This window comes from Monashia sp. HAY1-11D, assembly GCF_056868035.1.
In genome coordinates this window covers 287824-403166 of the sequence record NZ_CP200320.1, presented here as the reverse complement: position 1 = coordinate 403166, position 115343 = coordinate 287824, and the positions used below count along the sequence as shown (strand labels likewise).

The following is a 115343-nucleotide window of genomic DNA, read 5'->3' as shown; positions in this document are numbered from 1 at the left end:
AGAGCTCCTCGAAGCAGGCGTCGACGCACATGCACTCGACCTCGACGTGGGGACCCTCCCGTTCGCCGACCGCCGCGCGCCCCAGGGCGAGGCGCTCCAACCGCTCGCGGCGCAGGCCGGCCGCCGTCGGATGGTCCGGCTGGGTACCCCGACGATCCCGCAGCTCGAGGCGCTGCCCGCGCAGGGTGTACCAGCCCTTGGCCGGAGGCTTGCCCTTGCGGGGGTTGGCACCGCGGTGACCCGGCATGTCGTCGGGCCCCGCGACGTCGAGGTGGCTCGGGAAGTGGCGCTCTGCATGGTCACGCAACACGTCCCGCGGCACGGGTTGAACCGGCCGGTTCTGCGCGTCGACGACCAGGAGCCGCAGCCCGGCCACGTCAAGGATCCGCGACAGCGTCCCGACGTCGAGGCGCCTCTCGCCGGACTCGATACGACCGACCGCGGAGGAGGACAGGCCCGTGCGGGCGGCCAGCTCGCGCTGGCTGAGGTCGGCGAGGCGGCGCACGCGGCGCACGTACGCGGCGCCGTCGAAGGCGTCGTCCATCGTGGCCTCCTGCTGCGGTCCGTGGCGCCCACCGTCTCAGGTGGGCACCGGCGACGGGCATCGCCGTCCCCAGCGCGGGCTGCGAAGGGTCGAACGGGTCGCCACCGTCCACAGGGGGCTGTGCCCCCACCGCCTCACCACCTGCCCCGGCTTTCGGGGCAGGTGGTGAGGGTGCTGGTGGGTGGCGGGTGGCTCCTTGCTGCTGCTCCGGTTGTCGGGGCAGGTGGTGAGGGTGCTGGTGGGTGGCGGGTGGCTCCTTGCTGCTGCTCCGGTTGTCGGGGCAGGTGGTGAGGGTGCTGTGGGACGTCGGTTCGGGGCAGCGGACGACCCCGCTGCCCGGGGGGCGGCGGGGTCGGTCGATGGGTGGTCAGCTCCGGGCGAGCGCCTCGGTGCGCGCTGCCGTGGCGGGCGCCGCGACCTGCGTGACGCGCTTGGCGTGCCGCAGGCCCAGGATGCTGAGGACCAGGAGCAGGCCGGCGCCGACGTAGGCCACGACCGCTGCGATCCCGGCCACCGCGCCCATGGTGCCGAAGGCGTACGCGTTGAGCAGCAGGCCGCGCAGGGTGTTGCCCATGAAGAGCGTCTGGCGAAGCTGCCCCAGCTCGGCGACCTTGGCCTGGTCGGCGCTGGCGTCCTTGGACAGCTTCATGAACTCGCCGGAGACCTGCTCGTAGGTGCGGTTGTCCGAGGCCGCGTTCATGTGGACGAGGATGTAGTGGTCGGCGAAGGCCTTGGCCTGCTCGCCGGTCGTCATCTTCGTCCGGCCGTCGGCCCAGGGGGTGAGCGCGGCCTTGTCGGCGGGGGACATCTCGGCGATGGCTGCGGCCGCCGGCATCGTGATGTCCTGCTGGCTCAGCTGCTGCGTGACCTGGTCGCCGATGAAGCCGCTCGCGTAGGTCATCAGCCCTCCGGCGACGAGAAGGACGGCGGCCACGATGAGGCCGGTCCACGAGATGAGCCTGTCGAGCGTCTTGCGCATGATGCGCCTCCTGGTGTGAGGATCGGGGTGGTTTCCCCGGGTCGGTTCCTGACACTGCAAAACTACTACATCGCGTAGTACTACTCGTGTAGTTGAGTCTTCATCCGGATGTGGTTCCCGTCACCATCGCTCCCAGCCAACGCCCAGCCGGAGGGAACCGCGTCCGTCGGTCGAGCGTTGACCGGACATGCACAACCACTTCAACGGGCTCAAGACCGCCGCGCTCTTCGGTGGCATCTGGGCCCTGTTGCTCGGGATCGGCGCGCTCGTCGGCGGAGGTCGCTACCTCTGGCTCTTCGCCCTCATCGGCGTCGGGACGACGTTCTACGGCTACTGGAACTCCGACAAGCTCGCGATCCGGGCCATGCACGCCTACCCGGTCTCCGAGGCCCAGGCGCCGGCGATGTACCGCATCGTGCGCGAGCTGTCGACGCGCGCCGGCAAGCCGATGCCGCGCCTGTACATCTCGCCCACCCAGGCGCCGAACGCCTTCGCCACCGGCCGCAACCCGAGGAACGCGGCCGTGTGCTGCACCGAGGGCATCCTGCAGCTGCTCGACGAGCGGGAGCTGCGCGGCGTCCTGGGCCATGAGCTGATGCACGTCTACAACCGCGACATCCTCACCAGCTCGGTCGCGGCGGCGATCGCCGGCGTCATCACCTCCATCGGCCAGATGCTCATGTTCACCAGCATGTTCGGCGGTGGCAGCAACGAGGACGACCGGCCCAACCCGTTCGCGCTGCTCGTCATGAGCCTGCTCGCCCCGTTCGCGGCCGTCCTGATCCAGATGGCCATCAGCCGCACCCGGGAGTTCGACGCCGACGAGGACGGTGCCAGCCTCACCGGTGACCCGCTCGCCCTCGCGTCGGCGCTGCGCAAGCTCGAGTCCGGTGTCGCCCGTGCGCCCCTGCCCCCGCAGCAGGACATCGTCAACGCCAGTCACATGATGATCGCCAACCCGTTCCGGGCCCAGGACGTCACGCGCTTCCTGTCGACGCACCCGCCGATGGACCGCCGCATCGCCCGGCTCGAGCAGATGGCCGGCGGTCCGGTCCAGCACTGAGGTCGCAACGCCCGCGACGCCCGGGCCGCCGATCTGGCAGGCTCGCCCCCATGCGCAGTCTCACCCTGGCCGAAGCCCGCGAGCGATCCTCGCGCCTCACCGTCACCTCGTACTCGGTCGACCTCGACCTCGACCAGGGGCCGGAGGTGTTCGGCTCGCGCTCGACGGTGCGCTTCACGTGCGCGACGCCGGGGGAGGGCTCGTGGGTCGACGTCAAGGCGCGCTCCGTCGAATCGGTGACCCTCAACGGAGCCCCGCTCGACCCGGCCGGCGTCGTCGACGGGCGCCTCGCGCTGAGCGGCCTCGCCACCGAGAACGAGCTCGTCGTCGTGGCGACGATGGCCTACAGCCACGACGGCCAGGGCCTGCACCGGGCCACCGACCCCGCCGACGGGCAGGACTACGTCTACGGGCACCTCTTCCTCGACGCCGCCCCGAGCGTGTACGCCTGCTTCGACCAGCCCGACCTCAAGGCGCCCTACGACGTCACGGTCCGCGCCCCCCGCGACTGGGTCGTCATCGGCAACGGGGCCGCCGAGCAGGTCGAGCCCGGCCGGTGGGTCCTCGGCACGACGAGACCGCTCGCCACCTACTTCGTCACGGTCTGCGCCGGGCCGTACACGTCCGTGCGCGCCGAGCACGACGGCATCCCGCTCGGCCTGCACGCCCGGGCCTCGCTCAAGGAGCCCCTCGAGCGGCACGCCCCCGAGATCCTCGACGTGACGCGTCGGTCGTTCGACTACTTCCACGGGCTGTTCGGCATCCGGTACCCGTTCGGCGAGTACCACCAGGTGTTCGTGCCCGAGTTCAACGCCGGCGCCATGGAGAACCCCGGCTGCGTCACCTTCCGCGACCAGTACCTCTACCGCGGCGCCGCCACCCGCGACGAGCTGCTCACGCGGGCCAACACCGTGAGCCACGAGATGTCGCACATGTGGTTCGGCGACCTCGTGACGATGCAGTGGTGGGACGACCTCTGGCTCAACGAGTCCTTCGCCGAGTACATGTCCCACCGGTGCCTCGTCGACGCCACCGAGTACACCGACGCCTGGGTCGACTCCTCGATCGTGCGCAAGGTGTGGGGCTACGGCGCGGAGCGTTCGCCCTCCACCCACCCGGTGGCCGGCGTGGAGGCCCTCGACGCTCAGAGCGCCCTGCAGAACTTCGACGGGATCTCCTACGCCAAGGGCGCCGCCGCGCTGCGCCAGCTCATCGCCTACGTCGGTGACGACGCCTTCATCGCAGGCGTCCGCTCGTACCTGCGCGACACCGCGTACGGCAACGGGACGCTCACCGACTTCCTCGGCGCCATCGAGCGCGCGGGCGGCAAGGACCTCGCCGCCTGGTCGCGCGGCTGGCTGCTCACCGCCGACCGCGACACGCTCTCCGTCGACCTCGAGGAGCACGCCGGTCTCATCCGGAGCGCCGTCGTCGTCCGCGAGACGCCGGCCACCCACCCGGCCGACCGGCCGCACGCCTTCGACGTCGCCGGCTGGACCGACGGGCGCGAGGTCGGCCGGGTGACGACGACCGTCACGACCGACCGGACGCCGCTCGAGGCCCTCGTGGGTGCGCCCGTCCCGGCGGTCCTCGTGCCCAACGCGTCGGACCTGACGTGGGCGCGGGTGCGCCTACCGGACGCGACGGTCGCCGCGCTGCCGGCGCAGCTCGCCCAGGTGCCGGACGCCCAGGCCCGGGCGGTCGTCTGGTCGGCGCTCGTCGACGGCGTGCACGGCGCGGCGGTCTCGCCCGACGCGTTCCTCGACGTCTTCGACGCCGCCTGGCCGCACGAGACGAACTCCTCGATCCTGACCCGTACGGCGGGCTACGCCGAGCACCGCGTCGTGCCGTTCTTCGTGCCACGCTCTGGCCAGGAGGCCGCGCTCGGGCGCCTCGCAGCGGCCGCGTCGACGCTGCTGGACCGGGCCCCCACCGGGTCGACCGAGTCGCTCGCCGCGGCACGCCTGCTCGCCGGCACGAGCGACGACGAGGCGCTCCTGCGGGCGTGGGCCGACGGCAACCAGCTGCCGGAGGGACTGTCCGACGACGGCGACTTCCGGTGGATCGTCGTCCGCAACCTCGCCGCGCGCGGCCTGCTCGACGCGGCCGGCGTCGACGTCTTCCGGGCCAAGGACGACACGCTCCAGGGCGGGCTCAACGCGCTGATGTGCCGTGCCTCCCTGCCGGCGCCGGACGACAAGGCGTGGGCCTGGGAGCAGCTGACGGGGCGGCACGGGCGGTCCAACTACGAGATGGTGCACCTGGCCCGCGGGTTCTGGGTCGCACCCGAGGACGCGCTCGTCGCCGACTACGTGCCGCGGTACTTCGCCGACGTCCCGGCGATGGCCGGCTGGGTCGGCGAGGACGCCCTGTCGCGGGTCGTCCTCGTGGCCTTCCCGAAGGTCTTCACCGACGACACGGCCCGTCTGAGCGCCGAGGCCCTCGACCGGCACGACCTGACCCCCGCCGTCCGGCGCTCCCTCGTCGACGCCGACGCCGAGCTGCGGGAGGCCCTGGAGTCGCGGGCCACCTTCGGCGCCGTGGCGTGACGCCGGGGCCGCCGCCCGAGTGGGTCGTCGAGCTGGGCGACGTCGGTTCCGAGGACTCCCTTGCCCTCCTGCGTGCGTACTACGTCGAGGTCAGCGACCGGTGGTACCGGCTCAGGGAGGGCCGCGGCTCGACCCCGGAGGAGCTGGAGGCCGGCTTCTCCCGGATGCGCAGCGACGACCTCGCTCCGCCGACGGGCCGGTTCCTCTTCGCCCGACGTGCAGAGGACCCGAGCGTCGTCGGTGGTTGCGTCGGCGTCCGCCGGCTTCGCGACGCCTCCGGTGTCCGGGTCGCCGAGCTGCGTCGGCTCTACGTCCGGCCCGAGCACCGCGGAGCGGGCCTGGGCACCAGCCTGCTGCTGTGCGCCGAGGAGGTGGCCCGGGTCTGGGGGGTCCGGTCGATCCGCCTCGATACGCGCCTGGACCTCCTGGAGGCCCGCGCCCTCTACACCCGCCACGGCTATGCCGAGGTGCCCTGCTTCACCGTCGACGACCCCTACGCCGAGGTCTGGTACGCCAAGCGGCTGCACTGAGCGCCGGGCGGCTCACCAGGGGCTGGGCCGGTAGTCCTTGACGAAGCAGCCGTAGAGGTCCTCGCCGGCCTCGCCGCGCACGATCGGGTCGTAGACGCGGGCCGCGCCGTCGACGAGGTCGAGCGGGGCGTGCCAGCCCTCGGCCGCGATGCGCAGCTTCTCGTCGTGCGGCCGCTCGTCGGTGATCCAGCCGGTGTCGACGGCCGTCATGAGGATCCGGTCGGTCTCGAACATCTCCCCGGCGCTCGTGCGGGTCAGCATGTTGAGCGCGGCCTTGGCCATGTTGGTGTGCGGGTGCCCGGGGCCCTTGTAGCGCCGCGAGAACTGGCCCTCCATCGCCGACACGTTGACGACATAGGCCCGCCGCGCCCCGGCGGCGACCGCGGCCCGCATGGCCGGGCGCAGCCGCGAGATGAGGATGAACGGCGCCGTCGAGTTGCACAGCTGCACCTCGAGCAGCTCGAGCGGGTCGACCTCCTCGACCTTCTGGGTCCACGAGTTCGTGCGCTGCAGGTCCGGCAGCAGCCCACCGGCGTCGACCGCGGTCCCGGCCCGGTGCGCCTCGAGGCTGGCCTGGCCGGCGCTCAGCGCGAGCGCGGTCATCGAGGCGGCGGTCTGGGCGGCAAGAGCGTGCTCGACCGACTCGCCGTCGTGGTGGGCGACGGCGTGACCCCTGAGCGCTCCGGCGATGGAGGCCGGGTGCGCCTCGCTGACCCGGTCGAACGTCACCATCTCCGGCAGGGCGACGCCGTCGGGCAGCGGCGCCGCCTCCAGCTCCACGAGCTTGCTGTAGGCGCCGGGGGAGCGGCGCACGGTCTGCGCCGCGTTGTTGACGAGGATGTCGAGCGGGCCGGCCGCCGAGACCTCGTCGGCGAGGGCGACGACCTGCGTCGGGTCACGCAGGTCGATGCCGACGATCTTGAGCCGGTGGATCCACTCGGCCGAGTCCTCCATCGAGGAGAACCGGCGCATCGCGTCCTTGGGGAAGCGCGTCGTGATCGTCGTGTGCGCGCCGTCGCGCAGCAGCCGCAGCGCGATGTACATGCCGATCTTGGCCCGGCCGCCGGTGAGAAGGGCGCGCTTGCCGGTCAGGTCGGTGCGCTGGTCGCGCTTGGCGTGGCTGAAGGCGGCGCACTCGGGGCAGAGCCAGTGGTAGAACGCATCGACGAGCGTGTAGTCGCGCTTGCAGACGTAGCAGCCCCGCGGGTTGACGAGCTCACCGGCGTACGCGCCAGTGGCGGTGGACACCAACGGGATTCCCTTGGTCTCGTCGTCGATCCGCATCGGCGAGCCGGTGGCCGTCGACTCGATGACCTGACGGTCGGCCTTGCGCTCGGCCCAGGTCTTGGCGTTGCGGCGGTCCTTCTTCAGGCGCTTGTACATCAGCGACGCGGCGCGCTTGAGGGTCTCGAAGTCGGGGTCGTCGAGGTCGAGCGAGGGGGCGAGGGCGAGGACCCGCACCGCGGTGGCGACGTCCTCGGGGTCGAGGCGCACGACGGCGGCGGGGTCGAGCTCGGTCTCGGTCTGGCTCACCGCGCAAGGGTACGCGGTCCCGGCGGCGGCCCGGGGAGCGTCGGGCCGCCGCCGCGTCCGGGTCAGCTCGACGAGCTGGGCTTGACGGCGAGGGTCACCTGCACGTCCTGGCGCTGGCCGCCGCGGACGATCGTCAGCGTCGTCTTGTCGCCGGCCGTCATCTCGCGGATCTGGGCCACGAGGGCCGTGGCCGAGTCGATGCGCTGGCCGTCGGCGGCGATGACGACGTCGCCGCTCCTCAGGCCGGCGTTCGCGGCAGGCGTCCCGCCCTGGACCGAGGCCACCTGGGCCCCGGCGCGCCTGGCCGGGCCGTCGGTGACGACGGTGTCGCGCAGCGTCACCCCGAGGAAGGCGTGCTCGGCCTTGCCGCTCTTGATGAGCTGCTCGGCGATCGACCTGGCCTCCTTGACCGGGATCGCGAAGCCGATGCCGATGTTGCCGCTCTGGCCGCTCGATCCCTGGCTCAGCGACGCGATCGAGCTGTTGATGCCGACGAGCTGGCCCTTGGCGTTGACGAGGGCACCGCCGGAGTTGCCGGGGTTGATCGCCGCGGACGTCTGGATCGCGTTCGTGACGACCTCGTCGCCGGCGCTGCCCTGCTGGCCGAACGGCGACTGGTTCTGCTCGGACGTGCTCGTGCTGACGGGGCGGTTGAGCGCCGACACGATGCCCGTCGTCACGGTGCCCGACAGCCCGAGCGGGTTGCCGACGGCCATGACCGGGTCGCCGACCTTGAGCGCCTCGGAGTCGCCGACCGAGATCGGGACGATGTCGGTCGGGACCGAGGCGAGCTTGATGACGGCGAGGTCGGTCGACGGGTCGGTGCCGACGATCGTGGCGCTGTAGGTGCGCCCGTCGGACAGCGTCACCGTGATCTGTCCCTGGCCGCCCGTCGCGTCACCGACGACGTGGTTGTTCGTCAGGATGTGGCCGGTCTTGTCGAAGACGACGCCCGAGCCGGCGGCCTCACCCTGCGGCGTCGTGACGTCGATGCTGACGACGCTCGGCGACACCGCCTTGGCCACCGCGGACCAGTCGGGGCTCGAGGCGTTGCCCTGGATGACGGTCGGCGAGGAGCCCTGGCTCGAGCTCTGCGTCGTGCTCGAGGAGCTGCTCGCCGTCGAGCCGTCGTGCCCGGCGTACTGCGTCGCGGCGTACGTGCCGCCGCTCGCGAGGACCGCGGCGAGGAGGGCGGTCACGGCCGTCTGGCCGATCCGGCGGTCCCGGCGCGGCGGCGGGGGAGGCGTCTGCTGCTGGGTCGGCCCGAACGCCGGCGGGACGGGCGGGGCGGCCTGGCTGTAGTAGTCGGCGCCCTCGGGGATGCGCTGGGTGTTGTCCGGTGCCAGGGTCATGGCTCCTCCTCATGTGGCTGTACCTGCCTGGTACCCATGTCATCGAGGCAGCTTTTGACGGCGTTGTGGCGTCCCTAGGAATCGCCTGTGCGATGCTCGCGGGTCGCGTGGACGGGCAGCTCGACGACGAACGTGGCGCCCCCGCCGGGGGTCTCCTCGACCCGGACCGAGCCGCGGTGTGCCTCGACGATCGCCTCGACGATGGCCAGCCCGAGACCGTTGCCGCCGCCCTTGCCCCGGCTGCGCGAGGTGTCGGCACGGTAGAAGCGCTCGAAGACGCTGGCCCGTGCCTCGGGCGGGATGCCCGGCCCGTGGTCGCGGACGTGGAGGGCGACGTGGGCGGTGTCGACCCGGCCGACGAGGATCTCCACGGGTGTACCAGGCGGTGTGTGCAGCCGCGCGTTGGTCACGAGGTTCGTCACCACCTGGCGCAGCTGGCGCTCGTCGGCCTCGAGCTCGGTCGGGCCGATCGGGCCGTGGATGCCGGTGGCCGTCACGTGCCGGTCCGGCGCGATGGTGCGGGCGTCCTGCGCGGCGTCGGCGGCGAGGACCGCGAGGTCGACGGTCTGGATCTCCAGCGGCCGCTCGCCGTCGAGGCGCGCGAGCGTGAGCAGGTCCTCGACGAGCCCGCTCATGCGCTGGCTCTCGCTCTCGATGCGGCCCATCGCCCCCGTCACGGCCTCGGCGTTCGGCAGCGCGCCCTGGCGGTACAGCTCGGCGTAGCCGCCGACGGCCGCCAGTGGCGTCCGCAGCTCGTGCGACGCGTCGGCGATGAACCGTCGCATCTTGGCCTCGTTGGCCTCCCGGACCGCGAAGCTCTGCTCGATGCGGCCGAGCATCGCGTTGAGCGAGCGCGACAGCGAGGCCACCTCGTCCTCGGTGTCGGGCACGGCGACGCGCTGGGTCAGGTCGCCGCCGGCGATCTGGGCGGCGGTGTCCTCGATGCGGGTCAACGGTCGGAACGTGCGCCCGACGAGGTACCAGCCCAGCGCCGCGCACACGAGCAGGACGATGACGCCGATGGCGACGGCGTACCAGATGAACTGCTGGACGGTGCTCTGCAGCCCCCGCAGCGGCAGCGCGACGATGAAGGTGGCCTTGTCGTCGGCCGTCGAGCGCGCCATCGCCAGCCACGAGCTGCCCCCGCCCTCGGAGGGCACCTCGAACGACGAGCCGTCCTCGACGAGGGGGTCCTCGGGGTTGAGCCGGGGGAGCAGCGGCGAGTCGTCCTCCGTCGCGGCCTCGCCGAGGTTGATCGTCCGGGAGGACCCGACGGGCATGAGGCGCAGCGTGAAACCGCTCGGGAGGACGGGTTTGCCCTGGACGAGGTCCTGGGCCTGGTAGCGCGCGATGCTCGTCGCGTAGACGTCGAGCTCCTGGTCGGACTGGCCGACGAGGTACTGGCGCAGGAGCGCGCTGACGACGAGCGTGACGACCGACAGCGCGACGAGGATGAGGCCGAGCGCGACGCCGAGCAGACGCCACCGCAGCGGGAGGGCTCGGAGCCGACCGAAGGGACGGCGACGCCCACGGGTCGGACGCGCGCGGCGGTCGGGCGCTCCGCTCGCCGGCTCGGGGTTCATGTCGGCTCCGTCGGGTCGGGTCAGCTCGAGGTCTCCGGCGGCACGCGCAGGACGTAGCCCACGCCCCGCTTCGTGTGGATCAGCGAGGGGCCGTCGGCATCGATCTTGCGCCGCAGGTAGGAGATGTAGGACTCGACGATGCCCGACTCGCCGCGGAAGTCGTAGTCCCAGACGTGGTCGAGGATCTGCAGCTTGGACAGCACGCGGTTGGGGTTGAGCAGCAGGTAGCGCAGCAGCTTGAACTCGGTGGGGGACAGGTCGATGACGCGTCCGCCGCGGCGCACCTCGTGGGAGTCCTCGTTGAGCTCGAGGTCGTGGAAGCGCAGTGTCGCGGTCTCGTCGACGGCCCCCCTCGTGCGGCGAAGCACGGCGCGGATGCGGGCGATGACCTCCTCGAGGCTGAACGGCTTGGTGACGTAGTCGTCACCACCGACGGTCAGCCCCTGGATCTTGTCACCGGTGGCGTCGCGCGCCGTGACGAAGACGATCGGCTGCTGGCGGCCGCGGTCGCGCAGGCGACGCGTCACCTCGAAGCCGTCGACGTCGGGCAGCATGACGTCGAGGACGACGAGGTCAGGCTCGGTCTCCTCGGCCATGGCGAGGGCGCTCGTGCCGTCGGCGGCCGTCTCGACCTCGAAACCGGCGAAGCGCAGGGAGGTGGCGAGCAGCTCACGGATGTTCGGCTCGTCCTCGACGATGAGCAGTCTGGCCTCGGGGGCCGCGGCGGTCTGGGTGTCCACGTGAACAGTCTCAGCACGTTTGCTGGGAGTTGGCTGGGAAGAAGGCTGCACGTTCTCTGTGACCAGGCTGGGCGAGAGCACCCGGGGTGGCACATCCGGACATTTCGGGCAGACTGGAAGAGGCCGAGTCAGCGACGGGGCGGCACCGGGCCCGTCCCCCGAGACGGCTCAGCCACGGCACCGGCCCCTCGGGCCGGCGCTGAGGACGGAGCCGGTCCGCGGCCCGGCTCACGGGGCGGGCACCGGGTCGCGGACCTCACCGGCACCAGCGTGCCGGCTTCCCCACAGGGGCCTCGTCCGACACCGGGACGGGGCCCCGCCCCTGCGCCGGGCAGGCCGCCCGGCCGGGGCCATCGCCGGGTCCTCGCGGCGCGCGACGCTCAGAGGTCGTCGGCGTCGACGATGCGGTAGGCGTAGCCCTGCTCGGCGAGGAACCGCTGCCGGTGGGCGGCGAAGTCGGCGTCGACGGTGTCGCGCGAGACGACGGTGTAGAAGTGGGCCGTGCGGCCGTCACCCTTGGGACGCAGGACGCGCCCGAGGCGTTGGGCCTCCTCCTGGCGCGACCCGAAGGTGCCGCTGACCTGGATGGCGACGCTCGCCTCGGGAAGGTCGATGGAGAAGTTCGCGACCTTGCTGACGACGAGGGTGCTGATCTCGCCGGCGCGGAACGCGTCGTAGAGGCGCTGGCGCTCCCGGACGGTCGTCTCGCCGGTGATGACCTCGGCGCCGAGCCGCTCGGCGACCTCGTGCAGCTGGTCGAGGTACTGGCCGATGACGAGCGTCGGCTCACCGTCGTGCCGCTTCGCCAGCTGCTCGACGACCGACAGCTTGGCGTCGGTGCACGACGCCAGCCGGTACCGGTCCTCCGGCTCGCTCGTCGCGTAGGCCATTCGCTGACCGTCGGGCAGCGTGATGCGCACCTCGACGCAGTCGGCGGGGGCGATGTAGCCCTGCGCCTCGATGTCCTTCCACGGTGCGTCGAAGCGCTTGGGGCCGATGAGGCTGAAGACGTCGGCCTCACGACCGTCCTCGCGCACGAGCGTCGCGGTCAGGCCGAGCCGTCGGCGGGCCTGCAGGTCGGCGGTCATCCGGAAGATCGGCGCCGGCAGCAGGTGCACCTCGTCGTAGACGACGAGCCCCCAGTCGCGGGCGTCGAGCAGGTCGAGGTGGGTGTAGGCGCCCTTCCGGCGCGTCGTCAGAACCTGGTAGGTCGCGATCGTGACCGGGCGGATCTCCTTGCGGGCGCCGGAGTACTCGCCGATCTCGTCCTCGGTGAGGCTCGTGCGGCGCAGCAGCTCGTCCTTCCACTGCCGCGCGCTGACGGTGTTCGTCACGAGGATGAGCGTCGTCGCCTTGGCGGCGGCCATGGCACCGGCACCGACGAGCGTCTTGCCGGCGCCGCAGGGCAGCACGACGACGCCGGACCCGCCGTGCCAGAAGCCGTCGACGGCCTGCTGCTGGTAGGGCCGCAGCGCCCAGCCGTCCTCGCGCAGGTCGATCGGGTGCGCCTCCCCGTCGACGTAGCCGGCCAGGTCCTCGGCGGGCCAGCCGACCTTGAGCAGCTCCTGCTTGAGGGTGCCGCGCTCGCTCGGGTGGACGGTGACCGCGAGGTCGTCGATGCGCTCACCGGTCAGTGGCCTGATCTTCTTGTGCCGCAGCACTTCCTCGAGGACCGGGCGGTCGGTCGTGCGCAGGACCAGCCGCGTCCCCTCGGGGGAGTCGGCGACGCCCTCCTTCTCGAGGGTGAGGCGGCCGTAGCGGTCCATCGTGTCGGCGACGTCGACGAGCAGCGCGTGGGGCACCGCGTAGCGGCTGTGCGTCATGAGGGCGTCGACGACCTGCTCGGCGTCGTGCCCGGCGGCCCGGGCGTTCCACAGGCCGAGCGGCGTGATGCGGTAGGTGTGCACGTGCTCGGGCGCTCGCTCGAGCTCGGCGAAGGGGGCGATGGCCCGGCGCGCTGCCTCCGCGCGGGGGTGGTCGACCTCGAGGAGCAGCGTCTTGTCGCTCTGGACGATGAGGGGTCCGTCGTTCATCGTCAGTGCTCAACCCGCTTCCCGGTCCGATGTATTCCACGCTCACCCGTGACCGCCGAGTGCCTCGACCCGGGCGTGCGGGTGCCGCTGGTGCTGGTGACAGTATGGGCGAATGCGATCCCCACAGGTCGAGGCGGCGACGGGGCTGCCGGCGCAGGTGACGATCTACGAGGTCGGCCCCCGTGACGGCCTGCAGAACGAGAAGACGGTCGTGCCGGCCGCGACGAAGGTCGAGTTCATCCGGCGGCTCGAGGCGGCCGGTCTCGACACCATCGAGACGACCTCGTTCGTGCCTGCGCGGTGGGTGCCCCAGATGGGCGACGCCGAGGAGGTCCTCGGCGCGCTCGGGCCCGGCGGCGTCGGGCGGCGGCGTCCGGCCCTCGTGCCGAACGAGCGGGGCCTGGACCGGGCCGAGGAGCTGGGTCTGCAGGCCATCGCCATCTTCGGGTCGGCCACCGAGACCTTCGCGCAGAAGAACCTCAACCGGTCGGTCGCCGAGCAGTACGCGATGTTCGAGCCGGTCGTGAAGCGTGCCCTCGCCGACGGCATGTGGGTGCGCGCCTACGTCTCCATGTGCTTCGGCGACCCCTGGGAGGGGCCCGTGCCGGTCGGCCAGGTCGTCGAGACCGCCGAGCGGCTCATGGACCTCGGCTGCGACGAGCTGAGCCTCGGCGACACCATCGGCGTCGGCACGACGGGGCACGTGCACCGGCTCCTGGATGCTCTGTCCCGCAAGGGAATCGGTACCGACCGCGTCGCCGTTCACTTCCACGACACGTACGGCCAGGCGCTCGCCAACACCATGGCGGCCCTGCGCGACGGGGTGTCGGTCGTCGACGCGTCTGCGGGCGGTCTCGGCGGCTGCCCGTATGCGAGGTCGGCCACCGGCAACCTCGCGACCGAGGACCTCGTGTGGGCGCTGCAGGGCGCCGGGGTCGAGACCGGGGTCGACCTCGACGCGCTCGTCGAGACCTCGGTCTGGATGGCCGCCCAGCTGGGCCGGCCCTCCCCGAGCAACGTCGTCCGCGCGCTCGCGGGGGCCTGACGCGGACCCGGCGCTCAGGCGTCGAGGCTGGCGCCGGTGATGCGGTGGACCGACCACGACCGCTCGTGACCGGACTCGTCGGTGGCCCGGACGCGTCCGCCGTCGACCCGCTGCGGGTGGATGAGGTGACGCGTCGTCGCGCCGTGTCCGTCGGAGTAGCCGATCCAGACCCCGTGCCGGTCGGCGACCGCGTCGCGCAGCAGCGACAGCGTCACCACCGGGTCCATCGCCTCGAGGCGCGGGCCGGGGCGGGCCTCCTCCTCGGCGCGACGCTGCACGGCGGTGGCCTCGGCGACGCGCAGGCCGGCGACGAGCGAGCTCGTGAAGTCGCGGTCGACGGGCGAGACGACCGGGCCCGGCCCGCGCCGGCGTGAGCCCGCCCGACGCTTCGGGGTCTCGGCGTGCACGACGGTGCCGTCGGACCCCTCGTGGACCGGCGCGAAGCCGCTGTCGCGGAGCAGGTCGACGAGCGTGCGGGGGTGGGCAGTCGAGACGAGGACCGTGGGGGCCAGACGGCGCAGCTGCAGGGGAGCGAGGTCGCGCGAGGCGAGCATGGTGTCGAGCACCGACTCGTCGTCGGAGCGAACGTACGCGGCGGCGCTCCCGATCCGGGTCTGGCCGTGGCGTCGCGCCACGTCGGTGACGAGGTACTCGAGCGGCTGCGGCACCGGGGTGCGGCTGGACCGGCGCACCGTGTCGAGGAACTCCGCCGCGGTCCACCCGGCGTCGAGGGCCCGGCGCACCGACTCGGGCGTGAACCGGTAGACCGTCGCGCCGCCGCGCGACTCGACGTCGGCCGACAGCCGCATGAAGGACCCGAGACCACCGACGAGCGGTCCCGGCGCGACCGCCGTGAGGTCGGCCTGGACGAGCACGTGGTCGACGGGGGCCGGCAGGTGCGGCGACATGGCCGCCGCCACGGCTTCGAGGCGCTCACGCTCGGCGCCCGGCGCGTCGACGAGGAGTCGCCCCGCCGGCGAGAGGGCCCCGCGGCCGGTGACCCCGAGCCACTCGGCCTCGCGCAGCACCGCGTCGACGGCCTCGCCGAGCACGGCGGCGGGCCGGTTGGGCCGACGCCACGTGAGCCGGGCGCGCAGCGACTCTGCGTCGGGCGCCTGGCCCGGCCCGAGCGAGGCGAGCTCGCGGAGCACGTCACGGCGGACGGTGCGGACGGCGGGCCACTGGACGTCGGGCCCGAGCGCGTTGACGGCGCCGCTGCCCGACGCCCGCCGGCCCACGAGGTGGGGCGCGCGCGTCGAGGCGAACCAGGCGACGGCGAGGGTGGCCCAGCGGTGCCCGGACTCGGCGCTGGACCAGTCGTCGATCTCCGACGTCGGCGCCCACACCGGCACGACCTCGCCGTCGTCGGCGACGAGGCCGGCGGCGTGGGCTACCTCGACGACGAACGCCGCGCGGTCCGCGTCGAGGTCGAGCACGTCCTGGGTGGCCCGGAGGTCGCGCACCGACAGCCCGCCGGCGCGCATCACCCGCGGCGGCTCGGCGCCCCAGGCGGCCGCCAGCTCGTCGACGTGCGTGAGCAGCTCGCTCGCCGCGCCCCCGGCCACGGCGTCCACGAGCGACACCGTGCGCGCCTCGATCGGCGGGGGGGTCAGCTCGGGTCGGCGGTGCACGTGCCCGCCGCGCAGCGCGAGCGCGACCTCGCGGGGCAGCGCCACCCGGTCGGAGGCGACGGACACGAGAAGGTGCTGCTCGAGCAGCCACCGCGCGGTGGAGCGACCCGCCGGCCCCGAGGGCATGACGCCGAAGGGCGGGCCCCACGTCATCCGTTCCAGCATGGCGCGCGCGTCCTCGGGCGCCTCGGCGAGCGCACGCCCGACGGCCGCCGGGTCGGCGTCCTCGGGCACGAACGTCTGGCGCAGCTCACGCAGGGGTGGGCCCAGGCCGGCCACCGTCGAGCCGAGAACGTCGGGCACCGTGCGCACGACGTGCTCGCCGTCGGCGCCGCGCCACACGAGCGCCCGGCGCCAGAGGTCGTCGACGAGCGTGTCGACGAGCGACGCGTCGTCGGTGCCGAGCAGCTCGCGGACCCGCTCCCGCGGAGCCCCGTCGCCAGCGACGATCAGGACCTCGAGCACTTGGAGGTGGCCGCGGTCGAGGGCCTCGACGGCGCGCTGGACGCTGGCGCGGGTGCTGGCGCGGGCCGCGAGACCGGTGAGGTCGGCGGGCGCCGGGCGGGCGAGGTCGGGCCGGGCCAGCACGAGGTCGACCAGCTCGGCGTCGCTGCGGGCGCGGATGTCGTCGGCCAGGCTGCGGGCGGGGGTGGCCATCCTCCCAACCTACTGCCCGCACGGTGCCCGCCCGTCCTCCTGCGCCACGGCGGACCGCTAGCGTGGGCCTCATGAGCGCGCTCAGCCCCGCCTCGCCCGGTGCGTCCGGTCCGCCGTCACCGACCGGCCAGCAGTGGACCGTCGGGCACGGCCCCTTCGAGGCGACGGTCGTCGAGGTCGGCGGCGGACTGCGCACGCTGACCCGCGACGGCGTCGACCTCCTGGCCGGGTACGGCCCCGACGAGCCGTGCCGGTCCGGGCGGGGGCAGCAGCTCATGCCGTGGCCCAACCGCATCCGGGACGGACGCTTCACCTTCGCCGGTGCCGAGCACCAGCTCGCAATCACCGAGGTCCCGCTCGGCAACGCGAGCCACGGTCTCGTCCGCTGGGCCCTGTGGAAGCTGGTGGAGCTCGAGGACGACGCGGTGACCGTCGGCTACCGGCTGCATCCGCAACCCGGCTGGGACTGGCACCTCGACCTGCGCACGACCTACCTGCTCGACGACTCCGGCCTCGTCGTCACCGTCGCCGCCCGCAACGTGGGCACCGAGCCGGCCCCGTTCGGGTACGGCGCCCACCCGTACCTCGCGATCGGTGAGACGCTGCTGCCCGACGTCGAGCTGCGGGTGCCGGCCGCGACGCGCGTGGAGGTCGACGACCGGCTGCTGCCGACCGGACTGACCGCTGTCGACGGCGGCGAGCTCGACTTCCGCACCACGCGACCGGTGGGCGGCACCGACCTCGACACCGCCTACACCGACGTCGTGCGCGACCCCGACGGCGCCTGGCGTGCGAGCGTCGGCACGGCATCGGGCACGGTGACCCTCTGGGCCGACGAGTCCTTCCCGTGGCTGCAGGTCTTCACCGCCGTGGCCCGCGACCGCAAGGGCGTGCCGGGGATCGCCGTCGAGCCGATGAGCTGCCCGGCCGACGCCTTCAACTCCGGCGACGGGCTCGTCGTGCTCGAGCCGGGGGAGGAGTGGACCGGCACGTGGGGGATCAGCCCGAGCGGTGGCCCGGCCGCGGTCCCGAGCTGAGCGCAGCGTACACGTGGGAGCCCAGCGCGGCGGAGGCGAAATCCCGTTTGCACCGAGCGGTTAGGCTGGAGGGAAGCGCAACGAGCGCCATCGAGTCGTGCCCGCGAAGGGGCGACCGACCGAGATCAACGAGGTGGGCTGTGCCGACTGGCAAGGTCAGGTTCTACGACGCGGACAAGGGCTTCGGGTTCATCTCCGAGGACGACGGCCGTGACGTCTTCCTGCACGCGAACGCGCTCCCGCAGGGTGTGACCACCCTGAAGAAGGGCGCCCGCGTCGAGTTCGGCGTGGTCGAGGGGCGCAAGGGCGCCCAGGCCCTGCAGGTCAAGGTGCTCGAGCCGACGCAGTCGGTGGCCGCGAACATCAGCAAGCGCGAGCGCAAGACGGTCGAGGAGCTCACCGTCATCATCGAGGACGTCGTCCAGCTCCTCGACGGCGTGGGCAACACCTACCGCGCGGGCCGCCGGCCCGAGCGCAAGCTGGCCTCGAACGTCGCGCGAGCCCTGCGCGGCCTCGCCGACGAGCTGGAGAAGTGACGTCCATGATCGGCACCGCCACCAAGCAGGACGCCGTGCTCGCCGCGGCCGTCGACCTCGCCCGTGACGCCCTCGACGGCATCGCCGAGCCCGGCACGGTGGGAGACCACCTCGGCGTCGAGCCGCTCGGTGAGCGCCTCGCCATGCACTGGTTCGGCTGCACGTCGCCGGGCTACCGGGGCTGGCGCTGGGGCGTCAGCCTCGCCCGTGTGCCGCGCGGCAAGGTGGCGACCGTCTGCGAGACCAACCTGCTGCCGGGGCCGGACGCCGTCCTCGCCCCCGAGTGGGTCCCGTACGCCGACCGGCTGGCTCCGGGCGACCTCGGTGCCGGCGACGTGCTGCCCTACCGGCTCGACGACCCGAACCTCGAGGCGGGCTTCGAGGCGACGGGTGACGAGGACGTCGACCAGGTGGCGATCGTCGAGCTCGGCCTCGGACGCAGGCGGGTCCTGTCGGCCGAGGGTCGCGAGACCGCGGCGACGCGCTGGTACGAGGGCGACAACGGCCCCAGCTCCGAGATCGCCCAGAAGGCCACCGAGCGGTGCTCCTCGTGCGGCTACTTCGTGCCGATGGCGGGCGCGCTGCGCGCCGTCTTCGGTGTCTGCGCCAACGAGTGGAGCCCGTCCGACGGCCGGGTCGTGAGCCTGGACCACGGGTGCGGCGCGCACTCCGAGACCGACCTCGACCACCAGGCCCCGGTGCCGGTCGGCGAGCCGGTCGTCGACGAGCTCGCCGTCGACCTCGAGCCGGTCGAGCGGGCGGCGACGCCGACCTCCGAGACCACCGAGACGACCGAGGCACCGAAGACTTCCGAACCCCCTGAGCCCGCTGAGTCCGCTGAGCCCTCCGAGCCCTCCGAGCCCTCCGAGCCCTCCGAGCCGTCCGAGCCGTCCGAGCCGTCCGAGCCGTCCGAGCCCTCCGAGGGCCCGCAGGGTGAGGCGTCGGCGGACGCCGAGTGAGGCGGACGCGTCAGCCGGCGTCCCGGGCGTTGCCGCGTCCACGGCGCAGGTAGGTCCAGCCGATCCCGCCGAGCCCGATGCCGGCCACGCACGTCCACGGCCACCAGGAGCGGTCGCCGGAGTGCAGCCCCGGCACGACGAGCACGACGAGCAGGGCCACGACCCACGCCAGCACCCCGGCCTCGACGATCCGCCGCATCGGCACGGGCAGCGGGCGCAGCTGCGACGCGTGCGTCGGCCGGGCGTCGGGCTGGGAGTCGTGCGGGACGTTCTCGTCGGTCACGCGGACAGCCTAGGGTCTGGTCACGCGCACGAAACGCCCCGCCACTAGGGTGTGCGCCATGTCGACCGATACCCACGCCCGCTCGGGCGTCTCCGGGCTCGACGGCTTCTTCCGGATCACCGAGCGCGGGTCGACCCTCGCGCGCGAGATCCGCGGCGGCGTCGTCACCTTCTTCACGATGGCCTACATCGTCGTGCTCAACCCGATCATCCTCTCCGGCGTCGTCGACGGGTCCGGACAGATGATCGGCGGGACCACCGACCTCGGGCAGAGCAAGCTGCTCGTCGCCGTCGGCACCGCCGTGGTCGCGGGCGTCATGTCGATCCTCATGGGACTGGTCGCCAACTTCCCGATCGCGCTCGCGGCCGGTCTCGGCATCAACGGGCTCATCACCGGGATGGTGCTGACGCACTCGGCCGAGAAGATCACGTACGCCGACCTCATGGGCCTGGTCGTCATCGAGGGCGTCATCATCCTCGTGCTCGTGCTCACCGGGTTCCGCAAGGCGGTCTTCAGGGCCATCCCGGCCCCGCTCAAGGTCGCGATCTCGGTGGGCATCGGCCTGTTCATCGCGTACATCGGCGTCATCGACGCCGGCTTCGCGCGCCGGCCCACGACGCCCGGCTCCGTGCCGAGCGAGCTCGGCATCGGCGGCAGCCTCGACGGCTGGCCGACCCTCGTGTTCGTCGTCGGCGTCTTCCTCATCGCGATGCTGCTCATCCGCAAGGTCAAGGGCGCCATCCTCATCGGCATCATCGGGGCCACCGTCCTCGCGATGGTCCTCGAGGCGATCTTCCACATCGGCCCGCGCGTCTTCGACGCCAAGGGTGCGCTGACCAACCCGCAGGCGTGGTCGCTGACCGTGCCCGAGCTGCCCGACTCGGTGACCCAGACCCCCGACCTCGGCATCCTCGGCCAGTTCAGCCTCCTCGGCTCCTTCGAGAAGCTCGGCATCGTCACCGCCGTCATGTTCGTCTTCTCGCTGCTGCTCGCCGACTTCTTCGACACGATGGGTACCGTCGTGGCCATCGGCACCGAGGCACGGCTGCTCGACGCGGACGGCAACCCGCCGCACACCGACCGCATCCTCGTCGTGGACTCCGTCGCGGCGATCGCCGGTGGCGCCGGTGGGGTCAGCAGCAACACGTCTTACATCGAGTCGGCGTCCGGCGTCGAGGAGGGCGCTCGCACGGGCCTCGCGTCGGTCGTGACCGGCGTCCTGTTCCTCCTCGCGACGTTCCTGGCCCCGCTGTTCGCGGTCGTGCCCTCCGAGGCGGCGGCCCCCGCGCTCGTCATCGTCGGCTTCCTCATGATGAGCCAGGTCACGAACATCGACTGGACCGAGATGGAGGTCGCCCTCCCGGCCTTCCTCACCATCGTCCTCATGCCGTTCACGTACAACATCACGGTCGGCATCGGCGCGGGCTTCATCGCCTGGGTCCTCCTCAAGATCGCGAAGGGCCACGCGCGCCAGGTGCACCCGCTGCTGTGGGTCGTCGCCGCCTTCTTCGTCGTCTACTTCGTCAAGACGCCCCTGCAGGGTCTCTTCGGCTGACCCGCGCCCCGCCTGCCTCGCAAGGGCCCCCGCCCACCCGGGCGGGGGCTCTTCGCGTTTCCATGCTCGGCGTGTTCCGGAATAGTTAGCCGAGGTAATGAGTTAGGCTAAGCATCCCACCGAGCATCACGTCCGAAAGCACTCGTTTGCGTACCAAGACCCTTTCCCGCAGCGAGCTCGTCTCGCTGAGCAACGACATCCGCCTCGCGTGCATGCGGATCTCGCGCCGCGTCCGGTTCGAGTCCGACCGCGAGCTGCCGCCGCACCACTTCTCCGTGCTCTGCCGGCTCGAGGACGCCCCGCGCACGAACAGCGAGCTCGCCGAGATCGAGCGCGTCTCCGCCCCGAGCATGAAGCGCACGACCGGTGCCCTCGTCGAGGGCGGCTACGTCGCCCGGGCCGACGACCCCGAGGACGGCCGGCAGGTGATCCTGTCGCTGACCCCGGAGGGCCGCAAGGCCGTGCGCCGCATCCGCCGCCACCGCGACGAGTGGATGCTCGAGCGCTTCGAGGCCCTCACCGACGACGAGAGGGACCTGCTGCAGCGCGCCGCCGTCGTGCTGGCGAAGGTGGCCTCCAAGTGAGCCCCACCTTCCACTCCCTCGGCATCCGCAACTACCGCATCTACGCCTCGGGCGCGATCGTGTCGAACGTCGGCACGTGGATGGGTCGGGTCGCCCAGGACTGGCTGGTCCTCACCGTCCTCACCGACCACTCGGCGACGGCCCTCGGCCTCGTCACGGGCCTGCAGTTCCTGCCGTTCCTGCTCCTCGCGCCCTTCGCGGGGATGCTCGTCGACCGGCTGCCCAAGCGGCGGCTGCTCTTCGGCACCCAGACCGCGCTGCTCGTCACGGCGCTGCTGCTGGCCGTCCTCACCGCGACCGACGTCGTCCAGCTCTGGCACGTCTACGTCCTCGCCCTGCTGCAGGGCGTGGCCACCGCGGTCGACAACCCGGCGCGCCAGACGTTCGTCTCCGAGATGGTCGACGTCGACCACCTGCCCAACGCGGTCGCCCTCAACAGCGCCTCGTTCAACCTCGGGCGGCTCATCGGTCCCGCGGTCGCCGGCGTCGGCATCGCGGCGTTCGGGATCGCCCCGGCACTGTTCGTCAACGCGGCGACGTTCGTCTTCGTCCTCGCCGCCCTCGTGCGGATGAACGCCGCCGAGCTGAGGCCCTCGCCCCTCGCCCGTGGCAAGGGGCAGATCCGCCAGGGCCTGCGCTACGTGCGCGGACGCCCCGACCTCGTGCTCGTCATGGTCCTCGTCTTCGTCCTCGGCACCTTCGGCATGAACTTCCAGGTGACGATGGCGCTCATGGCCACGAAGGTCTTCGACAAGGGCCCCGGCGAGTACGGCCTGCTCGGCTCGATCATGGCCGTCGGGTCGCTGACCGCGGCCCTGCTCTCTGCCCGCCGGGCCCGACCGCGGCTCCGGGTCCTGCTCACCGCGCTCGTCGGGTTCACCGTCTCCACGGCCCTGCTCGCGACCGCCCCGAGCTACGTCCTCTTCGGGCTCTACCTCGTGCCCACCGGCCTGTCCGCCCTCACCGCCCTGACGACGGCCAACGCCATGGTGCAGGTCAGCGTCGACCCCGTCATGCGCGGACGCGTCATGGCCCTCTACATGGCGATCTTCATGGGCGGCACCCCGATCGGGGCGCCCATGATCGGCTGGATCGGAGACGAGTGGGGCGCCCGGTGGACCATCGGCATCGGGACCATCGCCGTCGGGCTGTCCCTGGTGGCGGTGGCCCTGTGGTTCGCACGTCGGCAGAATGTCGCGGTGACCTTCCAGACCCAGTCCCGGCCGCGGTTCCAGATCCGGCTGGCCACGGCGACGCCGTCGGAGGTGCCGACGGCACCCGAGGTGACGCGGTGAACTTCAAGTTCCGCCACCGCATCACCGTCGCGGCGCTCGTGCTGTTCCTCGTCATCGCCGTCATCGCGGCGGTCGTGAACCGCTGACCGGCGCGCACCGTCCGCCCGGATGCCACGCGCGACGGAAGCGGCCGCCCGAGCAGCGGCGGCCGCTTCCGTGTGAGGGGTGACTCGGCCTCAGCCGAGGAGCCCGCCGCCCGGGCAGGTGACCACCTTCTCGTCGAGCACGCAGACGACCTTGGCCGTGAGCGGGTCGAGCACGCGGACCAGGCCGGTGGGGTCGCCGGGCAGCAGCGGCAGGTGCGGCAGGGCCAGGAGCCGCACGATCTCGGCGGGCAGGGTGGCGGCGGGCAGTGGGACGGACGGGACGTCCGGCAGTGGCACCGTCGGCGTCGGGAGCGGTGCCCCCGGCACCTTGGGGACCGGCACGGTGATCGCCGGGCGCGGCTTGGCGGGCGCGGGTGCCGGCGTCGGCCCGGCCGAGGACGACGGCCTCGGGGCGGGACGCGAGGCCGAGGGCGACGGCTTCGCCGAGGGACCCGGTGTGGGACGGGCGCTCGGCGAAGCCGTCGGCTGGTGGGCCGGCGGGCCGGGGTAGGCGAACCCCGACCCGTCCGGGGTGGCGGTTCCCGTGCCGGCGGCCGGACGCGCCGCGGGCAGGGCCCCGACCGGGACGACCGAGACCCCGCGGCGGTACGCGTCGGCGATGGACAGGACGCTGCGCACGTAGCGGTCCGAGTGGTTGTAGCGGAACACGGCGTCGTAGGCGGCGCGGGGGTCGCGCAGGTCGGCGTGCCCCGAGCACAGCATGGCACCCGCCGCGGTCACGGCGTCGGTGAGGTTCTGCGGGTCGGCCACCCCGTCGCCGTTGCCGTCACGACCCATCGAGGCCCACGACGTGGGGATGAACTGCATCGGACCGACGGCCCGGTCGAAGACGCCGTCACGGTCGAGTCGGCCGCCGTCGGTGTCGGTGATGCGCGTCGTGCCACGGCTGCCGTCGAGGGGGATGCCGATGATCCCCGGGCGGGCGACGCCCGACGCGTCGAGCCGGTTGCCGCCGAACTGCGCGTGGTTGCTCTCGACGCGGCCGATGGCGCCGAGCAGCGCCCAGTCGACGCCGCATGCGGGGTCGACGCGGCCGAGCAGCCCGGCGGCGCGCTGGTAGGCCTCGAGAGCCAGGCTCGGGATGCCGTTGGCGTCGAGCCGCACGGGCATGAAGCTGCCCAGGGCGTGCACGGCCTCCTGCGCCGCGCTCGGGACCGCGACGCTCGCGAAGTCGGAGGTGTACGTGTCGTAGACCGGCGGCAGCTGCATCGGGGCCGGTGCGGGACCGGCGTCGGGGTAGTCCGGGCCGGCCGACTGCGTCACGGCCTGGTCGGGCACGGTGAGCGACGTGGGCGACGCGACGGTGTCGGCCCCGGAACGGGCGGCCACGGCGATGCCGGTGGCCGCGAGCGCGATGACGGGCAGCGCCGCGGCGACGCGTCGGCTGACGCGACCGGCTCGGACGATGCGGACCATGGTGACTCCTCGATGACAGCCGCCCCCTTTGGCGGTCGGAGGGTCAACGAGTCGGGAGGCGGAAGGTCACGCGCCGTGGTAGGTCGGGACGTGACGGGGGGCCGGTCCGTGCGGGACCGGCCCCCCGTGGTGCGTCGTGTGCTGTATGTCTGTGCGCCGCGCTCGCGGGTCGGGACGTCAGCCGAGCTGGGCCACGACGTGGTCGATGGCCCGGGTCAGCGTCGAGACGTCCTCCGGCTCGACGGCCGGGAACATCGCGACCCGCAGCTGGTTGCGACCGAGCTTGCGGTAGGGCTCGACGTCGACGATGCCGTGGGCGCGCAGCACCGTGGCCACGGCGGCCGCGTCGATGCGCTCGTCGAAGTCGATGGTGCCGACGACCTGCGAGCGGGCGGCCGGGTCGCTGACGTAGGGCGTCGTGTACCCGCTCTGCTCGGCCCACGTGTAGAGGCGCGAGCTGGAGTCGCGGGTGCGCGACGTCGCCCAGTCGAGGCCGCCGTTGCCGAGCATCCAGCGGAGCTGGCTGTTGAGCAGCGCCAGCGTCGAGAGCGCAGGCGTGTTGTACGTCTGGTTCTTCAGCGAGTTGTCGACGGCCGTCGGCAGGCTGAAGAAGTCGGGGACCCAGCGGCCGGTGCCGGCGATCTCCTCGACGCGGGCGAGCGCGGCGGGGGAGAAGGCCGCGAGCCAGAGGCCGCCGTCGGAGGCGAAGCACTTCTGCGGGGCGAAGTAGTAGACGTCGACCTCGGTGATGTCGACCGGCAGGCCGCCGGCGCCGGACGTCGCGTCGACGAGCAGGAGCGCGTCGTCGTCGGCGCCCTCGACGCGCACGACCGGGGCCATGACACCGGTCGAGGTCTCGTTGTGCGGCCAGGCGTAGACGTCGACGCCGGCCTCGGCCCGCGGCGCCGCGAGCGTGCCCGGTTCGGCAGTGATGACGGTCGGCTCGCCGAGGAACGGCGCGGCCTTGGTGACCTTGCCGAACTTGCTCGAGAACTCACCGAACGACAGGTGCTGGGCGCGGTCGCGGACGAGGCCGAAGGCGGCGATGTCCCAGAACGCGGTGGAGCCACCGTTGCCGAGGATGATCTCGTAGCCCTCGGGGAGCGAGAAGAGGTCGCGCAGACCCTGACGCACCTCACCGACGAGGGCCCGGACCGGCGGCTGGCGGTGCGAGGTGCCGAGGACGGTCCGGGCGAGGGACCCGAGGTACTCGACCTGCTCCCCGCGCACCTTCGAGGGCCCCGAGCCGAAGCGTCCGTCGCTCGGCAGCAGCTCGTCGGGGATCGTGATGGTCGGGTTCACGGCGGGTGCTTCGGTCACGTCTGTCTCACCTCGGATGCTGGCCACCAGGGGACGCGGGCGGCGTGGGCGTCACCCGCCACATTGAACCCCAGGTGCCCACGTACTGGACACCGTTGCCCGATGTGTGGACGCCGCCACTCGCTCACCCACGGGTCCGGGTTCGCGTCAGGAGTGCGGGTCTCCCGCACGAGTGGCGGCTGAACCGCGCACACCTGCGGGGAAGTCGCACTGCTGGCGGCGCGGCCCGTCACCGTCCACAGGCCATCCGCGCGGATGCTGCCCACCGCGCCATCATGGCGCGATGGACGTGGAGCAGCTGGCCCAGGGCGACGTCGTCAGCGCCGCACGGCTGTCGGAGGCCGGGCACTCCGACGGCGCGATCGCCGCAGCGGTCCGCGCCGGGCTCCTCGTGCCCCTGCTCCGGGGCTGGTACTCGGTCCGGCCGGCGCGCGACGCGCGAGACCTGCACTGGCTGCGGGCCACGGCCGGGTGGCAGCGCTTCGGAGGCCGCGCGCTGCTCAGCCACCAGTCGCTGCTCGTGGCCCAGAACCTGCCCGACCACGCCCTCGATCTCGGCGTGGTCCACCTGACGAGAAGGGGCCGGGGGACGACCCGCAACGGCAGGGGCCTGAAGATCCACCGGCCCCTCCCCGAGCTGCCGCCGGCCCTGTCCGGTGCCCTGCCGGACCGGGTGCCGACGGCCGTCGGGATCGTCCAGGCCGGCCTCGAAGGTCTGCCCCTCAGCGCTCTCGTGGCCGCGGACGCTGCCCTGCACCGGGCGCTCGTGACGACCGAACAGCTCGACGCCGCGTGCGGGCTGCTGGCCGGCCGCCGAGGCATCGGCCCGGTCCGGGCGATCCTGCGGGAGGCCGACGACCGCATCGAGTCGCCGGGGGAGAGCATCATCGTCACCGGCTCCGCGGCCTTGGCTACACGCTCGACCCGCAGTTCGAGGTGACGACCGACCTGGGCCCGCGGTTCGCCGACTTCCGGATCCGCGGGACACGCGTCCTCGTCGAGTTCGACGGTGCGCGGAAGTACGGCGGGCGCGAGGCCGCGTTCGAGGAGAAGCGGCGCGAGGACGCGATGCGTCGCAGGGGCTTCTTCTTCGCCCGGTACGTCTGGAGCGAGCTCGACGACATCCGGCTCATCGGCGCGCGGGCCGCGCAGGCGGTCGCCGACTCGCGTCGCTGGGCGGCATGAGCCCGCCCGCCGCCGCGATGCGGCTTCGCCCGAGGAGCGCGAGGAGTGCTCGGTTCCTCGAGAGGTGGGGCCTGCAGGCCGCACCATTGAGGGAACCGCGCACTCCTGAGGCAACCTCGCGTCGTCAGCGGACGGTGCCGCCGAGCGACCGCGTGACGTAGCGGCCCGGACGCGCGTCGTAGAGGGACAGGGTCCCGTCGACGGCCCGACCGAAGGCGAGGAAGCCGCCGTCGGAGCGGGTCACGACGTCGGGCGCCGAGGTGAAGGGGGCCGTGGTCCCGGTGAGGACGCTGCCACGCTGCACGACGAGGTGGCCGTCGATGCCGACGCCGACCGCGACCCGCGCGTGCCCGGTGAAGGTGTCGCCGAGCGCCCGGTCCGAGAAGAGGGACAGCGAGTCCCGGCGCATCGTCCACGTCCCGCGACTCGTGCTGCTCGGCAGGAAGAGCGCCTCGTACGTCGCACCGTTGGTGCCGCGACCGCTGACGACCGTTCCCCCTGTCGAGGGTGAGGCCGACGCGGAGAGCCCGGAGGTGAAGACGCCGCCGGCGGGCAGCCAGGCGTGCCAGGCTCGTCCGTCGAAGTGGCGACGCCAGCCGGTGCCGTCGGGGGCCACCGCGAACACGTCGAGCGTCCCGTCACCGAGCGACGACGCGTGCTGGGCGACGACGCGTCCGCCGAGGTTGGTCGCACCCTTGCGGACGCCGCCGACGTACCACGAGTGGACGACCTGGCCGGAGCCGTTGCGGGTCATCAGGTCGACGCGTCCGGCACGCGAGCTCGTCGCCGACGGAGCATCGGTCGAGGTGACCCACGTGTTGGCCCACGACGCCCACGTCGAACCGTCGTCGGTCGAGCGGGTGAAGCGCACCGAGCCGTCGGCCCCGCGCGCGAAGGCGAGGACCTCGGTTCCGGTGCGTGCGGCCGTGACACCGACGGTCGAGACGAGCTGCCCGGCGCTCCTGCGGGGGACGGTGCCGGTCGGGCGGACCCGGACGATCCGGTCGTTCGTGCCGTTCGAGGTCGTGAACCACAGCGAGCCGTCGGGTCCGAGCTGCGTGGCGCGGATGCGTCCGTACCCCTGCGCGACGGCGAGCCGCTCGACGCGGGCCACTTTCCCGGTGCTCGGCGACGGGTTCAGCCGCATGAGGTAGATGCCCTGGCCCTTGAGCAGCCCGACCGCGAGCGCGCCCTGCCACTGGCCCCACGCCGCGCCGCGCAGGAAGGTCGCGCCGCTCGTGGCGACCGTCGGGTCACCCGAGGACCACTGGGCCGTACGCGCCGACGGGAACTTCGACAGGTCGGTCATCGGCGTCGACTCGTCGTACCCGGGGACCGGGTCCCAGCCGTAGTTGCCGCCCCGGACCGACAGGTTGATCTCGTCGTCGACGCTCGTGCCGTGCTCGGCCGACCACAGCTCGCTCGTGCCCGGCCGCAGCGCGAGGCCCTGGACGTTGCGGTGCCCGTAGTTCCACACGTACCGGGCGTTGCCGCCGCGGGAGTAGAAGGGGTTGTCGGTCGGGATCGTCCCGTCCGAACCGACCCGAAGGACCTTGCCGCCCAGGGAGGTCAGGCTCTGCGGGTTCGTGCCGACCGCGGCGTCGCCGGTGCCGACGTAGAGCTTCCCGTCGGTGCCGAAGCGCAGCCGGCAGCCGCTGTGCCGGCCGCTCGTGAGCGGGAGGCCCGTGACGAGCGGCGCGCCGGCGGACACCGCGGTGGTGTCGCTCGTCAGGCGCCACCGCAGCACCCGGACGTCGAGCGGGTTGCCCGCGCCGTCGCGCACCGCCTGGCAGGTGTAGAACAGCTTGTTCGACGCCGCCGCAGGATCGGCCACCATCCCGAGCAGGCCACCCTCGCTGTTGACGTAGACCGACGGGAAGCCGGTGATCGCGACGCGACGCGGCGCCGCGCCCTCGCGCTTGGACCACACCTGGCCGCCGCGCAGGTCGTAGAGCATCAGCCCGCCGACCCAGGTGAGGTCCCACGGGTAGGCCAGTCCGGAGACGACCGTCGTCACCTGCAGCGTGGGCGCGGCCGCCATGGCCGTGGGGGCGGCCGCCGTGGCCGTGGCCGCTGGCGGCGCGACCGGCGACGCGACGGCAGCCGGCGGGCCGGACGCCGTCACCGCGCTGGCGGCGAGGACGACCCCTGCCGCCGCGATGGACGCTCTGACGACCGCACGCCGCACCATGGTGCCTCCCGAGTCTGGGCGCTGTCGGTGTCCTCTTTGCGAGGTTCCTCCGGCCACGGTACGCGCGTCGTCCCGCCCCGGCACCCGGAGGCGCCGGGGCTCAGGCCTCGGTCAGCGGCCGACCTCGGGCGTCCAGCCGGCGACGTCCTCGGGCCGCCGCGGGCCCTCGCCGACGTACCGCGACGACGGACGGATGAGGCGTCCGGTCTGCTTCTGCTCGAGGATGTGCGCCGACCAGCCGGCCGTTCGCGCACACGTGAACATCGGCGTGAACATCTGCGGCGGCACCTCGGCGAAGTCGAGGATGACGGCGGCCCAGAACTCGACGTTCGTGGCGAGGACGCGGTCGGGGCGCCGGGCCTGCAGCTCCTCGAGCGCAGCCTTCTCCAGCGCCGCCGCGACCTCGTAGCGCGGCGCGCCCAGGCGCTCGCACGCGGCCCGGAGGACGCGGGCCCGCGGGTCCTCCGCGCGGTAGACGCGGTGGCCGAAGCCCATGAGCCGCTCGCCCCGGTCGAGGACGCCCCTGACGTACGCCGACGCGTCGCCCTGCTCCTCGACGCCCGAGAGCATGTGCAGGACGCGCGAGGGCGCGCCGCCGTGCAGGGGACCCGACATCGCCCCGACCGCGCCGGAGAGCGCGGCCGCGACGTCGGCGCCCGTCGAGGTGATGACGCGCGCGGTGAACGTCGACGCGTTCATGCCGTGCTCCGCGGCCGACACCCAGTACGCGTCGACGGCCTCGACGTGGCGCGGGTCCGGCTCGCCGCGCCAGCGGATCATGAACCGCTCGGTGATGGTGCGGCCGTTGTCGACCTCTCGCTGCGGCACCATCGGCTTGCCGAGCCCGCGCGCCGACTGCCCGACGAACGAGAGGGCCATGACGGCGGCCCGGGCCAGGTTGTCGCGGACCTCCTCGGCGTCGATGTCGAGGGTCGGACGGAAGCCCCAGACGGGCGCCAGCATCGCGAGCGCCGACTGGACGTCGACCCGGACGTCGCCGGTGTGGACGGGCAGGGGGTAGGGCTCGGCCGGGGGCAGCCCGGGGTCGAACTCGTTGTCGACGAGCAGGCCCCAGACGTGCCCGAAGTCGACCCGGCCGACGAGGTCGTCGATGTCGACCCCGCGGTAGCGGAGGGCGCCGCCCTCCTTGTCCGGCTCGGCGATCGTCGACTCGAACGCGATGACTCCCTCGAGACCCGGCTTGAAGTCAGGGTCCGGTGTGCTGTCTGCCATGACGGTCCTTGCTGTGCAGGCGGTACCACCGCGGTGTGGAGGCGAGGCAGCGGTCGCGTCGGCCGGGGGCCGTCGGTGAGCACCGGGACCGCTGCGAGACTCACCGTATGCCGTCAGCAGCCGACCAGACCTCCTTTCGCGACGCGGTGTTCACCACACGGGACGCCCACCAGGACGCCGTCCGCTTCGAGGGGACCGACTTCAGCGGCGCTCGCGCGGGCGGGTTCACCTTCCTCGAGTGCACCCTCGTCGATGCGTGCCTCGACGAGGCCCACCTCGAGGCGTCGCGCTGGTCGGAGTGCGAGTGGGACCGCGTCCACGGCGTCGGTGTCGGCCTGCAGGAGGCGAGCCTCGTCGAGACGAGCCTGGACGGCTGCCGGCTCGGCGCGGTGTCGGCGTGGAGCTCGACGTGGCGCGACGTGACCGTGCGCGGCGGCAAGGTCGACTTCCTCAACCTGCGCGGGGCCCGGCTCAAAGACGTCGCCTTCATCGACTGCGTCGTCGTCGAGCTGGACCTGCAGGAGGCCACCGTCGACGGTGTCAGCTTCGAGGGCTGCACCCTCGTCGAGCCCTCGTTCGGCCGCGGGACCTACCGGCGCCTCGACCTGTCCGGCGCCACGCTGCGGTCGCCGCACGGGATCGCCGGGCTCAAGGGGGCGACGCTGTCGCGTCCGCAGGTCATCGACCTGTCCGACGCGCTCGCCGCCGAGCTGGGCATCGTCGTCGCCGAGTGAGCCCCGTGCAGGCCCGGGAACGGCGGGGCAGGCGGGGCCGTCAGCCGAGCTGGTCGGGCCTGCCCCGACGCAGCGCCGCGGTGGCGGCGTCCTTGGCGCGTCCCTTGATGCCCACCTTGTCCTGCGGGCGGATCCGCTTGGTGAGGTCGGCCCGCTCGACGAGCGTGGCCAGCGGCAGGTCGGCCGGCGGGTAGACGCCGACCGGCTCGTCGCCGCCGAAGACGACCCAGTGCGCCCGGTCGCCCTTGTAGACCTTGAGGATGCTGCCCTCGGACAGCGACGTCGCGTGCGCCATGGCCTGCCGGCGGGCCTTCTCGCTCGAGACCGCCTTGCCGAAGGCCTCCTTGGCCGGTTCCCGCAGGGCCTGCGTCGCGACCCAGATCTGGGGGCCGTACTTGATCCCGAGCCGGACGCCCCGGCCGATCAGCTTGCCCTTGCCTGCCATCGCGCGTCCTCCTCCTGCCCGCCGCCGGGCCGATCGATCGCTCCGCGTGCCGCCGCTGCCTGACTGACGCCCGCCCCGGGCCGTCTGGTCCAAACCCTAGTCTGAGGTCATGCAGACACCCGCCGACCCGTCGTCCCCGGCGGTCCCTGACGCCGACGGCGCCAGGGAGGCCGCCCACCCCGCCGGCGCCGCCGCCAGGGAGGCCGACCACGCCGCCGTCCGCGGCACCGCATCGGGCGCGTCGGACACGTTCGGCGCGGCCGTGCCGCTGCAGGTACGACGCGTCGACTACGCGGGGCAGGGGCTCGACGAGTCGCAGGTGGCCCCCAGCCCGTACGAGCAGGCCCGCGACTGGGTCGACACCGCCGTCCGGGCGGCCGCCGAGCGTGACGACGTCCCCGAGCCGACGGCGCTCTCGGTGGCCACGGTCGACGCGTCCGGTGTGCCGAACGTGCGCACCGTCCTCATGCGGTTCTTCGACGAGCGGGGTCCGGGGTTCGTCACGAACCTCCGGTCGGCCAAGAGCGAGGAGCTGCGGGCCAACCCGCACGTCGCAGCGTCCCTGACGTGGCCGTCGCTGTACCGGGCGATCCGGTTCCGCGGTCGGGCCGAGTCGTCGGGCGCGCCGAGATCGAGGCGTACTTCTCCACGCGGCCGTACGGGGCCCGGCTGTCGGCCTGGGCCTCGGACCAGTCGCAGCCGGCCGCCGACCGGGCCGAGCTCGAGCGGCGCTGGCGGGAGGCGCTCGACCGGTTCCCCGACACCGGCAGCGACTCGGACGTGCCGGTGCCCGACTTCTGGGGCGGCTGGCGCATCGTCTGCGACGAGGTGGAGTTCTGGGCCGGGCGCGCCAACCGGCTGCACGACCGCATCGTCTTCAGGCGTACCGGCGAGGGCACCCTGGCCGATGCGTCGGCCTGGGCGAGCTCACGGCTCCAGCCGTGACGCGCGTGCCGGAGGAGGGCGGACACGGAACAGGGCGGCCCGGCTGACCGGACCGCCCTGCCTCATTCCTGGGTGCAGGTGGGGACGCGACTATCGCGTGGCCACCTCACACGTTCCGGAAGAGATCACTTCTCGGATCACCTCCTTCCGTTGTCGATGCAACGACCGTACGACCGGCCCGCAGGAGGGGGCAAGGACTTTTCCACCGGCGCGAGGTGACGCTCGCGGGCTCGGTCAGCCGCCGACCTCGGCGTCGGGGGCCACGGCCGTCGCCGGTTCGGGCTCGGTCACCGTTCCGTGACCGCCGCGCCGGCCGGGACCGACGCGGCCCGCGGCACCGGTGCCGCCCACGTCGCCGGCGCCGTTCGCGCCGGGCCCGTCCGCGTCACCGCCCCCGCGCCCGTCGCGCCGGTCGCGCCGGTCGCGCCGGTCCGCGGCGTCGCCCCGCGCCGTGGCCGGTGTGCGCACGAGCCGCAGGCGTGGGGCGGAGGGGACCCGGCGGCCGGCCGCGACGACGACGAGTGCGGCGGCCATCTCGAGGTGCACGGCCCAGGACCACAGCGCCCCGAACAAGACCTGCCCCTGCCGGAAACCGAGCGCGAAGACGACGGCGAAGGTGGCCGCGGCGACGAACCCCACGGTCCACACCCGCGCCCCTGTCAGCCACGGGAACCGGCGCTCGAAGTGGGCCGACTCCTCGGTCGCGAACCGCGGCATGAAGGCGACCCACACGAGCAGCTGGACCGTCTGGAGGAACGCGTACACGGTGAGCAGGCGCAGCCCGAGCGGGCCGGACGCGTCACCGGGCAGCGCCGCCGCGGCGAGCATCGAGCGCCCGTCCCCGACGACGCTGCGCGCGACGCCGGGTTCGCCGGTGAGCCAGCCGTCGACCGTGCCGACGAGGACGAGCGCGGGCACGAGCAGGCCCCACGCCAGCTGCACGCCGCGGAAGAGGCGGCGGTCGCGGACCCGCGGCAGCCGCGCGGCCCAGTCCCAGAGGAAGACGAGCACGACGAGCTGGTGCAGGTGCAGGAGCGCGAACGCGTAGTGGTCGGGCCACACGAGGGAGGCGGCCGCGAGGATGCCGGCGACGGCGTACGCGGCGAGGCGTCGGCGTCCGCGCAGCCCGACCCGGGCGACGAGGGCGACGACGCAGAAGCCCACGACCGCCTCGGCGCGCCGCGCCTGGCTGCCGACGAGGTGCTCGGCCAGCCGGAGCACGCTCGTGCCGGCGAGGAGCACCGCGAGGCCACTCACGACGTCACGGCGCGCGATGACCGGCAGGCGACCCACGAGGTAGCGGACCTCGAGCAGGACGGCGAGCGTCCCGAGCAGGATGAGACCGAAGACCGCGGTGGCCACCGGCGAGGCGAGCGCGACGACGAGGGCGGCGGCCGCAGCCACCGCCAGGGCCCCCGTCGCCCGCTCGCTCGTCGTCATCGGCCCATCGTTCCGTCGCCCGGGATGCCCGGGCCACCCGAGTAACCCGATCGTTAGGGTCCTGTGGCGTGACCGAGACTCAGGGCGACCCGGCGGGCCGTGCCGGGCGCGAACCGGGACGGACCGGGCGCGTTCCCGGCGAGCCCGGCAGCCGCGAGCCCGGCTCTCCCGGCGGGCCCCCGGTCCGGCTGCGCGCCATCGCGCTGTCGGCCTACGGACCGACGCTCCTCGGCTCGACGGGTGCCGGTGCCGTCTCGCCCATCATCGCCGTCTCGGCCCGTGAGATGGGCGCGTCGGTGGGGGTGGCGGCGCTCCTCGTCGGGACGCTCGGCCTCGGCCAGCTGCTCGGCGACCTGCCGTCGGGGGCCCTTGCCGCCCGCATCGGCGAGCGGCGTGCCCTCATGGCAGCCGCGGTCGTGGAGGCGGTCGGCATGGTCGTGGCCGCGCTCGCCGGCACGGTGACGGCGCTGTTCTCCGGGGTGCTCGTCATCGGGCTGGCCGGCTCGCTCTTCGGTCTGGCCCGCCAGGCCTACCTGACCGAGGCGGTGCCGGTGGCGATGCGGGCGCGGGCACTGTCGACGCTCGGCGGGGTGCACCGCATCGGCTACTTCATCGGCCCGTTCGTCGGCTCGCTCGTCATCTCCCGGTGGGGGACCGAGTCGGCCTATGCCGTCGGCGGCGTCGCGAGCGTCGCCGCGTTCGTCCTCGTCCTCGTCGCGCCCGACATCACGGCCGGCCACGACGCCCGGGCGTCGCGGAGCGGCGTCGCGGACGCCGGGACCACCGGGAACAGCGGGACGACCGGGAACAGCGGGAACGCCCGGACCGGCGGGGGCTCCGGAAGTGCCCGGGGCCGGACGCGTGTGCCGCGGTCGGTCGCGTCGGTGCTCCTCGAGCACCGGCACGTCCTGCTGACCCTCGGCACGGGCGCGATGTGCGTGGCCGGAGCCCGAGCCATCCGCGAGGCGCTCGTGCCCCTCTGGGCCGAGTCGGTCGGGTTCAGCCCGGCCCAGACCTCGCTCGTCTTCGGCGTCGCGGGCGCCGTCGACATGCTGCTCTTCTACCCCTCGGGCTGGCTCATGGACCGGTACGGGCGGGTTGCCGCCGCGGTGCCCAGCATGCTCGTGCTCGGTCTGGGCATGGCGCTGCTGCCGCTCGCGACGAGCCTCGTCGCCGTGACCGCGGCCGCGACGGTCCTCGGGGTCGGCAACGGGCTCGGCGCCGGCCTGATCATGACCCTCGGGGCCGACGCCTCGCCGGCCGACGGACGCGCCCAGTTCCTCGGCGGCTGGCGCCTGTGCGCCGACCTGGGAAGGGCCGCGGGCCCGCTGGCGTTGTCCGCGCTGACGGCCGTGCTGTCCCTCGGTGCGTCGGCCGTCGTCCTCGGCGTCGGGGCCGTCCTCGGTGCGGGCTGGCTGCGCATCTGGGTGCCGCGCCACGACCCGACGCGCCCTCTCCGGGGGCGGGCGGCCCGTCCCGGCCCGGACGCGACGCCCGGGGCGTCCTGATTCTGAGAAGGTATGACCGTGACGGACCTGATCGACACCACCGAGATGTACCTGCGCACCATCTTCGAGCTCGAGGAGGAGGGCATCGTCCCCCTGCGCGCACGCATCGCGGAGCGTCTGGGCCACTCGGGCCCGACGGTGTCGCAGACCGTGGCCCGCATGGAGCGCGACGGTCTCGTCGCCGTCTCCGGGGACCGTCACCTCGAGCTGTCCGACCGCGGCCGCCTCATGGCGACCCGCGTCATGCGCAAGCACCGCCTCGCCGAGCGGCTGCTCGTCGACGTCATCGGCCTCGAGTGGGAGTACGCCCACGACGAGGCGTGCCGGTGGGAGCACGTGATGTCCGAGAAGGTCGAGCGCAAGATCCTCGGCCTCATCAAGGGCGGGCTCGAGTCGCCGTACGGCAACCCGATCCCGGGCCTGGACGAGCTGGGTGTGCCCGAGGACGCCGCGCACGGCTTCCTCACCGGCCTCATGTCCCTGACTGCGGCGGCGGGCGACGAGCCCGCGGCCGTGACGATCCGTCGCATCGGCGAGCCGGTGCAGGTCGACCCCGAGGCGCTGGCCCTGCTGACCTCGGCGGGCGTCCTTCCGGGGGCCCGGGTCCGGGTCGTCCGCGAGGAGGGACGCGTGCTGGCCGTGAGCGACGCTGCGGACGCCGGCGAGGGCGTGTCGCTGCCCGACGAGGTCGCGGCGCACGTCTTCTGCCAGGTCGCCTGACGCGAGCCCGGCCGTTGCCCGCCCTGCCCCGCTTTGGGGCCGGACCGGCCCGCACGCCCTCTGTCCCTCGTATCGGGCCTTCGTATCGGGCCCTCGTATCGGGCCCGGATCGCCTTGGGACTGTGGGGATTTGGGGCGAGCTGCGGTGGCCTGTCCGAAAATCTGTTGAAATCACCGACTCCCGGCGTGACAAGCCGCGGGGAACTTGGGTAGCGTGAGCCCCGCTCGCTCTCCCCGTCGGGCGAGTGCTTCGGGTCGAACCGCCTAGTCCTGCCATCGACCCTGAGCCCCTGAACGATCCGCATGGCAGGAGCGGGGGACCCACCTTCGGGCGTCGCACGACGTCCTCGGGGTGAAGCCCTCCGTGGACCGCAAGGTCCGAGTGAAGGCCGGGCGAGCAGCACCTCATTCCGCCCGAACCCGACAGCTCACCTCGTAGGCGTCGAGAGGTCAAACGTGGCTCAGAACGTTCCCGGGCGCCACCGCGCCCCCGGTCGGTTCAACGCGATCGCCGAGCTCAAGCTCATCGCCAAGGAGTCCGCTCAGCCCGCCGTCAAGGGGGCCGCGATCGTGGCCGCCTCCGGTGGGCTCGTCGCGACGTTCGCCGGGCCGGCGAGCGCCGCCGACGGCTCGAGCACCGCGGCCCCGTCGGTCGTCGGCCCGCAGGTCGGCACGCTCAAGGCGGCCAGCGCCCTCTCGGCGATCGGCTACGCCAAGCCGGCGGCGAAGCAGGCAAGCGTCAAGCCGCTCGTCATCAAGGACGTCACCGTCGAGAAGCAGCGCGCGGCCGAGAAGGCTGCCGAGGACGCGCGCCAGCAGTCTGCGGACCGCTCCTCCCGCTCGGCCTCCCGCACGGCCCTGTCCGACCCGGCGCCCACCGCGTCCGGCATCGTCGGCATCGCCCAGTCCTACTTCGGCGTCCCGTACGTCTACGGCGGCACGAGCCCGTCGGGCTTCGACTGCTCCGGCTTCGTCCAGTACGTCTTCCGCCAGGCCGGCATCTCGCTGCCCCGCACGGCCTCGCAGCAGAAGGCCGCGACGACGCCGGTGAGCAACCCCCGCGCCGGTGACCTCGTCTTCTTCGGCTCGCCGGTCTACCACGTCGGCATCTACGTCAGCCCCGGCGTCATGATCGACGCGCAGCGCCCCGGCACCACGATCGGGTACCACTCGATCTGGACGACGCCGTCGGGCTACGGCCGCGCCTGATCGACCCGTGGCTTCCGTCGCGCCCCCGACCCGAACGGGTCGGGGGCGCGACGTCGTTCCTCGCCGGCGTGGTTGGATGACGTGATGACCGTCCAGGCTGCCGCAGAGTCCACGACCCTCATCGAGCTCGACGTCTGGGGCGACCTCGTCTGCCCGTGGTCATGGATCGCCAAGCACCGGATCGAGGCCGCGATCCACGCCTTCGAGCGGCCCCACGACGTGTCGGTGCGGTTGCGGGCCTACGAGCTGGACCCCGAGTGGCCGGTCGGGCGCAACGACCGCGCGCAGGACCAGATCGGCTCGCGGACCAACGGTGACCCCGTCGCCGGGCACATCCTCAACGCCAAGGCCATCGAGGCGGCCGAGGCCCACGACCTCGTCTTCGACTTCGACACCGCGGTCATGGCCAACACCTTCGACGCGCACCGGCTCGTGGCCCTGGCGCGCGAGATGGGCGGCCGGGCCCTGCAGGCGGCTGCCGTCGAGCGCTTCTTCTCCGCGCACTTCCGCGAGGGGCAGGCGCTCGACGACCACGAGGTGCTCCAGCGCCTCTGCGCCGAGTGCGGCCTCGACGAGCGGCGGGTCGCCGCCGTGCTCGCGTCCGACACGTACGCCGACGACGTGCGCGCCGACGAGAGGCAGGCCCGCGACCTCGGCATCACGGTGACGCCGTTCGTCCTGGCCAACGGGTTCGCCGCCGTACCGGGGGCCCGCCCGGTCGAGGACTACCTCGCCCTGCTGCGCGGGGTCGCCGTGCAGGGTGGCGACGAGGCGTAGCTAGCCGGCGGCGGTCGGCGACGCGCCCCCGAGCGTCGTCGCCGAGGGCGCCCCGGCGCTGGGGCGGCCGAAGGACACCGCCTCGTCGACCGGCCCGGGCGCGGCCGAGCGCAGCTGGGCATCGGGCAGCGCCCCCAGGGCGGCGTTGACCATCGAGAAGGCCCGCCGCAGCGCGACGAAGACGGTGATGGCGAAGATCTGCCGGTCGTCGAAGCCGGCGGCGCGCAGCGGCTCGAGGTCGGCGGGTGTCGTGGAGTTGGCGTCGCGGGCGACGGTGCGCGCCCAGCCGGCGAGTGCGGCATCGGCCGGGTCGAGCGGAGCGTCGTCGCCGGCCAGCACCGCCGCGGCGACGTCCGGGCCCGCCTCGCCGGCGAGCCGGTTGCCCCACGCCAGGGCGCAGTAGGAGTCGCTGCCCGTGGCCGCGGCGGCGCTGATGAGGATGCCGCGCTGCCGGAAGGTGAGGCCGCCCAGGCGCACCATGTCGGCAAGGAGTCCGAAGAGCGTGTCGTGCGCGGCCGGGTGGTGCGCCCACAGGTGCGACAGGTTCATGACGAACCCCTGGGTGCCGAGGTCGCCCTCGAAGGAGGCGCGGACGGCGTCGGTCACCGGCGGCTCGGTGAGGAACCCGTGGGCGGGGTCGGTGGCCATCAGGCGCTCCGTTCGTCGTGCGACGCGTTCATCGTGGCACGGGCTGACGCGGAGTGTGGGCCCATCCTGCCGGGGTCCTTGGGCGCCGGGCGCGCTCAGGCCCGGCCGATCGGGCTGGTCAGGCAGGCGTCGGCGCGACGGACAGGTCGATGCTGACGTCGACGGCTCGCAGCTCTCGCACCAGCGCGTCCTCGCGAGCACTCAGCTCGGCGAGGCGCGAGGCGTCGGGGGCTCGGGTACCGGAGGCGAGGGAGGCCCAGCGGACCTCGTCCTCGACCTGCGCCAGCTCGGCGACGATCGCTGCAACCGTTCTGCTCATGTGCCCGCCGTACCCGGCGCCCGCCGGCTTGGAACAGGTCGGCAGGTGACCTCGGCCGGGTCGCCCGCGAGTTCCCTGCGGGCGCGTCGGACTGCCTGCGGACGCGTTCAGTCCCGCTCCCACGGGGCGTCCTCGCCCATCTTGGCGTAGTACTTCGCGAGATGGCTGCGGACCCGGTCGACATCCGAGGAGGGCAGGTCGACACCACCGCGGGAACCCTGCATGACGGCGGCGGCCGCCATGACGCCACGGGGGACCGCACGCAGCCGACCGTCGATGACGTCGGCGATGAGCAGCTTGTAGGCCGTGAAGTTGTCCTTCTTGTCCTTGTCGTACCAGACGTGGGCGTCGCGGTACTTCTCGTTCGGCTCCTCCTCGGCGCCGGCCCAGGCGCGGACCCGCTTCTCGGCGGCGTCGCCGTCCCACTCGCGGTCGCGGTCGGCGAGCGGCAGGTCCTGGAAGCTCGTGACACTCATGCTGTCCATCCTTTCTCCGACGCTGGTGCCGTGGAGCCGTACCCGGTCGGGCGCTCCGGACACCATGGGTCGGGGGAGGGCGCCGGACGCGTCGGGCGCCCCGGGGCCGGACGTGGCGCGCCCCGCCGCGTTCGGGTGGCCAGGTCCGGGAGGCGAGTGCCTGGGTCCGGGGGCGCCGCGGCGGGGCGAGCGAGTCCGTGCAGTTCCGGTCCGGGGTGAGCAGGCCCGCGGGGCCGCGTCACCGGTCCGGATCTCCACGGTGACACACGCGCGCGCTCGGTGGGAGATTGGCCGGCTGTGAGTTGGAGGGCGAGCGCAGGTCTGCTCGGCATTGTCAGTTCATGTTTCAGTTTGCAACTGGAACTAAGTCTGCTAGTGTTGAGCCCAGCACGAGGGTCCGTCCTCCCACGCACACTCATCGAAAGGCGCACCATGAGCACCTCCACCTTCCGGCCGAAGTACGTCTCGTTCGACTGCTACGGCACGCTGATCAGCTGGCCGATGACCCCGATCACCAAGGAGCTGGTCGGCGACCAGATCCCGGCGGAGCAGTGGGACCAGTTCGTCGCCGAGTTCCGCGGCTACCGCTACGACGCCGTCCTCGACGCGTACTACCCCTACGAGCAGGTGCTGCAGAGCGCCTTCGACCGGGTCTGCCGCAAGTGGGGCATCGAGTCCGACCCCACGGCGGGCAAGCGGTTCGCCGACGGCGTGCGCAGCTGGGGCCCGCACCCCGACGTGGTGGAGCCGCTGAAGAAGATGGCCGAGCACTACAAGCTCGTCATCCTCTCCAACGCCAGCAACGACTTCCTCGAGGAGAGCGTGCCGCGGCTGGAGGCGCCCTTCCACGCCGTCTTCACCGCCGAGCAGGCCGGCTACTACAAGCCCCGGTACGCCGCGTTCGAGTACATGCTCGACCAGCTCGACGCCAAGCCCGAGGACTTCGTCCACGTGTCCTCGCACACCCGCTACGACCCGCTGCCGATGCACGACATGGGCTTCCGCAACCTCGTGCTCCTCGACCGCGGCTACGACCCGGTGCCGCCGGGCTACGGCCTCACCGTCGTGAAGTCCCTGGACGAGCTCAACACGCTGCTCGGCATCTGAGCTGCGACGAAGGTCCTCACCATGTCTTCCAGCCTCAGCCGAGCGATCGCCGGCTTTCCCAACGGGTTCGACCCCGGGGTGGTGGGCACACTTCCGCAGCATCTCCAGGAGACCATCCGGCGGCGGAACGAGGTGCTCGGCCCGGGCTACATGCTGATGTACCGCGAGCCGGTGGAGTTCGTCTGCGGTCGCGGAGCGCACCTGTTCGACCTCGACGGCAACGACTACCTCGACGCCTACAACAACGTGCCGTGCGTGGGGCACGCCCATCCCCACGTCGTCGAAGCGGTCCACCGCCAGATGGCGGCGGTCAACACGAACACGCGCTACGTCCAGGAGGCGCTGGTCGACTACGCGGAGCGGCTCCTGGCGACGTTCCCCGAGGGCCTGTCGAAGCTGAGCCTGGCCTGCAGCGGCTCGGAGGCCAACGACCTCGCGATGCGGGTGGCGAAGTACCACACCGGCGGTGAGGGAATCATCGTGACGCGGTGGGCCTACCACGGCATCACCAGCGAGGTCTCGCGGTTCTCACCGACTCTGGGCAAGGGCTCACCGCTGGGACCGAACGTCCGGCTCATCGACCCGCCTGACCCGCGACTCGTTGCTCCCGGATCCACGCTGGCCGAGCACATGCGCGCCCAGGTGCGTGCCGCAATCGACGACCTCGAGCGCCACGGCTACCGGCTCGCGGCCCTGGTCACGGACAGCGCCTACAGCAGCGACGGGATCTTCACCGACAGGGTCGGCTACATGCAGGCCGTGGTGGAGGAGGTCCACGCCGCCGGAGGCGTCTACATCGCGGACGAGGTGCAGTCGGGCTTCGCCCGCCTCGGGGACGCCATGTGGGGGTTCGCCCGCCACGGCGTGCTGCCGGACATCGTCACCCTGGGCAAGCCGATGGGCAACGGAGTGCCGCTCTCGGGTGTGGTCTTCCGGCCCGAGGTGTCCGAGGAGTTCGGGCGCAACGTCCGCTACTTCAACACCTTCGCCGGCAGCTCGATCCCGGTGGCGGCCGGGGCCGCGGTGCTCGACGTGTTCGAGGAGGAGGACGTGCAGCAGCGCGTCCTCGAGAACGGCACGGCGCTGCGAGCCGGACTCGAGGAGATCACCCGCGAGTCACCGCACGTCGCCCAGGTGCGCGGCAGCGGTCTGTACGTCGCCGTGGAGATCGTCGAGGATCTGGAGACGCGGGCGCCGGACCGGGCCCGAGCCGAGGACGTCATCAACGACATGCGGGATCGTCGAATCCTCATCAGCGGCACCGCCCGGGGTGCCAACGTCCTGAAGGTCCGTCCTCCGCTGGCCTTCAGCTCCGCCGATGTGACCCGGTTCTTGGAGACCTTCGCCGAGGTCGCCAAGGACCGTCTGTAGCAGCCCGGCCGAAGGGACCGACAGTGCACGCCTCACCACGCTCGAGCCCGGCTGAACGGCTCTTCGCCGAAAGCGGCATGGGGTCGTCGCACACGCCCATCGACGTGGGGCTCGTCAGCCTCCTCCTCGACGAGCACTACCACCTCTCCGGACGGCTCCACCCGCTGGCGACGGAGAAGGACGACACGTTCCGGCTCAGGGGTGACTCGGCCCGCTACCTCGTGAAGGTCTCACCACCTGACGAGGCCCGGGCGGTCGTCGAGTTTCAGACGGCCGCGATGCGCTTCCTCGAAAGCGCATCGCCCGAGCTGCCCGTCCAGCGGGTGAGGCTGACCGTGGACGGACGCGACCACGTGCTCATCGAGGCAGGTGACGGCACCGCCCGGGTGCTGCGCGTCTTCGACTTCGTCGACGGTGCGGTCTGGGCTCAGGTGAACCCGGACGGCGAGCAGCTCGCCAAGGTCGGCCAGATGCTCGGACGAGTCGACGTGGCGCTCGAGGCGTTTGCGCACCCGGCGGACCGCCGGGGCCTGGTGTGGGACATCCGGCACTTCCACGAGCTGACCGAGCTCGTCGAGCACACCCCGGATGCCGTGCACCGCCGGCTGGCCGACAGGGTGTTCCAGCTGTTCGAGGCAACCATCGTCCCGAGGCTGGACGACCTCGAGACGCAGGTGATCCACGGTGACTACAGCCCGTACAACGTGGTCGTCGACGAGCAGAGCGTCGACTACGTCACCGGTGTCATCGACTTCGGTGACACCATGCGCAGCGCGGTCATCTTCGATCCCGCGGTGGCGATGGCGAACCTGCTGGGCCGGACGCCGGAGCAGCCGTGGCGGGAGGCCTGCGGCTTCGTCGCCGGCTACGAGAGCGCCCGGCCGATCAGCGACCGTGAGCTGCCCCTGCTGCCGGCGGCCGCGTTGGCGCGGCTCACGCTCCGCGCGCTGATCACCAACTGGCGCGCGGAGCGCGTGCCGGAACGGCGCGACTACCTCCTGGCCCACGCCAAGGACGACTGGGTCAACGTCGAACGTGCCCTGGCCGTGCCCCTGGCGGCCGTCGTTGCCCAGCTCCGGGGTGGGCCGTCGTGAGCAGCCCTGACCGACTCCGCATCGCTAGGGTCCTCGCGTGAGCAGCAACCCCACGTCCCGCGACTACAACAAGGCATCCGTCCTCGACGTGCTGCTGTCTCGGGCGCCGCTGACGCGCAACGAGGTCATCGACCTGACGGGCTTGAGCAAGGCCACGGTGTCGCGCGCCGTGGAGGAGCTTCGGGTGGACGGCTTCGTCGTCGACGGCGGAGTCGACGAGGTCGCCGGCCGTGGCCGCCGGTCCACGTACCTGGACGTGCCCGGCACGATGGGGCACGTCGTGGGCATCAGCTTCGGCATGCAGACGACCTGTGTCCTGGTGGCCGACCTCAGGGGTCGCGAGCTGGGACAGGTCATCGTGCCCACGGTGACCCACGAGGAGGTCGGGAACACCGCGCAGTGGCTGGTCGCCCTGATGGCGGAGACCAGCGCCGCGGCAGAGGGGCCGTTGCGCCAGGTCGTCGTCGCGGTGCCCGGCCGGGTCCGCAACGGCACAGAGATCTTCGGCCCGGCGGAGTCGATGACGGTCTTCGCGGGCTCTGGCCTCCAGCGAGCCCTGGCCGACCTGGTCGACGCTCCCGTGCTCCTCGACAGCGATGCCAACGCGTCCTTGCTCGGGGTCCTCGTCGAGGACACCACCCTGCGAGATGCTGCTCTCTTCAGCGTGAGCAGCATCCTCAACGTCGCCAGCTGCACCGACCAGGAGCTCCTCCGAGGACGGACGCCTGCCTTCGGCGACATCGGTGTGCTGTTCTCCGGGGTCGGCGCCGAGCCCCTCGACGGGCTCCTCAGCGTCAGCGGTCTGCTCCGGTTTGCTCGAGAGCGGGGACTGGCCCTCGAGCGCGTCGAAGACCTGTGGCTGCAACCCCACGACGACGGTCCGCGTGCCGAGGTGCTGGATGCCTTCACCACGGCAGTCGTCACCGCCGTCACCGCCGTCGCCGTGACGCTGGACCCGGAGTCGGTCTTCTTCGTGGGTCGGCTCAGCCCGCTCGTCGACGAAGTCCTCCCCGAGGTGCGAAGCCGGCTTGACAGGAGCCTTCCGGCGGTCCCCGAGGTCAGGACGGTGACCCAGGTCCTCGGCCTGTCGGTGGCACGAGGAGCGGTGTACGCGTGCCTGGCGGTGGCTCGGGAGCGGTTGGGAGACGCAGTGCTCGAGGCACGCAGGCAGGGCCCCAACGCCCAGCAGCCCTTGCCAGCCTTCTGAGTGAACGGGCAACACAGCACCACGCGGAGTGCCTGCGGCCGTGAAGAGGCCCCAGGAGCGTGATGAGCCACCGCGACAGGGTCCTTCCCCTTCAGCAGCCGGACGGCCTCCGCGCGCACGGCCGCGCCCAGCTCGGTTGACAGGACACCACTGCGGTGCGGACTCGCGCCTGCCCGGCGGGAAGTCCCACGGAACGTCGGTGACGGCCCTCCCTGGTGACCCGGATGTCATCCATTGCAGGTCGGGGGTTGATCTTCGGTGACCCCGGCGAGTACCGTGATCGACGAAGTTGGAAAGCGCATTCCCGTCTGGCACTTTCAGTGGACACCTCTGCGACCAACTGGCACAGAGGAATCGGCGACACCGCGGCGGCTTGTCTGGCCGGCTGAGCGAACGGGAGCCCGGCGCTTTGACGCTGGCCTGCGCGCACGTGCAGGGGCGGCCGAAACATCGAGAAGGTCACAGGAGATCGCAATGCACGTTTCCCTGGGTAGCCAGCGTCGGCTGCTCGCAACACTCTTCACCGCCACGGTTGCACTCGCCCTGGGCGGTATCGGCTCCGGCGCTCCGGCGAACGCCGCCGTTCCAAGCGCTGATGGTCTAGTCAGTTCGGCAGCCGGCAGCTCGGCCATCGTGGATCCGAACATCGGCCGCGGTGAAGGCACCGTCGTCAGCGACGCTGGCTTCGCTCATCCCGGGATCGTCAGCTCCCGCGAGGAGCTCAACCTCATGCGCGACATGGTGCAGAAGGGTGTGGAACCCTGGCGTAGCGCCTACGAGTCGGTGCGCCAGGACCCACGCGCGAGCAGCAGCTACCAGCTGCAGGGGCCGCTGGCGGTCGTCGAGGGGTTCAATCGCCCGATCGAGTACACCATCGGCACGGATGGTTTCGCGGCCCACGCGAACGCCCTGGAGTGGTACGTCACCGGCAACCCGGCCCACCGGGACAAGGCGCTCGACATCATCCGTCAGTGGTCCGCCAAGCTGACCAACCTGACCGAGTTCATCCATGCCGCACCGGGTGTTGCACGGATGGCCAGCGCCGCCGAGATCCTCAGGTACACCAAAGGATCCGGCTGGACCGACGCGGACACTGCCGCGTTCAGCCACCTACTGCGAATCGTGGCATCGCCACCTCCTGTCGGCGTCGACCGGGACGACATGTTCCAGAACCAGGCCGGCTACGGACACACCGCGCTCTTCGCTGCTGCGGTCTTCCTCGACGACAAGGCGCTCTACGCGAAGTATCTGAACCGTGCCACCATCGGGACGAACCCCGTTCCCGGGCAGGACTTTTCCCTGGACCGTCAGATCCGCGACAACGGCCAGCTCAACGAGATGGGTCGTGATCAGCCCCACGCTCACGGCGACCTGACGACACTTGCCGAGATCGCCCAGACCACCTGGATCCAGTCCCGCGAGGGCAGGCTCGGCGACGCGGGGAAGGACCTGTTCACCTACCACGACAACCGACTGCTCTCGGGTGCGGAGTTCTTCGCCAAGTACAACCTGGGCTACGACGTCCCATGGACGCCGCACCAGCTCAACCCCACCACCGTCTACAAGACGGTGTCGCCCACCACTCGCGGTGAGTTCACCGGCAAGCTCAGCGAGTTCAACGTCAACTCGCCGCTGAAGGCCCTGATCTACAACCACTACCACTACCAGCTCGGCGTGCCCGACAAGGACATGCCGTACCTGTCCGCCATGGCCAAGCAGATCGGCTCCGACTGGAACGACCTGCTCTGGAGCCCGGCCGCGGCCGCGTCGTCCGTGCCGCCCGCCGGTCCGCCGGCCCCCGACGGCAACTACGGCCCGGACCCCTCCTTCGAGCGGGTCGCCGCCGCCGACTGGACGGAGACGTCCGGCAAGAACGACATCCGCAACGACCCTTGGGTAGACGCCGACGGTTCCCGTCTCATCGTGCGTGACATCCAGCAAGGCGGGTGGATCAAGTACGCCGACTTCGACTTCGGTGACATCCCGCGCGACACGTTCCTGCTTCGGGGCGGAGCCAGCACCACGGTGCCGACCCAGGTCGCCATCCACCTCGACTCGCCCACGGGTGAGCTCATCGGCAACGCCACGATCGCCCCGACCGGGTGGTACACGATCTTCCAGACCACCGCGACGCGGCTCACCCGGCCGCTCAGCGGCAAGCACACCATCGTGCTCACGTTCACCGGGTCGAACAACGTGTACCACTGGCAGGGCGCGGTGGACTGGATCAAGGTCGCGTCCGGCTCCGCTCAGCTGGACAACGCGGCGGCCGCCGCACCCGTCCAGCATGGGACGAAGCCCGGCCCGGACGGCTCGGTCACTCTCTCGACCGGCTCCTCGCTCGGCTGGAAGGACCTGGACTTCGACAGCGGATCCCAGTCCTTCACGGCCAACGTCCGGACGACCGGTCCGGCCACGCTCGAGCTGCGCACCGGATCACCGGACGGGCCGGCCGTTGCGACCTACGCCCTGCCGGACACCCGCGGCGCCTGGTTGCCGGTGCAGCGCGCGCAGAAGGCGCGAGCGGTCCTCGGCCGCAAGGACGTCTACCTCGTGCAGACCGGGGGCGCGGACGTGTCGCTGGGAACGGTGCGCTGGACCGAAGGCGTCGACCCCTACCTCGCCACCCCCGCAACCGCCGTGATGGGCACCCCCGCGGGGCGGTCAACCGTCATGGGTTCAGACTCCGCCCTGCTCGTGCAGGCACAGAGCACGATCGCCCTGCCGCTCGTCGAGTTCAAGTCGGGTGCGGAGACCCTGGCGATGACCTACCGCAGCGCCCTGCCGGTCTCGGTGAACGTGTACTCGGACACGGTGGAATCGAACCCGATTGCGGTCGGCGTGCTGCCCGCGTCGCCCGACGGACTGCTCAGGACTGCACGGCTGCCGCTCACGCCGTCGCCGAAGCGGGCGCACATGCTGTTCATCTCCGTCGATGCGCCGCTGGTCCTCGAGCAGGTGCAGGCCGACCCGGTGAACGCCGCACCGCCGCAGGTCACGGTGCAGGTCCCCGACTCGGTGAAGACCGGTTCCGAGGTCCGTGTCCCGGTGACTGCCTACGACCCCGATGGGCACCCGGTCAAGATCAGTGCCGAGACACTGCCGCCAGGCGCTCGACTCGAGGGGAACGTCATCGTGTGGACGCCGCGCCAGAGCGGTGACCAGCCGATCGTCCTGATCGGCGACGACGGCCACGACATCACGCGCACGCCGGTGACCGTCACCGTCACCTGACCGACAAGACACACCGAGACGGAACGCCGCTACCGAGCCCCTTCGCGGTTGCAGGAAGGCGCTTTCCTTACCGGCCGGATGTCGCGCCGTATCCATTGTGGCGGCCTGTGACGGCGGCCCCTATGTCCCTGAATGCGAAGGAGCATGATGTCCCACCGATCGACTCCACCTGTATCAGGCGGCGACGCCCCACCGACGGCGCGTCGCGGCGTGCGAACCATCGTCGGCCTGGTCCTCGCGGCGTTGCTCCCCATCGCGTCCGTCACCGCCACCGCGACGCCCAGCCGGGCGACCGGAGCAGCGGCGTTGCTCGAGGACAACGTCTACGTGCGGTCGACCTCGCCGGCGACGAACTTCGGTACTGCCGCAAACCTCGTGGTCGGCAAGGGCGGGCACGCCTACTTCCGGCTCGACATCTCCCAGCTCGATGTCGCGGTGCTCGATTCGGTCGTCCTCAACATCACGAAGTACAACAACGCCGCGACACTGGTCGCCACGCGAAGCACCGAGTACCTGACGAACGCAGGCTCGCCGACGACCACCGGATGGTCTGAGTCGAACGTCACCTGGAACACTCGGCCCCTCGACATCGTGGGCTCACCTGCCGTCACCGCGACGGCACCGCAGGGCACCTCCGCCGTGCCGCTCGACATCACGGAACTGGCGAAGTCTGCGAAGGCGGCGCACAGCGACGTGCTCACGGTGCATCTGACGACCACCGCAGTCGACGATCTCACGATCGCCGGCACCGACGTCTACTCCACGCGTGCGCCGAATGCGGCGGACCGGCCATGGGTGCAGGTCGCCTCCGTCACCGACGAGCCAGCCGTCGACTATCCCATCGCCCAGCGGTTCGCCGACTACCCGTCCAACGGCGCCTCCGCGCAGGCAGTCGTCCACATCGCCGCCGGCGACGGCACCTATCTCGCCGTCGACAAGGCGACGGGTGCAGTCCACGCAGTCGCCGACGTGAACGCCGCCGGCCTGTTCGCCATCTACGGGTACAGGTACACCGCGGCCGACTACCAAGGACTGGGCGGCGGGCAGCAGACCTCCTACGCCATCAAGAGCCTGGACACCGGGAAGTACCTGACGATCCAGAACTACGAGGGTGCGAAGGGCAGACCGTACTACTCGAAGTCCGGGGCGGACTACCTCGTCACGGCCACGGCAGCCGATGCAGCGTGGAACGAGCGCTTCTCCATCAAGGGCTATCCCGCATCCGGGAAGTACACGATCGCGAGCCACCTCGCAGCCCTGCGCGACGGCGCCGAGGCGGCCGTGTCCCCCGTGCACGCGAGTGGAAGCGGTCTAGCGGTCACACCCGGTGACCGGACCCAGCACCTGTTCACCTTCACTCCCGTGCAGTCCGAACTGCTCGAGGTCCAGCAGTCGGTCACGGGCTCGTCGGTCCGCCTCGCCTGGCTTCCGGTCCACGGTGACACGAATGCCGCCCACTACACGGTCGACGGCGACGCCGTGGCTTCCTTCGACGGAAAGGTGCTCGCAGCCACGCTCAACGGCGTCACGACGGGCGTGCACGAGTACACCGTCCGATACGACGGTGGGCCCGCTGCGGTCACGACCACGGTCGAGGTGCAGATCTTCAACCACCCGGGGGTCTCGCTGACGGGTGCGCAGCTGGAGGCCATGCACGACCACATCGCGAAGAAGGAGGAACCCTGGTACTCCGACTACCTGCGCCTGAAGAACTCGGTTCCGTACTCGATGTCGTCGCCGGACTTCCAACCGGTCTTCCGCACCGCCGTCGGCCGCGGGTCGCCCGTGGGATCGGGGAACATCTCCGACTACGAGACCTCGGGCGCCGCCGCCTACTTCCTCGCACTGCGGTGGGTGATCACGGGCGACGACCGGTACGCGCAGAAGGTGGTCGAGATCCTCGACGGCTGGTCATCGACGCTGAAGCAGATCGACGGTCGCGACCAGATCCTCGGGGCAGGCCTCGCCACGCTGAAGTACGTCAACGCGGCTGAGATCGTCCGCTACTACCACGGCGGATACGCCGGCTACTCGGACGCGGGGTTCGCCTCGTTCCAGCGGCTCATGCTGGATGTCGTCTACCCCGACATCCAGGATGCGGGCGCCCCGATGATCGCCAACGGGAACTGGGACGGCGCGGCGATTGCCTCGCTCGTAGCGATCGGGGTGCTGACCGACAGCAAGCCGATCTTCGACCGAGCGGTCTCGATGTACAAGAGCCCCTTCATCAACGGATCCATCGAGAACTACGTCACGGACTGGGGGCAGGTGCACGAGAGTGCCCGCGACCAGGCGCACGCGCAGCTCGGTCTCGGGCTCATGGCCGACATCTCGAGGATCGCGGAGAGCCAGGGCGTCGACCTGTGGAGCCTGGACGACAACAAGCTGGCTCGGGCGTTCAACTGGGTCGCCCAGTACAACCTCTTCAGTGGCGAAGGGGACCTGCGCGCCGAACCTGTGCCGAACATCTTCGGGCGTACCGACGGCTCCGCTTACTGGACCACGATGGACGAGCAGTCGATCCTGCGAGGTCAGCTCCGGCCGGTCTACGAGAACGCGCTCGCGCACTACTCGAAGGTTGCCGGGGTGGACACCACGTGGCTGCAGCGGGCGGCGCAGGCGTCGCGACCCGAGGGCTTCGTCCATTTCGACAACGTGAACTTCGACACGCTGACCATGTACAACGGTCCGGCAACCGGCGCGGTGGCCCCGTACCTCCAGCTGCGAACCATGCTCACGCCGTGGTACCAGCGCACGTGGGGTGAGGTCAGCAAGTGGGGCGACGCGCCACTCGCCGCACGGACACTGACCCCGGGAGGGACGATCCCCGCTGGCTACGCCACGGAGACGCTGAACTCCTACCTGGCGGTGCAGGACGACTCCACAGTCGCCGTGAGTGCCGAGCAGAAGCACGCGCCGTACTTCCGCTTGGTGACCAATCCGGACGAGACCTATTCGCTCCAGGATGCGACGACCGGGCGCTTCCTCAGCGTCACCTCGACGACCGTCGGGGGCGAGAACGTCATCGCTGCCGGGCCGCTCGAGGTGGGGGAAGCGGAGAAGTTCGCGGTCCGCAGCACCGGCGTCGGGCGCTATTACCTGGCGCACGACGGGCGTCTGGTCGACCTGGCGGTCGAGGGATCGCCCTCCACGCCGAACGACGCGAAGGTCAGCCTTCGGCTCAGCACTCAACAGGAGACGGCGACGCCGGCATCCACGGCCGCGAACTCGTTGTTCTTCTCGTTTGCAACGCCGATCGCCATGGATGCGTCGGCATCCGTGGTCCGGCGATCCGCAAGCCAGAACGATCTCACGGTCACGGTGACGGATTCGATGACCGACGGGTCACAGCAGGTCGCCACCAGGACGTTCAGCATCGCGAACAACGCCGCGGGCACCTACGCGGTCGGCACCCATCACGTCTACTGCGACACGAAGGGCAACGTGCAGGTCCGGGAGTGCCGCGTCGTTGACTGACTCCGCCGAAGGGTGGAGCGCGGCGGCGCTCCACCCTTCGCTGGTACCGCTGCCAAGGCGGCCTCGAGCAGCTCGGTCGGGCCGCGCACCGGGGTGCAGTAGTGGCTAGGGCTCCTCGTGTGACGCTGCGCGCCCGTGGAACGCCCACCTGCTCACCAACCCAGGAACCAAGGGGCCGGCCACGAGCAGGAGGGCCGGTCTCTGGCCGACCAGCGCCATCCAGGCGAAGGTGAGCACCACACCGCCCGCCGCAGCGAGGGGGGAGCGCATCAGGACGGCAGGCAGCAAGCGCGCGGCCCGGCGCACGGTCGGAGGGTTCGCGTGAGACGCGCACTCGAGCACCGCCAGCCACGTGGCCGTCGCCACGGCGGTCGCGACGAGGAGGAAGGCCAGCGCGACGGCGGCCACGGGGGTGGCCACCTGGAGCCAGAAGACCGCTGAGAGCACGGCGCCGGCAGAACCCACGGCGAGCACCAGCCCCACATGCGTCCAGTCCCGAAGGGCGCGCGACCATGATCGCCAGAAGGCTGCCAAGGGAGCGGGTTCCTCATCCCTCAGAACCCGCTCCAGCACGCGTTGGAGGGCGATCGCGGACGGTGCCGCCGTCACCACGGGCAGTGAGGCCAGCAGTGCGAGCAGGTTGAGGAGGACGAGGTAGCCGGGAAGAGCGAGCCATCTGGGCAGCTCCCCGGGGCTGGTCGGCCGTGCGGCCGGTCTGCCGTCGGGCCTCGGCCGGCTGGGCGACATGCGTGGCTCCTATCGTTGGCACCGTGTGCGCCATCGACCTCTGCGGTAGCGAACTGGGTTGCAAAGGAAGCGGGAAAGGGCTTGCCCGTCCGATCAACCTACACCTATAGTTGGCGGGAAAGCGCATTCCGCTCGACGAAGTGAGGCTCAAGTGTTCAAGCGATTCGCCCCCTCCGCAGTGGTTGCTGTGGCCGCCGTCGCAGCCCTGTCCGCCTGCGGCAGCGGTTCCGGCGGCGGTGCCGACGACAACCCGGCATCGGCATCCGGGACCATCCGCGTGCTCGTGCCCTCGTACCCCGCGAGCAACGACGGAAAGGCGGCCCTCCAGAAAGTCATCGACGCGTTCCACAAGACGTACCCGAACGTCAAGGTCGAGCCCGACTTCGCCACGTTCGGCACGTTGAACGAGAAGATCTCCACCTCCATCGCCTCCGGCCAGGGCTACGACGTGTACGTCACCGGCATCGGCTGGATCCCACCGTTCGCATCGAAGGGGGTCTTCAAGGACCTCAGCGAGTTCGGTGTCACGAAGGACAGTCTGAGCAAGGGCGCGGCCCCGGCCCTGCCGGCCGCCGAGTACAACGGCAAGATCTACGCCGTGCCCCTCATCTTCGGGCCCAAGCCGATGGCCTACAGCAAGAAGGCCTTCGCCGCCGCCGGCCTGGACCCGACCAAGCCTCCGCAGACGTGGGCGGAGCTTCGTGAGGATGCCATCAAGCTCACCAAGCGCGACGGTGGCAAGATCACCCAGGCGGGGTTCGACTTCTGGGCCCCGCCGTCGGCCTACCGTCAGGACTTCGTCACCTTCCTGGGTTCCCTCGGGCAGCCGATGTACAAGGACGGCAAGGCGAACTTCGCCACGCCGGAGGGTGCGAAGGCGCTCGACGAGATGGCCTCGCTCATCAACGACGACAAGGTCAGTGACTTCGGGCTCGCATCCCCGGATGGCCAGCCCCTCGTCTTCACCGGCAAGGCGGCCATGGGGGTGGCCGGCGGCTACGTCGACTGCGCGAAGGTGGGGCAGCCACGGTGCGACGACCTGGCGTTCTTCAACCTGAAGGAGCAGGACACCGCGATGTTCTCCGGCGGCCAGCTCGCATCCGTCGGCGCCCAGTCGCAGCTGCCGAAGGCCAGCTACGAGTTCGTCAAGCTGCTCAGCTCCCCGGAAGCGGCCTCGGACATCGCCAAGCTCAACTTCGGCGTCCCGGCCGTGGACGGCGTCGACCAGCTCGACGTCGTGAAGAGCAACCCCGCGAGCGCCTTCTCGGCTACCCAGCTGGACCACATGGTGTTCGAGGGCGGCAGCACCAACTGGCTGGAGGTCCGCAACAACTTCGGTGCGCAGCTGGACACGGTGCTGCTCGGCAAGGCCGACGCGGCCACCGTGCTGCAGGGCCTGGCGAGCAAGTAGTCACGGCGATCGACCGGAAGCAGGTCAGCATGACAGCGATCAGGACCGAGGTGGCGGGGCGAAAGACTGCCCCGCCACCGGGGGCCACGAGGCGACCCGTGAAGGACCTGCAAGCGTCGCAGAAGCGCGCCGGCTGGGTGATGCTGGCGCCGGCGCTCATCCACGCGGCGGTGTTCCTGCTCCTGCCGATGGTCATGCTCGTGGCGCTCAGCTTCACCGACTACCAGTTCCTGGGTGGCTACCACTGGGTCGGCGCCGACAACTTCCTCCAGCTCATGTCCGACGACCGCTGGCGGACGGCACTGGTCAACACGGTGCTCTACACCCTGGTGACGGTCCCCGTCGCCATGGCGGTCGCTCTGCTGATTGCGCTGGGCCTGAACTCGGGTATCCGCGCCCGGGGGGCCTTGCGCGTGCTGTACTACATGCCCCAGGTCACTGCGACGGTCGCGGTCGCGACGGTGTGGCTCTGGATCTTCCAGCCGGACGTGGGCTTGGCGAACAGCGTCCTGGGCCTCTTCGGACTGCCGCCCCAAGGCTGGCTCACCAACCCGAACCTCTCACTGCCGTCGCTGATGCTCGTGGGGGTCTGGCAGGGCCTCGGCGCGAAGATGGTCGTCTACCTGGCGGCCCTTCAGAGTGTGAGCCGGGACCAGCTCGAGGCTGCGCAGCTGGACGGCGCCAACCGGTGGCAGACCTTCTGGAACGTCACCTGGCCAGCCCTCGGCCCTGCCCACTTCTTCGTCTTCGTCACCTCGACGATCGCCTCCTTCCAGGTGTTCGACCTGGTCTTCGTCATGACGAAGGGCGGGCCCGGGTCGAGCTCGACGGTGATGACCTACGAGATCTACGAGGAGGCGTTCCAGGGCCTCAAGCTCGGGTATGCGGCTGCCCAGTCCGTCGTGCTGGTCGTGCTCATCGGCGTGTTCACGCTGGTCGGTTTGCGGCTTCAGAAGGTGAGCTCCGATGCATAGGCCGCACACCGCCCCCGGTCGCCGTGGCCGCGGCGTGTACGCCCTGACGGCCGTCATGGGTCTGGGCGCCGTCGCGATGGTCGCACCGTTCGTGTGGATGCTGCTCACGTCGCTGAAGTCGCCGTCCGAGCTCACCGAGTTCTCCTGGATCCCCGAGCAGCTGCGGTTCCAGAACTACACGGAGGCACTGGCGGCTGCCCCCTTCGCGCGCTACTTCCTCAACACGGCGCTGCTCACGGTCGGACAGACGGCCCTGACCCTGGCCTTTGCCACGTCCGCCGGCTACGCCCTTGCGTGCACGCCGATCCGGGGCCGCAAGGCGCTCAACGCGTTCGTCGTCGTCCTCATCATGGTGCCGTTCTACGCGATCCTCATCCCAGAGTTCCTCGTGGTGAAGTCCATTCCGTTCTTCGGTGGCAACGGCATCACGGGACAGGGCGGTACCGGCTGGCTCAACTCGTGGTGGGGTCTCATCATTCCGCACGCCATCGCCCCGATCTACATCTTCCTGGCGCGCCAGTTCTTCGTCAGCCTTCCGGGGAAGCTCGCCGAGGCCGCCCGGGTCGACGGGCTGTCCGAGTACGGGGTCTTCGTCAGGATCATGCTGCCGCTCATCAGACCTGCCGTGATCACCATTGCGGTCTTCCAGATCGGGGCTGCGTGGAACAGCTTCCTGTGGCCTCTGCTCATCACGCGGGACGACTCACTTCGGCCGATCCAGGTCGGCCTGGCGATCTTCTCGCAGGACCCTCTCAACGTGCAGTGGGCCTACTTGATGGCGGGCGCCTCGCTGGCGGTGCTCCCGATGATCGCCCTGTTCATCGCCGCCCAGAGGTACTTCATCGAGGGGATGGCCTCGGCCGGCCTCAAGGGCTGACCGGAGCGCGCTAGCATCTCGGAAGGCGCTTCCCGTGGCCTGCCCGCCAACTCGACGAAGGATCTGCCGTGAATGCCATGTCGCCGGGGCCGGTAACGCTTCAAGACGTCGCCAACGAGGCCGGTGTGTCCCTCGCGACCGCCTCACGCGCCTTCAACGGCAGCACCCGCAAGGTTCGGCAGGACCTCAAGGAGCGCGTCCTCGCCGCCGCGGCGAAGCTGAACTATGCGGCCAACGGACCTGCGCAGGCGATGGCGCGGGGCAGGACCAATGTGGTCGGGCTCATCGTCCACGACATCTCGGACCCCTACTTCGCCGCCATCGCCGCGGGGGTCATGCGCGCCGCGGAGGACCAGCACCTGCTCGTGACGCTCGGTAGCACGATGCGGCGTCCGGAGCGGGAGCTCGACTACGTCCAGGTGCTGCGGGGACAGCGGAGCCGGGCCGTGATCCTGGCCGGCAGCCGCGTCGACGATCCCGACCTGCTGGCTCGGTTGCGAGAGGAGTGCGAAGCCTTCGAGCGCGCCGGGGGTCGCGTCGTGGTCATCAGCCAGCAGAAGCTCCCGCTGGACACCGTCGTCGTCGAGAACCGCAGCGGGGCCAAGGCGCTGGCCCAGCAGCTGGCGTCACTCGGCTACCAGCGGTTCGCGGTCCTGGGAGGGCCGACGCGGTTGCTGACCGCCCGCGACCGCGTCCAAGGCATCCGCGACGGCCTCGCGGCAGCGGGACTGTCCGCGCCGGTGGTCCTCGAGGGTGCGTTCACGCGCGACGGCGGGCACGATGCGATGCGTGATCTCCTGACGTCCGGGGAGGGGCTCGACTGCGTCGTGGCCGTCAACGACGTCATGGCCGTCGGGGCCATGGCCGCCTGCCGGGACGCAGGACTGCGCCTGCCCGAGGACCTGGCCCTTGCCGGCTTCGATGACATCGCGACCCTTCGAGACGTGCATCCGAAGCTGACCACGGTTCGCCTGCCGCTGGAGCGTATGGGCGAGACCGCGCTCGAGCTCGTCACGACGGCCGCAGGGGGGAGCCGCACCGCACCCGCCGAATTCGCGGCCAGGTCCTCATCCGCGAGAGCACCCCGCCCCGACGGATGGGCTAGGGCCGTCAGCCGGGTCCGACCGGACAGGCCGGTCAGGCCATCGTCTGCAGCTGCGTGGCGGTGACCGCGCCGACGAGCTCGCGGCCCTCTGCGAGACGGACCGCGTTGTCGACGGCGTGATCCCCCAGGCGAAACAGCTCGTTGCCGAGCGCGCCCGCGACGTGCGGGGTGGCGACGACGTTGTCCAGGTGGAGCAGCGGCGAGCCGTGGGGGAGTGGCTCCTCGGGGTCGGTCGTGTCCAGGACGGCGCGGAAGCGGCCGGAGACCAGCGCCGTCACGAGGGAGTCGTGGTCCACCAGGCCTCCGCGTGCCGTGTTGATGAGCGTGGCGCCCTGCCGGATGAGGCCGACGCGCCTCGCGTCGATCATGTGCCGGGTCGAGTCGAGCAGGGGAGCGTGGAGGCTGATCACGCTGCACGAGCTCAGCAGCTCGTCGAGGCCGGCGAGCCGGACGCCGAGCCGGGCGGCCTCCGGGTCGCTCACGTAGGGGTCGTGCAGCCAGATCTCCAGGTCGAACGGGGCCAGGAGCTCGAGCACGCGACGCCCGATGCTCGAGGCGCCCACCAGCCCCACGCGTCGGCCGTAGCAGCCGGCTTCCTTGAATTCCTCGAGGGTGTCGACACGGCCACCGGGGCGGTAGAGCTGCTGGGCGCGGAAGACCTCCTTGGCGCTCAGCAGGATCATGGCCAAGGTGTACTCGGCCACCGGCAGCGCGTTCACCTGCGCGGCCGAGGTGACCGCGATGCCTCGGGCCCAGACGGCCGGGTCGAGGTGGCCGCGCACGGACCCTGCGGCGTGCAGGACCCCCTTGAGGTTCGGGAGCCTCTCGAGCACCTCGGCGTCGATGCGAGGGCAGCCCCACCCGGTGATGAGGACCTCCACGCCGGCGAGGGCGGCCTCTTCCTCGTTCGAGAAGTCACGGATCGTCCGAGCCGTGTCCACGTCGTAGACGGATCTCAGGCGGGCCGCGGCGGCAGGGGTGAGGAGCCGATGTGGAAGATCGGCGGCCATGGCCAGTGCCGCTGAGCGCGTCTCGGTCATGGGGTGCTCCCGTCCGTGAGGGCACGCAGTGCCTGAGCCTCCTGGGCCACGAGGTCTGGGTTGTCGTCGACGACGAACTCCAGCAGGAGGTCCACCGGCTTCCGTGTCGCCAGGACGTCGAGGGCTGCACGCCACAGGTCGCGGCGACCCAGCAGGGGCAGGCGGTGGGTTGCCGGCCACCACGAGAACACGTGAACGGCGCTGACCGCGTCGATCACCTGGGTCAGCGTCCGGACGGCGGCAGCGTCGGGGACGTCGTTGGGGGGCTGCCAGTACGTGGAGACGGCGGGATGGTCCACCTCCCGGAGGAGATCCAGCGTGCTCTGGGCGTTGTCCGTCAGTGTGTCGGCGTGGAACTCGAACGACAGTGAGACCCCGTGTCCCGCAGCGATCTCGGCCGCTTCCCGGGTCGCCGTGACGACGCGCTGGCGCGTCGGGGGATCGGTGTGCGCCGATCCCACCGCACCGGCCCAGATGCGGACACGGTGGGCGCCGAGTCTCTGCGTCGCCTCGATGGCACGTCGGACCTGCCGGATGTCATCGACCCCCGCACGCCAGTACGAGCCGTAGGAGGCCACGCGCAGGCCGGCGTCCTCGGTGCGCCGGCGAACCTCGTCCAGCCGGGGGAGGTCACCAGGTGGCGCGTGCACGTCGGCGCCCCACTCGATGCAGCCCAGCCCCGCACGTGTTGCCACCTCGACCACGCGCTCCACGGACAGCTTCCGCAAGGTCACCGAGCACAACCCGAGGTGGCGATCTGGGACCGCATCCAGCACTGCTGACTCCTTCGGGGACCACGAACCACTCTGGCGTGAGTATGGCAGGCAACCGCTTTCCGCACCACCGCTCGCCCGGACTCCATCGTGAGCGACGGCTGGTCGCACGCGTGCGGGAAACGCTTACCGCTTCATGTTGAGAGGTGATACCGTTGATGGCAAGCGCTTTCCGCTACGTGTTGAGGACGGGACATGACATCCAACTCCATCGGCATCATCATGAACGGCGTCACCGGCCGCATGGGCTACCGGCAGCACCTCGTGCGCTCGATCCTGGCCATCCGTGACCAGGGTGGCGTCGAGCTGGCCGACGGCTCACGGGTGCAGGTCGAGCCGATCCTGGTCGGGCGCAACCCGGAGAAGGTCAAGGAGATCGCCGAGCGACACGGCGTGGACCGGTACACCACCGACCTCGACGCCGCGCTGGCCAACCCCGAGGACGAGATCTACTTCGACGCCCAGCTGACGTCCGTGCGTGAGGAAGCGATCCTCAAGGCGATCACCGCAGGCAAGCACATCTACACGGAGAAGCCGATCTCGGAGTCGCTCCAGGGCTCTCTGCGGTTGGCGCGCGCTGCCGCGGAGGCCGGTGTCAAGAACGGCGTCGTGCACGACAAGCTCTACCTGCCGGGGCTGCTCAAGCTCAAGCGGCTCATCGACGGCGGCTTCTTCGGCCGCATCCTGTCGGTCCGTGGGGAGTTCGGCTACTGGGTGTTCGAGGGGGACTGGCAGCACGCGCAGCGTCCAAGCTGGAACTACCGCTCCGAGGACGGCGGCGGCATGACCACGGACATGTTCTGTCACTGGAACTACGTGCTGGAGAACCTCTTCGGCCGGGTCGAGGCGGTCACGGCCAAGTCCGTCACGCACATCCCGCAGAGGTGGGACGAGCGGAACCAGCCGTACACCGCGACCGCCGACGACGCCGCGTACGGCATCTTCGAGCTCGAGGGCGGTGTCATCGCCCAGATCAACTCCTCGTGGGCCACGCGGGTGCATCGCGACGAGCTCGTCGAGTTCCACGTCGACGGCACCGAAGGCAGCGCGGTCGCGGGACTGCACAACTGCGTCGCCCAGCACCGAGCCGAGACGCCGAAGCCGGTCTGGAACCCCGACCTGGTCGAGTCGACCCCGTTCCGGCAGCAGTGGCACCCGGTGCCGGACAACGAGGTCTTCGACAACGGGTTCAAGGCCCAATGGGAGCAGTTCCTGCGGTACGTCCTCGGTGAGGGCGAGCACCCCTACGACTTCCTCGCAGGCGCGCGCGGTGTCCGACTGGCCGAGGCCGGGCTGGAGTCCTCGGCGCAGGGTCGGCGGATCGAGCTCGGCGAGCTGTCGGCATGACCGTCCTGGACCTGCCTCGAAGCGACGGCAGCTGGCAGCGGCTGCAGCTGCGCGAGCCCACCGCGTGGACGTCCCCGGACGCGCCGCCCCGCACCCGCATCGCGTTCGGCGCGGCCCATGTTGTCGCCAGTCCGCTCGGCGAGAACGTTCCCGGAGCGCCGGCGGTTCTCGACTGGGAATCGACCCTCGGCTTCCGCCGGTACTTGTTCGCCCATGGCCTCGGGGTCGCAGAGGCGATGGACACCGCTCAGCGCGGCATGGGTTTGGACTGGCGCACCACCCGCGAGCTGATCCGCCTTTCGGCGGCCCAGGCCGAGGCCGAGGGTGCGCGCATCGCGTCCGGCGCCGGGACCGACCACCTGGCCTCTGACGTCTCCAGCCTCGAGCAGGTCCTGGCCGGCTATGAGGAGCAGCTCGCGTTCGTCGAGTCGACCGGTTCGCAGGCGATCATCATGGCCAGCCGGCAGCTGGCGCGGCTGGCCAATGGGTTCGAGGACTACGCCCGGATCTACGACCGGTTGCTGACCCAGTCCGAGCGGCCCGTCATCCTGCACTGGCTCGGGCCCGCGTTCGACCCGGCCCTGGCCGGGTACTGGGGCAGCGACGACGTCGAGGTCGCCACGAAGAACTTCCTGTCCGTCATCGCCGATCACGCCGACCGGATCGACGGTGTCAAGGTGTCGCTGCTGAGCGCCGAGCACGAGAAGGGGCTGCGCGCCGCGCTGCCGGCGGGTGTGCGGCTCTACACCGGAGACGACTTCAACTACCCCGAGCTGATCAAGGGGGACGGCACCCACCACTCGGACGCGCTGCTGGGCATCTTCGCCGCCATCGCGCCGGCCGCTGGAGCCGCGCTGGCCGCGCTCGACGCCGGTGACCTGGCCGCCTATGACGCTGCCTTCGCACCGACCCTGCCGTTGGCGCGGCACGTGTTCGCAGCCCCGACGTACTACTACAAGACCGGCATCGCCTTCCTTGCCTGGCTCAGCGGGCACCAGCCGGGATTCACCATGGTCGGCGGCCTGCAGAGCGCACGCAGCATCGTGCACCTGGCCGACACGGTCCGGCTCGCCGACGCCGCCGGCCTGCTGCCGGACCCCGACCTGGCGGCGGAGCGCATGCGGACACTGCTCGCCGTGGCAGGACTGTGCCGGTGAGTGCCGGGCTGGAGCGGCTCTCGCTCAACCAGAAGACGACGAACTCCTGGTCGCTGCCCGAGGCAGTGGACGGGTGTGTCCGGGCAGGGCTGCAGGCCATCGGGGTGTGGCGTGAGCCGGTGGCCGACATCGGCCTGGACCGGGCCAAGGCGCTCATCGAAGCCGCCGGGCTGCGCGTGTCCTCGCTGTGCCGCGGGGGCTTCCTCACCGCGGTCGATGACGACGCGTTCGAGGCAGCCGTGGCGGACAACGTCCGCGCGATCGAGGAGGCGGCGTCGCTGGAGGCTGACTGCCTCGTCATGGTCGTCGGTGGCCTGCCGGACGGCTCCCGTGACCTGCCAGCCGCGCGAGCTCGCGTCAGCCAGGGCATCGAGCGGCTCGTGCCGGTCGCGGCCAAGCATGGTGTGCGCCTCGCGCTCGAGCCGATGCACCCGATCTTCACCGCCGACCGTGGGGTGCTGGCCACCCTCGGCGAGGCGCTCGACATCGCCGAGCCCTACCCGGCCGAGAACGTCGGCGTCGTCGTCGACTCCTTCCACGTCTGGTGGGACCCCCAGCTCGAGCAGCAGGTCGCCCGAGCCGGTCGCGCGAACCGCATCGCCAGCTTCCAGGTGTGCGACTGGATCACCCCGCTGCCTGCCGACTCGCTGCTGTCGCGTGGGATGATGGGAGACGGGCACATCGACTTCCGCCACCACTACGAGCTGGTGACGGCTGCCGGATACACCGGCGACATCGAGGTCGAGATCTTCAACGCCGAGGTCTGGGCGACCGACCCCGATGCAGTCCTGGAGACGATGAAGCGCAGGTACCTCGACGTGGTGGTGGCCTGACGATGCGTGTCGTCATCGCTCCTGACTCGTACAAGGGGAGCATCAGCGCCAGGGACGCGGCCGAGGCCATCGCTGGAGGCTGGGCCGCGATCCGTCCGTCGGACGAGCTCTGCTGCCTTCCGATGGCCGATGGCGGCGAGGGAACTCTGGATGTCATCGAGGCGAGCACGCCTGGCGCGCGACGCCTCATGACGCGGGTGCTCGGCCCGGCAGGCCCCGCGATGGCGCCCTGGCTGCTTCTGCCGGACGGGACGGCGGTCGTGGAGCTCGCCGTGACATCCGGACTTCCGCTGCTGCCTCAACCCGACCCGCTCGGAGCTCACACGTTCGCGTTCGGGCAACAGCTGCTCGCGGCGGCCACGTGCCCGCAGGTGAAGCGGGTCGTCGCGGCACTGGGCGGATCGGCGAGCACCGACGGCGGCGCCGGTGCCCTCACTGCTCTCGGTTCTCGCTTTCTGGGACCTGGTCACCTTCGCCTGCCGCTCGGGGGGTCACACCTGGTCGACCTGACCGGCATGGACCTCTCGCGGTTGGTTCCCCCGCCGCCTGGCGGGGTCGAGGTCCTCGTGGACGTCGACGCGCCACTTCTTGGACCGGCCGGCGCGGCCGCATCCTTCGGCCCGCAGAAGGGCGCAGGCCCGGAGGAGGTCCAGCTGCTCGAGCGCGGACTGCGGACGCTGAGTGCTGTGGTCGGCAACCACGGCGACGCGCCAGGCAGCGGCGCGGCCGGCGGTACGGCGTTCGGCTTGGCCACGCTTTGGGGCGGTCGCCTGGTCAAGGGCTCGGAGGCCATCGCGCGGCTCACCTCTCTGGACGAGCAGGCGGCGCGCGCCGACCTGGTGATCACCGGAGAAGGGCGCCTGGACGCCCAAAGCTTCAACGGCAAGGTGGTCGGCCGCGTGTCACTTGCCGCCGGGACGGCGACGCTGCTCTGGGCCGTCGTCGGTCAAGCCGCACCCGAGGCCACATCGCGTGTCGCCGAGCTCATCGTCCTGGAAGAGCTCGCCGGGTCGGCCCAGGACGCCATGGCCGACCCCGCTCGGTGGCTTCGACAGGCCGGGATGCGCCTTGCGGGCCGAGCCAGCGCCGACACCACCGGCATCTCACGAAAAGGGGCCTGACGATGACCGTCGCCCAGACCGAGCCCACCGTCGAGCACCTGCTCTGGCTCACGGAGCACCGCCACCAGCTGTTGGAGCTCGCCCTGTCAGCCATGCATCCGGCCGGCGGCTTCGGCTGGCTCGACGGGGCCGGCGGCCTGTTCGCGGACAAGGGAGTCGAGCTGTGGATCACTGCCCGGATGACCCACGTCGCAGCGTTGGGGGCACTCGAGGGAGATTCGCGGGCCGCGACCGCGGTGGACCATGGCGTCAAAGCCTTCGAGTCGACGCTGAAGGACCACGAGTGCGGGGGGTGGTTCGCGGCAGTCGACGGGGCCGGCGCTGCGAACACGGACAAGCGAGCCTATGAGCACGCCTTCGTGATCCTGGCCGCCGCCGGCGCGACAGCGAGCGGACATCCTCGAGGCCGAGCGTTGCTCGAGGAGGCGCTTCAGGTTTTCGACCAGCGGTTCTGGCGCCCCAGGGACGGTCTAGCGGTCGACGTCTGGAACCGCGACTGGAGCGAGCTGGAACCCTACCGGGGCGTCAACGCCAACATGCACACGGTTGAGGCGCTCCTGGCTGCCGCGGACATCACCGGGGATTCCACGTGGGTCGCCTACGCTGCCGCGATCGTCGAGGCAGTTGTGCATGGGTTCGCCGCCAAGTCCGCTTTCCGCCTGCCTGAACACTTCACCGAGACCTGGAGCCCGGTGTGGGACTACAACATCGACTCACCGGCCCACCCGTTCCGCCCCTACGGCGTGACCATCGGGCACCTCTTCGAATGGTCGAGGCTGACTCTGCAGGTTCGAACCGCCCTCGGCGGTGGCGCGCCCGCGTGGATGCTCAGCGATGCCGTGGCGCTCTTCGACCGCGCGGTGCTCGAGGGGTGGAAAGTGGATGGCCGGGACGGCTTCGTCTACACGACGGACTACGCGGGGGTACCGGTCGTCCGCGACCGGCTGCACTGGGTTGTCACCGAGGCGATCGCGGCGGCGTGGGCGCTGTACGAGGCGCTCGGGACCTCCGAGCATCTCGCCCTGTACTACACGTGGTGGGACCACGCGAAGGGGCTCTTCATCGACCCCAACAGCGGGTCATGGCAACACGAGCTCGACCCGGAGAATCGTCCTGCCAGGACGGTCTGGTCCGGCCGTCCGGACGTGTATCACGCCTACCAGGCCGCCCTGTTGCCGTCGCTGCAGAGGGTCACGTCTTTCGTCGGCGCGTTGTCGCACGCCTAGGTTTACCCCGCCAAGGCTTCGGGCACCCCACGGGCACCCAGCCCGGATCGGTGTTCCCAACGTCCGCGGATGGAGGTGCCGCAGACACGCCCTGACCTGCGGAAACGTGTGGTGCCCCCGGCAGGATTCGAACCTGCGACACCCGCTTTAGGAGAGCGGTGCTCTATCCCCTGAGCTACGAGGGCGGGGGATGGCTGAGACCCTCGCTGGAAACCTCGCTGAAAGGGTCGCTGTAACCCTCGCTGTAACGAGGCCCGTCGGGCCGACCAACGGGGACAGGCTACTGGACCGCCGCCGCGGCCCCGCACACGAGGGCGCCGGGCACGCCGGTGGACCCAGCACGCCTTTCATGGTCTGGCCGCGCGCCGGGACGCGACCTCGAGACCCAGACCGGCGAGGCCGAGAAACACGAGCAGGACCGACGGCACAAGGATCGGATCACTCCACTCGACGACGGGCCCGTGGGCGTTCGGAGGCGGGCCCGGGTAGTCGGCAGGACTGCCCGCCCGCCCGTTCATGACCCCCGCCGCCAGGGCAGCCCCGACGAGGAGCTCGACGGTGCTGAGCACGAGCGAGGGACCGCGACGCTCGTCCGGTGCACGTCGCAGAACGATGGCCGCCGTGTAGACGAAGACCCCGGCGGCCAGGGCAAGCAGCAGACCCAGCGGCAGAAGCACCCCCTCCAGCTCGGCCATGGGTGACCGCCCCGCCACGACCAACGCGCCGTCGGGCGTTAGCCATGACCCATCGAAGCACTGCACGACGTGGCCAGCACGAGTTCGGGTGCTTGTTCTCCTCGCACGCCGCGGCAGTCCCGGAGCTCGCCGAACTCGGACGGCAGGGACCGCACGCCACGTCGCGGTGGCCTGCGGTCCCGCCCCTCCCCCTATCCCTGCCGCCGGTCACCGCCGAGGTCAGGGACGTCTGTCACGGAGCGATCTGTTCCTGCCCGAAGGCACCCATGAAGCTCACCGAGTAGTGGCCGTACGTCGCCGGGACGATGAAGGGGGACACCTGACCGTCCGGGGACCCGTCGATGACGATGTACCTGTTGTTCGGGTCCTTGGGTGTCGTCGGCGACGGCGGCGTCGACGACACGATGACCCGCCAGGCCGGGTCGTAGTCCTCGTGCCCGGCGCCCGCTCCGCCACCACCGGCGCCCGCGTGGCCGCATTCCGCGATCTGCGCGTTGCCGATGCCCCACGTGTTCGTGGCGTCGCCGGGCATGAGCGCGATCCATCCCCAGATGCCGCCCAGGCCGAAGATGTTCTGGCACGGTGCGCCCGGTTTCGTGCAGTTGAGCGAGATCTCCACCTGGTAGACGGCCCCGTTGTAGTCGCTGGCCGCGCGCGCCGAGGTCGCGCCGAGCATGGTTGAGGCGCCGGCGAGACCCAGCGCGACGAGGGTCGCCGTGGCATGACGCCTGGTGAGCCCGTGTCCGATCATGAGCGGTCCTTCCGCAGAACGGCCGGCATCGGAGCCGGTCTTCCGGGCCTGTGCTGGGCCCCCGAGCCGCAGGCTGCGTGCCACGTTAGGCCGACGTCGTCGGGCGCACCGTCGAACCGGCTGGACTGACAGGACATTCGCAGGTGGGGTCCCTTAAGGGAGGGATCGGCACGTTGGTCCTCCAGCCTGCTCCCATGCGGAGCGACGCCCCGGTTACCGCCTCGCTGAACCGGCCGCGAACGCGCCGGCCCGGCCTCGCCGGGCGGGCCTCGCCGGGCGGGTGGCGCCACGCGGTAAGCATCCGTCACCGCATCGACACGAACTGCTCACAGAGCCTCGCCTGCCGGTTCCCGTCCGGATGACGCCTCCCGTTTCGGGGCGGCGAACCCTCCCGTTCACCATCGACCATCAGCATCGGGAAGGACCACGCATGGCCACCGAACGCCCCTCGTCCTCCTCCGCCCTCGCGGCCGAGTCGCCCGCGCCGTCCAGACGCCGCGGCTTCCTGTTCTCCCTCCTTGCCGTCGCCCTCGCCAGCGCCTTCCTCACCTGGACGCTTCCTCGTGGCAGCGCCGACGCCCAGCCGGTCACCCTCGCCCACACCCACGAGGTGGCGCCGAGAACCGTGGCGCAGCAGGCGTTCCACGACCAGATGCGCAAGCTGTGGGAGGACCACGTCACCTGGACCCGGCTCGCGATCGTGACGTTCGCGGACGGCTCCGCCGGCTTCCCGGCGACCGCCGATCGGCTGTTACAGAACCAGACCGACATCGGCGACGCGATCGTGCCCTTCTACGGAGAGGCGGCGGGCCAACGGCTGACGGCGCTGCTCCACGACCACATCACCATCGCCGTCGAGGTCCTGAAGGCGGCGAAGGCCGGCGACACCACCGCGTTCACTGACGCCAAGAACCGCTGGTACGCGAACGCGGACGACATCGCCGACTTCCTGGCGCAGGCCAACCCGCGGTTCTGGCCCCAGGCCATGATGCGCGACGACATGCGGGTCCACCTCGACCAGACCCTGTCCGAGGCGGCCCACGAGCTGGCCGGCAGCTACAGCGCCGGCGTGACCGACTACGAGGCGGTGCACGCGCACATCCTCCAGATGGCCGACATGCTGAGCGGCGGCATCATCGGAGCCTTCCCGAGCTCGTTCCGCTGACGCCTCCCCCTGCGCGAACGGCCGGTGCGGCCGTCGCGCTGGGCATCCTGCCCCAGTCGAGTGCGCGACCGGACGCCCCCGCACCCGTCACCGGCCGACGTGTGCGGGGGAGTCGCCGGTGCGGGCCAGCGGTTCGGCGCGTCCCTGGTTGACACCCGCGGAGTGCAGCGAGCCGTCGACGCGGTCGGTGCCGCGGCCGGACGTCGCCGCGGGATACTGGCCGGGCGGGACCGACAGACCGACTGACCGGACGACTCGCCGACGAAGGGCCAGCCATGGGAGGGACGCGCGCGCTGCTGTGCGCCGGCGCGTGCTGGCTCACGCTCGCCCTCCCCGGCCCCACGCTGGCCGCCTGCTCGTCCGGTGTCCCGGTGCCGGACCCCTCGACCACCATGGGCACGACTACGGCGACCATCGACGTCCTGCTGGAGACGCACTGCGGTGTGCGTTACCTCGTCGTCGACGGCGACTGGTTCGAGCGCGACGGCGGCCCGCTCGACGACGGTCGAGGCAACCCGCCGCCCGGGTGGGGCAACCCGTACCACGCCGGCCGGGTGGTGCTCAGCGACGACACCGCACTCTTCTCCGACGACGTCGGGCACCACGAGACCTTCCGGCGCCTGCCCACCGCGCCGACCATCGACTGCACCTGAGCTGCGCCTGAGCCGATGCCCTCCGCCGTGTCGCGTCCGCTCCGGAGCCCACCGCAGGCGTCCGCACGCCTCCGGACGCGTCCGAGGGCTGGCATCGACGGCCGCCGACGCCGGACGCGGCACCCAGCCGACGCACAGGCGTCGGTCCCCGGCGGTGGGTTGCCGATTCGTTAGCCTGCAGGAATGACCGAAGCGCTCAGGCACGACCCTGCCCTCCCGGCCGAGTCGACCTCGGGCGACCCCCGCGCCGACCGCGTCGCGGGGGCGGTGCGCACGTGGCAGCGCGCCCTCGTCGACCTCGGTGGCCGCAACACCCTGCTGTGGTACCGCGACCTCCCCTCCGGCACGCTCGACCTCACCACCGCGCACCCCGGCGGGGTCTCGATGCTGCTCGCGGGCCGTCGTACGCGCCTGTCCGACCTGTTCCGCGAGCCTGCGGCCCTCGACGAGGCCCGCCGTCGCGCCCGCGCCATCCGCGCCAAGGCGCTCGAGCTGCGCGAGGAGCGCGGCATCGCCGCCGGGTTCGTCGCCATCGGGATGGCGACGTGGTCCGTGCCGCGGGCCGCACGGCCGCCGGCCGCGCCCGTGCTGCTGCGTGCCTGCGTGCTGCGGCCCACCGGCGCCGCGCAGGACGACTTCGAGATCGACCTGGGCCCCGAGGTGGAGTTCAACCCCGTGCTGCGCGAGTACCTGCGCTCCGAACAGGGGATCGAGGTCGACGGCGACGCGCTGGCCGACCTCGCCGCCGGCCCCTCCGGGTTCGATGCCCACCCCGTGTTCGCGGCGCTGCTCGAGCAGTGCGCCCACGTCTCGGACATCGACATCGCGCCCCGGATCGTGCTCGGCACCTTCTCCTACGCCAAGCTGCCCATGGTCGCCGACCTCGCGCTGCAGGGCGGGTCGCTCGCCGACCACGATGTCGTGGCCGCGCTCGCGGGCGACGAGTCGGCCCTGGCGGCGGTGCGGCTGCGCGTGCCCGACAGCGACCCCGACCCCGACCCCGAGCACGAGTACCTCGTCCTCGACGCCGACTCCTCCCAGCACGCCGCGATCGACGCGGTCCGTGCCGGAGCGCACCTCGTCGTCAAGGGGCCTCCCGGCACCGGCAAGTCGCAGACCATCGCCAACCTCATCGCGGCGCTGGCCGCCGAGGGCAAGTCGACGCTGTTCGTCGCCGAGAAGCGCGCCGCCATCGACGCCGTCCTCACCCGCCTGGACCGTCTCGGTCTGGGCGACCTCGTCCTCGACGCCTACGACGGCCCGACGAACAAGCGCGCCACGGCGCTGCAGTTCGGCCGCAGCCTCGACGCCGCCCTCGAGCACACCGACAGCCCCAGTGACGGCACCGGCGCCGAGCTGCGGGACCGCCGGGCACGCCTCCAGCGCCACGTCCGCGCCCTTCACGAGGTGCGCGAGCCGTGGGGCGTCAGCGCGCACGACGCCGAGCAGGCGCTCATCGAGCTCGGCATGCGCAGGCCGCCACCCACCTCCCGGGTCCGGGTCGCCGGCCGCGACCTGTCGGCGACCAGCCGGGCCCGGGCCGTCGAGCTCGGCCGTCGGCTGCGCGACGCCGCCGGACTCGGCGCGTGGGTCCGCGACGGCGACGACCCGTGGTTCGGTGCCCGCATCCTCAGCGCGGACGACGCGTCGCGCGCCCTCGAGATCACGACGCGGTACAGCACGACCGGCCTCGACGACACCGGCAACCGCCTCAACGGCATCCTCGCCGAGTCGCAGGTGCCGGCCGCCGAGTCGATCAACGTCTGGGCCTCGGCGTTCGCGACGATGTCCCGGGTCCGCGAGACCCTCGAGGTGTTCCGGCCCGAGGTCTTCGACACACCGCTGCGCGAGCACATCGCCGCCACCGCCACCCGCGACTGGCGCGAGACGCGCGACGTCGAGATGGGCTGGCTCGACCGCTGGCGCATCCGCCGGCAGACCCGGCGCCTGCTGCGGCCCGGCCGCCCGCCGGCCGACCTGCACGACCGGCTCGTGGCCGCGTCCGAGCAGCGCGAGCACTGGTACGCCCTCGTCGGTGGCGGCGGTCGCCCCGAGATCTCCCCACGACTCGACGAGGGCCTCGCGCTGCTCGCCGAGGTCAAGGGCGACCTCGACTGGCTCGACGCGCGGCTGCCGCAGCGCGAGGACCAGCCGCCGCTCACCGACCTGCCGCTCGACGCGCTGCGCGACCGGCTCGCCGCCCTCGCCGCACGCCCGGACCGAGTCGCGGTGCTGCCCCAGGTGACGAGCATCCTCGACGAGATGCGCTCGGCCGGGCTGGGCCCGCTCGTCGACGACCTCGCCCGCCGCGGCGTCGCCACCGAGCAGGTCACCGCCGAGGTCGACCACGTCTGGTGGGCCTCGGTGGCGCAGGAGATCACCGTGCGCGACCCCGCGTACGGCGCGCACGACGGTGCGGGGCTGCGACGCGACGTCGCCGAGTACGTCGAGGCCGACCGCGCCCACCGGGAGGCCACGGTCGCCCGCGTCCGCGACGCCGTCGCCCGCAACGTCCGTGAGGTCCTCGGCGACCACCCCGCGCAGGAGGCCCTCGTCCGCGCGGAGGCCGGGAAGGCCCGGCGGCACAAGCCACTTCGCGACCTCGTGCCGCAGGCCTCCGCCGCGCTGACGGCGATCAAGCCCTGCTGGGCGATGAGCCCCCTCGTTGTCGCCTCGACGCTCCCGCCCGGCAAGTGGTTCGACGTCGTCGTCTTCGACGAGGCCTCGCAGGTGCAGCCGGCCCAGGCGATCTCGGCGATCAGCCGGGCGCGCCAGGTCGTCGTCGCGGGCGACGAGAGGCAGCTGCCCCCGACGAACTTCTTCACCGTCGTCTCCGACGACGACTCCGCACCGGCCGAGGCCGACGAGACGCTGACCGAGGGCTTCGAGTCGGTGCTCGACGTCCTCGCGGCGACGCTGCCGACGCGCAGCCTCACCTGGCACTACCGCAGCCGCGACGAGCGCCTCATCGCCTTCGCGAACCGGGCCGTCTACGACGGCGGGCTGACGACGTTCCCCGGCACCTCGATCGACTCCGCCGTGACCTTCGAGCCGGTCGACGGGCAGGCCACCCTCCAGCCCGGCGTCGATGCCATCGAGACGACCGAGGCCGAGGTCGCCCGCGTCGTCGAGCTCGTCCTCGAGCACGCGCGCACCCGGCCCACGGAGTCGCTCGGCGTCATCGCCCTCGGCATCAAGCACGCCGACCGCCTCGACGACGCCGTCACGGCCGCGTTGCGCCGCGCGCCCGACGTCGCCGACTTCTTCGACACCGACCGGCCGGAGCGCTTCTTCGTCAAGAACCTCGAGCGTGTCCAGGGTGACGAGCGCGACGCGATCATCCTGTCCATCGGCTACGGCAAGACCCCGCACGGGCGGGTGCTGCACCGTTTCGGACCGCTCAACATGGAGGGTGGGGAGCGGCGGCTCAACGTGGCCATCACCCGGGCCCGCCAGCGGATGACGGTCGTGTCGGCGCTGCGCGCGTCCGACCTCGACCCGGAGCGGCTCAAGTCCCGCGGCGCCGTCATGCTCCGTGACTTCCTCGCCTATGCCGAGACCGGCGGCCGGCGCAGCGACGACGGCACGCTGTTCGCCGCCAACCCACCGACCGGCGACCCGCTGCGACGCGACCTCGCCGAGCGGCTGCGCCGCGAGGGCCTCACCGTCCACGAGGACTACGGCTCGGCGCGCCAGCGCATCGACCTCGCCGTCGAGGACCCCTACCACCGGGGGCGTGGCCTCATCGCCGTGGAGACCGACGGTGACCGGTACGCCGCGCTGCGCAGCACCCGCGACCGGGACCGGCTGCGCCCCGAGCAGCTGGCCCGGCTCGGCTGGATCCACGAGCGGGTCTGGAGCACGGACGTGTTCCGTGACCCCGCCCGCGAGATCTCCCGGATCGTCGCGATCGCCCGCGAGACACGCCCCTCCGGGACGGCGGCCGAGCCGGCCACCCGACCCGAACGGGAGGCAGCCGGCACCGCGGCGCAGACGGCGTCGGCTCCGGATGCGGCCGAACCGGAGGCGCCGACCACGTCGGGGGGTGCTGGTGCAGGCGACGGTGCCGGTGCAGCCGGTGCCCCCGACCCGGGCGACGGCGAGCCACGGCGGCGCAAGCGACGCCGCGTCTTCCGTCGTGGGACGGCGGAGACCGCGGCGGAGGACGTCCTCGAGGACCTCGCGCCGTCACCGGTCGGCGGCCGCAGCCGCGACGACACCGACCTCGGATGGGGTACCTCCCAAGCAGACGAGGCGAGCCGCGAGCAGTGGCTCCAGGAGCAGCGCCCCCCGCACTACGAGTGAGGACGCGAGAGGGGAGGACGGGAATGTCCCATCGGTCCATGGCGTTGGTGAGCCCATGAACACCACCCCCTTCCAGCTGCGCCTCTCCTTCGCGCAAGGGCTCTTCGAGCGGGGTGACCACCTCGCCGCAGCCACCGCGCTCGCCAACCTCGTCGACGAGGTCGACGCGCAGGCCACCGCTCCGGCCACGACCGGTGAGGCGGACTGGGCGCCTCACTCGACCACCGAGCTGCGTCTGCTGCTCGCCCGCGCCTACTTCCACTCGGCGCAGTTCCGGCATGCCGAGGAGACGCTGCAGCGGATCATCGAGGAGTGCCCGACCGATGCCTACGCGCACCTGCTGCTCGGCCGCACGCTGCAGCGCGCCGGCCGGCACGCCGAGGCGGCGCGGCCGCTGGCGCTCGCCGAGATCTACGGCGGCTACGAGCGTCCGCAGACCTACGGGGGCCCGGTACTCGGCCGGCCCCACGACGAGGACTGATCTCGGCAGCACCGGGGGCGTCGAGCGCGCGTTCCGGGCGTGCGAGGGGCGGGAGCAGCGAGCTCCGCCCCTGTGGCACGTACCGGCCGACGTGGTGGCGGAACGGCCGGTCAGCGGGTGCGCAGGGCGTCCCGGATCTCGGTGAGGACGATGATCTCCTCCGTCGGCGCCTCGGGCTCGGGCTCGACGCCCCGCTTGCGCAGGGCCGCCAGCCGGTTGATCGGCAGCACGATGAGGAAGTACACGGCGGCCGCGACGCAGAGGAACCGGAAGGCCGCGTCGAGGACGAGACCGAGGGAGAACTGGGCGTTGTTGACGGTGAAGTTGCCGACCTTGCTCAGGTCCGTCTTGCCGAAGACCGCGGCGACGATCGGCGTGATGAGCCCCTTGACGACCGCGTCGATGACGGCGGTGAAGGCCGCACCGACGACCACGGCGACGGCGAGGTCGACGACGTTGCCGCGCTGGAGAAAGTCTTTGAATCCCTTGAGCATGAAGGCCTCCCTCGAGTCAGCGGACCCCGAGCCGGGACCGGGCGTCGGCTGCGAGCCTAGTGGGGGAGTGCTCCGGGCTGCCGGATGGCGACGACGAAGCTCTGGCCGGCCTCGAGGGCGCTGAGGCCACGGGCCACCCGGGTGGCGTCGTCGGGCCCGAGCGACAGGGTGACCTGCGGCGGGTGGGCTGCGCCGAGCGCGCCGGCCTCGCCGGCCTCCCGCACCGCGAGGACGACGACGTCGGAGGCCGCCCGCTCGCCCGTACCGGTGGCGTAGAGGTCGACCCGGGCACCGGGTCGGGCACCGGCCCCCGACGCGTCGAGGACGGGGACGGTGAGCGCGACGTGGTCGGTCGGCTGGCCCGCCAGGACCGAGCCGCCGAGGAGCCGGCTCGGGACGACGACCTCGCGGGCGAGGAGTGGACCCGCCGCCGTCGCGCCGAGGACGGCGTCGACGTCGGAGGCCGCGCCGTCGGGGCGCTCGGCAGGTGGACGCGACACGACGGTCAGGTCGTCGACGCCGAGCACCGCACCCGCGGCGACGTCGCGGACCGCGACGACGGTCGGCAGGCCGACGGTCCCCGATGCTCGCGGTGACAGGGCGCCGACGCCGGCCCACACCGCGACCCCGGCGAGCAGCGCTGCGAGCCCGCGCCGCCACCGCAGCCGCCGCGCGACCCGGCGGCGCGGTCCGTTGGCGGTGCCGCCCCGGGCGGGACGGCCGGCCCGGTCGGCGCGGTCGCCCCGGACACCGCGACCAGCACGGTCAGCGAGCCCACCACGGCCGGCGCGCACCACCGGGCCGCCGCGTCCGCCACCGCCCGCCCGGCGCCCGAGGAGCCGTGTCGTCACCCCGGCCATCACGGGAGGGGGAAGGGCAGCTCGAGCCCGTCGAGGGCGCGGCGGCAGGCGCACGTCGCGACGTCGTCCGGCTCGTGCGCCGGGAGGCCGCCGATCGCGTCCCGGAGCACGGCCTTGAGCCGCTCGACGTTGGTGCCGAACACGCGCAGCACCTCCTCGTGGGTGACGGCCGGGCCGCCCTCGACCCCCGCGTCGGCGTCGGTGACGAGCGCGATCGTCGTGAAGCAGAGCGCGAGCTCGCGGGCCAGCGCGGCCTCGGGCATCGTCGTCATCCCGACGATCGACCAGCCGGCCTGCTGGTGCCACACCGACTCGGCCCGACTGGAGAACCGGGGTCCGTTGACGACGACGAGCGTGCCCTGGGCCTCGACGTCGAACCCGGCGCGCCCGGCGGCGTCGACGGCGACCCGACGCCCGTTCGGGCAGTACGGGTCGGCGAAACCGACGTGCACCACCGGCCCCTCGACGTCGTACACCGTGTGCTCGCGACCCCAGGTGCGGTCGACGACCTGGTCGGGGACGACCACGGTCCCCGGCCCCTGGTCCGCGCGGAGGGAGCCGACGGCGCACGGCGCGAGCACCTGGCGGGCGCCCACCTCGCGCAGCGCCCAGAGGTTGGCGCGGTAGTTGACCCGGTGCGGCGGGAACCGGTGGCCCTTGCCGTGCCGTGCGACGAAGGCCACCGACCGGCCCCCGACCTCGCCGACGACGAGGGGGTCGCTCGGGCGGCCGAACGGGGTGTCGACCTCGACGGTCTCGTACTCGTCGAGGAAGTCGTAGAGCCCGGAGCCGCCGATGACGCCGATCTCGGCACGCGGGCCGCCTCCGGCCCCGGACGCCGCGGCGGACGCAGCGCCGGTCACGGCGCCGGGCGCGAGGAGGGCGGTGGGCTCGGCGTCGGGGTGGCCGGCGGCGTCAGTCGTCATGGCCCGAGCCTAGGGCGGGGGTCCCGGCGGGATGCCGGGGCGACCCGGACCTGGGGACGAAGCCCCGCAGCGTCAGGAGGATGTGGACGAGGAGCCCGCGGCAGCCGTCGAGGACGAGGACGAGGAGGACGACGAGGAGGACGACGAGGACGAGGCGGCGGGGGAGGACGACCCCGTCGAGGAGGAGTCCGACCCGCCGTTCGAGCCCCCGGCCGAGGAGTCGGCCGACGACGAGGTGCTCGCGGCCTTCGAGCCCTTGCCGCTCGAGTTGGACGCGCGGGAGTCGGTCTTGTAGAAGCCCGAGCCCTTGAACGCGATGCCGACCGGGTGGATCACCTTGCGCAGCCGCGGCTGGCCGCACTCCGGGCACACCGTCAGGGCGTCCTCGGTGAACGACTGGCGGATGTCGAAGGCGTGCCCGCACTCGGTGCACGCATAGGAGTAGGTGGGCATGAGGACCTCGGTGATCGGAAAGAGACGGGAAGACCGTCGTCCAGTCTACGACCAGCCCGCGAGGCGACCGGCGCGGCTGACCGCCCGGATGCGCTCGACGGTGCGCCGCCGGACCGTCGTGGTGGCCACGACGAGGAACTGGTCGCCGTGCCGCAGGGTCGTGTGCGGCTCGGGGACGAACCCCTCGCCGCCCCGCACGACGAGCGTGACGTTGGCGCCCCGGGGCAGGCGCAGCTCGAAGAGGGCCACGCCGTGCAGCCGTGACTCGCTCCCCACGGACACCTTCACGACCTCGGCGCCGATCTCGATGAGCGGCGTCGACTCGAGGTCCACGTCGACGGAGTGGACGCCCTCGGTGAGCCCGAGCCGGCGGGCCACCCAGGGCAGCGTCGGGCCCTGCACGACGGTGAAGACGACGACGAGCATGAAGACGAGGTCGAAGATCCACTCCGTGTCGGGGGTCCCGGCCGTCAGCGGCACGGTCGCCAGCACGACCGGGACGGCGCCGCGCAGCCCCGCCCACGACAGGAAGGCCTGCTCGCGCCAGGGCACCCGGAACCACACCGTCGACAGGAACACCGACAGCGGCCGGGCCACGAGCAGCAGGACCAGCCCGATGACGACCGCCGGGACCAGCTGCTCGTCGAGGCGGGTCGGGTCGGCGAGCAGGCCGAGGAGGACGAACAGGCCGATCTGGGCGATCCAGCCCAGGGCGTTGGCGAAGCTCTGCACCGGCGTCCGGTTGGGCAGGCCCATGTTGCCGAGCACGAGCGCCGACAGGTAGGCCGCGAGGAACCCGCTGACGTGCACCGCGGCGCCCACGGCGTAGGCGAGCACGGTCAGGGCGACGACGCCGATGGAGAACAGGGCCGAGGAGCCGCCCGCGACGCGTCGCAGCAGCTGGCCGCCCACCCAGCCGACGGCGATGCCGACGACCGCGCCGCCGAGGAGCTCAAGCACCGCGTGGAGCACGAGCAGCCACCACGGCTCGCCGTGGCTTCCCGGGACGCCCTGGGCGGCGAAGGCGACGACGAGGATGACGACCGGCGCGTCGTTGAACCCGGACTCCGCCTCGAGCATCCCCGACAGCCGTCGCGGCAGCGGCACGTTGCGCAGCACCGCGAACACGGCTGCCGCGTCGGTCGAGGTGACGATGGCGCCGACGAGCAGCGAGATCGTCCACGACAGCGGCAGGATCGTGTGGGCGGCCACGGCGACGACGAGCACGGAGACGACGACGCCGACGGTCGCGAGGACCGACGCCGGCGCCACGGCCTGCCGGATGTTGTCCCACGAGGTCGTCAGGCCGCCCTCGGCCAGGATGAGGACGAGGGCGGCGTAGCCGAGCACCCGGGTGATCGACGCGTCGTCGAACTGGATACCGGCGCCCGCGTTGCCGAGGGCCAGGCCGATCCCGAGGTAGAGCAGCAGCGAGGGCAGGCCCGAGCGGACCGACAGGCGGACCGCGGCCACGGCGACGAGGAGCACGAGCGAACCGACGAGGAGCACGCCCGTGAGGTCGTCGAGCGTCATGGTCGACGACGTGATGGACGGGGCTCGGGTCACCGGTGCTCCTCGCGGTCAGGCCCAATCCAACCATTGCGCCACCCGCCGCCCGGGCACCCCCGTGCCGCGGGCTGCGTCGGTGGGCCGTGGCCTAGGCTCGTCGCGTGTCACGGATGAAGCGCGCCCGTCGGATCGTCCTGCTCGTCGCCGTACTCGTCGTCTTCGTCCTCGTCGGCGCGGGCGTGCTCGCCGTCGGAGTGGTGCGCCAGACCTTCCCGCAGACCACCGGCACGCTCCAGATCGAGGGCCTGACCAGCTCGGTGTCGGTCAAGCGCGACGACCGCGGTGTCCCGACGATCTACGCCGACGACGCCCAGGACCTCTTCCGGGCACAGGGCTTCGTCAGTGCCCAGGACCGCTTCTTCGAGATGGACCTGCGACGCCACGTCACCGCCGGGCGCCTGTCCGAGCTCGTGGGCGCGGGCGGCCTGCAGAGCGACAAGGTCATCCGCACGATGGGGTGGCGACGCGTCGCCGAGGCCGAGCTGCCCAAGCTCGCGCCGGAGACGCGTCAGTACCTCCAGGCGTACGCCGATGGCGTCAACGCCTACATCAAGCAGGCCGAGTCGCCGGAGAAGATGTCGCTGGAGTACACCTTCCTGCTGCGCACCAACCCCGGCTACCGCGTCGAGCCGTGGACGCCGGTCGACTCGCTGGCCTGGCTCAAGGCGATGGCGTGGGACCTGCGCGGCGACTACAACGACGAGCTGGCCCGCGCGCGCCTCTCGCGCAACCGCACCCTCAAGCAGATCCAGCTGCTCTACCCGCCCTACCCGTACGACCGCAACCACCCGATCCTCTCCGCGGGTGACTGGCAGCCCTCGGCGTCCGAGACCGACCAGGCCGCGAGCGGCGAGCCGGCGGCGCTGCGACAGCTGCGGGCCCCGGACGGCAGACGGGCCGTCGACGCGACCCTGGCCGCCCTCGACGCCGTGCCGGCCGGCCTCGGCCGCGGCTCGGACATCGGGTCCAACTCGTGGGTCGTGTCGGGCTCGCGGACGACGACCGGCAAACCGCTGCTGGCCAACGACCCGCACCTCGGCCTGTCCATCCCGGGCATCTGGACGCAGGTCAACCTCCAGTGCCGCACCGTGTCGCAGACCTGCCCGTTCCGGGTGTCGGGCTTCTCCTTCTCCGGCGTGCCGGGTGTCGTCATCGGCCACAACGACAAGGTCGCCTGGGGGATGACCAACCTCGGCCCCGACGTCACCGACTTCTACCTCGAGCAGGTGAACGGCGACACCTACCTGCGCGACGGCAGGCAGGAGCCCGTGCGGACCCGCGACGAGACGATCCGGGTGGCCGGCGGAGCCGACGTCACCATCACCGTCCGCGCCACGGTGCACGGCCCGATCATGTCCGACGTCGTGCCCTCCATCGAGGAGGCCGGGGACCGGCTCGCCGTGCGCGGCGCCACGCAGACCAACCGCTACGCGGTCTCGCTCGCCTGGACGGCGCTGACCCCGGGCACGACCGGCGACGCGATCTTCGCCCTCGACAAGGCCCGCAGCTGGGACGAGTTCCGCCAGGCGGCGGCCCTGTTCACCGTGCCGTCGCAGAACCTCATCTACGCCGACACCGAGGGCCACATCGGCTACCAGTCGCCCGGGCGCATCCCGGTGCGCCGGTCCGCGACGCCCGGCGCCCCACCCGGGTACTGGCCGGCACCCGGCTGGGACAGCCAGTGGGACTGGAAGGGCTACGTGCCCTTCGAGGACCTCCCGGCGACGTACGACCCGCCCGAGGGCTTCATCGTCACGGCCAACCAGGCCGTGACGGCCAGCACCCGGCCGTTCCTGACGAGCGAGTGGGACTACGGCTTCCGGGCCCAGCGCATCCGGACGCTCCTCGCGGCTGCCACGAAGGTGTCGCCCGAGCTCATGGCCCGGGTGCAGGGCGACGTCCGCAACACGTACGCGCCGGCCCTCGTCGAGCGGCTCCTCGCGGTGCAGGTCGACGACTTCACCGGGCAGGCCCAGCGCCTCCTGCGCGACTGGGACGGCAGCCAGCCGGACGACAAGTCCCGCGACTCCGCGGCCGCCGCGTACTACAACGCGGTGTGGAAGCACCTGCTCGAGTACACCTTCGACGAGCTGCCGCCGGACATCGCCCCCGACGGGGGCAGCCGCTGGATGGTCGTCGTCGAGCAGCTGCTCAAGGACCCGAAGAACGACTGGTGGGACGACCGGACGACGCCGGGGGTCACGGAGGGCTCCGGGGAGATCCTCAAGCGCGCGCTCGTGGAGGCCCGCCTCGACCTCGCCAGGGAGCTGGGCAAGGTGCCCTCGACGTGGCGCTGGGGACGGCTGCACCAGCTCGACCTCAAGCACCCGGTGATGGGCGACCCCTCGGTGCCCGAGGCCGTGCGCGCCCTCTTCGACCGCGGTGGCATCGGGCTCGGCGGCGGCAACTCCATCGTCAACGCCAACTCGTGGAACGCCTCCAAACCCGGCTACGGCGTCACGACGGGTCCCTCGATGCGGATGGTCGTCGACCTGTCGAACCTCGACGCCTCGAGGTGGGTCAACTCGACCGGCCAGTCCGGCCACGCCTACCAGGACCACTACGCCGACCAGATCGACGCGTGGGCCGCGAACGAGTCCTTCCCGTGGCCGTTCTCCGACGCGGCGGTGGCCGACGGCACCGACGACGAGCTGACGCTCGTCCCGCCGGGCACGCCCCAGCCGTGACGCCTCCGTGCCGTGCCACGTCGTGCCGTGGTGCGGCTCAGGTGAGCAGGACGACGCGTCCGCTCGTCGTCACCCAGCCGTCGACGGGCTCGTCGTGGGCCTCGCGGGGCAGGTCGACCTCGCTCGCCTCGCCCTCGTGCAGGAGCGTGAGGACCAGGGCGCCGGGCGCTCGGTGCCGCAGCGCCCGGTCGTAGCAGCCGCCGCCCTGGCCGAGGCGGGTGCCGTGCCGGTCGACCGACAGGCCCGGGGTCAGGACGACGCGGCAGGTCGCCAGCGCGTCCTGGCCCAGCCAGGCCGACCGCTCGGCCTGCGAGGGCGCACCGCGCAGCCGGCGCACGACCGATGCGTCGGCGAGCGCACCGCGCACGGCCGGACGCCACTCCAGCGCGTAGTCGCCGAGCACCACGGGTACGAGCACCTCGTGACCGGAGTCCAGCAGCGCCTCGACGAGCGGCCCGGTGGGGGGCTCTCCCGGCAACGACTCGTACACCGCCACCCGCCCACCCTCGGGGACGAGCGCGAGGACCGCCCGGGCGACGGCCGCACCGGCCGCGTCCGTGGCGGCGGCGTCGAGACCGGCGACGAGGTCACGCCGGCGCTCGCGTGCGGCGTGACGCACCTCACGCTTGTCCGGGGCGTTCACGCCCGACCCCCGAGCGTGGACTTCGGCTGCTCCCGGGAACCACACATGCGGCCCATCGTAAGGTGATGCCCATGAGTGACCAGGGGCTGCGTGCGTCGGTCGAGCTGATGGAGCGACGCGGCCTCGGTGCCGAGGCCATCAGGGTCTTCGAGTACTACTACGAACAGCTCGAGGGCGGCGCGCAGGGCACCATCCCCGAGGACTCCATCGAGCCCCTCGCCGAGGTCACCGAGCTGCGCAAGGTCTCGGTCACCGACGAGGAGGCGCGCAACGCCCTGTCGCAGACCGCCGTCATCAAGCTCAACGGCGGCCTCGGCACCGGCATGGGCATGACGGGCGCCAAGTCCGCCCTCGAGGTCAAGGACGGCCTGACCTTCCTCGACATCATCGCCAAGCAGGTCCTCGCGCTGCGTGAGCAGTGGGACGTCGCGCTGCCGCTCGTGCTCATGAACAGCTTCCGCACCCACGACGAGTCGCTGCGCATCCTGGAGAAGTACGACTCGCTGCCCGTCGACGGCCTGCCCCTGGACTTCATCCAGAACGCCGAGCCGAAGCTGCGCCCCGACGACCTCACACCGGTCCGGTGGCCGGCCGACCCCGAGCTCGAGTGGTGCCCGCCGGGGCACGGCGACGTCTACGTCTCGCTCGTCACCTCCGGCGTCCTCGACGCGCTCCTCGCCAAGGGGATCCGCTACGCGTTCCTGTCCAACTCCGACAACCTCGGGGCCACGTGCGACCCCGACGTCGCGGCATGGATGGTCGAGCGCGGCCTGCCGTTCGTCGCCGAGGTGTGCAAGCGCACGAAGAGCGACCGCAAGGGCGGTCACCACGCCGTGCGCAAGTGCGACGGGCGCATCGTCCTGCGCGACACCGCCACCGTCGCCGAGGGCGAGGAGCGGCACTTCCGTGACATCAACCGGCACGGCACGTTCAACGCGAACAACGTGTGGATCGACCTCGAGGTGCTGCGCGAGCGGATGACCGCGCGCGAGGGCGTCCTCGGCCTGCCCATCATCGTCAACCGCAAGAACGTCGACCCCGCCGACGCCACCTCTCCCGAGGTCATCCAGATGGAGTCGGCCATGGGTGCGGCCATCGAGGTGTTCGAGGGCAGCCAGGCGATCCTCGTCCCGCGCACCCGGTTCCGCCCGGTCAAGACGACCAACGACCTGCTCGTCATCCGCTCCGACTTCTTCGAGCTCGACGAGGGCTACCACATCGTCCAGACCTCCGAGGGCCCCGAACCGTACGTCGACCTCGACTCGGCGTACCGCTTCGTGCCGGGGTTCGAGAAGCGGTTCCCGCACGGGGTCCCGTCGATGAAGGAGTGCACGAGCCTGCGCGTCATCGGCGACCCCGTCTTCGGGCGCAACGTCCGGTGCGTCGGCGAGGTCCTCATCGACGGCTACCGGCGCGTCCTCGACAACGCCGTCCTCGGGGAGCCGGCGACGGCCGCGTCCGAACCCGCCGAGCAGCCCGGCGACCTCCGGACGGTCGACGAGCACCTGCGGGCCATCCTCTCGACGCTCGAGCCGATGCCCACGGCGTGGACGCCGCTCACCGAGTCGCTCGGGCTCGTCGTGGCGCGCGACGTCCGCGCCCGGGTCGACCTCCCGCACTTCGACAACTCCTCGATGGACGGCTACGCGGTGCAGGCCTCGTCGGTCGAGGGCGCCGACACCTCGCCCGTGCGGCTGCGCATCGTCGGCGAGGTGGCCGCCGGCGACGACCCGACGTTCGAGGTCGGGCCGGGCGAGGCCGCCCGCATCATGACGGGCGCGCCGATGCCGCGCGGCGCCGACGCCGTCGTCAAGGTCGAGGACACCGACGGCGCGGCCACCGGCGAGGTCGAGTGCCGGGCCGAGGTGCCGGTCGGGACCTTCGTGCGGCCCAAGGGCGACGACGTGCGCAGCGGCACCGTCGTCGTCCCGGCGGGCGAGGTCGTCGGGTCCCGCACCATCGCGCTCCTCGCCGCGTGCGGGTACGCCGAGGTCGAGGTGCACCGCCGCCCACGGGTCGTCGTCATGTCGACCGGGTCCGAGCTCGTCGAGCCCGGAAAGCCGTTGCGGCCCGGGCAGATCCACGACTCCAACTCCTCCATGCTCTGGGCCGCGGCGGTGTCCGCCGGCGCCTCCGCCGAGATCCGTCAGGCCGTGGGCGACTCGGAGAGCGAGCTCATCGAGTCGCTGTCCGTGGCGGTCCGGGACGCCGACATCGTCGTCACCAGCGGTGGCGTGTCCATGGGTGCCTATGACGTCGTCAAGAGCGCGCTCGCCTCGCGAGGCGTCGAGTTCGTCAAGGTGGCCATGCAGCCGGGCAAGCCGCAGGGCTACGGCCGGCTCGAGGCCCCCGACGGTCGACGGGTGCCGATCTTCACGCTGCCCGGCAACCCGGTGTCCTCGTTCGTCTCGTTCGAGGTGTTCGTCCGCCCGGCCCTCCGACGCCTCATGCGCCTGGCGCCCGAGAAGCGCCGGATGCGTCCGGCCACCCTCATCTCGGGGGTCAGCTCGTTCGAGGGCCGGCGGCAGTTCGGGCGGGCCGTCGTGTCGCGCTCGGCCGAGGGCACGCTCGTCGCGGTTCCGGTCGCCGGGCAGGGGTCGCACTTCGTGGCCGACCTCTCGCGGGCCAACGCCCTGTTCATCGTTCCCGAGGACGTCACCGAGCTCGTCGCCGGCGAGGTCGTCGACGTCCTCGTGCTCGACCGGGAGGACTGAGGTGGCCGCGACCTCCGACGTCCCCGACGTCGCCGACGTGCCCGACGCGGCGGGTGCCTCTGGTGCCTCCGGTGCCCCTGGTGCCCCTGGAGGGCTGACCCACGTGCGGGCCGACGGCAGCGCCCACATGGTCGACGTGTCGGCCAAGCCGGTGACCGCGCGCGAGGCGAGCGCCGCCGGACGCGTCCTCCTGTCTGCCGCGGCGGTCTCGGCCCTGCGCGACGGCGTCGTGCCCAAGGGTGACGCGCTCGCCGTGGCCCGGATCGCCGGCATCCAGGCCGTCAAGCGCACCCCCGAGCTCGTGCCCCTCGCGCACCCGGTCGCGGTGCACGGCGTCGCGGTCGACCTCACGGTGGCCGACGACGGCGTCGACATCACCGCCACCGTGCGCACCGCCGACCGCACCGGCATCGAGATGGAGGCGCTCACGGCCGTCGCCGTCGCCTCGCTCGCGCTGGTCGACATGGTCAAGGCCGTCGACAAGCACGCCCGCATCACCGACGTCCGGGTCACGGCCAAGTCCGGGGGACGGTCGGGGGACTGGCGTGAGTGACGCGAAGGCGTTCGGCCGCGGCCGGCGGGCGGTCGTCGTCACGGCCTCCACCCGCGCGGCCGCGGGCATCTACCCGGACCGCTCCGGGCCGGTCGTCGTCGCGCGGCTGCGCTCGTGGGGCTTCGAGGTGGGCCACGCCCTCGTCGTGCCCGACGGTGACGAGCTCGGCTGGGAGCTGCGTGACGTCCTCGCCAGCGAGCCCGACCTCGTCCTCACGACCGGCGGCACGGGGCTGACGCCCACCGACGTGACGCCTGAGCAGACGGCGCCGCTGCTCGACCGCCTCGTTCCGGGCGTCGCCGAGGCGATCCGCGCGGCCGGTGTCGCCAAGGGCGTGCCGACCGCGATGCTCTCGCGCGGGCTCGTCGGGATCGCCGGGCGCACCCTCGTGGCCAACCTGCCCGGCTCGCGAGGTGGCGTCGGGGACGCTCTCGACGTGCTCGAGCCCGTGCTCGGGCACGCCCTCGACCAGATCCCGGGCAGTGACCACTGAGGTGACCACCGAGGTGACCCCCGACGTGACCCTCCACGTGACCCCCGACGTGACCACCGACCTGAACGCGGGGTCCACGCAGCCCGCGGCGGCTCGGCGCCCGAGATGAGGATGCCCTGGCGACCGGTCCGCGACGGCCGGGGTCGCTGGCCGGTGGTGCTGCGCGATGCGTCGACCGACCAGCCCGTCCTGCTGCGCCCGCTCGTCCTCGGTGACGAGCGCGAGTGGCAGTGGGTTCGGCGCGAGAACGCCGAGCACGTCAGGCCGTGGGAGCCGACGCTGCCCCCGGGTGCCGAGGCCCGGGCCCCGGTGTCCTTCCGCGACTTCGTCCGCGAGCTCGACGCCGAGGCGCGCGCGGACCGCGCGATGCCCTGGGCCATCGAGGTCGAGGGGCGCATCGTCGGGCAGGTGCACCTGTTCGGCATCGTCCGGGCCGCGCAGCAGTCCTGCGCCGCCGGCTACTGGGTCGCCCAAGGGGTGACGCGCCGGGGCATCGCCACGCGAGCGCTCGCCCTGGCCATCGACCACGCCCTCGGCCCGGCCGGCCTGCACCGCGTCGAGGTCAACATCCGCGTCGACAACGAGCGGTCGCTCGGGGTCGTCCGCCGGCTCGGGCTTCGCGACGAGGGCGTGCGTGAGCGGTACCTGCACATCGACGGCCGGTGGCGCGACCACCGGTCCTTCGCGGTGACGCGCGAGGAGCTCGGCGGCGGCACGCTCCTCGAGCGGTTGTCACAGGTGTAACACCAGCCTCTTGCGCGACACGCCCCGAATGTGCAGGGCGTGCGCGCGCGGTCGCCCTACCGTGGGGTTCGTGCCAGTCAGCAGCCTCATCTTCGTCGTCATCGTGGCGATCTGGGCTGCCTACCTCGTGCAGCACTGGATGCGCCGCCGCGAGGACGCCGCCGCCACCAGGTCCGTCGACGGGTTCTCCGAGGCCATGCGCGTTCTCGAGAAGCGCCCCGTCCTGCCGGCCGTCGAGCCGCGCACGCCACGCCCCCACTCGTGGTCGGTGACGCCGGCCCGCACCGCCCGCCCGACGGTCGACGTCAAGCGCGCGGTGCCTGCCGGCCGCCGTCCGTCCCCGCTCGTGGCCCGTCGCGCCGAGGAGCACCTCGACGAGTTCCACGTCGAGCGCGTCGTCGCGGACGCCCTCCACGACGCGCAGGTCGAGGCCCGGTCCACGGCCGGTCGGCCCGCGCGGGTCCCCATGGCGCAGAGGCGGATTCGTGCAGTGGTGTTGCTCGCGTCGGTCCTGTGGATCCCGGCGTCGGTCACGCTGGCCGTCACCGGCGTCCTGCTGTGGGTCTCCGTCCCCTTCGCGGTGCTCACCGTCCTCGCCGTCCTCGTATGGCTGCGCGCCGAGGCCCAGCACGACCGCGTCCGGGCCGCCGCGGCGCGCGGCGTGCATCGCGTCCGCGGCTCACGGTCCCGTGGCCGGCGCGTCGCCCCGGAGCCGGTGCTGACCAGCGACGACACCCAGGTCATCCACTCGACCGCCCACGAGGTCGCGTCGCCGGCGTCGACCCGCGGTACGCGCACGCCGCTGGGCGTCGACCGCGTCGTCATCCCCGCCGTCGAGCCGACGGTGGCCCGGCAGGCCGCCGAGGGTGCAGCGCGGGAGCGGGTCTTCGACGTCCAGGCTGCTGTCACCGGAGCCGTCCCGGTGGCAGACGTGTCGCGCGGAGGGTCGGGCGCGACCAGTGGCCGGGCTGCCGTGCCGGGCGACGAGGCCGAGCAGCAGCTGCCGCCGGGAAGCTGGAGCCCGGTGCCCGTGCCGAAGCCGACGTACGCGCTCAAGGCCAAGGCCGAACCGCGCTACACCGAGGGTGGCATCCCCGCCGACGTGTTCGACACGCCCGAGTTCGCCGACGAGGCCGAGGAGCTCGACGAGCGGGCCCTGTTCGCCCGTCGCGCCGTCTCCCAGTAAGGACCATCGTCCCCGGCGCCCCCTCCCTCCACGAGGGTGGGGGCGCCGTCGCGCACCCTTGCGGGCAGGGCCGCACTATGACAACTTGGTTGTCATGAATCGGGTCGAGGCGGCCTATGCGGTCCTGCGTCATGTCCGGCCGCTCCACCAGTACTCGGCACGCGCGGTCTCCCGGCTGCTGGAGGGCACGGGGCTCACCCTCGCGCTCCGCGCGATCCTCGTGCTCGTCCTCGAGGACGGCCCGCAGACGGTGCCGGATCTCGGGCGGGCCCTCCTCGTGACGCGCCAGGGCGTGCAGAAGGTCGTCGACGACGGCGTCCGGCTGGGCTACCTCGAGCTGCGCGACAACCCCGCGCACGTGCGGTCCCGTCTCGTGGCCGTGACGCCCCGAGGGGAGGAGGTCCTCGCGGACGTCCACCGCGCGGAGGCCGTCGGTCTCGAGGCGGCCACCGCGGGCATCGACCCGGAGGACCTGGCGCGGTGCGCCGAGGTCCTCGGCCGCCTCACGGACGGCGTCCGGGCCGTCGCCGGGGCCGACGCGGGACGGCCGCATCCCGACGTCGCCGCCGTCGACGCAGCCGGCGGGCTCTGACACGGCCGGCGGCCGCTGACGCCGCCCGGCCGTGTCCACGCGCTCGTCACCCCACCTTCTCGTCCACGTCCCACCAGCCCACCGACACCCCGGGAGCCCGCCCATGGAACGCCTCGACCTCGACCCCGGCCACCTGACCTACACCGACACGGGCGAGGGCGACCTCGTCCTCCTCCTGCACGGAGGGGGCCTCGACCACCGCATGTGGGACGAGCAGGTCCCCGTCCTCGCCGCCCGGTACCGGGTCGTCGTTCCCGACCTGCGCGGTCACGGCGCAGCGTCGACGCTCGACGTGCCGAGCCGCCACTGCGACGACGTGGCCGCGCTCGTGCGCCACCTCGACGCGGGCCCGGCCGTCCTCGTCGGCGTCTCCATGGGTGGGGGTGCTGCCACGGACGCCGCCCTCGAGCACCCGGAGCTCGTCCGGGCCATCGTCGTCAGCGGGACGGCGACGAGCGTCCCGACCTTCTCCGACCCCTGGGTGCTCGGCATCCTCGACGAATGGGGGCGGGCCATCGCCGAGCGCGACGCCGCAGCGTACGTCGAGGCCAGCCTGGCGTTCTGCGCCGGGCCGACACGTTCCCTCGACGAGGTCCGGGGTGACACCGTGGCGCGCTGCCGGCGGATGCTCACGGACACGCTCGCGCACCACGCCAGCCCCGACGCCGTCCTGCCCGAGCCGGTCCACGACGCCTGGGACCGGCTCGGCGACATCGACGTGCCGGTGCTCGCGCTGTGCGGCGGCCTCGACTCCGAGGACCACCGCGACATGGGCCGACGCCTCGCCGCCGCGGTCCGGCACGGGCGCTACGAGGAGGTGCCGGGCACGGCCCACTACCCGAACATGGAACGGCCGCAGCTGTGGGACGCCGCGGTCCACGCGTTCCTCGACCAGGTCGCCCCGGTGTCGCGCTGAGACTCGCCGTCAGGTCTGGGCGGGTGCGCCTTCGTCGTGCGGGGAGTGCCCAGGGGTCCGGTCGAGCGCGTCGGGGGACTCCCCGGAGAGCAGGTGCTTGCCGACGGCGTTCGAGACGGCCGCGAACGGCACCGCGACGAGCGCCCCGACGATGCCGGCGATGATGGACCCGCAGGCGATGGCGAGGATGACGGCGAGGGGGTGGACGCTGACGGCCTTGCCGAGCAGGAACGGCTGGAGCACGTGCGACTCGAGCTGCTGCACGCCGATGACGACGGCGAGCATGATGATCGCGACCGCCGGACCGTGCGCCACGAGGGCGAGCAGCACCGCCACCGCACCCGACAGCAGGGCTCCCACGATGGGGATGAAGGCGAGGAGGAACACGAGGATGCCGATGGCGAAGGCGAACGGCACCTTGAGGATCGCGGCGCCGACGGAGATGCCGATGGCGTCGACGAGCGCGACGATCATCGTGGCCCGCACGAACGCCGACAGCTGTCCCCACGCGACGACGCCCGAGGAGTCGACGCGCTCGCGGGCCGTGTGCGGGAACAGCCGCACGATCCAGGACCAGATGCGCGGGCCCTCGTAGAGGAAGAAGAAGAGGGAGAACAGGGCGATGAACAGGCCCGCGACGAAGTGCGTCGCGGTGAGGCCGACGGCGGCCGCGGTGTCCCCGAGGTTGCCCGACTGGCTGACCTTCTGGCGGATCGTGTCGAAGTACTGGTCGAACTGCGCGTCGGTGATCTTGAAGGTGGTGCGCACCCAGTCGCGGATCTGGCCGAGGCCGGTGGCCACCTGGGCCGTCAGGTCCGAGAGCCCACTCGTGAACTGCGTGCCGACGAGGGTGAACAGCCCACCGATGACGATGATCGTGCCGAACACGGTGAGGCCGGCCGACGCGCCCGTGGGCAGCCGTCGGTGCAGCCGGTTCGTCACGGGGCGGAGCAGCGCGGTGAGCAGCAGCGCGATGGCCACCGGCACGACGACCTCGGACACGCCGCGCAGGATCATCGTCAGCACGTAGAGCGCACCGATGATGAGCAGCAGCCGCCACGACCACTCGCTGGCGGTCTTGACACCGGGAGGCACGGCCGCGGCCTCGATGCCGCCCCGGCCGAGGGCGTCGCCGGTGGAGTCGGTCGTGTTCCCGGTGGCGGAGCCGGTGGAGTCGGTGGCGGGTGCCGTGGCCGGGCCGGTGGCGGAACCGGGCGCCGTGGGGCGGGGGGCGGCCGCCCGACCGGGCACAGCGGGACCGGGCCGGTCCGGGGGCTCGGGCGTCCGGACGGAGGAGGCGTCAGCCGCGTTGTCGGTCACGTGGACACCGTACGTCCACCTGTCCGGGTTGAGCCGCATCACCACGGCCCGGGCCGGTCGAGGCCGCACCGACCTGGTCCGCCGGGAACCCGGCACTGCGTACGCTCGGGGCATGAGTGACGTTCCGGCCGAAGCCAGCCCGCCCCTCGCAATCACCGGGTCCACCGGGTGGCTCGGCGGACTCGTCGCGCGTGACCTCGCCGAGCGTGGGGTGGCCCAGCGTCTCCTCGTCCGCGACGCGGCCCGCGCGCCGCAGCTGCCCGGCGCAGTGACCCACGTGTGCACGTATGCCGACGGCGGTTCGGCGCGGGCGGCTCTCGATGGCGCCCGGACGCTGTTCATGGTGTCGGCCGCCGAGAACGTCGACCGCCTCGCGGAGCACAAGGCGTTCGTCGACGCCGCGGCGGACGCCGGTGTCCGGCACGTCGTCTACGTCTCCTTCTTCGGCGCGGCGCCGGACGCCACCTTCACCTTGGCCCGCGACCACGCGGCCACCGAGGAGCACCTGCGTGCCTCCGGGATGGCGTGGACGTTCCTGCGCGACAACCTCTACCTCGAGTTCGTGCCCCACATGACGGGCGACGACGGTGTCATCCGCGGTCCGGCCGGTGACGGGCGCGCTGCGGTCGTCGCGCACGAGGACATCGCCCGAGCCGCCGTGGCCGTGCTTCTCGACCCCGGCAGGCACGCCGGCGCCACGTACGACCTCACCGGCCCCGAGTCGATCACGCTGACCGAGGCGGCCCGGACCTACAGCGAGGTCACCGGTCGTCCCGTCACCTTCCACGACGAGACGCTCGAGGAGGCGTACACGTCGCGGGAGACGTACGGGGCCCCGAGGTGGCAGGTCGACGCGTGGGTGTCGACGTACGCGGCGATCCGCGCCGGCGAGCTCGACGGCGTGACCGACGACGTCGAGCGCCTCACCGGTCGCCGGCCCCTGTCGTTGCGCGAGTACCTCGTGCGCGAGAACGGCTGAGCGGCCCCGGCGCCCGCGCCGGCTCAGTCCCGGGCGGCCGTCTGCGCGCCCACGAGGTCGGCGGTCTGCCGGGCGATCGCGAGCTCCTCGTTCGTCGGCACGACGGCCACGGCCACGGGGGCGCCGTCGGGCGACACGACCCGTGCCCCGGCCGACCGCGCGGCGTTGCGCTCGGCGTCGACGCGGACACCGAGCGCGTCGAGGCCCTCGGTGACGGCGGCCCGCAGTCGCGGGCTGTTCTGGCCGATGCCGGCGGTGAAGACGAGCGCGTCGAGACCACCGAGGACGGCGACGTAGCCACCGACATAGCGCTTGAGCCGGTGCACGACGACGTCGAACGCGAGCGACGCGTCGTCGTCCCCGGCGTCCATCCGTCCGACGAGCTCGCGGAAGTCGTTGACACCGGCCAGGCCGACGAGGCCCGACCTCTTGTTGAGCAGGGTGTCGATCTCGTCGAGGGAGAGGCCGGCCTCGCGAGCCAGGTAGGCGTGCAGGCCCGGGTCGACGTCGCCGGACCGGGTGCCCATGACGAGGCCCTCGAGCGGCGTCAGTCCCATCGAGGTGTCGAGGGCGCGACCGCCGCGCACGGCCGAGGCGGAGCACCCGTTGCCGAGGTGGAGGACGACGACGCGGAACGTCGGGTCCTCGGCGCGTCCGAGCAGCTCGGCCGTGGCGCGGGACACGTAGGCGTGCGACGTGCCGTGGAAGCCGTACCGACGGATCGAGTGCTCCCGGGCCAGGCTCCGGGGCAGCGCATACGTCGACGTGGCGGCCGGCAGGTCTGCGAAGAAGGCGGTGTCGAAGACCGCGACGTGCGGTACCGCGTAGCGGTCGCGGGCGGCCTCGATGCCGGTGACCGCCGGCGGGTTGTGAAGCGGCGCAAGGGGACTCAGCTGACGGATGCGGTCGAGCACGTCGTCGTCGATGACGACCGGCGCCGAGAAGTCGGCACCACCGTGGACGACGCGGTGACCGACGGCACGCAGCGGCACGGTGTCGAGGTCGACGCCGTCGGCGCGCAGGCGGTCGGTCATCGCCCGCAGCGCTGCCGCGTGGTCCGCGACGCCGCCACCGGTCTCGCCGATGCGTTCGACGAGCCCGTTGGCGAGCACGTCACCGGTCTCGGGCACGAGCAGCTGGTACTTGAGCGACGACGACCCGGCGTTGAGGACGAGGACGGGTCGGGTGGCGTCGCTCATGCCGGCTCCTGCCCGTCGGCCTGCGCCTGCACGGCAGTGATGGCCACCGTGTTGACGATGTCGTCGACGAGCGCGCCCCGCGACAGGTCGTTGACCGGCTTGCGCAGGCCCTGCAGGACGGGCCCGATGGCGACGGCGTGGGCGCTGCGCTGCACCGCCTTGTACGTGTTGTTGCCGGTGTTGAGGTCGGGGAAGACGAACACCGTGGCTCGTCCGGCGACGTCCGAGCCGGGCAGCTTGGCGCGTCCGACGGTCGGGTCGATGGCGGCGTCGTACTGGATGGGGCCCGCCAGGGCGAGGTCGGGGGCACGTTGGGCGACGAGCGCCGTTGCGGCGCGGACCTTCTCGACGTCGGCGCCCGAGCCGCTCGAGCCGGTCGAGTAGGACAGCATCGCCACGCGCGGCTCGATGCCGAACTGGCGCGCGGTCTGCGCCGACGAGACGGCGATGTCGGCCAGCTGCTCGGCCGTGGGGTCGGGGATGACCGCGCAGTCGCCGTAGACGAGGACGCGGTCGGCCAGGCACATGAGGAAGACGCTGGACACGGTGTCGACGCCGTCGCGCGTCTTGACGAACTCGAGCGCCGGCCGGATGGTGTGCGCCGTCGTGTGGACGGCGCCCGACACCATGCCGTCGGCGAGGCCGAGCTGGACCATCATCGTGCCGAAGTACGAGACGTCGGTGACGACCTCGCGCGCCCGCTCGAGCGTGACGCCCTTGTGGGCGCGCAGCCGTGCGTACTCCGCGGCGAAGCGCTCGACGAGCTCGGGGTCGGTGGTGGACACGACGCGGGCGTCGTCGAGGTCGAGCCCGAGGGTCGACGCGCGGGCCCGGACGGTCGTCTCCTCACCGAGCAGCGTCAGGTCGGCGACGCCGCGGCGCAGCAGCACGTCGGCGGCCTCCAGGATGCGGTCGTCGCCGCTCTCGGGCAGGACGATGTGGCGGCGGTCGGAGCGAGCGCGCTCCATGAGCTGGAACTCGAACATCAGCGGCGTGCGCACCGACGACGACGACACGTCGATGGCGGTGAGGAGTGCCGACTGGTCGACCCCCTCGGAGAAGAGGCGCCGTGCGACCTCGATCTTGTTGCGCGAGGACTTGGTCATCGGCCCGAAGACGCGCGACGCGCGGCCCGCCGTGGTCATCGTGTCGGCGTCGGTCAGCGCGATCGGCAGGTCCTGCTGCACGCCGGCCGACAGGCGCGCGATGGCCTCGGGGATCTCGTAGCCGCCGGTGAGGATGACACCGGCGAGGCTCGGGAACGTGCCGGACTGGTGGGCGAGGACGAGCCCCGGCACGAGGTCGCTGCGGTCGCTCGGGGCGATGACGGTCACGTCGGTGCGCAGCCGCGGCAGCACGTTGGGCAGGCTCATCGCGGCGACGACGAGGCCGAGGCTGTCGCGGTCCATCCACGCCGCGTTGCCGAGGGCGAGCCGTGCGTCGGTGGCCTCGGTCAGCTGCCGGAAGCTCGGAGCCCGCAGCAGCGGGTTCTCGGGCAGGGCCGCGGTGACGGCGAACGGCAGGTCGGCGAGCGCGGCACGGACGGCCTCGAGGTCGTCCGGCTCGACGCGGTTGGCGATGACCGCCACCGGCTCGGCGTGGTTGGCCCGCAGCTCGGCCAGGGCTCCGTCCGCGGCCACGCGCACCTGCTCGGGCGTTCGGTCACGACCGTGGACGACGAGGACGACGGCGGACCCGAGGTTGGCGGCGACGCGCGCGTTGAAGGACAGCTCGGTGCCGGTGGAGACGTCGGTGTAGTCCGAGCCGAGGACGAGCATCACCTGGAACCGCTTCGCGAGGCGGCCGAACCGCTCGACGATGACGTGCAGCGCCTCGTCGGGGTCGTCGTGGGCCTGGGCGTAGGTGACGCCGAGCGCCTCCTCGTACGTCTGGTCGGTGCCCGGCTGGGCGACGAGCATCTCGACGATGTGGTCGACCTCGTCGGCGGGTCCGGTGCCGCCGAGCGTCGTCAACGGTCGGAAGACGCCGACCGAGCCGACCTCGCGCACGAGTGCGTCGAGCAGTCCGAGGGCCACCGCGGACTTGCCGGTGAGGCCCTCCGGTGAGGCGAGGTAGACGCTGCGGCTCACGGTCCGAACCTAGCGGGTCGCCGCTGCCGGCAGCGGCCGGGTGGCTCAGCCATGGTCGGGTGGGGTCGGCGCGGCGCCGAGGCGTTCGAGGAGGGCCACGGCGTCGTACGGCGCCCGGCCCTGGATGTCGTTGTCGAAGTAGACGTGCACGTCGTGACCCTCGTCGGCCCAGGACCGGCACTGCTCGGCCCACCGGTCGAGCGAGGCGTCGGAGTAGCCGCCGGAGTACAGCGTGGTCTCACCGTGCAGCCGCACGTAGCGGAAGTCGCTCGTCGCGTCACGCATCACGGGGAAGCGGCCCGCGGTGTCGGCGACGACGACGGCGACGCCGTGCCGGGCGCACAGCCCGCGGGCCTCGTCGGTGTCGAAGCTGGGGTGTCGTGGCTCGAGGGCGTGCCGCAAGGGTCGGTCGACGTCGGTGGTCGTCAGGACCCGGTCGTCGGCCAGCTTGTCGTCGTGGCGGGTCGCGAGGTCGGCGAGCTCTCGCGTCGTGCGGGGGAGCTGGGCGAAGAACGCGTCGAGGCGGTCGGCGTCGAAGGTCAACCGCTCGGGCAGCTGCCACAGGAAGGGGCCGAGCTGCTCGCCGAGCGCGAGGACCCCCGAGGCGAAGAAGTTGGCCAGCGGGGCCTCGACGTCGCGCAGGGCCTTGAGATGAGTGATGAAGCGGCCACCCTTGACGGCGAAGTCGACGCCCCGGGGCACCGCCTCGCGCCAGCGCGCGTAGGACGTCGGCCGCTGGAGGGAGTAGAACGAGCCGTTGAGCTCGATCGAGGTCATCCGCTCCGCGGCGTACGTCAGCTCGAGCCGTTGCGGCAGGCCCTTGGGGTAGAAGTCACCGCGCCACGACGCGTAGCGCCACCCGGAGATCCCGACGTGGAAACGGCCCATGCGGCCACCGTAGGGCCCCTTGACGCGCGCCGGACGCGTCACGCGCCGCGCGGCGCGTACATGATGAGCGCGACGCCGAGCAGGCACACGAGCGCCCCCGCGACGTCCCACCGGTCCGGCCGGAACCCGTCCACGGCCATGCCCCAGAGCAGCGACCCCGCGACGAACACCCCGCCGTACGCGGCGAGGATCCGCCCGAAGTGCGCGTCCGGCTGCAGCGTCGCGACGACACCGTAGACGCCGAGGGCGATGACGCCCGCCCCGACCCACGCCCAGCCACGGTGCTCGCGAACGCCCTGCCAGACGAGCCACGCGCCCCCTATCTCGGCGATCGCTGCGAGCGCGAAGAGGACGAGCGAACGGGCGACGGTCATGGCGTGATCATGCCGCCTGCGCGGTGCGACCGACGAGCCAGCGGTGCCGCTTCCGGACGTGCGGACGCCGGCCAGCCTGCCGACATCGGCTCCGCCCATGGACGCCGAGGACACGACCCGCTGTGGGTCGGCTGGCGCGGTGTCTCGACGGACCCGGCGCCACCGTTCGTGAACGTGCGACGCCGGGGGCGGACCGGGGTGCCGGTCACTCAGGTCGTCAGGGCTTGCGCAGTGGTTGGCCCGGGAGGTGCTGCGTACGCAGCCTCAGCGCGTTGCCGATGACGCTGACCGACGAGAGCGCCATCGCGGCCGCGGCGATCATGGGCGACAGCAGCAGCCCGAAGGCCGGGTAGAGCACGCCGGCTGCGAGGGGGATGCCGGCGGCGTTGTAGACGAAGGCGAACACGAGGTTCTGCCGAATGTTCGACATCGTGGCCTCGGACAGGGCGCGGGAGCGGACGATGCCGGTCAGGTCTCCCTTGAGCAGGGTCACACCGGCGCTCTCGATGGCGACGTCGGTGCCGGTGCTCATGGCGATGCCGACGTCGGCCGTGGTCAGGGCCGGGGCGTCGTTGACGCCGTCGCCGGCCATCGCCACGACCCGGCCCTCGGCGCGCAGGGCCTTGACGACGTCGCTCTTGTGCTCGGGCAGCACCTCGGCCTCGACGCGGTCGATGCCCAGGCGACGGGCGACGGCGTGGGCGGTGACCTCGTTGTCACCGGTGAGCATGACGACCTCGATGCCGTCCTCGCGCAGGGCCTTCAGCGCGCCCGGCGTGGTGTCCTTGACGGGGTCGGCGATGGCGAGCACCCCGGCGACGCTGCCCTCGACCGCGACGTAGACGGCGCTGGCGCCGTCGGCCCGTAGCCGGTCCGCCTCGGCGTCCATGCCGGCGGTGTCGACGCCCTGGCCGGCCAGGAACGTCTTGCTGCCCACGAGGACCCGGGCACCACCGACCGTGCCGGTGACGCCCTTGCCGATGGGGGCGTCGAACTCCGTGACGTCGGGAACGTTCAGTCCCGCGTCGGTGGCGGCCCGGACGACGGCGAGACCGAGCGGGTGCTCGCTGGCGCGCTCGACGGCGGCCGCGAGCCGCAGGACCTCGTCCTGGTCCGCTCCGTCGGCGGGGCTGATGTGGGTGACGGACGGGCGGCCCTGCGTCAGGGTGCCGGTCTTGTCGACGACGAGGGTGTCGACCTTCTCCATCAGCTCGAGCGCCTCGGCGTTCTTGATGAGCACCCCGAGCGAGGCGCCCCGGCCGACGCCCACCATGATCGACACGGGTGTGGCCAGGCCCAGCGCACAGGGGCAGGCGATGATGAGGACGCTGACCGCCACGACGAGCGCGTGCGCCAGCCGCGGGTCGGGGCCCGCCGTGGCCCAGACGACGAACGCGGCCACGGCGATCACGATGACCGCGGGCACGAAGACGGCGGAGACGCGGTCGGCGAGCCGCTGGATCGGTGCGCGGGAGCGCTGCGCGTCGGCCACCATCTGGACGATGCGGGCGAGCATCGTGTCGCGCCCGACCTTCTCGGCACGGATGACCAGTGAGCCGGTCTGGTTGACGGTGCCACCGATGACGACGTCGCCCGTCGTCTTGGTCACCGGCATCGACTCGCCGGTGACCATCGACTCGTCGACGGTGGAGCGGCCCTCCTGGACGGCGCCGTCCACGGGGAGGGACTCGCCGGGCCGGACCCGCAGCAGGTCGCCGAGCTGCACCTCGTCGAGAGTGACGTCGGCCTCGTTGCCCTCGGTGTCGATGCGGTGGGCGGTCTTGGGGGTGAGGTCGAGCAGCGCGCGGATGGCCCCCGACGTGCTCTCCCGTGCGCGGAGCTCGAGGACCTGCCCGAGCAGGACGAGGGTCGTGATGACGGCGGCGGCCTCGAAGTAGACGGCGACCGCACCGTCCATCCGGAAGGCCTCCGGGAACAGCCCGGGCGCAACGGTCGCCACCACGCTGAACGCCCACGCCACGCCGGTGCCCATCGCGATGAGGGTGAACATGTTCAGCTTCATCGTTCGAAGCGAGGTCCAGCCTCGCTCGAAGAACGGCCAGCCGGCCCACAGCACCGCCGGAGTGGCCAGCACGAGCTGGGCCCAGCTCGCCGCGGCGGCCGAGATGGCGTCCCGCAGGGCGGGGACGAGGTCGCGCCCCATCGACAAGACGAGGACCGGGATGCTGAGGATGAGGGCCACCGTGAACCGGCGCGTCATGTCGGCCAGCTCGGGGTTGGGTCCGCTGTCCGCGGTCACGGTGACCGGTTCGAGCGCCATGCCGCAGATCGGGCAGGTGCCGGGTCCCGGTCGTCGGACCTCCGGGTGCATGGGGCACGTCCACTCGGCGACGTCGCCGACCGGGACCGCAGGAGCGGCGACCTCTTCGTGGTTCGCGTGTGGGGAGCTGTCCAGGTGGTGGTGCTCGTGGCCATGGCTGCCGTGGTCGTGCACGCCGTGGTCGTGCACGCCGGGGTCGTGCCCGCCGGACGCGGGCGCCGGGGACCCGAGGTAGGCGCTCGGGTTCACCTCGAACGCGGCCTTGCAACCGGCGGAGCAGAAGTAGTAGTCGTGTCCGTCCACCACGAGGTGGTGCTCGCTGGTGGCGGGGTCGACGTCCATGCCGCAGACCGGGTCCTTCACGAGCGAGGTCGTCGAGGTCGAGTGCTCGCCGTGGCTGTCCATACTCTCAAGATACCCCCATAGGGTATGCCGTCAAGTCCCGGAGGAGCGCCACCTAGATGAAGAGCAGCTGCGCCCCGTCGGTCAGCTCGATGAAGTCCGAGGCCGAGATGATTCCCTCGACGTCGTCGCGCAGGTCCTGCTCGGTCAGGTGCTGCATGTCCGCGGACATCCGGCATGCCCACAGGTGCCCGCCGGAGGCCACGATCTGGTCGAGGAAGTCGGGCACCTCCGGGACGTCCAGGTCCGCGATGGCCTTCTTCATCTGCGAGGTGGCCAGGTGGGTCATGCCCGGGACGCCGCCGAGCCCTTGGGGCAGGTGGGTGGCGGTGTTGCCGAGCATCGTGAACTTCAGGTGGCCAGACGTCTTCTTGTTGATCATGTCGAAGCCCCAGAACGTGAAGAACAGGTGCGTCTCGACGCCTTCCCCGAGCGCCGCGTTGGCGAGGATGAGGCCGGGGTAGGCCATGTCGAGGTTGCCTTTGCTGCAGATGATCGCGAGCTTGCGACCCTGCGCGTCGGGAGCGTCGAACGACGGGACGAGCGGGGCGGTCTGGGTGGCCTGGGTGGTCATCACACACATCCCTTCGGCTTGGGCAGTCCCGCGACGTACGCCATCTTCTTGGCCGGCTTGCCGGGGAAGAGGTCGAAGAGGGACTTGACGGGGGTTCCGGTCTGCGTGCTGACGCGGCGTAGCGTGGCGGTCTCGCCCTGGTGGGCGAAGTCCTCGCGCAGGAAGTGGACGAGCTTCCAGTGCTGGTCCGTCAGCTCGATCCCGATGAGGTGGGCGAGCTCGCTGCCCAGATCGTCCGACCATTGGTCGGGGCGGGTCAGGAAGCCCTCGTCGTTGACCTCGACGGCATGGCCGGCGATCGTCGTGGTGGGCATGGTTGCGCTCCTTGTCTGAGCTCAGGCGGCGGGGACCTTCCCCGCCATCGACATCTGCGCGGGCAGGCCGAGGGGTCGTCCGGGGAGCAGGAGGTTCCAGTAGATGTGGCGGAACGCGAGCTTGCCGACGTGGTTGGCCCGCGACTGCTTGAGCAGCGTCATCGGCCCGAGGTGTGGCAGCGGGAAGGTGCCGGTCAAGGGCTCGGTGTCGTAGTTGAAGTCGAGCAGCATCGCCTTGCCGCCGCCGGACTCGACAAAGCAGTTGGCGTGCCCGTCGAACGAGTGGCTCATCGGGCGGCCGGCTGCGTGCTCGACGAAGTTGTCCGCGAACACCTCGACGGAGAAGTGCGCGACGGAGCCGGCCTTCGACGTCGGGATGTTGCTCGCGTCGCCGAGGGCGAAGATCGATGCGTGCTCGGTGGAGAGCATCGTGTGCTTGTCGACCGGGACGTAGCTCAGCTCGTCACCGAGCCCCGAGCGCGCGACGAAGTCGGCGCCCATGTTGAGCGGGATCGTCACGAGCTGGTCGTATGCGATCTCGCGCTCGTCGTAGGAGACGAGGACTCTTCGCTCCTGGTCGACGTGCTCGACGAGGAAGTCGGTCTCGAGGGTGATGCCCTTGTCGGCCAGTAGGTGGCCGAGCTCGCGGCTCGCGACCGGCTTGGTGAAGGCGCCGTCGAGCGGGGTCACGTAGACGAGCTCGGTGCGGTCGCGCAGGCCCCGGCGGCGCAGGAAGTCGTCGGCGAGGAAGGCGAACTCGAGGGGCGCCACCGGACACTTGATCGGCATCTCGGTGATGTGCACGACGAGACGGCCTCCCGAGAAGCCGTCCAGCGCCTCGCGTAGGGCCATCGCCCCGTCGAAGGTGTAGAACTCGCCGACGCTGCGGTGCCACTCCGGCCCGAGCATGCCGGGCGTCTGGTCGGGGCGCGGCGACGTACCGGAGGCGATGACGAGCTCGTCGTAGGCGAGGGTGCGGCCGTCGGCCAACGAGACCTCGCGGGCCTCGGGGTCGACACGTTCCACGTCGCCGAGCACGAGCTCGATGCCGTCGCCGATGAGTCTGTGCCGGCTTCGTCGGACCTGGTCGGGCTCGATGAGGCCGAACGGCAGGAAGAGGTATCCCGACTGGTAGTCGTGGGTGTCGTCCTTGTCGACGACGGTGATGCGCCACTCGTCGGCGGGTAGGCGGCGCCTCAGCTTGTTCACGACCATGGTGCCGGCCGTGCCCGCTCCCAGTACTACGAGTGACCTCCTGGTTGTGGTCATGCCTCGACGGTACCCCCGCGGGTATCGGCCTCGCTGTGAGCGAGGAGACAGGCGGGCTGTGATGTGTCAGACAGGCGCACCCGCGCCGTCGACGATCCGGGACGCGGCTCGACAGGCAAGGGTGAGGAGCGGAGGGGACTCCGTCGGCTCCGCTGCGCTCCGCCTCCTCCCGAATCCCATACATGTTCCAGAACCGAAGCAGGAGCGGACGAAGACGCGCATGATCGGACGTTCGCGCGGGGCAGAGGTTCAGGCGGCTTCAACCTGGCTGTTCACCACGCTGGGCGCTTCGTCAGCGTGTTGCCACTGGTCTTGCTTCCCTGGTCAGCGGGGGCTCCGTGCGGAAGCGTCAGGGCGCCGAGGCGTCCCAACCCAGTCGCGCCCTGTACGCCTCGAGGGACGTGCGCTGTGGCACCAGACGCACGCAGGCGCGGCTAGCCCTCGCCGCCTTGATCTGCATCGTCCTCAGCGTCGTGGCGCTCGTCCTCGAACGCCTTTACGAGGAGGCGGGCACGCTCGTCGCGGCCGACCGTGTTGGCGTCCTCGCGACCGTGCATGGCCTGCGCAAGGGCCCACTCGGGCAGATCGGGACGAGGTCGCTCAGCTGCTGTGCCCATGGGCGCCATCCGTTCCATCGCCGGGCCTACCAGGGACCAACCAAGGTATCGCGCAGCGACGCCTTCCCAGTGTGCGCCCGGGCGGTGAGTCGCCACAACTGCAAGGCGCGAGACACGTCCTCACAGAGACGCAGCCGACTCCTTCGGCGCCGTACCGGATCGACACTTCGTGAGCCGGCCCGAAGACCTGTCGCGGACCGGCTCGTGACGTGCGGCGGCCGAGAAGAGGCAGACCTGCCCGCTTGCCGACAACACGACGTAGGCTCGGTCTGTCTCGCACACCGGAAACGTCTCGGGCCGCGGGGGAGCCGAGGTCTCGAATGTCCGCTGATGCACCTGAAGGCCCACCTCCTGTGAACCGGTCGCTGACACTGCTGGCAGCCGACGTGCGCCGTGCCCGTGAAGAGGTCCAGCGACTCCGCGGAGTACCCGCGTCAGCACCGCTTCACGCTGCACACGAGTCGTTGCTGGAGGCCATGGAGCGATACGCCGCGGCGCTCAGTGTCCGCAACCTGCCGCTCCCTGCGCGGCTGCGTGACGACCTGCGTCTGCAGCGTCGCATCGGCCGTAACCGCGGCCGGTACGCCTCATGACTTCCTGCGGCTTCTTTGTGGGGTCCGAGGCGCGGGTCCTCAGCGCTCCGGCAACGGGGCGGCGGCTGCGGGCCGCGCTGTCAGCTCCCGGGTTCGCGAACGGGATCGACTGTGCCAGTGGGGGCCCCCATCAAGCAGGGTCCGCCGGGTCGACGGCACGAACCAGAGCCCAGTCATGATGCGCCGCCTGATCGTTCTCGATCTTTTCTCCGGGCCGGGCTGGCGCGATGCGACCCAGATGGTGGGACACATACCAACCGGTGACGGTGAGGCTTGGGTGCTCATCCAGCCGGACCGTGTCGAAGTCGTCGCGGGTGGCCCGAGCGACCCACAACAACTACGGGATGCGAGTGACGGAGGACCGTCCTTCTACTGTCGTGTCTGGCACACAACGTCAGGGACCGACCGGCCGACGGTGCACACCGTGGCCGCAGGCGACGCCGACCTCTACGAGGAGATCCTCTTGAGCATCGGCTTCCGGCTCGAAGAGCCCGAAGGGGTTCGGCTGGAGCGTGATGACTCGGGCGTCTTCCGGGGCTACTACATCTGACAATGCCGGGACGGCGGGGACCGCGGGAACGCGTACGTTTCCGCTGCAGGCGCCTTGGTGGTGCCCACATCTGTCGGAGCGGGTGATGATCGGCTCATGGCCGCCACGGCAAGCCAACCAGCTGAACACGATCGAGCCGCCCCCGATGTGACGAGCCTGGGCCGTGATCACGCGCCGCCGACGGCTGGTCGTGAGCCCGTACTTCCGAACGACGGCGCTCCGGGGGCGCCCCCCACCGAGCCACGGGGACACCATCCGACGGGTTGCCCATCAGATGCGACAGGGACACGAGTCAGGCGGGGCTCAATGTGACCTCGGGGGACACCGGGACACATCGGCAGGAGACGGGCGGATGACAAAGAGGGAACCCCGCCCGTTCCTGCGTGAATCTGCAGGTGGGACGGGGTTCCGTCTGGTGGAGCTGAGGGGACTCCGTCGCCTCCGCTGGCGCTCCGGCTCCTCCTCGAATCACTGAGTCCCAGAAACGGCAGAGAGACCGCAGGAAAAGCGCGTCCGGTCTCTCTGCCGTTGGTGGAGAGCCGTCGGCTCCGCTGCGCTCCGCCTCCTCCCGAATGCCCCCAACATGTTCCAGAACATGAAGCAGGACCGGACGAAAAGCGTGTCCGGTCCTGCTTGATGTTGTGGAGCTGAGGGGATTCGAACCCCTGACCTTCTCATTGCGAACGAGACGCGCTACCAACTGCGCCACAGCCCCTCGGTGCGGAAGGAACGATAACACCACGCGGACCGGCTCATCCAATCGGTACGGAGGGGCCCCAGCGGCAGCTGCCGCCGCTCTCGCGACGGCGGCGCGCCGGTGCCGTCACCGCGCCCGGCCACGTCGTCGGGGCCGGGCGCGGTGCGGTGGTCACGGTGCGAAGGTGAGGACGAGCGCGGCCCAGGTGCCCGAGGTGGTGCCGTCCGCGCGGAACGTGCCGGTGGACGTCGGGAGCTGGTAGGCCCGGCCGAGGTTCGTCTGGCCCGTCGCCTGCGCGGTGAGCGCGGTCCACGCCGAGGTCCACGTCGGGTTCGTCGCCGCAGTGAACGAGGCGACCGCCCCGAACACGACCTCACGCGCCGCCGTCGTCGTCTGGGTCAGACCGGACGAGAACGAGGCCGTCGTGCCGGTCGCGGAGGCGACCCGGTCGACCCGCGTCACACCCTGAAGGTCGTCCACGACCATCCGGTACGACGAGACCTTCGGGAAGGTCGCCGTGATCTTGGCGCCCTGCGGCAGCGGCTTGGTCGCGAGCGCCGTGAGGACGAGGAGCCGGCCGCCGCTCGCGGACACCGACCGGGCGAGGGTGTAGGTGTTGCCGGCCGTGTCGGTGACGCTGGCGGCGCCGTTCGAGTTGGTCAGCACCTGGAGCGTCACGACGACGAGGTGGTTCTGCTGGACGCCGGCCCCGGTTCCGAGCGTGACGGTCGCGGAGGAGGCCGACGTCGTCGACGACGCCGTCCCGACCGTGGCCACGAAGCCGGGTGGCGGCGCGGAGACCGTGACCGACCGCTGCGCCGTGGCGCTGACGCCGGACGTGTTGGTGACGGTGACGGTCACCGTGTAGCTGCCCGCGACGCTGTAGGTGTGCGTGGCCGTGGCGGTGGCCGACGCGGGCACCGTGGTGCCGTCGCCGAAGTCGAACGCATAGGACAGGGTCTGGCCCTGCGGGTCGGTCGACCCGGAGGCGTCGGCGGTGACGGCTACGGGTGCGGTGCCGCTGGACGGGGTCACGGACAGGGCGGCCGTCGGTGGCCGGATCGCCGCTGCGACGGTGACCGTCTTCTGGGCGGTGGAGGTCAGGCCGGAGGTGTTGGCCACGGTCACGACGACCGTGTAGCTGCCGGCGACGCTGTAGGTGTGTGTCGCCGTAGCGGTGGCCGACGCGGGCACCGTGGTGCCATCGCCGAAGTCGAACGCATAGGACAGGGTCTGGCCCTGGGGGTCGGTGGAGGCGGAGGCGTCGGCGGTGACGGCTACGGGTGCGGTGCCGCTGGACGGGGTCACGGACAGCGCGGCCGTCGGCGGCCGGATCGCCGCGGAGACGGTAACCGTCTTCTGCGCGGTCCCGGTCAGGCCGGAGGTGTTGGTGACCGTGACGACGACCGTGTAGCTCCCGGCCGAGGCGTACGTGTGCGTGGCGGTGGCTGAGGTGGAGGTGCCGGTGATGGTGCCGTCGCCGAAGTCGAACGCGTACGACAGGGTCTGACCCTGCGGGTCGGTCGACCCGGAGGCGTCGGCGGTGACGGCTACGGGTGCGGTGCCGCTGGACGGGGTCACGGACAGGGCGGCCGTCGGCGGCCGGATCGCCGCGGAGACGGTGACCGTCTTCTGCGCGGTGGAGGTCAGGCCGGAGGTGTTGGTCACGGTGACGACGACCGTGTAACTGCCGGCCGAGACGTAGCTGTGCGTCGCCGTGGCGGTGGCCGACGCGGGCACGGTCGTGCCGTCGCCGAAGTCGAACGCGTACGACAGCGTCTGCCCCTGCGGATCGGTGGACGCCGAGGCGTCGGCGGTGACCGAGACCGGTGCGGTGCCGCTGGACGGGGTCACGGACAACGAGGCCGTCGGCGGCCGGATCGCCGCGGAGACACTGACCGTCTTCTGGGCGGTCGCGGTCAGGCCGGAGGTGTTGGTGACCGTGACGACGACCGTGTAGCTGCCGGCGGTCGTGTAGCTGTGCGTCGCGGTGGCCGAGGTGGAGGTGCCGGTGATGGTGCCGTCGCCGAAGTCGAAGGCGTAGGACAGCGTCTGCCCCTGCGGATCGGTGGACGCCGAGGCGTCGGCGGTGACCGAGACCGGTGCGGTGCCGCTGGACGGGGTCACGGACAACGAGGCCGTCGGCGGCCGGATCGCCGCGGAGACACTGACCGTCTTCTGGGCGGTCGCGGTCAGGCCGGAGGTGTTGGTGACCGTGACGACGACCGTGTAGCTGCCGGCGGTCGTGTAGCTGTGCGTCGCGGTGGCCGAGGTGGAGGTGCCGGTGATGGTGCCGTCGCCGAAGTCGAAGGCGTAGGACAGCGTCTGCCCCTGCGGGTCCGTGGAGGCCGACGCGTCGGCGGTGACCGAGACCGGTGCGGTGCCGCTGGACGGGGTCACGGACAACGAGGCCGTCGGCGGCCGGATCGCCGCGGAGACACTGACCGTCTTCTGGGCGGTCGCGGTCAGGCCGGAGGTGTTGGTGACCGTGACGACGACCGTGTAGCTGCCGGCGGTCGTGTAGCTGTGCGTCGCGGTGGCCGAGGTGGAGGTGCCGGTGATGGTGCCGTCACCGAAGTCGAAGGCGTACGACAGCGTCTGCCCCTGCGGGTCCGTGGAGGCCGAGGCGTCGGCGGTGACCGCGAGCGGTGCCGTGCCGCTCGACGGGCTGACGGACAGGGCGGCGGACGGCGCGCGGGGCGGTGGCGGCGGTGCCGACACCAGCACCGACTTCTGGTCGGTGGCGGTCAGGCCGGAGGTGTTGGTGACCGTGACGACGACTGAGTAGCTCCCGGCCGAGGCGTACGTGTGCGTCGCCGTGGCTGTCGTCGACGCGGGCACCGTGGTGCCGTCACCGAAGTCGAAGGCGTACGACAGGGTCTGCCCCTGCGGGTCGGTCGACGCCGAGGCGTCGGCCGTGACGGCCAGCGGCGCGGTGCCGCTCGACGGTGTCAGGCTCAGCGATGCCGTCGGCGCCTTGAGCGGCGGGGGCGGAGTTGCGACGCTGACCGTCTTGTGGTCGCTCGACGCCAGGCCCGACGTGTTCCGCACCGTCACGGTGAGTGTGTAGCTGCCCGCCTCGGTGTAGGTGTGCGTCGCCGTCGCGCTCGCCGACGCCGGCGCCGTGGCGCCGTCACCGAAGTCGAACGCGTACGACAGCGTCTGCCCCTGCGGGTCGGTCGAGGCCGACGCGTCGGCCGTGACGGCCAGCGGTGCCGTGCCCGTCGAGGGGCTCACGGCCAGTGAGGCGACCGGTGGCTGGACCGGTGGTGGCGGTGCCGTGACCGACACGGTCTTGGCCGCGCTGTCGCTGAGGCCGGAGGTGTTCGTCACGGTGACGGTGACGGTGTAGCTCCCGGCCGAGGCGTACGTGTGGGTGGCGGTCGAGGTCGTCGACGCGGGCGCCGTCGTGCCGTCACCGAAGTCGAACGCGTACGAGAGCGTCTGCCCCTGCGGGTCGGTGGAGGCCGACGCGTCGGCGGTCAGGGCCAGCGGGGCCGTCCCGCTCGACGGCGTGGCCGTCAGCGACGCCGTCGGCGGCTGGACGACGGGCGGTGACGTGACGCCGACCGTCGCGGTCGTGGAGCTGCTGAGGCCGCTGCTGTTGCGCACGGTGACCTTCGCCGTGAACGTGCCGACGGTGGTGTAGACGTGGGTCGCGGTGGGCGAGGCCTGGGCGGCCAGCGTCGTGCCGTCACCGAAGTCGAACGCGTAGCTCAGGCTCTGGCCCTGCGGGTCGCGCGAGGCCGACGCGTCGGCGGTGACCGACAGCGGGGCGGTGCCGTTGGCCGGCGTCATGACGAGGCTGGCGGTCGGCGGCTGCACCGGTGGCGGCGGTGCGGCGACGGCGACCGAGCCGCTCGCGGTGCCCACGAGCCCGGAGGTGTTCCGGGCGGTCACGGTGACCGTGTAGGTGCCGGCGGACTGGTAGGTGTGGGCTGCGGTGGGGGACGACTGCGCGGGCAGACTCGTGCCGTCACCGAAGTCGAACGCGTACGAGAGGGTCTGGCCCTGCGGGTCGGTCGACGCGGAGGCGTCGGCGCTGACGGCGAGCGGAGCCGTACCGCTGGTCGGGGTCAGCGTCAGCCTCGCGACCGGCGGCTGGACCGGTGGGGCCACGTCGGGCTGGAACTCGTACGCGCCGAGGTCGTCGTAGAGCCGCGGCCCGGCCGCGAAGGTGTTGGCGACGTTGGGGTCGCGCACCCGGGGGTAGCCGAGGATGTCGGTGGCCTGGGCTCCGGGCACGCCGCTGTCGCCGCGGTCGATGGCCGGCGACCCCTCGCGCAGCGAGAGGTCCCACGTGCCGACGTTGCTGAACTTGGCGTCCGCCTGGACGCCGGCGGCCTCCTGCCCGGAGGCAGCGCGCATCGCGGTCAGGCTCGTGTACGTCGTGCCCCAGGCGTACATGACGCCGCTCTTGCTGAGGTAGACGAGGTTGTGGTCGACGAGCGTGCTGTTCTGGGCGCCGTCCCAGACGCCGATGTTGCCCGCGCGGCGTGCGCAGGCGATGCCGGCGTAGGCCGGGTAGACGGCGTTGTCGACGGCGATGTTGTTGGCGATCTGGTAGCTGCCCGAGGACAGGCCCTCGAGGTTGATGCCGCTGGTGCAGTTGCGGTACACCGTGTTGCCCACGACGGTCCCGCCGGTGACGTTGAGGTTGTCGATGCCGTGGTCGCCGTTGTTGTACGTGACGTTGAGGGTGACGAGGTTGTTGTTGCCGCCGGTGTAGAGCTGGATGCCCGTGTCCTCGTTGTCGTGGGTGACGTTCCTCGAGATGACGTTGCCCGGGCTCGTGACGTTGATGCCGTTGGCGTTGCGCTGCCAGCCCTGGGCGTTGAAGCTCGACTGGTTGTTGGTCACGGTGTTCCCGGTCGAGGTGTTCGTGATGTAGATGCCGGTGTCGCTGTTGTGGTTGGTGTTGTTGTCGGCGACGAGCGAGCTGTTCGTCGCGCGGATGCTGATGCCGGGTGCGGTCGCCCCCTGGGCCTGTCGCCCCGTATTGGTGACGGTGTTGCCGCGGATGGTGACGTGGTCGCTCTTGGTCACGTAGATGCCGTCGCCCGTCGTTCCCGTGAAGGTGAGGTTGGACAGCTCGATGTAGCTCCTCGTCGACAGGTACGCGCCGTTGGTCACGCCGGTGCCGATGACGGGGCTGCGGCCCGGCCAGCTCGTGATGGTGATCGGCGCGCTCGCGGTGCCCGACACCGACGGCTTGACCGTCTCCGCGTAGGTGCCGTCACCGATGTAGAGCGCGTTGCCGGCCTGCAGCCGGCTGACGCCCTTGGTGATCGTGCAGAACGGCGTGCTCGACGTGCCGTTGCCCGAGTCGGTGCAGACGGGGCTGGTCTTGTCGACGTAGTAGTCGGTCGCCACGGGCAGGACCGGCGGCGTGCCGATGACGAACTCGTCCATGACGCTTCCCGCGACGCAGGCCATGTCCTCCTTCGTCGTCGACTCGTCGCACACGGCCTGCAGCTTGAGGCCGGTCGACCCGACGTCGACGCGCAGGTGGGACAGGTGGAAGGCCCGGAACGCGGTGCGTGGGTCGGTGCTGGTCCACGGCGTCTCGAGCGACGACGGCGCGCCGACGGTGACGTGCGTGACGCCCTGGATCGGCTGGAAGCGCTCGTAGTCGTGGGAGTGGCCGTTGATGTTGAGGACGTACTTGCTGTAGGACTGCCCGAAACCGTCGAGGATCGAGGCGATGCCCGCTTCGCCGCGGTGGTAGCCGGTCGAGTAGGCGGGCCGGTGGCCGTACGTGACGATGTACTTGATGGTGGGGTCGTCCTGGGCCTGCCGCATCAGGGGGCCGGCCTTGGACTGCCAGTCGCTCCAGGCGCCGGTCCACGGTTCGGGGTAGGCGATGAACCGGACCGGACCGGCGTCGAACCAGCCCCAGTCGTTGCCGCCGGCGGAGATGGCCGGCGACCCCGGGGAGGCGGCCGCGTTCGGCATGAGGAGGCGGCCCTTGTAGTTGCGCAGGTCGTCCGAGCCGGCCACGTCGTACTCGTGGTTGCCCCAGGCAGGCATGTACGCCACGCGGGTGCTCCAGCGCATGACGTCGTTGAAGTGCTGGTGCACGGCGTCCATCGTCGTGCCGTTGGCGTACGTCAGGTCGCCGACCATGAGCACGAACGACGGGTCGTCGGAGGTGATGTTGTCGAGGGTCGCCCCCAGCTTGGAGAAGTTGACGGTGTCGCCGACGTCACCGATGGCATCGAACCGGAAGCTCGAGGTCGGCGGCGCGTGGAAGGTGTAGTCGGGTCCGCCGCCGATCGAGTAGTGGTAGGTCGTGCCCGGCACGATGCCGTCCAGCTCGAGCTGCCAGAAGGGCCCGGGGGAGTCCCACGGCGTCCATCCGGGGGCCACGCCGGTCGCGGTCTGCCCGTACGTGGTGCTGGTGCCCCACCGCACGTCGTTCGCGCTGCCGCGCCAGTCGAGGGCGACCGACGTCGACCCGGTGAAGGTGTAGTGCACCTCGTCCACCGAACCGGCGGCCCAGCCGGGCTGCATCGGTCCCCCCACGAGGAGCGCCAGCGCGGCGACGATGGCGGGCGGCAGCAGGCGGGCGAGCCACCGTCCCCGCCGGTGCCGGTTCAGGGCAGGAGACGCTGACGACCCCGGGTTCATGGGCTGACGGTAGGTCCGGCCACGAGGGCGGTCGACCCGCCCACGGACGAGCCGCGACTACGTCAGCGGCTGTAGCCCCTCAGACCCAGCTCGGGAACCACATCCGGGCCTGCCACTCCGTCAGCGGGATGACGTCGGCGACGTAGATCGGGTGGAAGAACGCGAACAGGGCCATCGTCAGGAGGACGAACCCGCCGATGACGCCCAGACCGACGCGTCGACGCGTGACGGACGCCTCGCGCCCACCCATGACCATCCCGAGGACGTACACGCAGGCGAGGACGGCCCATGGCACGAACGCGACCTCGTAGAAGGAGTAGATCGTGCGGTTGCCGAGGAAGAACCACGGCAGGTAGCCCGAGAAGAGGCCGCAGAGCACGGCGCCGGCCCGCCAGTCGCGACGCAGGGCCCACATGAACAGCAGGACGAGAATCGCGACCGTCGCCGTCCACCAGATCGACACGGTGCCGATCGAGGTGATGGCCTTGCTGCACTGGTCGACGAGGCAGCCGTCCGAGCCCTTCTTCGGGCCCTCGTAGTAGAACGACGTGGGCCGGCCCTGGATGAGCCAGGACCAGGGGTTGGTCTGGTACGGGTGCGAGGACGTGATCGCCTGGGTCGAGGCGTACATCTGCTGGTGGTAGGCCCACAGCGAGCGCCACCAGTCCGGCAGCCACGCGTACCGGGTGTCGGGGTTCGTGGCGCCCCACGTGCGGAACGAACCGCCCTGCGTGAGGATCCAGCCCGTCCAGCTGCCGACGTAGGTGAGCACCGCCGTCACGACGAGCTGGACGAACGCGAACGGGCCGTCCTTGACCAGCGCCCCGACCCCCCAGCCGCGGACACCGGCCGCGCGGCGGGCGCCGACGTCCCAGAGGACGGTGAGCAGGCCGAACCCGACGAGGAAGTAGAGGCCGGACCACTTGGTGCCGGCCGAGAGCCCGAGCATGACGCCGGCGACCCAGCGCCAGGGCCGCCAGCCGAGCCAGGGGCCGAGCCATGACGTCGCGGCACGCGGCCGGTCACCCACCTTGCGCGCCAGCACCTCCCGCGCCCGGTCCCGGTCGAGGAGCAGCGCCCCGAAGGCGGCGAGCCCGAAGAACATGACGAAGATGTCGAGCAGGCCGGTGCGGGAGTGGACGAAGTGGTGCCCCTCGAAGGCGAGCAGCGCTGCCGCGACGGTGCCGAGCAGGTCGGAGCGGAAGAGCCGTCTCGCAATACGTCCGAGCATGAAGATCGAGATGGTGCCGGCGAGGGCCACGGCGAAGCGCCAGCCGAAGGAGTTGAGGATGCCGAAGGGGACCTCGCCCCAGCCGATGAGCCACTTGCCGACCGGCGGGTGCACGACGAAGTCGCCCTCGGTGCCGTACACCATCGGGTCGTTGGCGGTGAAGTGCTGGTCGACCTGGTTGGCCTGCTGCAGCACGTCGTCGTTCTTCATCTCGAACCAGAACAGGACCATCGACCAGCCCTGCTTGACGTAGTACGTCTCGTCGAACACGAGCTGGTGCGGCGCCCCGACGTGCCAGAAGCGCATGAAGCCGCCGACGAGCGTGAAGAACAGCGGTCCGGCCCAGCCGAGCCAGGCGATGCGTCCGGCGACGCGTCGCCTCAGCCGGAAGTCGTCGGCCGGGTCCCCGAGCAGGCGGACGCGCACCTGTCGGGTCGAGTTCATGCGCGCCATCGTATGCAGTGCCGCTGGGTGCGGCGGGCCTGGACTCAGAGGGTGACGCCGTGGGAGCGGAGCACCGAGTACCCGACGAAGGCGACGACGTCGAGGACCGTGTGGCACACGACGAGGGGCATGACGCGCCGGGTCCGGACGAAGACGAGGCCGAGGAGCAGCCCCATGGCGATGTTGCCGACGAACCCGCCGAAGCCCTGGTAGAGGTGGTAGGTGCCGCGGGTCACGGCGGAGGCGGCGATGACGAGGGGCCAGGCCCACCCGGCCTGGCGCCACCGGGTGAAGAGGTAGCCGACCATGACGACCTCCTCGAGCACGGCGTTGCCGACGGCGGCGAGCACGAGCACCGGGCCGGACCACCAGACGGCCTCGAGGCTGGCGGCCGACACGGTCGTGTTGACCCCGAGCGCGCGGGCGAGGAGGTAGAGGCCGAGGCCGGGGATGCCGATGACGGCGGCCAGGCCGACACCGCGGAGCAGGTCGCGCCGGGGCTCGGTGCGGTCGAGCCCGAGGAACCGGGCGGCCCGGACCGCGGGAGCCGGGCGGCGCACGTGGTCGAGCAGGTAGAGGGCGAGGACCACGGGCACGAGCGGCAGCAGGATGTTGGCCAGCTGGTAGGCGAGGTCGAGCCAGGGCCGGTCCGGCGTGGCCGACTGGTTCATCGCGGTCGTCTGCTGCGACAGCGGCACGGCCCGGGTCAGCTTCTCGATGATCGACAGCACGGCGTACACAGCCGACGACCCGAGGCTGACGCCGAGGACGAGGAGGGTCTCGCGCCGCAGCCCGTGTCGCGCCACAGGGTCGTCGACGGTGACCGGGTCCCAGGGCGAGGGGCGCGAGAGCAACCGCGTCAGGAGGCCCGGGGTCGACATGGCGTCACTGTAGCCACGCAGCGGCTGCGGTCGGAGGGCACGACGCGGTGCGCGGGTACGGTCAGCGCGTGGCGTTGCTCTCCGGCTGGCAGCGCGGCGAGCACGCCGCGGACGGGTTCACCCATCCCGTCTACGAGCGCGGCTCAGGGCCGGGCATCGTCCTCGTGCACGAGAGCCCCGGCCTCACGCCGGAGGTCGTCGAGCTCGGCGACCAGCTGGCCGGTGATGGCTTCACCGTGGCGATGCCGCACCTGTTCGGCTCCGCGCACGCCCCGCCGCGCACGTGGGAGGCCGTCCGCGTCGTGCCACGGCTGTGCGTGACGCGCGAGTTCACCATGGTCGCGGTGGGCCGCACCGCGCCGCTCGCCGGTTGGCTGCGCAGCCTCGCCCGCGACCTGCACGCACGCGCCGGCGGCGTCGGCGTGGGCGCTCTGGGCATGTGCCTCACCGGCGGCTTCGCGCTCGCGATGATGGTCGACCCCGTCGTCGTGGCGCCCGTCGTCGCCCAGCCCGCCGTGCCGCTGCCGCTCGGGCCGCGGCGGGCGGCCGACCTCAACCTCGGGGCCTCCGACCTCGCGGCCGTCCGACGCCGGGTCGCGGACGGGTGCCCGGTGCTCGGCCTGCGCTACCGCGGCGACTGGGTCACCGGGACGCGCTTCGACACGCTGCGGCGCGAGCTGGGTGAGGGCTTCCTCGCGGTCGAGCTGGACGGCGCGGGGCACTCCACGCTCACCGACCACCGGCACCCCGAGGCGGTCGCCGCGGTGCGCCGTTTCTTCCGCGAGCGACTGCTCGAGATCCACTGAGCCGCAGCCATCTTCGTGGCTTCATTCGTGGTGGTGTCGAAATGCGCTGGCTCCCTTGGTGACTCGCGTCTAGCGTCGTCGTCATGACGACCTCGCCCCTGCGCCGCGCCCTGCGCGACCGCCTCACCACCGCCATGCGCGAGCGTGACCGGGACCTCGTGTCGGCGCTGCGGTCGACGCTCGCCGCCCTCGACAACGCGGAGGCGGTCCCGCTCCGCGACGCGTCCGGGGTCGGGCGGCCCCTCACCTCGTCCGAGCACGTGGCCGGCGCGGCCATCGGCGTCGGGGCGGCCGAGGTCGAGCGCCGGGTGCTCGGGCCCGGCGACGAGCGAGCGGTCGTCGCCGACGAGGTCGCGGGCCTGCGCGAGGCGGCGGGGCACCGGCGTCGGGCGGGCGACACGTCCGGTGCGGAGGTCGCGGAGGCGGCGGCCCGGCTGCTCGAGGGCGTCCTGGCGTCCGCCGGCTGACGCGGCGACGCCGCCACCCCGAGGCCCGCCCTCGGCCGTCCACAGGCGCCGGGGGACAACCTGTGCACATAGCAGCTCCGGGTGTGGACGAGCGTCGCCATGCTGTGGACGACACGCGATCTTCCTGTGTACCGGGAGTTTCCTTTGCGAAAACCCTTGTGGCACAGGCTCATAGCGGATAGAAATCTCTCACGCCCTCCTCCGGGAGAGCGGGACGGGACGGGGACGATGGTCCGTACGGTGGGGTGACCCACTGCGCCAGCCGGGTGACGGGGCTGGTGAGACCAGAGGAACCGAGCCGTCGGCCGGGAGCGTCACCACGACCGGTCGCCCAGAAGGGCCCTTGGGACTCATACTCCCAAGGGCCCTTCGCCTGTCGCTGGCTCGGCTCTTCCGGCTCAGGCCTGCGTCGCCACCGGGGGACGCCACGGCTTGAGCCACGGCGTGTCCGGCCAGCCCTCGCGCCCGGCGACGAGCTCGTACATCGTCGCGCCGTCGATGGACTCCCGGACGATGTCGGCGTGCCCGGCGTGGCGGGCGAGCTCCTCGACGAGGTGCAGCGCCACCCAGCGCACGGACCACGCCTCCAGGTCCCGGGGGAACCACGGCGCGTCCCGCGGCACGGGGACCGCGGCGTCGAGGTCGGCGGTGCGCAGCACCTCGCGCGTCACGTCGCCCTGGGCGGCGAGGGCGGCGAGGAGCGAGTCGAGGGTGTCGGAGTCGGTGACGCGGAAGTCGTCGCCCCAGGCCGCGGCCTGCTCGTCGACCGAGGCGTCGGGCGGTGCCGGGGCCCCGGGCGCCGCGGCGATGCGCTCGACCCAGCCGCGTTCGCACCTCGTGACGTGCTTGACGAGTCCCCCGATCGACAGGGTTCCGGCGGTGGGGGTGAGGCGGATCTGCTCCTCGGTCAGGCCGTAGGCGGCCGAGGCGAAGGCGTCGCGCTGCTGGTCGATGTAGGCGATGAGGCCGTCGCGCTCGTCGACGACGGGGGGAACCTGTGCGGGCATGGGGAGCTCCTTGGGCGGGCGGGCGGGGGTGGATGAGGCCGTGTGACGGTCGGAGGGTGCGGGTCGGTGGGTGCCGGGTCAAGCGGTGCGGTGGGCCCAGAGGTCGCGCAGCAGGGCGATCTCCGCGCCGTGGTGGATCAGCTCGCGGTTGATGTGCAGCACGAGGGTGGCGCGCGACGCGTCCGCGAACAAGCCCTCCGCGGGGCCGCACGGCTCGGTCAGCCCCTCGGCGCCCCAGCTGCGCACGCCGTCGAACCAGGCGGCGTAGGCACTGTCGAGCTGGGCGAGGGCCTGGTCGGCCGTCGCGGCGTAGTCGAAGGTGAAGTAGTCGGCCTCGGGCGCCCCGAAGTGGTTGTGGGCCCGGGCGCCGAGCACCCCGACGACGATGTGGGCCAGGCGCCAGGCGATCGTCGTCACCGGCGTCGGATCGGGGGCGGGGTAGGCCCAGTCGATCGTCATCGCGCCGCTGCCGCCCTGGATCTCGGTGCTGCCCTCGCCGCGCCGGTGGACGTTCCAGGCGCCCGGGACCGGCTCCCAGAAGTACTCGTCGTCCGTCAGGCCCTCGAAGCGGGCGCGCAGCTGGTTCTTCCAGTGCCAGTCGGCCTGCTCGACGAGGGTCTCGTTCCAGTCGATGGTCGTGCTGGTCGTGCGTGTCGTCTGTGTCATGGCTCCATCGTCGCAGGCATATAGGACAAGAACTGTCCTAAGTGAATGGCAGACTCCGACCATGTCCACGACGAGCGACGGCAACGGCACGACCGCCCGCGTTCTCCGGCTGCTCGACCTGCTCCAGAGCCGGCCGGTCTGGAGCGGCACCGAGCTGGCCGAGCGCCTCGGCGTGACGACCCGCAGCGTGCGGCGCGACGTCGACCGCCTGCGCGAGCTCGGCTATCCCGTCAACGCGGCGCACGGCGCGGGCGGCGGCTACCAGCTCGGGGCCGGGCGCCGGCTGCCGCCGCTGCTGCTCGACGACGACGAGGCCGTCGCCATCGCCGTGTGCCTGCGGCTCGCGGCGGGTGGCACCGTCGAGGGCCTCGGCGAGGCCGCCGTGCGCACGCTGGCCAAGCTCGACCAGGTGCTTCCGGGCCGGCTGCGCTCGCAGGTCGAGGCCATCCACGAGGCCACCGTGACGCTCGACAGCACGACCTCACCGGTCGACGCGTCGACGCTCCTCGTGCTCGCGCGGGCCTGCCGCGAGACCGAGCGGGTCAGGTTCGCCTACGACGGTCCGCGCGGGGCGGGCGAGCGGACCGTCGAGCCCTACCGCCTCGTCGCCACCGGCCGTCGCTGGTACCTGCTCGCCTACGACCTCGACCGGCAGGACTGGCGCACCTTCCGGCTCGACCGGATCAGCGGCCCCGAGGCCCGCGGCTGGCGCTTCAAGCCCCGGGACGACGCCCCCGACGCCGCGGAGCACGTGCGTCGGTCGATCTCCCGCGGCGCCTACGACCACGTCTGCCGCGTCCGCATCCATGCGTCGAAGTCCGTGGTGGAGCAGCAGATCCCGCCGTCGGTCGGCACCGTGACGGCCGACGGCCGCGCGCACTGCATCCTCGAGGCCGGCGGCAACCACCTCGGCTGGATGGCGATGCACCTGGCCGTGCTCCCGTGGGAGATGACGGTGCTCGACCCGCCCGAGCTGCGGGACGTCATGCGGGAGCAGGCCGAGCGCCTGCTCCGGGCCGCGGTGAGCACAGCCGGCTGACGCGTCAGCCGGTGTTGCGCAGGCCGGCCGCGATGCCGTTGATGGTCAGCAGCAGCGCCCGCTGGACGTCGTCGTCGGGCTCGGCGTCGTCGGGCACGGCACGCGACCGCGCGAGCAGCGAGGTCTGCAGGGCGTGCAGGGGAGCGAGGTAGCTGTCCCGCAGCTGCAGGGTCCGCCGCAGCACGGGCGCCGACTCGAGCAGCTCCTTCTGGCCCGTGACCCGCAGCACCTCCTCGACCGTCCGGGCGTGCTCGGCGCGGATCGTGTCGAAGATGCCGGCGACGTCCTCGGGCACGAGCGCCCGCACGTACCCGGCGGCGATGTCGAGGTCGGTCTTGGCCAGCGTCATCTGGACGTTGGACAGGAAGGTGCGGAAGAAGGCCCACGAGCCGTACATCTCGCGCAGCGTGCTCTCGCGGCCGTCCTCCCGGGCGGCGGCGAGCCCGGAGCCGACGCCGAACCAGCCGGGCAGGATGATCCGCGACTGGGTCCAGCCGAAGACCCACGGGATGGCGCGCAGGTCATCGAGGCCGCCGGCGCCACCGGGACGCTTCGAGGGGCGCGAGCCGATGTTCATCTTGCCGAGCTCGTCGACGGGCGTCGCGGAGACGAAGAACGGGACGAGTCCGGGGTCGCGCACGAGCGCGCGGTATGCGTCCTGGCCCCGACCGGCCACGACGTCCATCGTGCCGTTCCAGCCGTCGAGGACGTCCCGCGGCAGGAGGGACCGCCGGTGCAGGGCCGACGCCTCGAGCACCGCGGCGAGGGCCACCTCGAGGTTGAACCGGGCCAGGCCCGGCAGCGTGTACTTGTCGCTGATGACCTCGCCCTGCTCGGTGATCTTGATCGGCCCGTCGAGGCTGCCGTAGGGCTGGGAGAGGATGGCCTCGCCCGTGGGGCCGCCGCCGCGTCCGACCGAGCCGCCGCGCCCGTGGAAGAGCCGCAGCACGACGCCGTGCCGACGCGCGACGTCGCGCAGGGCGCGCTGCGCGCGGTGGATCTGCCACTGCGACGCGGCGATTCCCGCGTCCTTCGACGAGTCGGAGTAGCCGAGCATGATCTCCTGCACGTCGCCACGCGCCGCGACGACGCGGCGGTAGGACGCGTCGGACAGGAGCGCGTCGAGGAGGGGGCCCGCGGCCTCGAGCTCGGCGACCGTCTCGAACAGGGGCGCGAAGCCGATCCGGGCCGTCGCCGCCCTCGTCTCGCTTCCCGTGTCGACGAGTCCGGCCTCGCGGGCCAGGACGACGACGGCGAAGAGGTCGTCGACGTCGTGGGTCATCGACACGATGTAGGTCTCGATGCACTCCTCGCCGTACGTGTCGAGCGCGCGGCCGATCGCGGCCATGAGGGACAGCGAGGCCGTCGCCGCCTCACCGAGGTCGTGCGTGCCGGCGCCGGTGAGCGGGCGGCGCGAGGCCATCTCCCGCGACAGCACCGTGATGCGGCCCGCGTGGTCGAGCTCGCCGTACGGGGTGTCGAGCTCGTCGAGGCGGTCGTACAGCTCGGCGAGCGCGGCGTGGTGCTTGTCGCTGTGCTCGCGCACGTCGAGGGTGGCCAGGCCGGTGCCGGTGGCGACCGCCGCGCGGATGAGCCGCAGGATGGCGCCGTCGGCGGTCAGGGTGTCACCGCCGGCGAGCATCGACTCGCGGACGAGGACGAGGTCGGCGAGCAGCTCGTCGAAGGTCGTGTAGTCGCGGCCGGGCTCGTGCGGCGTGCCGTGTGCGAGGCGGTCCCGGGTCCGCAGCAGGCGGACCCGCACGAAGCTCAGCTTGAGCCGGTACGGCTCCTCGGCGTTGAGCCGTCGGACCGACTCGTAGGTCACCGGCAGCGCCGTGGCGTCGCGCTCGAGGCTCTCACGCAGGGCGTCGGTGACCGTGACG

The 115343-nt window shown here is 72.0% G+C and carries 95 protein-coding genes, 2 tRNA genes, 1 pseudogene and 1 riboswitch (2 of these 99 only partly in view); of the genes and pseudogenes, 51 read left to right on the top strand and 47 right to left on the bottom strand.

All coding sequences use genetic code 11. From position 1 onward, the window contains the following. On the bottom strand, positions 1-544 hold the 5' portion of the coding sequence (locus tag AC1VM9_RS01735) for a helix-turn-helix domain-containing protein (protein ID WP_483120822.1). 65 nt of this gene lie to the left of the window's left edge; 544 of the gene's 609 nt are visible here — the first part of the coding sequence; the start codon lies at positions 542-544; its stop codon lies beyond the left edge, outside the window. Positions 545-911: 367 nt separating this feature from the next. Then, positions 912-1523, bottom strand: a complete 612-nt coding sequence (locus AC1VM9_RS01730) for a hypothetical protein (protein WP_481347265.1) — start codon at positions 1521-1523, stop codon at positions 912-914. A 187-nt stretch (positions 1524-1710) separates the two neighbouring features. On the opposite strand from AC1VM9_RS01730, the gene htpX reads away from it, so the two are divergent. From htpX to AC1VM9_RS01715, 3 genes are read left to right on the top strand one after another with little or no spacing between them, the layout of a single operon-like run. Beyond that, the gene (gene htpX / locus AC1VM9_RS01725; protein ID WP_481341880.1) at positions 1711-2586 is read left to right on the top strand and encodes a zinc metalloprotease HtpX; all 876 of its coding nucleotides are present in this window, start codon (positions 1711-1713) and stop codon (positions 2584-2586) included. A gap of 50 nt (positions 2587-2636) precedes the next feature. Next, complete coding sequence (gene pepN, locus AC1VM9_RS01720; RefSeq protein WP_483120820.1) at positions 2637-5135, top strand: aminopeptidase N; 2499 nt, start codon at positions 2637-2639, stop codon at positions 5133-5135. After that, a complete protein-coding gene (locus tag AC1VM9_RS01715; protein WP_483120818.1) occupies positions 5132-5665 on the top strand; it encodes a GNAT family N-acetyltransferase in 534 nt (177 codons plus the stop codon). Before pepN ends, AC1VM9_RS01715 begins: the two co-directional genes overlap by 4 nt. Positions 5666-5677: 12 nt before the next feature. On the opposite strand, the gene AC1VM9_RS01710 is transcribed toward AC1VM9_RS01715, so the two are convergent. The 5 genes from AC1VM9_RS01710 to AC1VM9_RS01690 form a co-directional block, all read right to left on the bottom strand. Beyond that, complete coding sequence (locus AC1VM9_RS01710; RefSeq protein WP_483120817.1) at positions 5678-7198, bottom strand: SDR family NAD(P)-dependent oxidoreductase; 1521 nt, start codon at positions 7196-7198, stop codon at positions 5678-5680. Between the two features lie 62 nt (positions 7199-7260). Beyond that, complete coding sequence (locus AC1VM9_RS01705) at positions 7261-8550, bottom strand: S1C family serine protease (protein ID WP_483120815.1); 1290 nt, start codon at positions 8548-8550, stop codon at positions 7261-7263. Positions 8551-8624: 74 nt separating this feature from the next. Continuing rightward, complete coding sequence (locus tag AC1VM9_RS01700) at positions 8625-10133, bottom strand: sensor histidine kinase (RefSeq protein WP_483120813.1); 1509 nt, start codon at positions 10131-10133, stop codon at positions 8625-8627. Positions 10134-10153: 20 nt separating this feature from the next. Then, a complete protein-coding gene (locus AC1VM9_RS01695; protein ID WP_481340891.1) occupies positions 10154-10873 on the bottom strand; it encodes a response regulator transcription factor in 720 nt (239 codons plus the stop codon). Between the two features lie 380 nt (positions 10874-11253). Next, positions 11254-12906 carry a DNA repair helicase XPB gene (locus AC1VM9_RS01690; protein ID WP_483120811.1) on the bottom strand — a complete coding sequence of 551 codons (1653 nt, stop codon included), beginning with the start codon at positions 12904-12906 and terminating at the stop codon, positions 11254-11256. A 112-nt stretch (positions 12907-13018) separates the two neighbouring features. On the opposite strand from AC1VM9_RS01690, the gene AC1VM9_RS01685 reads away from it, so the two are divergent. Next, positions 13019-13951 (top strand): hydroxymethylglutaryl-CoA lyase, encoded by a 933-nt coding sequence (locus AC1VM9_RS01685; protein ID WP_483120810.1) that lies wholly within the window; start codon positions 13019-13021, stop codon positions 13949-13951. A gap of 14 nt (positions 13952-13965) precedes the next feature. On the opposite strand, the gene AC1VM9_RS01680 is transcribed toward AC1VM9_RS01685, so the two are convergent. Beyond that, on the bottom strand, positions 13966-16239 hold the full coding sequence (locus AC1VM9_RS01680; RefSeq protein ID WP_481345921.1) for a helicase-associated domain-containing protein: 2274 nt from the start codon (positions 16237-16239) through the stop codon (positions 13966-13968). Between the two features lie 71 nt (positions 16240-16310). Between AC1VM9_RS01680 and AC1VM9_RS01675 the strand changes: the two genes are divergently transcribed. From AC1VM9_RS01675 to AC1VM9_RS01665, 3 genes are all read left to right on the top strand, one after another. Further along, positions 16311-17276, top strand: coding sequence for an aldose 1-epimerase family protein (locus AC1VM9_RS01675; protein WP_483120809.1), 966 nt, complete (start codon positions 16311-16313; stop codon positions 17274-17276). A 140-nt stretch (positions 17277-17416) separates the two neighbouring features. Then, positions 17417-17812, top strand: a complete 396-nt coding sequence (locus tag AC1VM9_RS01670; protein WP_481340886.1) for a cold-shock protein — start codon at positions 17417-17419, stop codon at positions 17810-17812. 5 nt (positions 17813-17817) lie between these two features. Continuing rightward, positions 17818-18771 carry a DUF3027 domain-containing protein gene (locus AC1VM9_RS01665; RefSeq protein ID WP_483120807.1) on the top strand — a complete coding sequence of 318 codons (954 nt, stop codon included), beginning with the start codon at positions 17818-17820 and terminating at the stop codon, positions 18769-18771. 10 nt (positions 18772-18781) lie between these two features. Here AC1VM9_RS01665 and AC1VM9_RS01660 read toward each other — a convergent pair whose 3' ends face one another. After that, positions 18782-19054: a DUF2530 domain-containing protein gene (locus AC1VM9_RS01660; RefSeq protein WP_483120805.1), complete on the bottom strand. Its 273-nt coding sequence runs from the start codon at positions 19052-19054 to the stop codon at positions 18782-18784. Between the two features lie 58 nt (positions 19055-19112). Between AC1VM9_RS01660 and AC1VM9_RS01655 the strand changes: the two genes are divergently transcribed. The 3 genes from AC1VM9_RS01655 to AC1VM9_RS01645 all read left to right on the top strand — a co-directional run bounded on the left by AC1VM9_RS01655 (position 19113) and on the right by AC1VM9_RS01645 (position 22488). Continuing rightward, positions 19113-20609, top strand: a complete 1497-nt coding sequence (locus tag AC1VM9_RS01655) for an NCS2 family permease (protein WP_483120803.1) — start codon at positions 19113-19115, stop codon at positions 20607-20609. 146 nt (positions 20610-20755) lie between these two features. Next, positions 20756-21193 (top strand): MarR family winged helix-turn-helix transcriptional regulator, encoded by a 438-nt coding sequence (locus AC1VM9_RS01650; protein WP_481340882.1) that lies wholly within the window; start codon positions 20756-20758, stop codon positions 21191-21193. After that, the gene (locus AC1VM9_RS01645) at positions 21190-22488 is read left to right on the top strand and encodes an MFS transporter (protein ID WP_481340881.1); all 1299 of its coding nucleotides are present in this window, start codon (positions 21190-21192) and stop codon (positions 22486-22488) included. The genes AC1VM9_RS01650 and AC1VM9_RS01645 overlap by 4 nt, the downstream gene beginning before the upstream one ends. A 176-nt stretch (positions 22489-22664) precedes the next feature. Here AC1VM9_RS01645 and AC1VM9_RS01640 read toward each other — a convergent pair whose 3' ends face one another. After that, positions 22665-24011: a lytic transglycosylase domain-containing protein gene (locus AC1VM9_RS01640; RefSeq protein WP_481345927.1), complete on the bottom strand. Its 1347-nt coding sequence runs from the start codon at positions 24009-24011 to the stop codon at positions 22665-22667. A 177-nt stretch (positions 24012-24188) separates the two neighbouring features. Then, on the bottom strand, positions 24189-25331 hold the full coding sequence (gene serC / locus AC1VM9_RS01635; protein WP_483120800.1) for a phosphoserine transaminase: 1143 nt from the start codon (positions 25329-25331) through the stop codon (positions 24189-24191). A gap of 283 nt (positions 25332-25614) precedes the next feature. Here serC and AC1VM9_RS01630 point away from each other — a divergent pair, with 283 nt between their 5' ends. Then, positions 25615-26271, top strand: a complete 657-nt coding sequence (locus AC1VM9_RS01630; protein WP_483120798.1) for a hypothetical protein — start codon at positions 25615-25617, stop codon at positions 26269-26271. Further along, positions 26268-26516, top strand: a complete 249-nt coding sequence (locus AC1VM9_RS01625) for a hypothetical protein (RefSeq protein ID WP_483120796.1) — start codon at positions 26268-26270, stop codon at positions 26514-26516. Before AC1VM9_RS01630 ends, AC1VM9_RS01625 begins: the two co-directional genes overlap by 4 nt. Positions 26517-26640: 124 nt before the next feature. On the opposite strand, the gene AC1VM9_RS01620 is transcribed toward AC1VM9_RS01625, so the two are convergent. Both AC1VM9_RS01620 and AC1VM9_RS01615 read right to left on the bottom strand, forming a co-directional pair. Continuing rightward, positions 26641-28707, bottom strand: coding sequence for a PQQ-dependent sugar dehydrogenase (locus tag AC1VM9_RS01620; protein ID WP_483120795.1), 2067 nt, complete (start codon positions 28705-28707; stop codon positions 26641-26643). A gap of 111 nt (positions 28708-28818) precedes the next feature. After that, positions 28819-29940: a citrate synthase 2 gene (locus tag AC1VM9_RS01615; protein WP_481340876.1), complete on the bottom strand. Its 1122-nt coding sequence runs from the start codon at positions 29938-29940 to the stop codon at positions 28819-28821. Between the two features lie 107 nt (positions 29941-30047). On the opposite strand from AC1VM9_RS01615, the gene AC1VM9_RS01610 reads away from it, so the two are divergent. Next, positions 30048-30674, top strand: a complete 627-nt coding sequence (locus tag AC1VM9_RS01610; protein WP_483120794.1) for a pentapeptide repeat-containing protein — start codon at positions 30048-30050, stop codon at positions 30672-30674. Positions 30675-30714: 40 nt separating this feature from the next. On the opposite strand, the gene AC1VM9_RS01605 is transcribed toward AC1VM9_RS01610, so the two are convergent. After that, positions 30715-31119 (bottom strand): hypothetical protein, encoded by a 405-nt coding sequence (locus tag AC1VM9_RS01605; protein ID WP_483120793.1) that lies wholly within the window; start codon positions 31117-31119, stop codon positions 30715-30717. Positions 31120-31228: 109 nt separating this feature from the next. On the opposite strand from AC1VM9_RS01605, the pseudogene AC1VM9_RS01600 reads away from it, so the two are divergent. Together AC1VM9_RS01600 and AC1VM9_RS01595 are read left to right on the top strand one after the other, a co-directional pair. Further along, positions 31229-31684, top strand: a pseudogene (locus AC1VM9_RS01600) (pyridoxamine 5'-phosphate oxidase family protein); the annotation flags it as partial. Positions 31685-31686: 2 nt separating this feature from the next. Continuing rightward, a complete protein-coding gene (locus AC1VM9_RS01595; protein ID WP_483120791.1) occupies positions 31687-32064 on the top strand; it encodes a pyridoxine 5'-phosphate oxidase C-terminal domain-containing protein in 378 nt (125 codons plus the stop codon). 234 nt (positions 32065-32298) lie between these two features. Here AC1VM9_RS01595 and AC1VM9_RS01590 read toward each other — a convergent pair whose 3' ends face one another. Beyond that, positions 32299-33504 carry a hypothetical protein gene (locus tag AC1VM9_RS01590; RefSeq protein WP_483120789.1) on the bottom strand — a complete coding sequence of 402 codons (1206 nt, stop codon included), beginning with the start codon at positions 33502-33504 and terminating at the stop codon, positions 32299-32301. Positions 33505-33572: 68 nt separating this feature from the next. Here AC1VM9_RS01590 and AC1VM9_RS01585 point away from each other — a divergent pair, with 68 nt between their 5' ends. From AC1VM9_RS01585 to AC1VM9_RS01570, 4 genes are all read left to right on the top strand, one after another. Beyond that, positions 33573-35012, top strand: coding sequence for an MFS transporter (locus AC1VM9_RS01585; RefSeq protein WP_483120787.1), 1440 nt, complete (start codon positions 33573-33575; stop codon positions 35010-35012). 18 nt (positions 35013-35030) lie between these two features. After that, positions 35031-35732, top strand: a complete 702-nt coding sequence (locus AC1VM9_RS01580) for an iron-dependent transcriptional repressor DtxR (RefSeq protein ID WP_481340870.1) — start codon at positions 35031-35033, stop codon at positions 35730-35732. 270 nt (positions 35733-36002) lie between these two features. Next, positions 36003-36186: riboswitch (cyclic di-AMP (ydaO/yuaA leader) on the top strand. Between the two features lie 2 nt (positions 36187-36188). Continuing rightward, positions 36189-36941: a C40 family peptidase gene (locus AC1VM9_RS01575; RefSeq protein WP_483120785.1), complete on the top strand. Its 753-nt coding sequence runs from the start codon at positions 36189-36191 to the stop codon at positions 36939-36941. Positions 36942-37025: 84 nt separating this feature from the next. Next, a complete protein-coding gene (locus AC1VM9_RS01570; RefSeq protein WP_483120783.1) occupies positions 37026-37718 on the top strand; it encodes a DsbA family oxidoreductase in 693 nt (230 codons plus the stop codon). Here AC1VM9_RS01570 and AC1VM9_RS01565 read toward each other — a convergent pair whose 3' ends face one another. The 3 genes from AC1VM9_RS01565 to AC1VM9_RS01555 form a co-directional block, all read right to left on the bottom strand. Beyond that, the gene (locus AC1VM9_RS01565) at positions 37719-38366 is read right to left on the bottom strand and encodes a carboxymuconolactone decarboxylase family protein (RefSeq protein ID WP_483120781.1); all 648 of its coding nucleotides are present in this window, start codon (positions 38364-38366) and stop codon (positions 37719-37721) included. A gap of 118 nt (positions 38367-38484) precedes the next feature. After that, positions 38485-38685, bottom strand: a complete 201-nt coding sequence (locus tag AC1VM9_RS01560; RefSeq protein ID WP_481340866.1) for a hypothetical protein — start codon at positions 38683-38685, stop codon at positions 38485-38487. 107 nt (positions 38686-38792) lie between these two features. Beyond that, on the bottom strand, positions 38793-39161 hold the full coding sequence (locus AC1VM9_RS01555; RefSeq protein ID WP_483120778.1) for a hypothetical protein: 369 nt from the start codon (positions 39159-39161) through the stop codon (positions 38793-38795). A gap of 432 nt (positions 39162-39593) precedes the next feature. Between AC1VM9_RS01555 and AC1VM9_RS01550 the strand changes: the two genes are divergently transcribed. From AC1VM9_RS01550 to AC1VM9_RS01525, 6 genes are all read left to right on the top strand, one after another. Next, a complete protein-coding gene (locus tag AC1VM9_RS01550; protein WP_481340864.1) occupies positions 39594-40268 on the top strand; it encodes a haloacid dehalogenase type II in 675 nt (224 codons plus the stop codon). A gap of 21 nt (positions 40269-40289) precedes the next feature. Further along, positions 40290-41639: an aspartate aminotransferase family protein gene (locus AC1VM9_RS01545; RefSeq protein ID WP_483120776.1), complete on the top strand. Its 1350-nt coding sequence runs from the start codon at positions 40290-40292 to the stop codon at positions 41637-41639. A gap of 23 nt (positions 41640-41662) precedes the next feature. Then, positions 41663-42733, top strand: a complete 1071-nt coding sequence (locus AC1VM9_RS01540) for a phosphotransferase (RefSeq protein ID WP_483120774.1) — start codon at positions 41663-41665, stop codon at positions 42731-42733. 37 nt (positions 42734-42770) lie between these two features. Further along, positions 42771-43940 carry an ROK family transcriptional regulator gene (locus AC1VM9_RS01535; protein WP_483120772.1) on the top strand — a complete coding sequence of 390 codons (1170 nt, stop codon included), beginning with the start codon at positions 42771-42773 and terminating at the stop codon, positions 43938-43940. A 276-nt stretch (positions 43941-44216) separates the two neighbouring features. Continuing rightward, on the top strand, positions 44217-47174 hold the full coding sequence (locus AC1VM9_RS01530; protein ID WP_483120770.1) for a carbohydrate-binding protein: 2958 nt from the start codon (positions 44217-44219) through the stop codon (positions 47172-47174). Positions 47175-47384: 210 nt separating this feature from the next. Continuing rightward, positions 47385-50651, top strand: coding sequence for an alginate lyase family protein (locus tag AC1VM9_RS01525; RefSeq protein WP_483120768.1), 3267 nt, complete (start codon positions 47385-47387; stop codon positions 50649-50651). 105 nt (positions 50652-50756) lie between these two features. Here the strand turns inward: AC1VM9_RS01525 and AC1VM9_RS01520 are convergent, their stop codons facing one another. Further along, positions 50757-51398, bottom strand: a complete 642-nt coding sequence (locus AC1VM9_RS01520; RefSeq protein ID WP_483120766.1) for a DUF624 domain-containing protein — start codon at positions 51396-51398, stop codon at positions 50757-50759. Between the two features lie 187 nt (positions 51399-51585). Between AC1VM9_RS01520 and AC1VM9_RS01515 the strand changes: the two genes are divergently transcribed. The 4 genes from AC1VM9_RS01515 to AC1VM9_RS01500 all read left to right on the top strand — a co-directional run bounded on the left by AC1VM9_RS01515 (position 51586) and on the right by AC1VM9_RS01500 (position 55829). Then, positions 51586-52809, top strand: coding sequence for an extracellular solute-binding protein (locus AC1VM9_RS01515; RefSeq protein WP_483120764.1), 1224 nt, complete (start codon positions 51586-51588; stop codon positions 52807-52809). A 98-nt stretch (positions 52810-52907) separates the two neighbouring features. Next, a complete protein-coding gene (locus AC1VM9_RS01510) occupies positions 52908-53783 on the top strand; it encodes a carbohydrate ABC transporter permease (protein ID WP_481342491.1) in 876 nt (291 codons plus the stop codon). After that, complete coding sequence (locus tag AC1VM9_RS01505; RefSeq protein ID WP_483120763.1) at positions 53776-54660, top strand: carbohydrate ABC transporter permease; 885 nt, start codon at positions 53776-53778, stop codon at positions 54658-54660. The genes AC1VM9_RS01510 and AC1VM9_RS01505 overlap by 8 nt, the downstream gene beginning before the upstream one ends. Before the next feature lie 125 nt (positions 54661-54785). After that, on the top strand, positions 54786-55829 hold the full coding sequence (locus tag AC1VM9_RS01500) for a LacI family DNA-binding transcriptional regulator (protein ID WP_483120761.1): 1044 nt from the start codon (positions 54786-54788) through the stop codon (positions 55827-55829). Here AC1VM9_RS01500 and AC1VM9_RS01495 read toward each other — a convergent pair. Continuing rightward, a complete protein-coding gene (locus AC1VM9_RS01495) occupies positions 55798-56805 on the bottom strand; it encodes a hydroxyacid dehydrogenase (protein ID WP_483120760.1) in 1008 nt (335 codons plus the stop codon). The two genes, AC1VM9_RS01500 and AC1VM9_RS01495, sit on opposite strands and share 32 nt — an antisense overlap. Next, positions 56802-57518 (bottom strand): sugar phosphate isomerase/epimerase family protein, encoded by a 717-nt coding sequence (locus AC1VM9_RS01490; RefSeq protein ID WP_483120759.1) that lies wholly within the window; start codon positions 57516-57518, stop codon positions 56802-56804. Before AC1VM9_RS01490 ends, AC1VM9_RS01495 begins: the two co-directional genes overlap by 4 nt. A 255-nt stretch (positions 57519-57773) precedes the next feature. On the opposite strand from AC1VM9_RS01490, the gene AC1VM9_RS01485 reads away from it, so the two are divergent. Genes AC1VM9_RS01485 through AC1VM9_RS01465 form a run of 5 tightly spaced genes read left to right on the top strand, consistent with a single transcriptional unit; the run spans position 57774 to position 63262 of the window. Beyond that, positions 57774-58925: a Gfo/Idh/MocA family protein gene (locus AC1VM9_RS01485; RefSeq protein ID WP_481342487.1), complete on the top strand. Its 1152-nt coding sequence runs from the start codon at positions 57774-57776 to the stop codon at positions 58923-58925. Beyond that, positions 58922-60082, top strand: coding sequence for a dihydrodipicolinate synthase family protein (locus AC1VM9_RS01480; RefSeq protein ID WP_483120757.1), 1161 nt, complete (start codon positions 58922-58924; stop codon positions 60080-60082). The genes AC1VM9_RS01485 and AC1VM9_RS01480 overlap by 4 nt, the downstream gene beginning before the upstream one ends. Beyond that, entirely contained in the window at positions 60079-60915 is an 837-nt protein-coding gene (locus tag AC1VM9_RS01475) for a sugar phosphate isomerase/epimerase family protein (RefSeq protein WP_483120755.1), read from the top strand. The genes AC1VM9_RS01480 and AC1VM9_RS01475 overlap by 4 nt, the downstream gene beginning before the upstream one ends. A 2-nt stretch (positions 60916-60917) precedes the next feature. After that, the gene (locus tag AC1VM9_RS01470) at positions 60918-62036 is read left to right on the top strand and encodes a glycerate kinase (protein WP_483120753.1); all 1119 of its coding nucleotides are present in this window, start codon (positions 60918-60920) and stop codon (positions 62034-62036) included. A 2-nt stretch (positions 62037-62038) separates the two neighbouring features. Then, a complete protein-coding gene (locus AC1VM9_RS01465) occupies positions 62039-63262 on the top strand; it encodes an AGE family epimerase/isomerase (RefSeq protein WP_483120751.1) in 1224 nt (407 codons plus the stop codon). A 109-nt stretch (positions 63263-63371) separates the two neighbouring features. Here AC1VM9_RS01465 and AC1VM9_RS01460 read toward each other — a convergent pair. The 3 genes from AC1VM9_RS01460 to AC1VM9_RS01450 all read right to left on the bottom strand — a co-directional run bounded on the left by AC1VM9_RS01460 (position 63372) and on the right by AC1VM9_RS01450 (position 64708). Further along, positions 63372-63447 (bottom strand) — tRNA-Arg (locus AC1VM9_RS01460). 162 nt (positions 63448-63609) lie between these two features. Next, positions 63610-63957, bottom strand: coding sequence for a hypothetical protein (locus AC1VM9_RS01455; protein ID WP_483120750.1), 348 nt, complete (start codon positions 63955-63957; stop codon positions 63610-63612). A 232-nt stretch (positions 63958-64189) separates the two neighbouring features. Then, positions 64190-64708, bottom strand: coding sequence for a hypothetical protein (locus AC1VM9_RS01450; protein ID WP_481342481.1), 519 nt, complete (start codon positions 64706-64708; stop codon positions 64190-64192). Between the two features lie 430 nt (positions 64709-65138). Between AC1VM9_RS01450 and AC1VM9_RS01445 the strand changes: the two genes are divergently transcribed. The 4 genes from AC1VM9_RS01445 to AC1VM9_RS01430 all read left to right on the top strand — a co-directional run bounded on the left by AC1VM9_RS01445 (position 65139) and on the right by AC1VM9_RS01430 (position 71312). After that, positions 65139-65873, top strand: a complete 735-nt coding sequence (locus AC1VM9_RS01445) for a hypothetical protein (protein WP_483120748.1) — start codon at positions 65139-65141, stop codon at positions 65871-65873. Between the two features lie 275 nt (positions 65874-66148). Next, positions 66149-66526 carry a hypothetical protein gene (locus tag AC1VM9_RS01440; RefSeq protein WP_481342479.1) on the top strand — a complete coding sequence of 126 codons (378 nt, stop codon included), beginning with the start codon at positions 66149-66151 and terminating at the stop codon, positions 66524-66526. A 183-nt stretch (positions 66527-66709) separates the two neighbouring features. After that, complete coding sequence (locus AC1VM9_RS01435; RefSeq protein WP_483120746.1) at positions 66710-70831, top strand: AAA domain-containing protein; 4122 nt, start codon at positions 66710-66712, stop codon at positions 70829-70831. Positions 70832-70886: 55 nt separating this feature from the next. After that, positions 70887-71312, top strand: coding sequence for a tetratricopeptide repeat protein (locus AC1VM9_RS01430; RefSeq protein WP_481343877.1), 426 nt, complete (start codon positions 70887-70889; stop codon positions 71310-71312). Between the two features lie 110 nt (positions 71313-71422). Here the strand turns inward: AC1VM9_RS01430 and mscL are convergent, their stop codons facing one another. The 5 genes from mscL to AC1VM9_RS01405 all read right to left on the bottom strand — a co-directional run bounded on the left by mscL (position 71423) and on the right by AC1VM9_RS01405 (position 75578). Then, entirely contained in the window at positions 71423-71806 is a 384-nt protein-coding gene (mscL, locus tag AC1VM9_RS01425) for a large conductance mechanosensitive channel protein MscL (protein ID WP_483120745.1), read from the bottom strand. Between the two features lie 56 nt (positions 71807-71862). Further along, positions 71863-72657, bottom strand: coding sequence for an SAF domain-containing protein (locus AC1VM9_RS01420; RefSeq protein WP_483120743.1), 795 nt, complete (start codon positions 72655-72657; stop codon positions 71863-71865). An 8-nt stretch (positions 72658-72665) separates the two neighbouring features. Next, positions 72666-73592: an S-methyl-5'-thioadenosine phosphorylase gene (locus AC1VM9_RS01415; protein WP_483120741.1), complete on the bottom strand. Its 927-nt coding sequence runs from the start codon at positions 73590-73592 to the stop codon at positions 72666-72668. A 72-nt stretch (positions 73593-73664) separates the two neighbouring features. Beyond that, a complete protein-coding gene (locus tag AC1VM9_RS01410) occupies positions 73665-74045 on the bottom strand; it encodes an FmdB family zinc ribbon protein (protein ID WP_483120739.1) in 381 nt (126 codons plus the stop codon). A gap of 45 nt (positions 74046-74090) precedes the next feature. Beyond that, positions 74091-75578 (bottom strand): potassium/proton antiporter, encoded by a 1488-nt coding sequence (locus AC1VM9_RS01405; RefSeq protein WP_481343933.1) that lies wholly within the window; start codon positions 75576-75578, stop codon positions 74091-74093. A gap of 146 nt (positions 75579-75724) precedes the next feature. Between AC1VM9_RS01405 and AC1VM9_RS01400 the strand changes: the two genes are divergently transcribed. After that, positions 75725-78301, top strand: coding sequence for a penicillin acylase family protein (locus tag AC1VM9_RS01400; protein WP_483123946.1), 2577 nt, complete (start codon positions 75725-75727; stop codon positions 78299-78301). A gap of 37 nt (positions 78302-78338) precedes the next feature. On the opposite strand, the gene AC1VM9_RS01395 is transcribed toward AC1VM9_RS01400, so the two are convergent. Then, positions 78339-78944, bottom strand: a complete 606-nt coding sequence (locus tag AC1VM9_RS01395) for a 5-formyltetrahydrofolate cyclo-ligase (protein ID WP_481342296.1) — start codon at positions 78942-78944, stop codon at positions 78339-78341. Between the two features lie 71 nt (positions 78945-79015). Between AC1VM9_RS01395 and AC1VM9_RS01390 the strand changes: the two genes are divergently transcribed. The 7 genes from AC1VM9_RS01390 (at position 79016) to AC1VM9_RS01360 (ending at position 86142) form a co-directional block, all read left to right on the top strand. After that, positions 79016-81658, top strand: a complete 2643-nt coding sequence (locus tag AC1VM9_RS01390) for a UTP--glucose-1-phosphate uridylyltransferase (protein WP_483120736.1) — start codon at positions 79016-79018, stop codon at positions 81656-81658. A 127-nt stretch (positions 81659-81785) separates the two neighbouring features. Beyond that, on the top strand, positions 81786-82211 hold the full coding sequence (moaC, locus tag AC1VM9_RS01385; RefSeq protein ID WP_481342313.1) for a cyclic pyranopterin monophosphate synthase MoaC: 426 nt from the start codon (positions 81786-81788) through the stop codon (positions 82209-82211). Then, the gene (locus AC1VM9_RS01380; RefSeq protein WP_481346594.1) at positions 82204-82704 is read left to right on the top strand and encodes a MogA/MoaB family molybdenum cofactor biosynthesis protein; all 501 of its coding nucleotides are present in this window, start codon (positions 82204-82206) and stop codon (positions 82702-82704) included. Before moaC ends, AC1VM9_RS01380 begins: the two co-directional genes overlap by 8 nt. A gap of 111 nt (positions 82705-82815) precedes the next feature. Then, a complete protein-coding gene (locus tag AC1VM9_RS01375) occupies positions 82816-83448 on the top strand; it encodes a GNAT family N-acetyltransferase (protein WP_481346595.1) in 633 nt (210 codons plus the stop codon). Between the two features lie 70 nt (positions 83449-83518). Then, on the top strand, positions 83519-84634 hold the full coding sequence (locus tag AC1VM9_RS01370; protein ID WP_483120734.1) for a hypothetical protein: 1116 nt from the start codon (positions 83519-83521) through the stop codon (positions 84632-84634). Between the two features lie 94 nt (positions 84635-84728). After that, complete coding sequence (locus AC1VM9_RS01365; protein WP_483120732.1) at positions 84729-85226, top strand: MarR family winged helix-turn-helix transcriptional regulator; 498 nt, start codon at positions 84729-84731, stop codon at positions 85224-85226. Positions 85227-85329: 103 nt separating this feature from the next. Next, positions 85330-86142, top strand: a complete 813-nt coding sequence (locus tag AC1VM9_RS01360) for an alpha/beta fold hydrolase (protein WP_481342302.1) — start codon at positions 85330-85332, stop codon at positions 86140-86142. Between the two features lie 9 nt (positions 86143-86151). Here AC1VM9_RS01360 and AC1VM9_RS01355 read toward each other — a convergent pair whose 3' ends face one another. Then, complete coding sequence (locus AC1VM9_RS01355; protein WP_483120729.1) at positions 86152-87462, bottom strand: AI-2E family transporter; 1311 nt, start codon at positions 87460-87462, stop codon at positions 86152-86154. Positions 87463-87574: 112 nt separating this feature from the next. Between AC1VM9_RS01355 and AC1VM9_RS01350 the strand changes: the two genes are divergently transcribed. Next, complete coding sequence (locus AC1VM9_RS01350) at positions 87575-88441, top strand: SDR family oxidoreductase (RefSeq protein WP_483120728.1); 867 nt, start codon at positions 87575-87577, stop codon at positions 88439-88441. 23 nt (positions 88442-88464) lie between these two features. Here the strand turns inward: AC1VM9_RS01350 and AC1VM9_RS01345 are convergent, their stop codons facing one another. The 9 genes from AC1VM9_RS01345 to AC1VM9_RS01305 all read right to left on the bottom strand — a co-directional run bounded on the left by AC1VM9_RS01345 (position 88465) and on the right by AC1VM9_RS01305 (position 98449). After that, positions 88465-89640, bottom strand: coding sequence for an acetate/propionate family kinase (locus AC1VM9_RS01345; protein ID WP_483120726.1), 1176 nt, complete (start codon positions 89638-89640; stop codon positions 88465-88467). After that, a complete protein-coding gene (gene pta, locus AC1VM9_RS01340) occupies positions 89637-91730 on the bottom strand; it encodes a phosphate acetyltransferase (RefSeq protein WP_483120725.1) in 2094 nt (697 codons plus the stop codon). The genes AC1VM9_RS01345 and pta overlap by 4 nt, the downstream gene beginning before the upstream one ends. A gap of 45 nt (positions 91731-91775) precedes the next feature. Beyond that, positions 91776-92618 (bottom strand): DUF72 domain-containing protein, encoded by an 843-nt coding sequence (locus AC1VM9_RS01335; protein WP_483120723.1) that lies wholly within the window; start codon positions 92616-92618, stop codon positions 91776-91778. A 38-nt stretch (positions 92619-92656) separates the two neighbouring features. Then, entirely contained in the window at positions 92657-92992 is a 336-nt protein-coding gene (locus tag AC1VM9_RS01330; RefSeq protein WP_481346603.1) for a YnfA family protein, read from the bottom strand. Positions 92993-93209: 217 nt separating this feature from the next. After that, on the bottom strand, positions 93210-95678 hold the full coding sequence (locus AC1VM9_RS01325) for a heavy metal translocating P-type ATPase (protein WP_483120721.1): 2469 nt from the start codon (positions 95676-95678) through the stop codon (positions 93210-93212). 52 nt (positions 95679-95730) lie between these two features. Continuing rightward, the gene (locus AC1VM9_RS01320) at positions 95731-96249 is read right to left on the bottom strand and encodes a DsrE/DsrF/DrsH-like family protein (RefSeq protein ID WP_481342310.1); all 519 of its coding nucleotides are present in this window, start codon (positions 96247-96249) and stop codon (positions 95731-95733) included. Beyond that, entirely contained in the window at positions 96249-96563 is a 315-nt protein-coding gene (locus AC1VM9_RS01315; protein WP_483120719.1) for a TusE/DsrC/DsvC family sulfur relay protein, read from the bottom strand. Before AC1VM9_RS01315 ends, AC1VM9_RS01320 begins: the two co-directional genes overlap by 1 nt. A gap of 21 nt (positions 96564-96584) precedes the next feature. Next, positions 96585-97832: a type III sulfide quinone reductase, selenoprotein subtype gene (gene sqr, locus AC1VM9_RS01310; RefSeq protein WP_483120717.1), complete on the bottom strand. Its 1248-nt coding sequence runs from the start codon at positions 97830-97832 to the stop codon at positions 96585-96587. A gap of 434 nt (positions 97833-98266) precedes the next feature. Continuing rightward, positions 98267-98449, bottom strand: coding sequence for a hypothetical protein (locus AC1VM9_RS01305; RefSeq protein WP_481343787.1), 183 nt, complete (start codon positions 98447-98449; stop codon positions 98267-98269). Positions 98450-99217: 768 nt separating this feature from the next. On the opposite strand from AC1VM9_RS01305, the gene AC1VM9_RS01300 reads away from it, so the two are divergent. Then, positions 99218-99592: a hypothetical protein gene (locus AC1VM9_RS01300; RefSeq protein ID WP_481343788.1), complete on the top strand. Its 375-nt coding sequence runs from the start codon at positions 99218-99220 to the stop codon at positions 99590-99592. 642 nt (positions 99593-100234) lie between these two features. Here the strand turns inward: AC1VM9_RS01300 and AC1VM9_RS01295 are convergent. From AC1VM9_RS01295 to AC1VM9_RS01280, 4 genes are all read right to left on the bottom strand, one after another. Then, a tRNA-Ala gene (locus AC1VM9_RS01295) sits at positions 100235-100307 on the bottom strand. A 153-nt stretch (positions 100308-100460) separates the two neighbouring features. Next, positions 100461-106919, bottom strand: a complete 6459-nt coding sequence (locus AC1VM9_RS01290) for a PKD domain-containing protein (protein ID WP_483120714.1) — start codon at positions 106917-106919, stop codon at positions 100461-100463. A gap of 79 nt (positions 106920-106998) precedes the next feature. After that, on the bottom strand, positions 106999-108594 hold the full coding sequence (locus tag AC1VM9_RS01285; protein WP_483120713.1) for a dolichyl-phosphate-mannose--protein mannosyltransferase: 1596 nt from the start codon (positions 108592-108594) through the stop codon (positions 106999-107001). 44 nt (positions 108595-108638) lie between these two features. After that, positions 108639-109475: a CPBP family intramembrane glutamic endopeptidase gene (locus AC1VM9_RS01280; RefSeq protein ID WP_483120711.1), complete on the bottom strand. Its 837-nt coding sequence runs from the start codon at positions 109473-109475 to the stop codon at positions 108639-108641. Between the two features lie 68 nt (positions 109476-109543). Here AC1VM9_RS01280 and AC1VM9_RS01275 point away from each other — a divergent pair, with 68 nt between their 5' ends. Together AC1VM9_RS01275 and AC1VM9_RS01270 are read left to right on the top strand one after the other, a co-directional pair. Then, positions 109544-110281, top strand: a complete 738-nt coding sequence (locus AC1VM9_RS01275; protein WP_481343534.1) for a dienelactone hydrolase family protein — start codon at positions 109544-109546, stop codon at positions 110279-110281. Between the two features lie 83 nt (positions 110282-110364). Further along, complete coding sequence (locus AC1VM9_RS01270) at positions 110365-110748, top strand: hypothetical protein (protein WP_483120709.1); 384 nt, start codon at positions 110365-110367, stop codon at positions 110746-110748. Positions 110749-111146: 398 nt separating this feature from the next. Here the strand turns inward: AC1VM9_RS01270 and AC1VM9_RS01265 are convergent, their stop codons facing one another. Both AC1VM9_RS01265 and AC1VM9_RS01260 read right to left on the bottom strand, forming a co-directional pair. Then, positions 111147-111755: a DinB family protein gene (locus tag AC1VM9_RS01265; RefSeq protein ID WP_483120707.1), complete on the bottom strand. Its 609-nt coding sequence runs from the start codon at positions 111753-111755 to the stop codon at positions 111147-111149. A 78-nt stretch (positions 111756-111833) separates the two neighbouring features. Then, the gene (locus tag AC1VM9_RS01260; RefSeq protein ID WP_483120705.1) at positions 111834-112421 is read right to left on the bottom strand and encodes a DinB family protein; all 588 of its coding nucleotides are present in this window, start codon (positions 112419-112421) and stop codon (positions 111834-111836) included. Positions 112422-112482: 61 nt separating this feature from the next. Here AC1VM9_RS01260 and AC1VM9_RS01255 point away from each other — a divergent pair, with 61 nt between their 5' ends. Beyond that, entirely contained in the window at positions 112483-113460 is a 978-nt protein-coding gene (locus AC1VM9_RS01255) for a helix-turn-helix transcriptional regulator (protein ID WP_483120703.1), read from the top strand. 4 nt (positions 113461-113464) lie between these two features. On the opposite strand, the gene ppc is transcribed toward AC1VM9_RS01255, so the two are convergent. Then, positions 113465-115343: the 3' portion of a phosphoenolpyruvate carboxylase gene (gene ppc, locus AC1VM9_RS01250; protein WP_483120701.1), read on the bottom strand. It continues 959 nt past the right edge of the window; the window shows 1879 of its 2838 coding nt (coding positions 960-2838); its start codon lies beyond the right edge, outside the window; the stop codon is at positions 113465-113467.

Coding starts and splice junctions, on each gene's coding strand:
- AC1VM9_RS01550 (WP_481340864.1), top strand. CDS start 39,594: ATGAGCACCTCCACCTTCCGGCCGAAGTACGTCTCGTTCGACTGCTAC.
- AC1VM9_RS01555 (WP_483120778.1), bottom strand. CDS start 39,161: ATGAGTGTCACGAGCTTCCAGGACCTGCCGCTCGCCGACCGCGACCGC.
- AC1VM9_RS01360 (WP_481342302.1), top strand. CDS start 85,330: ATGGAACGCCTCGACCTCGACCCCGGCCACCTGACCTACACCGACACG.
- AC1VM9_RS01690 (WP_483120811.1), bottom strand. CDS start 12,906: ATGAACGACGGACCCCTCATCGTCCAGAGCGACAAGACGCTGCTCCTC.
- AC1VM9_RS01705 (WP_483120815.1), bottom strand. CDS start 8,550: ATGACCCTGGCACCGGACAACACCCAGCGCATCCCCGAGGGCGCCGAC.
- AC1VM9_RS01545 (WP_483120776.1), top strand. CDS start 40,290: ATGTCTTCCAGCCTCAGCCGAGCGATCGCCGGCTTTCCCAACGGGTTC.
- AC1VM9_RS01410 (WP_483120739.1), bottom strand. CDS start 74,045: ATGCCCACCTACTCCTATGCGTGCACCGAGTGCGGGCACGCCTTCGAC.
- pepN (WP_483120820.1), top strand. CDS start 2,637: ATGCGCAGTCTCACCCTGGCCGAAGCCCGCGAGCGATCCTCGCGCCTC.
- AC1VM9_RS01620 (WP_483120795.1), bottom strand. CDS start 28,707: ATGGTGCGGCGTGCGGTCGTCAGAGCGTCCATCGCGGCGGCAGGGGTC.
- mscL (WP_483120745.1), bottom strand. CDS start 71,806: ATGCTCAAGGGATTCAAAGACTTTCTCCAGCGCGGCAACGTCGTCGAC.
- AC1VM9_RS01665 (WP_483120807.1), top strand. CDS start 17,818: ATGATCGGCACCGCCACCAAGCAGGACGCCGTGCTCGCCGCGGCCGTC.
- AC1VM9_RS01320 (WP_481342310.1), bottom strand. CDS start 96,249: ATGACCACCCAGGCCACCCAGACCGCCCCGCTCGTCCCGTCGTTCGAC.
- AC1VM9_RS01265 (WP_483120707.1), bottom strand. CDS start 111,755: ATGCCCGCACAGGTTCCCCCCGTCGTCGACGAGCGCGACGGCCTCATC.
- AC1VM9_RS01260 (WP_483120705.1), bottom strand. CDS start 112,421: ATGACACAGACGACACGCACGACCAGCACGACCATCGACTGGAACGAG.
- AC1VM9_RS01270 (WP_483120709.1), top strand. CDS start 110,365: ATGACGACCTCGCCCCTGCGCCGCGCCCTGCGCGACCGCCTCACCACC.
- AC1VM9_RS01565 (WP_483120781.1), bottom strand. CDS start 38,366: ATGGCCACCGACCCCGCCCACGGGTTCCTCACCGAGCCGCCGGTGACC.
- AC1VM9_RS01415 (WP_483120741.1), bottom strand. CDS start 73,592: ATGACGACTGACGCCGCCGGCCACCCCGACGCCGAGCCCACCGCCCTC.
- AC1VM9_RS01470 (WP_483120753.1), top strand. CDS start 60,918: ATGCGTGTCGTCATCGCTCCTGACTCGTACAAGGGGAGCATCAGCGCC.
- AC1VM9_RS01560 (WP_481340866.1), bottom strand. CDS start 38,685: ATGAGCAGAACGGTTGCAGCGATCGTCGCCGAGCTGGCGCAGGTCGAG.
- AC1VM9_RS01400 (WP_483123946.1), top strand. CDS start 75,725: ATGAAGCGCGCCCGTCGGATCGTCCTGCTCGTCGCCGTACTCGTCGTC.
- AC1VM9_RS01315 (WP_483120719.1), bottom strand. CDS start 96,563: ATGCCCACCACGACGATCGCCGGCCATGCCGTCGAGGTCAACGACGAG.
- AC1VM9_RS01615 (WP_481340876.1), bottom strand. CDS start 29,940: ATGGCAGACAGCACACCGGACCCTGACTTCAAGCCGGGTCTCGAGGGA.
- AC1VM9_RS01465 (WP_483120751.1), top strand. CDS start 62,039: ATGACCGTCGCCCAGACCGAGCCCACCGTCGAGCACCTGCTCTGGCTC.
- sqr (WP_483120717.1), bottom strand. CDS start 97,832: ATGACCACAACCAGGAGGTCACTCGTAGTACTGGGAGCGGGCACGGCC.
- AC1VM9_RS01675 (WP_483120809.1), top strand. CDS start 16,311: ATGAGCGCGCTCAGCCCCGCCTCGCCCGGTGCGTCCGGTCCGCCGTCA.
- AC1VM9_RS01330 (WP_481346603.1), bottom strand. CDS start 92,992: ATGACCGTCGCCCGTTCGCTCGTCCTCTTCGCGCTCGCAGCGATCGCC.
- AC1VM9_RS01450 (WP_481342481.1), bottom strand. CDS start 64,708: ATGATCGGACACGGGCTCACCAGGCGTCATGCCACGGCGACCCTCGTC.
- AC1VM9_RS01570 (WP_483120783.1), top strand. CDS start 37,026: ATGACCGTCCAGGCTGCCGCAGAGTCCACGACCCTCATCGAGCTCGAC.
- AC1VM9_RS01290 (WP_483120714.1), bottom strand. CDS start 106,919: ATGAACCCGGGGTCGTCAGCGTCTCCTGCCCTGAACCGGCACCGGCGG.
- AC1VM9_RS01365 (WP_483120732.1), top strand. CDS start 84,729: ATGAATCGGGTCGAGGCGGCCTATGCGGTCCTGCGTCATGTCCGGCCG.
- AC1VM9_RS01485 (WP_481342487.1), top strand. CDS start 57,774: ATGACATCCAACTCCATCGGCATCATCATGAACGGCGTCACCGGCCGC.
- AC1VM9_RS01405 (WP_481343933.1), bottom strand. CDS start 75,578: ATGACGCTCGACGACCTCACGGGCGTGCTCCTCGTCGGTTCGCTCGTG.
- AC1VM9_RS01345 (WP_483120726.1), bottom strand. CDS start 89,640: ATGAGCGACGCCACCCGACCCGTCCTCGTCCTCAACGCCGGGTCGTCG.
- AC1VM9_RS01350 (WP_483120728.1), top strand. CDS start 87,575: ATGAGTGACGTTCCGGCCGAAGCCAGCCCGCCCCTCGCAATCACCGGG.
- AC1VM9_RS01680 (WP_481345921.1), bottom strand. CDS start 16,239: ATGGCCACCCCCGCCCGCAGCCTGGCCGACGACATCCGCGCCCGCAGC.
- AC1VM9_RS01285 (WP_483120713.1), bottom strand. CDS start 108,594: ATGAACTCGACCCGACAGGTGCGCGTCCGCCTGCTCGGGGACCCGGCC.
- AC1VM9_RS01255 (WP_483120703.1), top strand. CDS start 112,483: ATGTCCACGACGAGCGACGGCAACGGCACGACCGCCCGCGTTCTCCGG.
- AC1VM9_RS01640 (WP_481345927.1), bottom strand. CDS start 24,011: ATGGTCCGCATCGTCCGAGCCGGTCGCGTCAGCCGACGCGTCGCCGCG.
- AC1VM9_RS01435 (WP_483120746.1), top strand. CDS start 66,710: ATGACCGAAGCGCTCAGGCACGACCCTGCCCTCCCGGCCGAGTCGACC.
- AC1VM9_RS01440 (WP_481342479.1), top strand. CDS start 66,149: ATGGGAGGGACGCGCGCGCTGCTGTGCGCCGGCGCGTGCTGGCTCACG.
- AC1VM9_RS01480 (WP_483120757.1), top strand. CDS start 58,922: ATGACCGTCCTGGACCTGCCTCGAAGCGACGGCAGCTGGCAGCGGCTG.
- AC1VM9_RS01305 (WP_481343787.1), bottom strand. CDS start 98,449: ATGGGCACAGCAGCTGAGCGACCTCGTCCCGATCTGCCCGAGTGGGCC.
- AC1VM9_RS01605 (WP_483120793.1), bottom strand. CDS start 31,119: ATGGCAGGCAAGGGCAAGCTGATCGGCCGGGGCGTCCGGCTCGGGATC.
- AC1VM9_RS01505 (WP_483120763.1), top strand. CDS start 53,776: ATGCATAGGCCGCACACCGCCCCCGGTCGCCGTGGCCGCGGCGTGTAC.
- AC1VM9_RS01520 (WP_483120766.1), bottom strand. CDS start 51,398: ATGTCGCCCAGCCGGCCGAGGCCCGACGGCAGACCGGCCGCACGGCCG.
- AC1VM9_RS01685 (WP_483120810.1), top strand. CDS start 13,019: ATGCGATCCCCACAGGTCGAGGCGGCGACGGGGCTGCCGGCGCAGGTG.
- AC1VM9_RS01445 (WP_483120748.1), top strand. CDS start 65,139: ATGGCCACCGAACGCCCCTCGTCCTCCTCCGCCCTCGCGGCCGAGTCG.
- AC1VM9_RS01455 (WP_483120750.1), bottom strand. CDS start 63,957: ATGGCCGAGCTGGAGGGGGTGCTTCTGCCGCTGGGTCTGCTGCTTGCC.
- AC1VM9_RS01375 (WP_481346595.1), top strand. CDS start 82,816: ATGCCCTGGCGACCGGTCCGCGACGGCCGGGGTCGCTGGCCGGTGGTG.
- AC1VM9_RS01335 (WP_483120723.1), bottom strand. CDS start 92,618: ATGGGCCGTTTCCACGTCGGGATCTCCGGGTGGCGCTACGCGTCGTGG.
- AC1VM9_RS01730 (WP_481347265.1), bottom strand. CDS start 1,523: ATGCGCAAGACGCTCGACAGGCTCATCTCGTGGACCGGCCTCATCGTG.
- AC1VM9_RS01610 (WP_483120794.1), top strand. CDS start 30,048: ATGCCGTCAGCAGCCGACCAGACCTCCTTTCGCGACGCGGTGTTCACC.
- AC1VM9_RS01300 (WP_481343788.1), top strand. CDS start 99,218: ATGATGCGCCGCCTGATCGTTCTCGATCTTTTCTCCGGGCCGGGCTGG.
- AC1VM9_RS01495 (WP_483120760.1), bottom strand. CDS start 56,805: ATGACCGAGACGCGCTCAGCGGCACTGGCCATGGCCGCCGATCTTCCA.
- AC1VM9_RS01655 (WP_483120803.1), top strand. CDS start 19,113: ATGTCGACCGATACCCACGCCCGCTCGGGCGTCTCCGGGCTCGACGGC.
- AC1VM9_RS01700 (WP_483120813.1), bottom strand. CDS start 10,133: ATGAACCCCGAGCCGGCGAGCGGAGCGCCCGACCGCCGCGCGCGTCCG.
- moaC (WP_481342313.1), top strand. CDS start 81,786: ATGGTCGACGTGTCGGCCAAGCCGGTGACCGCGCGCGAGGCGAGCGCC.
- AC1VM9_RS01325 (WP_483120721.1), bottom strand. CDS start 95,678: ATGGACAGCCACGGCGAGCACTCGACCTCGACGACCTCGCTCGTGAAG.
- AC1VM9_RS01430 (WP_481343877.1), top strand. CDS start 70,887: ATGAACACCACCCCCTTCCAGCTGCGCCTCTCCTTCGCGCAAGGGCTC.
- AC1VM9_RS01590 (WP_483120789.1), bottom strand. CDS start 33,504: ATGACGACGAGCGAGCGGGCGACGGGGGCCCTGGCGGTGGCTGCGGCC.
- htpX (WP_481341880.1), top strand. CDS start 1,711: ATGCACAACCACTTCAACGGGCTCAAGACCGCCGCGCTCTTCGGTGGC.
- AC1VM9_RS01630 (WP_483120798.1), top strand. CDS start 25,615: ATGGACGTGGAGCAGCTGGCCCAGGGCGACGTCGTCAGCGCCGCACGG.
- AC1VM9_RS01390 (WP_483120736.1), top strand. CDS start 79,016: ATGAGTGACCAGGGGCTGCGTGCGTCGGTCGAGCTGATGGAGCGACGC.
- AC1VM9_RS01280 (WP_483120711.1), bottom strand. CDS start 109,475: ATGTCGACCCCGGGCCTCCTGACGCGGTTGCTCTCGCGCCCCTCGCCC.